The organism is Xenorhabdus miraniensis (assembly GCF_002632615.1).
Window position 1 is genome coordinate 57672 of record NZ_NITZ01000012.1, and the last position, 94500, is coordinate 152171.

Genomic DNA, 94500 nt, shown 5'->3' on the forward strand with positions numbered 1-94500 from the left:
GTGCATCCAGCAACATCATGTCACGCCCTTCCTGTGCTTCCAGTGTGTAGTCCTGCATATGAGGCGCATCGTCTACATCTGGATTGTAACGATAAATCGAGAATTCAAGTTTCATAATCTATTTCTCCGCAACCGGAACATCAGCAACGCAAATTAGTAAGAACGCACTTTCGGCGGGAAAGCTTCACGCAGCGTCGGCTGCATATTCACTTCACGACGAGTCATGCTCTCAGTTTGCGGTAAATACAGGCTATGGCACAGCCAGTTAGCGTCATCACGTTCTGGATAGTCAAAACGGCTGTGAGCGCCGCGGCTTTCTGTACGGAAATTTGCAGCAACCGCCGTTGAATAAGCAGTTTCCATCAGGTTATCCAATTCCAGACATTCAATACGCTGCGTATTGAATTCTGATGAAGTATCATCCAGACGGGCATTTTTCAGACGTTCACGAATAACTTTCAGCTCATCCAAGCCTCTCGCCATTGCGTCACCTTCACGGAATACCGAGAAATTGTGTTGCATACATGCTTGCAATGCTTTGCGGATATCGACCGGATCTTCACCGGAACGAGTATTGTTCCAACGATTCAGACGTTGCAGTGCTGCATCGACGTCAGATTCGCTGGCATCACGACTGGTGCCTTGTTCCATCAGGCACTCTTTCAGATGCAGACCTGCGGAACGACCAAATACCACCAAATCAAGCAGTGAGTTACCACCAAGGCGGTTAGCCCCGTGAACAGACACGCAAGCAATCTCACCCACGGCAAACAGACCTGGAATCACCACATCTTCGCCTTTTTCGTTTACTGTCAGCGCCTGACCTGTGATCTTGGTTGGAATACCACCCATCATATAGTGGCAGGTTGGGATAACTGGAATCGGTTCTTTAACCGGGTCTACGTGAGCAAAAGTACGGGATAATTCAAGAATACCCGGCAAACGAGATTCCAGAACGTCTTTACCCAGATGATCCAGTTTCAATTTCACATGAGGACCCCATGGACCTTCACAGCCACGGCCTTCACGGATTTCGATCATCATGGAACGTGCAACCACATCACGGCCAGCAAGGTCTTTGGCGTTTGGTGCATAACGCTCCATGAAGCGTTCACCATCTTTATTCAGCAGATAACCGCCTTCACCACGACAACCTTCTGTGACCAAAACACCTGCACCGGCAATGCCGGTTGGGTGGAATTGCCACATTTCCATATCTTGTACAGGAACGCCAGCACGCAGGGCCATACCAACACCATCACCCGTATTGATGTGCGCGTTCGTTGTGGATTGGAAGATACGACCAGCACCACCAGTTGCCAGAATGGTTGCCTTGGCTTTGAAATAAACTACTTCACCGGTTTCAATACAGATAGCAGTACAACCAACAATGGCGCCATCCTGATTTTTAACCAAATCCAGTGAATACCACTCAGAGAAAATAGTTGTGTGGTTCTTCAGGTTCTGTTGATACAGAGTATGCAATAGAGCATGACCAGTACGGTCAGCAGCGGCGGCAGTGCGGGCAGCCTGTTCGCCACCAAAATTTCTAGATTGTCCGCCAAATGGACGCTGATAAATACGACCATCATCCAGACGGGAGAATGGTAAACCCATATGTTCCAGTTCCAGAATTGCTTCCGGGCCAGTCTTACACATATATTCGATGGCATCCTGGTCACCGATATAGTCGGAACCTTTTACCGTATCATACATGTGCCATTCCCAGTTATCGTCATGGGTATTACCCAGAGCGACGGTAATTCCGCCCTGTGCTGAAACAGTATGAGAACGGGTTGGAAACACCTTGGAAATCAAGGCGCAGGATAAACCCATTTGTGAAATTTGCAGTGCAGCACGCATACCTGCGCCACCAGCACCAATAACAACAGCGTCAAACTCTCTTACTGGCAGTTTCATTTATGCACCCCACACAACAATTGTTCCGTAAATCAAATAAGACAACAGCGCCACAATAATCACCAGTTGCAGCACCAGACACAGTGCAAGTGGCTTGACATAATCTGTCAGCACCTGCCACATGCCAATCCAGGCATGAACCAGAATGGAAAGCAGTGTCAACACGGTAAACACTTTAGTGAGAGATGAAGAAAAGAAACCACGCCAGACTTCATAAGTAATATCCGACGTTGTTGCAACGAAACCAACGATATAGAGAACGTATAAAACAATAATAATTGCAGATGCACGTAGCAGCAGCCAATCCTGAATACCCGTACGACCCAATGCGGATGCGTTGCTTACCATAATAATACCCCAGCCAGAATAGACAGAATAACCGCGATCACTATTGCCACTTTGGCAGATGCACTACCGGTAACGAGGTTTTCTTCCAGGAAACCAAAATCCATCAACACATGGCGGATGCCCCCACAAATGTGGTAAGCCAGCGCCGTCAATATCCCCCACAGGATAAATTTGGCGAAGAAGCCAGTCATGATTTCAGATGCTTGTAGGAAGCCCTCCTGCGAAGACAGTGACATACCCAACAACCACAGCAGAATACCAACTGCGATAAAGGTGATGACGCCTGAGATACGGTGCAAGATCGATGCTATCGCGGAGACGGGTTGGTTAATCGTCCGCAGATCAAGGTTGACAGGTCTTTGTTTTTTCACAATTTTGCCCACAAAGCTTTTTTTTATTTTCCATCCTCCGGTCCTGGGCGGGAATCAGACAGCGCTAAGAGGATACAAAGACACAACATAATTAAATTAACAATCCTTACATGTTTATCAAAAGTTGTGATTTGGTTACGCTGGGTGCTCCTACATCAGGGTAATCCGGAGACCTCGAAGAAGTATAAGTACTTCACATTGTTATTACAATTCCCACACAATATGATTGTTAACATTTAGCGGGAACAGTGAGAAAGATCACGCTTCAAACATTTATCATAAAAACCATTATCTTGTTTGACAAAGATTAAACATTTACCTTACATCTCTGTCGTTATATATTATTTATCGTCGTTTTCCGATGAAAAAACATACTCATCGAAAAACAGAGGTTATGTAAAAGCATTGTATAAGCACAAAATGATAACATTTGATGTTAATAATGCTTTAAACATAATTCCCGGAAACTTTTTAACAACCTGAAAACCATTGTCATCCGTAATGAGATTTCAGCGTTATAAGTGTGATACCAGCCTGATTTTAAATTCTCTCCGGTAGCACAATGCCTTTGGCACAGTATAAATTGCGCCTATATGGTTGTTAGGGGTTATAAAAATAAGCGCTAAGGAGATGTAAATGGCTGATAAAAAGGCTACGTTGAACATAAATGGTTCAGCTGCTATCGAACTAGACGTACTAACGCCGACCCTAGGTTCTGAAGTAATTGACGTTCGTACCCTCGGCTCAAAGGGCTTCTATACCTACGATCCCGGCTTTACTTCCACTGCCTCCTGTGAGTCGAAAATCACCTATATTGATGGCAATGAAGGCATTTTGCTGCACCGTGGTTTTCCTATCGATCAGCTCGCAACGGAATCAACCTATCTGGAAGTCTGTTATATTCTGCTGTACGGCGAACCGCCAACACCCGAAGAATACGAAAAATTCAAAACTACGGTGACTCGCCATACAATGATCCACGAACAGATTACCCGCCTGTTCCATGGTTTCCGTCGTGATTCTCACCCAATGGCTGTACTTTGTGGTGTTACTGGCGCATTGGCTGCCTTCTATCATGATGCGTTGGATGTTCATAATCCTCGTCACCGCGAAATCACCGCTTACCGCCTGTTGTCCAAAATGCCAACTGTTGCGGCGATGTGTTACAAATATTCCCTTGGGCAGCCTTTCGTTTACCCACGTAACGATCTTTCTTATGCGGCCAACTTCCTGTACATGATGTTCTCAACACCTTGTGAAGAATATAAGGTTAACCCAGTACTGGAACGCGCAATGGATCGCATTTTCATTCTGCATGCAGATCATGAACAAAATGCGTCGACTTCAACAGTACGCACCGCAGGTTCTTCTGGTGCCAACCCATTTGCTTGTATTGCCGCAGGTATTGCATCTTTGTGGGGGCCGGCACATGGTGGCGCAAACGAAGCCTGCTTACGTATGCTGGAAGAGATCCAAACCGTCGACCACATTCCTGAATTTATTGCTCGCGCCAAAGATAAGAATGATTCTTTCCGCCTGATGGGCTTTGGGCACCGTGTTTACAAAAACTACGATCCCCGCGCAACAGTTATGCGTGAAACTTGCCACGAAGTATTGAATGAACTGGGCCTTAATGATAGTCTTCTGGAAGTCGCGATGGAGCTGGAACGCATTGCCCTGAATGACCCATACTTCATTGAGAAAAAACTGTACCCGAACGTTGATTTTTACTCTGGCATCATTCTGAAAGCTATGGGTATTCCATCAACCATGTTCACTGTGATTTTCGCCATCGCCCGTACTATCGGCTGGATTGCACACTGGAACGAAATGCACGATGAAGGTTTGAGGATTGCTCGCCCACGTCAGCTTTACACTGGTCATAATAAACGTGATTTCAAGAGCCAGTTGAAAAAGTGATTCAGCCAATCCAATAGCATTATTCAAATTCTGAATAGTGTATTTCTGCACCTCTCATATCATTTTTTTGATATTAGGGGTGTGGATTTTTATGATTAAGATATAAAGCCACTATGATTCATCCACAAAAACTTTCTATAACTTTCTCTCAGTTTATCGGTGAAACTATTGGATTTTTTTCTTCTTTAAACTCTCACCACAGCTTTTACTCCCACTCGTTTTACAAAAAATATTAAGTATCTAAAAAAGTGTTAAATATCTAAAAAACAAGTTTTAAAACAAAAACAGAAATACTGACAGGAAAAGTGTTTTCTATCGTTCATAGAGCATTATGCAAAGAATGGAAGAATTTAATGCTTTACTTCGGGATCCAGAAGTCAGATGTATTATGCTCACAGTAGATAGCTATAACCCTGATTCAATATTGCCTTATATTGATTATAACGTTATTAAAAATTAAAAAAGACCAAGAAATCATTATTGGTTATTCTGATATTACCGTTTTATTGCTTGGAATATATAGTAAAACAGATGTTGTCACTTTTTATGGCCCAATGTTGGGAAGAGCAAATTGAACGCGTTTTTGCTCACCTTCTGTTATATGGAACCTTTAATAAAACTTCAGCAATTATTCTTGGAAAACACGGACAATTTAATGATCGGGGAACAGGTAGAAATTTCCTGAATATTCTTAAAGAAGTCCTAAATAATAGGGAAGTGACCATTTTGGCAGACTTTGATAGTTGCCATACCCCGATGTTCACCATACCTCTCGGTGTTGATATTGCCATCAACTTCGACTCCGAATCTGTTTTTCTACCAGAACTTTGGTGTGCAAATTAACTTAACCAGACTTCTGGTTAACTTTATGTTTAATTCTTTGAGGAAACTATATGCGATCGGCAGGAATTCAAGCGATAGCTGTGTATTTACCTGATGGAGTACGCACAAACAATTGGTGGGGTGGAGAAACTCCGTCACCGCAAAAGAGCAAGCCATCAGAAACGGCATCGACGTCAACGAGTTCGCACAAGCACCGGAAAGTTAATCACTATGATGCGGCTATGGATCGTTATTTGGACGATCCCTTTTTTGGTAGCATCGAGCGCCGGGTTGTGACCCATGGTGAGGGAAGTGTAGCACTCGGAGTTGAAGCAGGGCGCCGCGTATTGGATGCAGCAGGTATTTCACCAACTGAGGTAGATTGCCTAATTGCGGTGTCGATGTTCCCTGATCGCATCGGATCCGGTGACGCAGGATATCTTGCACAAGCACTGGGAACGGGTGGTGGCGCATTCAACGTAGAAGCAACCTGTGGCGGATCTATGTCAGGATTGTTGACAGCGTGCGCTCTGGTGCAGGCAGGCCTGAAAGAACAAGTTCTGGTTGTCACAACATCCAGATTATCACGTGCGATCGAAGCCGACGATGTCACTCTGCGTCTGTGCGGGGATGCTTCGGCGGCGTTCTTAGTCGGTCCGGTTGAAGACGGGTTTGGTTTATTGGGTGCTGAGTCTTTACACACTGGCGAAACCTGCGGGACTTGGCTGCTGGACGCCGTTGAGGATACTTCGGGAACGACACCTGCTGGGCAGAAGATCCGTTTACGCGTAGACCCTTCCATCTCCCACGTGCTACGTGCTACCGCTGAGCCATATCTTCTAAATACCGCTAAAGGCGCTCTGAAGAAGGCCGGACTTGAATTGAAAGATATTGACTTTGTCGTAGTAAACACGCCGACGGCTTGGCATGCTGAGTTCTCCGCTAATGCGTTAGGTATCGAACCTGACCGGGTCGTGAATACTTTCCCGCAAGTCGCCAATATTGGGCCAGTATTAATGCCGTTCAACGCCTATACTGCGGCAGCCGATGGGCGCATTAAACCAGGAGATACAGTGTTGCTGTACGGATTCGGTGGTCAAGCTGAGGCCTCCGCAGCCGTATTCCGTTGGCCACACGTCGTCTTGGCTCTCCCTCCAAAAGAAGCGTCAGTTGTCAATCCAGCAACCCCACAGTAAACATTAATAACCCATTACCATTAGAGGAAACCCTATGTCTTTGATGAAAATCCGTGCATTTGTTATCAACGAAATTTTGAAAGGAAATGACTCAGAAATTTCTGACGACCTAAATCTGGGAGAGTCAGGAGTTCTTTCATCCTTGGCGACTATGCGTCTGGTCTCGTTTGTGGAAGATGAATTCGACATCATTGTCGGTGTCAGTGATCCAAGGACGCGTTTTACTACTATTCGCGAAATCGCGCGTTATGTGGATGAGAAGTTGTCAGAGGATAAAGAATGACAGCTGAAATCGTATTGCCAGAACAGACTGAACCTTTGGCAGACTTGGCGAAATACTTAGACGACACCACTGCACGATACCCTGATGCTCATGCAGTCATTGATTCTGACGATTCGGCAATGAGTTACGAAGAACTTTCGGCCGCAGCGGATAGAATTGCAGCTTTTCTTCATCAGAAGGGAGTCGCCGTAGGTGATCGTGTAGGAATTTTCATGCACAAGAGCTCCCTGACTCTAGCAGCCATTTTTGGTGTGCTCCGTCTGGGCGCAGCATATGTGCCCGCTGACGTAGGCAGTACAGGCTCGCGTGCTTCGACCATATTCGGCGATTGCGATGTCCGAATCATCTTTACCGATCACGAATCAGCGTCATATCTGATACAAGCCGCACCCCAGCTTGAATCTCGCGTGGTTGTGATACAGCCACGTAATGAGAAAACGAGTGACACGTGTAATGAATGGCAAATGCTGGATATACTGCATGGTGAGAAACACGACTACCCGCGCAGCTTGCCGGATGCGGATAGGCTCGCGTATATCCTGTACACTTCCGGTTCTTCCGGAACCCCGAAAGGGGTCGCGATAAGCCATCGCAACGCAGCTAGCTTCGTCGAATGGGCCTCAGCCTTCTTTAATGTGACGGCAGAAGACCAAGTCTCCAGCCACGCGCCATTTCACTTCGACTTGTCGATCTTTGACATCTATGTTTCTGTGAAGAACGGTGCATGTGTCCACCTAATTGACACCGATCTTGCTGCGAGTCCACGACATCTCGCCACATTTATATCCAAGCGAGAGATTACCATCTGGTACTCAGCCCCTGCAATCTTAGGTATGATGGCTGAGCAACACAAGAAAGGAAACTCTGCTCATAACCGACTACGCCTTGTGCTGTTCGCCGGGGAAGTTTTCCCTATCACGAAATTGAGCAAATTGCTGCAATTGTGGCCTGAACCTGCTTACTACAACCTGTATGGCCCCACAGAAACCAACGTGTGCACTGTCTATCAAGTGCCTACATTCATACCGCCAGACCGCACCGAACCATTGTCGATAGGTCATCCCTGTGATCACTGCGAAACTATCGTTGTCGATGAGCATCTACAACCAGTACCAGAGGGTAAACCTGGCCTGTTGTGCGTCTCAGGACCTTCCGTGATTTCCAATTATTGGAATGATCCCGAAAAAACAGCCCAGAAGGTCTTCTACCTCAACAACAAACGCTGGTACAACACCGGAGATATGGTTCGCCCTTCGCCTGAAGGCTACATTTTTATGGGGCGGCTTGATCGAATGATCAAACGTCATGGATACCGGATAGAACTGGACGAAATCGAATCATGCCTGATGGCTCATCCTGAACTTGCTGGCTGTGCGGTAATCAGCTCTAAGGCAGACGAGAATACCACCATCACCGCGTTTCTCGTACAACACGATTCACTGATCTCCCCAATGGATCTAAGTAGGTTCTGCTACGAACGACTTGCACAGTACATGGTGCCTGACCATTTCAGATACCTGCCTAATCTTCCCCGTACTTCAACAGGCAAGATCAATTATCAACTTCTGGAGCACATTTCCGATGCCACACCGAATTGATGAACAACGGATATCATTGCGTGATAATGCCGCGCGTTTTGCCCGCGACCAGCTAAACATGGATATAGTAGCCTCTGACCGAGCCGGTATTTTCCATCGGGACGGCTGGCAAAAATGCGCAGAATTCGGACTGATCAGCATGGCCATACCCAAAGACCGGGGTGGAGCCGGAGCACCATTGTCCGATCTCCTCACGGTTATGGAAGGACTGGGGTATGGTTGCGAGGATCTGGGTCTGCTGTTTTCACTCAACGCCCACCTGTGGACCGTTGCCATGCCGCTGGCTATCCATGGCACACCAGAACAGCGTTTACGCTTTCTACCCGGCCTGATGGACGGCTCGTTGATCGGTGCTAATGGTTCGACAGAAGAAGAAGCCGGGTCGGACGTGTTCTCTATGCGCACCCACGCTGTGCGAGACGGTGACAGCTATATCCTCAACGGCTCGAAAACTTATATTACGAACGCCCCAATTGCCGATCTTTGTGTTATTTACGCCACGATCGATCCCACTCTTGGCCCACTAGGTATAACTGCTTTCCTTGTTGAAACAACAAACCCGGGTATAGAGTTAAGTTCGCCTCTGGAAAAGATGGGAATGCGCACAGCACAGATGGGAAGGATAACGCTCAAAGACTGCCGTGTCCCGGCCGATGCGATACTGGGCAGAGAAGGACGAGGCGTTAAAGTTTTCGAAAGCGCCATGGAACACGAACGTGGATGTATTCTTGCCACCACTTTAGGAGCGATGAGCCGCAGCCTTGAAGCATGTATCGCTCACGCACGTAAACGCTGCCAGTTCGGTCAGCCCATTGGGAAGAATCAGGCTATATCTCATCGTATCGCTGACATGAAAGTCAATCTGGATGCCGCACGTGAACTCGTCTATCGAGTAGGGCGACTTAAGGACGCGGGCAAAGACGCCATGATGGAAGCTGCCTGTGCGAAACTGTTCGTTTCTGAAACATACACGAAGTTCTCGCTGGATGCACTGCGGATCTACGGAGCACAAGGCTATCTAGCCGAGAGCCCTACGGAGAGAGAACTGCGCAATTCCATCGCATCAGTCATTTATTCGGGTACATCCGATATTCAACGTAATATCATCGCTGGTGAACTCGGGTTATGAAGTGGTACAACACGAGATAATATAGTCAGTAAATTCAGCTTTTTTGTTTGAAAATAGTAAAATCAGAATCACATACATTCAGGCTCGGCTTTTTCAGTTGGAATATAGAGGCAATTAGTCCATATATAACTTCCAACAAAAAGCCGGGTCATGTATTAAATAGTTAGATTGAGCATTAAAAGTAGTGCTCGCACTCAATGAAAGTCCCTATCACTTTATCCTGCATCTCCTCTGATTTAGAGTAACCTATCGTTTTGCGATTCAGTCTCTTCGAGTACGATGAGTAAAATTCGTTCTCTCTAGGCGTTGAGTAGCCAGCGATAAGCAGGACATCAGTGAAGCCTGATATGCAACATTCACTGAGTTGTTTCATCTGTCTGTATACCCGTCATATTTCTAGCTGCATCTTTATTTCCGCAAAAAAACATTGATGCTCTAATTGCCAATGAAGCCGATTTCTATCTCCTTTCCATGCCAATTACTGTCGAAAGAAATATTATGATTTTTATCGATAAATAATGCAGGTTGTCAATAGGATACAGGGCAATAACAAGAATAATATATCTTATTATCAATACGATATGGAACGATCGCAAAAATAATGGTGTTTGTTGTTGAATAATTTAATTTCGTATACTAACTTTAAACTAATGAAACTATCTTCTCCTATTTACTTACATCTTCCGGAGAAAATAAATAAATTATTTAAATCTAAATTTTCCGATCCTGCTGAAAGTGCCAAACACTTTCGGCAGAGTTGAATGATACATCGCGATGTTGCCAGCGAAAACGGCAGCGTGATTGCCAAAGGGATTCCACTTAAAACTCCGAGTTTTCTGAACAAACAGAGCCACCTCTGAGCGCAGGGTATAGGGGCGTCTGTTGGCTCCTCAGTGGTATCTGCACTTATTGGTGTTGGGAGCTCTTCCGCGATAGCAGCATCTGCATCAAAGTCTGAATCTGTATTGAGAGACGGAGATGATGAATATTATGAATAGTTATCAACAGGGCGTGAATCCTAACTCGACTCCTGCCACAGAAAATCCTCAACTTCAGTACCCTTGGGCGGTTCGAGTAGTTATAAGTTTTGTCGAATCTGGACAACGATATCATTCCATAGGAGGTGGTGTGGTCATCAACTCGAGGTGGGTGCTAACGGTTGAACATGTCGCACATTTTCTCCCACAGCATCATTGCCCCGATGAGGATTTGACCATACAGGTATATAGTGAACGAGACCCTAATGGCATGCCAATTCCTGCTAACAGTTACTTGAGCGACAATGTTGTGGGGGTAGTGGAGTGTGAGGAGGCTGCAGACATGGATATCATGGCGCTTCACCTGGAACGAGATCTTCATCTCTTGGAGTACGCTCCACTGAATAGATTCTACCAACCGCGGTTGCGTACTGACCCGGATCCTCATGGAGTCAGTCTCGTCGAGCCTGAACAGATCCAAGGCTTTGGTTTCGGCCCCGAAGCAAGCAGCGTCAATCCCCTTGTTTCCAGCAATAGATTTCACAGGTTTGCGGCTACCACGGAAACTGTCCGGCCCGACCCGCTGCTTGGAGGGCGTGAGATATTTGCATCCATCAACCCTGGGGAGGGGGCGACTACAATGGGGGATTCGGGCGGGCCCATCATGATCGATGGCCAAGTTGTTGGACTCCTTACTGGGGGCGCCCCAGACGTGCCAGTTCCGACCTACGTTGCTTTTACCCCTTTGGGGGATACTGGAGACTTTCTTGACCGTCTTCTGCCGGAAGCTGCGTCGACATCGTTGGTAACAACGGGGGCCTTACTTTCCGTTGTTTGGAATTCTGCCCATGGTGCGGGGTGTGGTTGGCACTCTACCTTGGGTGATAACTTTGTGGATTGTGATTTATCGGGTTGGCGGGTGTTCTACCAGCCCGTGAAGGACGGACCGTCATGGTCGGGGGCATTGAGTAAGGACGTGGGAGCAGATGAGAGAAAGGCGGAGATCCCTCGCTTGCCTAAATATCAACGGGATGTGTTGTGGCGTGCGACGGTGGTACCGTTAATTAAGGGAAAACCGCAGCGGGTAGGGGCGGATGGTGTTCCGGCCGCCACCACGGCAGGGAGTTTTGTGGGTTCGGCGACGGCGGAGTATACGATGCCGACCAACTTGAAGGTGATCCCCGAAGATAGCACGGGGCAGGGGTATGTGCGCGTGTCGTGGGATGCAGCGCAGGGGGTTCCGGATGTGCCGGCGGCGGCGGGGTATCGGGTGTTTTTCCGGGGGAAGACGGCAAGCGATTCATGGTCATCGTGGTCGAATGCGCCGGATACGGATAAGACGGAAGCGGTGATCCCAGTGACCAAGTCCACGAGCAAGGGGCCGTGGCAGGTGGTGGTGTTGCCGTTCTATAACGCTCCGCAGATTAAGCAGACGGTTTTAATTGGTGCAGATAAGGGCGGGCTGCCGTTTGAAACGGATGCCACCGAACGGGGTAAGCTGGTTGATAAGCCAGTGCTGATGGGGCAGTTCCCTGATCCGGGGAAGACAACCTATGTAACTATCGGCACGGTGGGAGAGGTGTCGGTGATGGGGGTGTTCACAAATGTGGAGCCGGCCGCAAAGGTGGGTTCCCTGCAATGGGAATGGTCTGCGAGTCAGAAGGGGCCGTTTAGTTCGGCTGGGGATTGGTCGAGGTTGCAGGGGCAGAACAGTGCTCAGCTAGTGTTCGGAACCCCGGATCATCCGGCGGCCACAAAAGACTCGGGGTGGTACCGCCTGAAAGCGACCAACAGTCTCGGCACCACTACCACTGGTGTGGTGCGTGTAGACATCAGCGACAAGGTTCTTCCGAAGGTGCTGGATCAGTCTCCGGCACCTTACAGTAAGGTAGTTGGGTATACGGACAGTGTCGGGGATGCTGAAGTGGAGGTGTTGTTCACCGCAAACCCGGCTCCATCCAAAGCGGCGGTGGTGTGGGAAAAGTTGGACCCAAAAACCGGGAGATACACCCCGAACCTGAGTAAGGCGGCGCAAGCGTCGCCGCTTCAATCATTCGGGACGGCGAAGGATCATCAGTACATTGCCTCCCTGATCTTCGGAGATGGAAATACCTATCCGACCAAAGACGACTCCGGCTGGTACATCATCTACATCACAACCCAGTTTTCTGATGGAAGCACACACGAGGCCTATTCCCTTCCCGTTTTCGTCAGCATCGGCGCACCCATCAACTAAAACAAGAAGGCTGAGAACGATGAATATAATTGTAACAGCAGGCGCAAGGGATTCAACGATGCGCAACAAAATCCAGAAGCGATTGATCCAAGCAGCATTGCCTGTTCTTACCTGCGGGCTTGCCGCCATCACCTTGGCCTTCGGGGGTGGGGTGACTCCAGCAAATGCATCCGCGGTTTGGAATATGCACCTTATAAACACTTCAGGCAGGAACATCAGGCTTCATCCCCGCGATTGGGATTGTATGCTTAATGAGGGTGGAAATCAGGTAGTTGCAGGAACCGAGTCAAAAACGTTCAAGATGGAAGATTCGAACAATATTGTGGCTGGTTGCTTCTTCGCAGACAAATGGGTCAGATGGCAGGTCGCGATTGATGGTCTGCCTGCGCCCACTGTGTCCAATACTTGGGGCATGCAATGGTTCCACTACAAGAAGGGAGCAGCTGGTCGCTGGTACTCAAAGGTGACGAATGACCCAACAATTATTCCGGCAAAGTTGGGGGTGCCGGCAACGGCTGTGCGCTGCGGTAGTGATCATGAGGCCCGTAATTGTATGGGTACTGAACACAAGCATTATGAGGGCGATGTTTATTTCCACTTCGACTTCGTGCAGATAGCCCTACAAGACGCGGGCGTGACGTATATGTCTGGGGACAATATACAGTTCAGCGGTACTGGTGCTCAGGGATATAAGATCACTCTGTACCAAAGAAAGGCTGGTGCTCCTGTACTGCCCGGCTGCGAAAATGTGCCCGTAGACAATAGAGGGAAGGGTAACACCGACGGCAAATGGTCTTGTACATCAAGCGCGCTTCCCAGTGGGGTTACACAGGTCGTGGCAGTCCAGAACGATTCTATTTTTTCGTATTCCATGACCCCGTACACTGTTCTCGATCCCCTGGTGGTTACGTCGCCAGAGGTGGACAATCGTAGTGTACGTTCCAGCGATGGGCCATTCGTATTTGGTGGCACGGCAACTGCTGGTGCGACGGTCAGCGTACGGTCGTGTGCGGAAGGTTCCCCACCGGGTGCTACGCCGTTTAACTGCACGGCGGTTGTCGACGCATCCAAGCAGTGGTCTTGTGGGGACAAATTCCTTGGGAATATCACAGGTGCCTACCAGTGGGAAGTCACACAATCCCTCAATGGATATAGCCATAGCATCAATACTTCAACCGGATACTACCAAATGGCTGTCTACGACACCCCGGTGTCAATTGATCCGATCGGGAACAATTGGGTCGTGTCGAGCTGGAATGATAATTTCCAGATCCATGGGATGGGCAGCCCGGGCCAGATAGTGAAACTTGACGTGGTGAAGGACGGTGATGCTAACCAGAAACTTAAATCAACAAACTGCCCCAACAACACTCACAAGGTTCCTGACACGGGTATGTGGGGGTGCAACTACTCGAGGGTTAATCGCGGGGGCAAATGGAACGTGACTGTGGCACAGTACCGTAGCAGCGACAACGAGTTGATGCCGCCTAAAGCGAAGGCGTCTTTCACCATCAATCCGGCTCAGGCGCCACAGTCTAAGTAACCATCGCAACAAGGCCCAGTGTACGATTCAAGCTGAAGCGAACGGCTTTCCGAAACATAAAAATCACTGCTAATGTTGGTCATTTATTAAATAGTTAGTTGTGGTAGACTTCCCGACTTTTAGTGATAAGGGTAAAGCATGGCTAAAGGCGAAAGTTGACGTCTATTGTCGTTATTGTCACAAATCAGAACAGGTCAAAGGGCATGGAAACATTAAAAACCTTACGCCCCGAAACGTAACGACGCTGCCCCTTGCTGGAAATAACATTTAGTTTATCTGTGAAATAGATGAACAATGATCGTTTGTGGGGAACAAGAAAAATCAACGCTGGCTTTGGTATGCTTGGGAGCCCCGCTTAAAACAAATAGTGGCTCATGTTTTTGGCGATCACAGTAGAAAAACGTTAGACAAGCTGCTTGCCCTCTTATCACCCTTTAATATTCGATTTTATTGTACGGATGATTATGGGGTTTATGACAATCTAATACATGACCAAAAGCCGGGCACACAGCAATGTTGGCTCATCTACCTGAGCCTGCCATATACTCCCTTGGCGGTCTTCCCATCGTTTTGCGGAAAAACGTCACAAACGCACTATCATTGGCAAAACCGAGTTCCTGTGCAACATAGGACAAAGTTTTGTCCTGCGCCAGTAACTCTATTGCCTTTACCAACCGCCATTGTTGCCGCCATTGTTGGTAATTCATTCCTGTTTCACGATAAAAAATCCGAGTAATCGTTTTCTCACTGGCACCGATATAAGTCGTAAGGGTGTGCAATGGTGGTGGCAATTGTTCAAGTGGTAAACGCGCTAAACGCCGGTCAAAAGGCAGAGGTAGCAAAGTGGGTTCCCTGCGTGCCTCACGAATTTCATCAAAAAATACCGCCAACAAATTCGCCCCCTTACCCTGATGCCAGGCTGAATCAAAAGAAGATATCGCGATCCGTTCCAAAATCGCCTGTAATAACGGTGTAGCCTCTAATACTTCGCTGTGTGTTGCAATTAATTCTGTCTCAGAAGTCTTGAGATAAATAGAACGATACCCTACCGAACCCCGCATTTCTGCCCGATGCTGTGTCTTAGGCGGGATCCATGCCACTCTGGTTGGCGGTAAAATAGAGATCTGATGTGCCAGTGTGATCTTGATACAACCTTGCCGGGTAAACAGCAACTGCCCCATATCATGTTGATGGAAGCCAGAATCGTGTTGTCCCATCTCTGCCGCAATCCCTATCACAGGCACATTCAAATTTTCATTTAAACCATCCGGATCAAAATAGTCACTTTGTCGCAGCCACGCCATGCTAACTCCTACAGATCCAACGTCCGATTATATAAAGAAACTGTCTTTATTATCATAAATAGGCATTTATCAGAATGATAACCTTTCAAGTCATTACTCACTTAATTAGAAGAAACAATTATGCAAACCAAACCATCACTTTGGCTCGCCATTGCATTGATGATGTTTCCGCAGATCATAGAAACCATCTATAGCCCTGCATTAACCAACATTGCCAATGGGTTTTCTGTCAGTTCAGAACAGGCAGCCCAGACTCTATCACTCTATTTTTTTGCTTTTGCGCTCGGCGTAGTGGTATGGGGACGTATGTGTGATGTGATTGGCAGACGCCCGACTATTATTGCCGGCTTATCACTTTATGGATTCGCGTCCCTGTTAGCATTGTTGACTCAACAATTCTGGCTATTACTCGTTGCCAGAATGTTATCCGCTTTCGGCGCAGCGGTTGGTTCTGTTGGTACACAAACCATCATGCGGGATACTTACCGTGGTGAAGAACTGGCCCGTGTTTTTTCCATCATGGGAATTGCCTTAGCAGCCAGCCCCGCTATTGGCATGGTTAGCGGCTCAACATTGAACTGTTTTGCTGGTTATAAAGCAGTATTTGCCGGACTCGCTATTCTGGCCGCTATTTTAACCTGTTGGGCATTTCTTCAATTGCCAGAAACCCTTCCCGCCAAAGTAACAAAAATCGCTTTATCCGGCACTGCAATCGTGATGCTTAAAGATATTGCGATTTGGCGCAATGCGTTTCTGATCGCATTTTTCAATATTTGCCTGTTCAGCTATTACCAATTAGCGCCATTCCGCTTCGAACAATTTGGATTATCACAAGAAATATTTGGTTACACGGGTCTGTTACTGGCTTTCGGTGTCGGGTTCGGTTCGCTATTCAATAAATTTCTCTTAAAAAAGCAGTGGAGATCGGCCAAATTAATTACCCTTGCTTCATGGATTACCTTATTAAGTGGAATTGGCGTATACCTGTTTGAAAATAGCTGGTTATTTATTTTGCCTATGGTGGGAATAGTTATCGCTTATGGGCTTGCCATCCCGAATATTCTGGCTTCTGCATTAAACAACTACACAGATCGGTTGGGTACGGCGGGTGCTTTACTGGGGCTGTTTTATTACTTTCTGCTCGGTATTGGTTTGGCAATAGCAGGCTGGAGTCAAGCACTGGGGAGTACACTGATTTGTTGTGGGATAGCGACAATTCTTTTAGCGCGTTCTTCCCGATAACGTATCAGATTAAAAAGCCTCCAACCCCCTAAAAGAGGATTGGAGGCCATGTTAATATAGCAAAACATCAAGCCGGATTCGGAATATCAATAAAAGTCACATCCAATCCATGATGGTTTTCCAGCCACTCACCGAGTGCTTTGATACCATAGCGCTCTGTTGCATGATGTCCGGCAGCAAAGAAATGCAGCCCCATCTCACGGGCGACATGGATTGTTTTTTCTGATACTTCACCGGTTACAAAAGCATCAACACCAAACTCGGCGGCCTGTTCAATAAAGCCCTGACCGCCGCCAGTGCACCATGCCAATGTGCGGATTTCTGCTGGCGCATTATCTCCACAATGCAATACCTCGCGCTCCAACCCTTTCTCAAGACGTTCAGTCAATTCTGCGGGTGTAATGGGTTGATCAAAAGTGCCATGAGGAAGTAAAGAATCGATATTACCGATGATTTTCACTCCCATCTTACGGGCCAACTGAACGTTATTACCCAATGCAGGATGAGCATCAAGCGGGAGATGATAGCCATACAGGTTGATGTCATTGCAGAGCAATGTTTGCAAACGGCGACGTTTCATGCCACGGATAACGGGAGACTCATTCTTCCAAAAATATCCATGATGAACGATGACAGCATCTGCTTCCAAACGAACAGCTTCGTCCAACAATGCCTGGCAGGCTGTCACACCTGTAACCACCCGCCGGACATGAGGCCGTCCTTCCACCTGTAATCCATTGGGGGCATAGTCTTGAAATTCACGGATGTTTAATTCCGTATTGAGCACATATTCCAATTCAACATTGTTCATCACATTCCCCCTTTTATTCAGTCTTTTCACCATAAAATACATACCTGCCATGAATTAAGTCAATTCACTCGCCAAATTGCCTGCCACTTTTACCTTTCAAATGACAATTACCTTTCAAACGGCAATTACCTTTCAAACGGCAATTCGGTATATATTGGATGCTCGTCTTAATAGAGTATAAAAACAAAACACCTCACCAGAATAAACTAGCAAGGTGTCAAAATACATATTTAAGATATTATATTCAAAGGCAAAAATACTAAGAATGGGAACCTGAGAGACGGAAAAATGCGCTTAAGCTTCGTCATAATGCCATCTTAGCGATTTCGGTTACCTGCGGCCATTTCTGAACATTCCAACCATACTGGCTTATCGCTGGTTTTTATCCATACTTTATGCAAATAGCTATAAAAACGGGCACGATCACGGCGAAACAGCATGACAGGAAGCGCAATGACGCCCAATGATACAGCGCCAATACGCCGCAAGAGAACCTGATGCCAAGAGTATTCACGATAACAAGAGCATTCACGATAAATAGACATTGGAACCTTCCTCATGGGCTGAACCTGTAAGATGTATAAAATTTTACCTGATAAAATGAAAACTTACTACTCATCCGACCACTTTTTTAGTGTGGAAAGTCACTCTTTTTCTCTGATAACGTAATTTAATTACAAAACTCATACCTAAACAGAAACAAAACCAACAAATTGAAAACAAAAAATTAACCAACCAGAGTTTGCTACACTTTGCTTTAATAACGTCTTATCAACTTATTCCGTTTGTCATTTATACTTTTTTTATACTTTCAGGATCTCTTTTAACAACTTCTTTATATAGTCATTTATATGCTGTAACTGGCTAATTATTAAAGAAATAGATAAGGAGATATACCATGAATATATTCCTCATTATTGGAATTTTTCTGGTAATTCTATTATTGAGCTACCTGATTTATGCGTTGTTAAATGCGGAGGATTTCTAAATGGCAGCATCCGCTTTTCTATTGATTGCCAGTTTTTTACTCACGCTATTTTTATTGAGCAAACCGCTCGGCAATCTCATTGCCAGTCTAGTCGAAGGAACATTACCCCGCTGGCTCACGAAAACAGAAATGGGCCTGTGGCGCTGCTGTGGCCTGCAAAAGCCCGGCAGTGACATTAAAGAAATGAGCTGGTGGCAATACGCCTTCACCATTCTCATCTTCAATATCGCCGGATTACTTTTATTATTTGTCCTACTGCTAAATCAGGAATATCTGCCATTAAATCCACAACATCTTGCTGGCCTGAAATGGGATCTTGCACTGAATACAGCGATCAGTTTTATCACTAATACCAATTGGCAGGCTTATAGTGGAGAAAATACTCTCAGCTATCTGAGCCAAATGGCTGGCTTGACTGTGCAAAACTTTCTCTCGGCAGCGACAGGCATTTCCATAGCTTTCACCTTAATGCGGGCATTTTCCCGTCAAGGTATTCACACATTGGGAAATGCGTGGATCGATATAACACGCATCACTTTATACCTCTTGCTTCCGCTCGCTATTATCATTGCCTTATTCTTTGTCAGTCAGGGGGTTCTCCAAAATTTTTCCTCTTATGTGCTCATCCATCCCCTTGAAGGCCAGCAACAATTACTCCCTATGGGACCGGTTGCATCTCAAGAAGCGATAAAACTTCTGGGAACGAATGGGGGCGGTTTTTTTGGCGCGAACTCAGCCCATCCATTTGAAAACCCAACCGCACTGAGTAATTTTGTACAAATTCTGGCTATTTTTTTGATCCCCTGTGCCCTGTGTTTCACATTTGGTCTGGTCGTTGGCGATAACCGTCAAGGATACGCCTTACTCTGGACAATGAGCATTGTCTTCATTGTTGCCGTGAGCGTTGTAATGTATGCCGAAATGGCGGGAAATCCCCACCTTATACAGCCCAACATCAGTAGCCACTTTAATATGGAAGGAAAAGAAACCCGTTTTGGTATTCTGGCTTCTGCCCTTTATAGTGTTGTTACCACGGCGGCTTCCTGTGGTGCCGTGAATTCAATGCATGATTCCTTCACCGCACTGGGCGGAATGGTTCCACTTTGGTTGATGCAAATCGGCGAAGTGATATTCGGCGGCGTAGGCTCCGGCCTTTATGGCATGTTGCTATTCGTTCTGCTCGCGGTATTTATCGCAGGTTTGATGATTGGCCGCGCACCAGAATACTTAGGCAAAAAAATCGATGTTTACGATATGAAAATGGTCGCATTAGCGATTTTAGTCACCCCTTCCCTTGTTTTGTTGGGAACGACTCTGGCCATTTCAACCGACGCTGGACGCAGCGGAATTGCAAACCCCGGCGCTCACGGCTTTACTGAAATACTTTATGCTCTCTCATCCGCAGCCAATAATAATGGTAGTGCCTTTGCCGGCCTGCATGCTAACAACATCTTTTATAACCTGCTGTTGGGAACGGTCATGTTTCTGGGACGCTTTGGTGTCATTCTTCCTGTTTTGGCTATCGCAGGCTCCATGATCCGCAAAAAACGCCAACCTATCAGCAGCGGTACTCTACCAACCCACGGTTCTCTCTTCATCGGGTTATTAATTCTGGTCATTCTGCTGATCGGCGCACTCACGTTTATTCCTGCTCTGGCTCTTGGCCCTATCGCAGAACATTTACAACTTTGGCAGTAAAGTGTGAGGTAACTCATGAAAAACAAACAACAAGCCTTATTTGAACCCACCTTAATTCGCCATGCCCTCATTGATTCGTTTAAAAAATGCCATCCAGCCCATCAATGGCATAACCCCGTCATGTTCGTTGTTTATCTGGGAAGTTGCCTGACCACAGCCTTATGGTTCAGCCTATTAGTAGGGAAATTGACAGGGAACGTGACATTGACCAGTCACTTGTTATTCACCAATAATTTATTATTCATCAATAACTTACTATTTACTGGTGCGATTGCACTCTGGTTATGGTTTACCGTGCTATTTGCCAACTTTGCTGAAGCACTGGCTGAAGGGCGTAGCAAAGCTCAGGCATCCAGCTTAAAAGGTGTAAAAAGAACCAGTTGGGCTATAAGACTGGCATCCCCTAGCCGTGAAGCTACAAAGGAAAAAGTCATTTCTGACACGTTGCGCAAAGGAGACATCGTGTTGGTAGAGGCGGGAGAAATTATTCCCTGTGATGGCGAAGTCCTTGAAGGAGGCGCTTCTGTTGATGAAAGTGCCATTACAGGAGAATCAGCTCCGGTCATTCGCGAATCAGGAGGCGATTTCTCTTCTGTTACTGGTGGCACACGGGTTTTATCAGATTGGTTAGTCATTGAATGTACTGTCAATCCAGGGGAAACCTTTCTGGACAGAATGATCTCAATGGTTGAAGGAGCCAAGCGCCGCAAAACACCCAATGAAATTGCCCTCACTATTTTACTCACTGCATTAACCATTATTTTCCTACTGGTTTGTATTAGTCTTCTGCCTTTTTCTTTGTTTAGTGTGCATGTTAATCAATCAGGTACTCCTATTTCCCTTACCGTATTAGTCGCACTACTGGTTTGTCTGATCCCCACCACCATTGGCGGATTACTTTCAGCCATTGGTGTTGCCGGAATGAGCCGTATGTTAGAAGCCAATGTCATTGCCACAAGTGGGCGTGCCATTGAAGCGGCGGGTGATGTAGATGTCCTGCTATTGGATAAAACAGGCACGATTACATTAGGTAATCGTCAGGCTTCTCAATTTTTACCCGCGCCCGGCGTAACGGAACAGCAATTGGCCGATGCCGCCCAACTTTCTTCCCTTGCAGATGAGACACCGGAAGGACGTAGCATCGTGATTCTGGCAAAGCAACGTTTCAATATGCGTGAGCGCGATCTTCGGACATTAAATGCCACATTTGTTCCTTTCTCTGCAATGACACGCATGAGCGGCGTCAACATTGGAGATCGCATGATACGCAAAGGCGCAGTCGATGCTATTCGTCGCTACATCGAAGCCAACCACAGCCATTTTCCTCATGCGATTGATCAGTTGGTACAACAAGTTGCCCACAAAGGAGAAACACCTCTCGTTGTTGCTGAGAATCAACAGGTCTTGGGTGTAGTTGCCTTAAAAGATATTGTTAAAGGCGGGATCAAAGAGCGTTTCAGTGAAATGCGCAAAATGGGGATCAAGACCGTGATGATTACGGGGGATAACCATCTGACTGCCGCAGCCATTGCAGCGGAAGCAGGCGTTGATGATTTTCTGGCAGAGGCCACTCCCGAAGCGAAATTGGCCTTAATTCGCCAATATCAGTCTGAAGGACGTCTGGTCGCCATGACAGGTGATGGTACAAATGATGCACCGGCACTGGCACAAGCGGATGTTGCGGTTGCAATGAATTCGGGAACACAAGCAGCAAAAGAGGCAGGCAATATGGTGGACTTGGATTCCAATCCCACCAAGCTGATTGAAGTTGTGCATATTGGCAAACAGATGCTGATGACTCGCGGCTCCCTGACAACGTTCAGCATTGCCAATGATATCGCCAAATATTTCGCTATCATTCCTGCTGCCTTTGCCGTCACCTATCCACAGCTTAATACCCTGAACATCATGCACCTTCACTCGCCAGAATCTGCGGTGCTGTCTGCTGTCATTTTCAATGCGATAATCATTATATTTTTGCTTCCATTAGCCTTAACAGGCGTCAATTACCGGCCAATGAACGCACTGTCACTCTTACGCCGAAACCTATGGATTTATGGCCTTGGCGGTTTGCTTGTCCCCTTTGTCGGTATCAAGATCATTGACATGTTACTCACTGCATTAGTTTTTAAATAAGGTGATGAGAATGATTTGGTTACGCTCTTCGATTGTTTTACTGGCATTTCTTACCCTAATTACCGGAATTGCCTACCCACTTCTGGTGACAGGGATATCAGATGTCCTATTTCCCCATCAGGCTCAGGGTTCGTTGATTAAGCAAAATGGCATATTAGTTGGTTCTGAATTAATCGGTCAGAACTTTACGAAATCCGTCTATTTTCATGGACGTCCTTCCATGACGGCAGAAAAACCGTATAACACACTATCATCCGGAGGCAGTAACCTCGCTGTAACTAATCCGGCGTTGATCAGTAAAATTCACGAAAACACTATTAAAGCACGCCTATTTAATTACCCTGAAAACCTTTCGATTCCTGTCGATTTAGTGACAGCTTCCGGTAGTGGGCTTGATCCCCATATCTCTCCTGCGGCAGCCGAGTTTCAGGCACAACGTGTGGCGACAGCCCGTCATCTACCGCTACAGGTGATTGATGAATTAATTCAGAAAAATATTAAACATCCCCTGCTGGGATATATGGGTGAACCCGTAGTCAATGTACTGGAACTGAATCTGGCACTGGATAACCTGAATACAAGCAACCTAAAAACAGGCTACCTAAAAACAAGGGGTAAATAAGCGATGGCTCAAAATGAACCTCAACGTCCTGATCCAGATGATTTACTGGCATTGGCAAATGAAAAACCCCGCGGCAAGCTCAAAATATTTTTCGGGGCTTGCGCCGGTGTCGGCAAAACCTATGCCATGCTACAAGAAGCCCAACGCCTGCTGGCTCAAGGTCTGGATGTTATTATCGGCGTTGTTGAAACCCATGAGCGACAAGAAACCGCCGCCCTGCTGAAAGGATTGCCCCGGTTATCATCAAAGTACTTCCGCCATCACGAGCGAAGGGTTGCCGCATTTGATATTGATGCCGCGCTCGCCCGCCATCCGGCCATTATTCTGATGGATGAACTGGCATTCAGTAACCCTCAGGGTTGCCGGCATCCCAAACGCTGGCAGGATGTTGAAGAATTACTGGAAGCAGGCATTGATGTTCTGACCACCATCAACGTGCAACATTTGGAAAGCCTGAACGATATTGTCGGTGGTATTACGGGTATTCGTGTTCGGGAAACCATTCCCGATCATATCTTTGATCAGGCCGATGATGTTGTTCTGGTTGATCTTCCCCCTGATGATCTGCGCCAACGGCTCAAAGACGGCAAAGTTTATCTTTCAGATCAGGCCGAACGAGCCATTGAACATTTCTTTCGTAAAGAGAACCTGATTGCTCTGCGTGAATTGGCACTGCGTCGCACAGCAGATCGCGTTGATGATCAAATGCGTGCTATTCGTGATACCCGGGGAAAAGAGCCTGTATGGCACACGCGGGATAATTTGCTGTTATGCATTGGTTACAACGCCGGCAATGAAAAATTAGTTCGAAAAGCGGCCCGTTTGGCAGCAAAGTTAGATTGTGTCTGGCACGCTGTTTACGTTGAAACCCCCAGATTACACCGGCTGCCAGAAAGCAAACGGCGTACCATCTTGAAGGCCCTGAAACTAGCACAAGATCTGGGAGCTGAAACCGCAACACTTTCCGATTCTCATGAAGAAAAAGCGATCCTGCGCTATGCAAGAGAACATAATCTGGGCAAAATCCTTATTGGCCGCTATTACGACTCACACCCGACACTCTTTGACCCGACACTCTTTGGCTATAAATGGCGTCCCGATTTTTCAGAAAGACTGGGAAAACTAGGCCCAGACCTTGATTTAATTATTGTTGCTTTGGAAGACAAAAAACGTTGGGATAAAGAACAAAAAGATAACCGATCATTCAATGAAAAATGGCGGGTCCCGATTCAGGGTTTCATGATGGCTATCGTACTCTGCGCCCTCATTACTCTATTTTCCCGCACTTTCTTATTCACCCTTGATAAAGCCAATCTGGTGACACTCTACCTGCTCGGTGTTGTCATCATCGCCCTTTTTTATGGTCGTTGGCCGTCGGTTTTTGCTGCTTTTGTCAACGTCATTAGTTTCGACATTTTCTTTGTCCAACCGCACTGGTCACTGGCGGTTACGGACATGCAGTACCTGCTCACATTTACTGTCATGCTGATTGTCGGTGCTGTCGTAGGAAACCTGACTGCGGGTATACGCTATCAGGCCAGAATTGCCCGTTATCGTGAGCAACGCACACGGCATCTATATGAAATTACCCGTGAACTGAGCAAGGCCATGAATGAAGAAGATATTGCCCGTATCAGCTATCACTTTTTATCCAATAGCTTTCAGGCAAAAACAGGGCTGTTGCTGCCAGACAGCAACCATCATTTATATCAGGTAAAATCCAATGACGGTGGTCAGATGCAAATTGACGAAGCAGTTGCCAAATGGTGCTTTGATAAAAAACAACCTGCCGGGGCGGGTACTGATACATTACCGGGAGTACCTTACCAATTATTGCCTATTGCCACACCTTCACAAGTATTTGCCATTCTTGCCATTGAATCCTCGAACCTGCGCCAGCTACTCGTCCCGGAACAACAACGGTTATTACAAACCTTCACGGGAATTATCGCCAACGCACTGGAACGCTTACACCTTACCCGCAGCGCTGAATCTGCCAAATTGGAAACCGAGCGGGAACAACTCCGCAACTCTTTGTTAGCCGCTTTGTCTCACGATTTACGTACTCCGTTAACTGTGTTATTTGGACAAACAGAAATCCTCATGTTGGATTTATCCGCTGAAAATTCAGTACACACCCAACAAGTTAACCAAATCCGCCAGCAAATTCTCAGCACTTCACGACTGGTTAATAATCTGCTGGATATGGCGCGCATTCAATCAGGCGGGATTCAGCTCAATCTCGAATGGTATTCGTTGGAAGAAATTGTCGGCAGCGCTTTGCGTTCACTGGAATATACCCTTAATCGTTATACCGTAGAACTTTCTCTACCTGCCCATTTACTTCTGCATTGTGATGCCGCTTTGTTGGAACGCGTTTTTATCAACTTGCTGGAAAATGCCATAAAATATACCGATGAACATACCCCTCTTGGTATAAAGGCCACCATTGAACAAAAAACTGATCAAAGACAGGTACATATCGAAGTCTGGGATGCAGGAACAGGCATTCCCCCCGGACAGGAACAACTTATTTTTGATAAATTCTCACGCGCCAGCAAAGAATCTGCCATACCGGGTGTTGGATTGGGTTTAGCCATCTGCCAATCTATTATTGATATTCATGGAGGAAAGATATGGGCAAATAACAATAAAAAAGGTGGAGCCAGTTTTCACTTTATTCTACCGTTAGCAAATCCACCTAAAATTGAAGACGCCCTCGAGGAAATGTGAGTACAACTAATCTGAATTCAGCTACTGTCAGTACAACGCATGCTCGTACTATTAAAAACAGTACTATCCTAATCGTCGAAGATGAAAAAGAGATCCGGCGTTTTGTCCGATTAGCACTGGAAGGAGAAAACTGGCAGGTTTTTGAATGCGATACATTGAAACGAGGTTTAATTGAAACCGCCACCCGCAAACCTGATTTATTGATCCTTGATTTGGGATTGCCTGACGGCAATGGCATTGACTTGATCGAAGATATACGCCAGTGGAGCGATATTCCAATTATTGTGCTTTCCGCCCGTGACAGCGAACAAGATAAAGTCACGGCTCTGGATTGTGGCGCTGACGATTATCTAAGTAAACCTTTTGGCATCAACGAATTGATCGCCAGAGTTCGCGTTGCCCTGCGCCGCTCATCTAAAGCCAACCAATTCGACCCTGTGATCCACTTTTCAGATATCCAAGTGGACTTGGTAAATCGTCGGGTTTTAAAAGGACAGAATGAGCTTCACCTGACCCCCATTGAGTACCGCTTACTGACCGAACTGCTCACTAACAGCGGTAAGGTGCTGACTCAACGCCATTTACTTAATCATGTTTGGGGACCAAATTTCGTTGAACACAATCATTATCTGAGAATTTACATGGGGCACCTGCGGCAAAAATTAGAAGCTGATCCCGCCCGCCCTAAGCACTTGCTGACAGAAACAGGGATAGGTTATCGGTTTATGCCTTAAACAATCTGTTTCAAAAACCTACCCAAACAATCTACTTAAACAACCTACCCTTAACTGCCCGGCTTGGGCTATTTATATAAAGCCGCATACCGTAAAAAATCATGCCCCAAGGCAAAATCTAAGGGCATGAAATTCATAAATCCATAAAACCAAAAATAGCGCCACACTACTTCCGGCGGACAGGCAGCCCTGTACCACGCATTCCTTCCTGAGGTAAAACCAACACTGCTGCTGACCAAGCCGGCATGGTGACTTCACCCTTTTCCGTTATTTGTATTCCCGCAGCCAGAGAATCCTTGCCCAACTCACGTTGAATATCATTTAATTTCAACCCTTCAACGCTCAGATCCTTAACAGTCATAGACCACGGAGCAGCATTAATCATCACCACCAAACCATCAAATCGCCAATCACAATCATGAGATGTCGTGTTGCCATCATCAATGGTCATTACCAATAATCCTATTTGCTGACGTGGGCCAACATTTACAAAATCAACTCGTTGCTTAATGGAAGCACCATCACCCAACGTCATCAAAGGTGAAAATTGACGCAATCGCAATAACTCCTGATAAAATGCGTTCATCTGTAATAATTCATGTTGGCCTGGTTTTTTTACCCGATTTTTAACGCGATTAATCAGTGGATAATTGTTACCATCATTGCTACGTTCCGGCATTCCCACATCATAGTTATTATCCTTGTAGTCATAACTCACACGATTAAACCAATCACCTGCATTATAAGAATCACGGGTAAACGATTTTGAGCGTAATAACTCTGATCCTTGCTGATCAAAAGCCAAGCCTTGCCCAAGAAATATTGTGGCAAGAGAAACTGCCTGCATACGAACCCTTGTCATGAGATCTGCCTGCGGTGCAGCTTTATAACTAATGATATCCCACAACGTTTGATTATCGTGCTTAGAGACATAATTCAGCACTTCAATAGGCTCTGAGGCATAACCCGCAGCGGCACCTTTATAATCAATTTCCCGGCCGGCTTTCACCGCACCATCTTTATCAATCATGACAAAGTCAGCCAAATTGCCAGCCATACCAAGACGCACCAAATCCCACAAATGGCGAATTTCATTTGCATCTAATCGCGCAATTTCATTGGGTAATGTTCCAACACCATTGCCGACGCCCTGATTAATGCGGATACTGTCAGCAAAATCAAACGGCCCGCCGCCACGCACAGCATCCCTTAATCTGTCAGAGAAAGTACCAATGCCAGTCCCCTTCAGATTAATCTGTGAAGCGGTTTCAAACCGATCATCCTGCCCGGAATTCCATCCCTCCCCGAAAAAGTAGATCGACGGATTAATAGCGCGAACTTTTGCCAGTGCCGATAAAATTTGTGTTTTAGGGTGATAACCCATTAAATCGAATCGAAACGCATCTATCTTATATTCTTTAACCCAAGTCACTAGCGAATCTTCAATAAGCTTGGCAAACATACGACGTTCCGGTGCCGTATCGTAACAGCACGTATTATTTTCAATGTGGCCGGTTATTTCATCCAACCGGTGGTAATACCAAGGCACAATCTTATCCAATACCGACGTTCGGGATGCCGGGCCAGCGCCATCGGTATGGTTGTAAACAACATCCATGATTACATTCATGCCCAATTGCTGTTTGATAGCCTGTATCATAGTACGAAATTCTTTTATACGATCTGAACCTTCAGGGTTAGTCGCATAAGAGCCTTCGGGTACTGTGTAATGAAACGGATCATAACCCCAGTTATAAGAATCCGTTTTTGCCACCATAGTATTTAATTCCTGCACTTGCGGATTATTGATACTGTCATTACGTTGTAATTGCTGCAAAACTTCCCGCACAGTCAATGAGCGGGTCAGTGAGTCATGGCAATAAGCAGCAAAACGGCTATTTTTCACCTCTGGGTTGATTTGGCACAGACGGCTAAAAGGCTGATCAATATCGGCGACCTGATGGCTAAATTCATTCACAGAAGCGATATCAAACACAGGCAACAACTCTATATGTGTCATTCCTGCCCGGCTTAGGGCCTTAAGATGTTTGAACATATCACTGTTATTGTCAGCCAGTGCCAAATACTTACCACGCCAACCTTCTGGTATTGTCCTATCGGCAACAGAAAGATCACGGATATGGGCTTCATGGATAGCCATGCGCGCAATATCCGTTGGGGTATTTTGCGAATGCGGGGCTAACAGGTTATCCCAGTTTTGTGGTTTTAAGGATTCGTCACTCAGATTGACGACCTGACTATATTCCGAATTGGTGGATAGACTGTGAGAATAGGGATCGGTCACTTCATAACGTTCAATATTGCGAGAATATGGATGGAATACCTTTAAAGCATAGCGGTAGTAAGCCCCGATTAAACACTTACTCCCCTGCCATGACCAAGAACCACTCTCTGCGTCATGTCGCATGGCATGTTTGGCAATAATTTGTTTATTTTTATCATAAATAACCAAACCAACTTCTTGTGCGGTCGGTGCCCACAACCTGAAAATCACGCCTTCATCGTTTATCCTCGCACCATATTCCAATTTATCAGCAACATCGGCGAAACGGTCATCCAGTACACCAGCGGTTTGCACTTGAGTTGCCGATATCAACCGACCTTGTTCATTGGCAGCCACGGCCACCAAATCTCCAGTCAGGAGTTGATCAACATCTGTATGCTCAGGCAAACGGAATGCCGCCCATTTCGCTAAATGAGGGAACTTTTTCTTTGTCTCTTGGCTCAAGGTTGTCGGTTTCAGAGTTAAATAATGATCGGTCAAATCACCTTGTCTATTGATCTCTACTTTATTGTTTTTATTATGATACAGGCGGAAAATGGTTCCGTCTTCACTCGCTGGCCATAATAGCGTCTGCCTATCAACCCAATGCGCAGAAGCCTGAGAAATTTTGGATTCAGTACCAGAGGCATCTAAACGACGCAGGTAGATTTGTTCATTTGCTATCTGATTCAAACTATGTGTCACTGGCTCCTCCTGAACTTTGAATAAATAATTTTTATTTTGAGTGCAATTTGCGAGCAATAAAATAAATAACCCGCTGAATAAAATAAGATAAATCTTTCTCCAATAATTCAATTTCATAGTTAAATATTTTTATATGGGAAGATAACTTCGATTATTTTATTTTTAATAAAGACGTAAATAATGATTAAATATTGTATTAAACTTTCTCACCTCATCCTTTTATTAATAAAGATGGGAGGAGAATAAAGGATGAACTATTTATTTGCTGTTTTACCCACATAGGACTAATTGAATATGAGTACATGGCTGATTTATGCCTTACTCTCAGCGCTGACAGCAGCACTGGTGGCTATTTTTGGTAAAATCGGATTGCAAAATCTGGATGCCAACACAGCAACTGCCATACGCGCCGTTATCATGGCATTGTTTCTCGTTGGTGTTGTCGTAGTACAAGGAAAATTAAATCTTATCAGTGAAATTCTTGCTAACCGTGAGGCGTTGCTGTTTATTCTATTAAGTGGAATTGCTGGTGCTCTCTCTTGGTTATTCTATTTTCTGGCGATCAAGCACGGCAACGTTTCCCAAGTAACGCCAATCGATAAGCTAAGTGTGGTATTTGCCGTAATTTTGGCGGTGATCCTATTCGGTGAAAAGGTTTCTCTGGTCGCTGCCGCAGGCGTTGCCTTGATTACCATAGGTGCTTTGATGGTGGCTTTGGGATAAGGCACCATAACAACCATAAAAATGAAAAAGCCGCAGCAAACGCCACGGCTTTCATTATTCGAGTCAAACAAGGAAATGGCTTTAACCCGCCGCAAGTACTTGATTGACGATTTCCAATGCTTCTTGCTCAATTCTTTCGCGATGTTCTGCACCGAGGAAACTTTCACAATAGATTTTGTAGGCTTCTTCCGTGCCAGAAGGACGGGCGGCAAACCAACCGTTATCACTCATCACTTTCAAACCCCCAATGGAAGCACCATTACCCGGTGCCGTCGTCAGGCGGGCAGTGATCGGATCGCCAGCCAGCATGTCGGCTTTAACCATTTCCGGCGACAACTTGGATAACAACGCTTTTTGCTGATGGGTAGCAGCGGCCTGAATACGGCTATAGCTTGGTGTACCGAATTGAGCCGCCAGTTTATCATAACGCTGCTGTGGATTTTCCCCGGTCACTGCGGTCATTTCAGCAGCCAGCAGACACAGAATGATGCCATCTTTATCCGTTGACCATGGCGTACCGTCAAAACGCAGGAAAGAAGCCCCCGCACTTTCTTCTCCGCCAAAGCCCAGTTCACCTTTATACAAGCCATCGACAAACCATTTAAAACCGACAGGAACTTCGACTAATTCACGCCCCAAATCAGCGACAACACGATCAATCATGGCACTGGAAACCAGTGTCTTGCCCACTGCGACATTTTCAGGCCATTGTGGACGATGGCGGAATAAGTAATCCACTGCCGTCGCCAGATAATGGTTAGGGTTCATCAAACCAGCCGGTGTGATGATCCCGTGACGGTCATAATCAGGATCATTGGCAAAAGCCAGATCAAACTTACCACGCAGCTCCAACAACCCTGCCATTGCCCACCGAGATGAACAATCCATACGGACCACCCCGTCATGATCCAGTGTCATAAAGCGGAATGTCTGATCGATCTTATCATTAACCAGCGTCAGATCGAGATTGTAGTATTCTCCGATGCGCTGCCAGTAAGCAATGCCAGAGCCGCCCAATGGATCAATACCAATTTTCAGGCCGGCTTTCTGAATCGCGGCCATATCCACAACTTCACCCAGCGCTGTAACATAAGGGTCAACCAAATCCTGCGGATGCAGGTACTCACTCTTCAATGCCTGTTCATAAGGCAACCGTTTTATTCCATTAAGATCATTCGCCAGTAACTCGTTGGCACGCCGTTCAATGATGGCAGTCAAATCGGTATCGGCTGGCCCGCCATTGGGGGGATTATATTTAATGCCACCGTCTTCCGGCGGATTATGAGATGGCGTGATCACAATACCGTCAGCCAGATTTTTTCCCTGTCGGTTGTAACATAAAATGGCATGGGAAATCGCAGGCGTCGGGGTAAAACCGTTATTTTCCTGCACAATCACATCCACGCCATTTGCCGTTAATACTTCCAATACGGAAATAAACGCCGCTTCTGAAAGCGCATGAGTATCTTTACCCACATAGCATGGCCCTGTAATTCCCTGCTGTGAACGAACTTCTGCGATCGCCTGAGAAATAGCCAGAATATGAGCTTCATTGAAACTGTTGCGTCCAGAACTGCCGCGATGACCGGAAGTGCCAAATTTGACTTTATGTGCTGGATTTTCGGGATGTGGTTGTAAGGTGTAATACTGTGATGTGAGTTGGGCAACATTAATTAAATCATGTTGCTGGGCGGGTTGTCCCGCTCTTGGGTGAATTGCCACGTTCTTTCTCCTGGGAGACTGCACTGGCTTACCTTCCAGTGCAGTATAAATAAGTTAAGTGCTTTAGGGCAGCTAACAGGGCTGAACTAAAGGGCTAAACTAAATAGTGCCACACACTTTTTCAATCAAATTTGCCGGAAACTTCATATCCTGCATGACATGTTCGATCATGCTACGTTTACGGTCAGTGTTAGTATTTGTGATCACCCAGAAAGGGGTACCGGGGATATGGCGTGGCTTGGTTTGCTTGCCGCTGGCCAAAAGTGTGTGCTCATCGCCCGCAAAATAGGTGCGGGTACGGCCGTGCATTGCTTCCGTTGTTTTAGAAAAACTTTCACTGTTCAAGCTATACAGCGTGGACAGGATCAACATAAAGCGCTCAACGGATTTTTTCTTTTCAGCGTACTCATCGGAAAGCAGTAATTCGCGAATAACACGAACAGCATCACGAGAACGGGCAACAGGAGTTTTATCAACAGATGTAGGATCGTTGGCAGGCGGTGTAATTTGTACTGGCTGCCCGGCGTCCAATTTCAATATGCGCCGTAAAATATCAGATGCACTTTCACCGATATGCAGAGTTTGGCTTGCAATAAAGCGGTAAAGGTCTTCATCAACTTCTATCGTTTTCATTTCTATCCAGTACTGTTCTTAATGAAAAAATTATCCTGAGATTATAAGATATAATGCCACAAAACAAAACAATTAAACTTTCAATAACTTAAAGTGATTCTTTTTAAAATTACTAATCTTCAAAAAAGCAACTTCCCTCTAAAATAAATCAATCAGTTACAACTCTTTCACCCCATTGAGTTTGTCACTGCTTGCGTGTCATGATATTAAACATCTCAATATTAAACATTGTATAAATGACATTAAATACAGGCAAATTATGAAGTCAAATAGTCAATTAAATTATCATTTCCACACACCGGAAAATCCACAATCATCCACCCCCATTGTCTTGATTCATGGACTTTTTGGTGATTTAAGCAACCTTGGCGTATTGGGACGTGATTTACAGCAACATTATCCGGTGATTCAAATTGATGTGCGTAATCACGGTATTTCACCACGAATGGAAAATATGGATTACCGCGATATGGCACAAGATGTTCTGACACTCCTTGATGAACTGAATGTGCCAAAAGCCACGATTATCGGGCATTCCATGGGTGGCAAAATCGCCATGACCATGACAGCAGTTGCACCAGAACGTATTGAAAAAATTGTGGTGATCGATATCGCTCCCGTTGCTTACCCTGTCCGCCGCCACAACAGTATTTTCGCGGCACTGAACAAAGTCACAACAGAAGGTGCACAAACCCGGCAAGCAGCGACAGACATTATGCGTCAGGATATCCGGGAAGATGGCGTTATTCAGTTTCTGCTGAAATCGTTCCGTCAGGGGGAATGGAAATTCAACCTGCCTGTCCTGCAACAAGAGTACGAAAAAATCATCGGTTGGGAACGTGTTCCTGTATGGTCACAGCCAGCATTATTTATTCGTGGTGGAAATTCTGATTACATTACCGAAGAATACCGGGAAGATATTATTAGCCAATATCCACAAGCGACAGCATGGGTTGTTGCAGGTTGTGGACATTGGGTGCATGCAGAAAAACCTGATGCAGTGCTCAGAGCGATTCATCGCTTTCTGGGAACAAAATAATGACAATATCAACTCACTGAATGTGAGTTGATAAAAAATAAAACACATTCAATATATAAATTCCTTTTAAAAAAAATTTAATCTTTATTTCTCAAATCTATCCAAAAGAAAGATCCAATATAAAAATAGTTATATCTAACTCATTACTGACCCTCTAATATATAATAAGAAAAAGCATCCAATATTTATTACATCAATACTAAATAATATATCCCATAGACAAGTAAAACATCTTGACTTTAATTAAGGATAAAAATTATGAAAGATAACGCCTTATATGATCCTATTGCACATCTTTACGAAAGTTTTTCGGATGCAGCCCCCCATATAGAAGTGGAAGTCCGAACCATCTTCAATCTGGCTGGAGAGATACAGGGAAAATCAGTATTAGATTTAGCATGTGGGTATGGTCTATTTAGTCGGGAATACAAAAAACGAGGTGCTTCAAAAGTTATTGGCATTGATATATCAAAGAACATGATAGAAATTGCGAAAAGTAAATCGCAACAATACGGTGACGATATCGAGTTTCATTTAAGAGATGTCAGCAAAATGGAATCATTTGGCAAATTCGACATCATCAATGCTGCCTGGTTATTCTGCCATGCAGAGTCCCTCGAAGACCTTGAAGCGATGTTTCGTATCATTGCCGATCAACTTAATCCTTCCGGTAAACTAATCGCTTATACATTTGAACCTGATTATCGATTAGAGAAAGGGAATTATGAAAATTACTGTATAAAAGTGCTTAGTGAAGAGCCAATAAAAGACACAACCCTCGTGAAAGCTGAATTTCTGACTACACCTCCCACTCCTTTTACAATGCATCGCTGGAGCCGTGAACAATATCAGGAAGCTATCAAGAAAGCAGGTCTCAAACACTTTGAATGGCACAAACCCATGCTATTGCAAAGCGATATTGATAATCATCCTCCGGGTTTTTGGGATAATTTTCAACAGAACTGTCTTGATACAGCGCTTGTTTGTCAATTTTAATAATCTGACGCCAGCTTCCTACTGGCGTCACTAAGATAGAATTGTTGGTCGATAATCAAGAACTGGACAGGTTGAAATGCAGATGAGGTGACATGTCACATTACTATCATAAGATCCGCGTTTTTTAATGACTTCATTATTTGACTTCACTTTTATCGATGCTAATATGACTTCAATATTTGAAGTCACGGTGTATTGGCATATGAACAAACAAGTTTCAGCACTCCGAACACGGCAGAAACGCACATTGGAACAGATATTTAAAACGCCTGTATCTTCGGACATTAAGTGGTCAGATATTGAGTCCTTAATTAAGGCATTAGGCGGTGAGATAAAGGAAGGCCGGGGTTCTCGCTGTAAGTTTTTGTTAAATGGGAGTATTGCCAATTTTCATCGTCCGCATCCGTCGCCAGATACAGACAAAGGCGCAGTCGCTGGCTTACGGGAATGGTTGGAAAGTATCGGAGTGACGCCATTATGAGTAAACAACACACCAATATCATGGAAATAGCCGGGCTTTCGGCTGTTATCAGCTACGTGCCCGAAATTGGCATGTTTCGGGGGAAATTTTTAGGCTTGTCAGGCTACTGTGATTTTGTGGCAGATAGTATCGCGGGATTGCATGCCGAAGGCCGATTGTCACTGGATGAATATCTGGACGATTGCCGAGCGGCCAATATTGAACCTTATCAGCAACGTGAAAAAACCAAAACATTTACCCTGCGTTATCCTGAATCATTTGGAGAACGCTTGAATCAGGCAGCCGCCGAACACCATATTTCGGTTAACGCATTCATTCTGGAAACGTTGAATGAACGTTTAAGAAATGGCTGAAATTACAACTGTGATAACGTGACATGTCACGAAACATTTCTCAAACCCGCTTTGTGGGTTTTATCTGTGGGACATTCGAGTATTTAACGGGGTCAGAAGCCCAATCACGTTCCGGAAAAGGTTGGAGTGGGCATGAATGAGGAAAAATCGGAAGAGGATGATTTATCATGAATGCCGCAAACCCCGTTATTTTCAACGAGGTTTGTCAACAATCTGTAAGATAATCCCCCGAAATTCGGGGGATTATCTTTATATTCGTTTTCGGATATAAAGTCATACATGTTAATTGCACTTATTAGTCGAATCCGCCGATTATTTATATTAGAGGATGAAATAAAATAGCCTAATGGGATAGGCCATTAAAACATTTAATCCATAATAAAAGAATTCATTCTTTCTACTACGCTATCAAGCAATTTTGGCGTGCATGCCGATATCAAGCTACCACCAAACATCACTTTTTCCCGACGGCCGTCCAGCGAACAGAAATCCCCACCCGCTTCCTTAATGCAAGGCAAGATAGCAGCACTATCCCACGGTTTCATCAAAGTATCAATGGCACAATGCAGACGCCCAGCGGCGACCATTGCATGTTGGTAACAATCATTAACGAAAGTAAAATCACGCGCTGATTTTACCAGTGCATCCAAATTATAAGCGATTGTGCCATCGGCAAGATTGTAGCTTGTACTGTGTATTCCTGAGGCAGTCATTACCGCCTGTTCCACCCTTTCCGGTGAATTCTCTGCAATTTTGAGTTGACGCAGTGGCTTGCCTTCAACGCTCATCCAACAACCTTCACCTTTTGCAGCATAAACCACTGTCGAAATTGCCGGGAAGCTCATCACACCAACCACAGGCTCATCTTGTTCAACGAAAGCAATCAACGTACTGAATAATGGAATACCATATAAAAACGCCCTTGTACCATCAATAGGATCAATTACCCAACCTGATTCAAATTTCTCTGCGCCTTCCAGACCAAACTCTTCTCCCAAAATAGGCACGCCCGGGCTGCGTCTGGTGAATATGTCACGAAGTTCTGTTTCTAACATTAAATCAGTCTGGGTGATAACAGAACGATCAGGTTTGTAATCAAATTTCCCTGCTCCGTCAAAAGCATCCTGCGTTTTTTTTCTTATTGAAGTCACTGCTTCAAGGGCTATCTTCAACATCTGTTTATAACTCCTTGTATCATTTTCAATGGCTATACTCTAACATGGAAAAATCATAAAAAAATATAAAATAGATAACCGCTCCAGAATAATGATCCAAAGTGGTTAATAATGTATTTTACTGAGCAAGCTATTATCATTACTGCCGCTTACCCAAAACTTCTTTAATAGCCTCATGAAGGGAATTCATGATATCAATTATGAGATTTGTCACCCAGAAAATTCAAAAAATAAAATTTAAGGTGCTAATGTTAGGTTGTGTTTTTTAAAATACACTGACTATTCCTGTAAGGATGACATTATAAAATAACAATACCGTTTTATATTCAATATGATATTTTTAATTATAAAAAATCACAGTAAAATTCAATTTTACACACTGAAATTATTTATCCCTATTAACACTTTATTCCCTATAATATATTGAATAAAAGCAGATCCCGCTATTTTGGTATAATGTGCTTACGCCAAAATAAAATGGCCCACGATTGTGGGCCATTTTCATTAATAACTCTATCTAACGACCAAATCTATCCAGCCATCAGACCAGTTTTGATTTCCCGTTTGTCGTATCCGACCAAGCGGTTATGATGGTGGATTTCGTTTGGTTATCAAGCGAATCAAAAAATCCGCTGTCTCCCATATTAGGCGCAAATCCACTCATCGCCTGCACCAAGGAATCCACTGCATTAGCAGAGAGGGCGGTATATTCACGCTCACCCTGTGCATCTTTATCCCCCATTTGGGTAACAATATCCGCACGGTTGCCATTGAAGTAATTATTGAAGGTCACAGACCCCATTGCTTCAAACTGCCCTTGTGCCGAAGTATCTTTGACATTGCGATGCGTCAGCAGAACCAAATCGTAACCACTACGTTGGAACCACAGGTTTTGCCAGTTGATATCATTGAAAATAATCTTGTCACCTTGTTTGATATCTTCAACCACGTTATCAATCACACTACCGCTGACCACGAAGCGATTAACGCCCATGCCACCTTTGAAGTGGTTCTGATATCCGCCCAGTACCAGCAGGTCATCGCCAGCACCGCCATTAATCTGGCTGAACTTGGATACCGCATCAGCAATCAGGTGATCATTGCCTGTACCCCCATTGATCACCGCGTGATAACCCATCAGTCTGATAGAATTGTTGCCCGCATTGCCGTCGATTCGGTTATAGTTACCAAATACCGTCGCAAAATCGTTACCCTCACCCAAATCTGCCTGATTGTTGTTACCAATGGTGACGACGTAATCTTGATCTTCTCCGGCATCAATACGATTAAAATTGCCGGAAGCCACGATATAATCGCGTCCTTTGCCGCCTTCAACCATGCCACCTTCGCCAAAGACAAACACCTGATCATCCCCCGCTCCCATGTAAGCGTAGTTGATACGTCCGGCCAATACAGCAACGTCATTGCCTGCACCACCAAACATCATATTTTCACGCCCCATCATGACGCCAGTGTTATTGCCTGCACCACCCGCGAAGATATTGGAGGTTCCCACAGAGTAGAAGACATCATCACCACGGCCGCCCCAGAAGTTATTGTTATCTCCCAGATAAGCGCCGAGATCTTTACCGTCCCCTCCCCAGTTAAAGTTGTAGTTACCCAGTGAAACGTGGATATCGCCATCTCCTTGCAGATGACCACTATTACGTAAGAAGTCGAAGGTTTTATCCTGCATATTCAACAAATCAGCAGTCAGGTTCTCTTTCAGATTAGCCACCAGAGATTCCATCTCCGCTTGCTTATCCTGATTGAAGAGAGTTGCAAACAGGTTTGGCAGGTTCAGGGAAGTCAATCCAAAGGCACGATCTGCCTGTGGTGCTTTAGTTTCCGCAGCAGATTTATCGCTTACATCAATGGTGACAAGCCCTTCTTGATTTTCATCAGGCGCTTTCGCTTTCAGCCCGTGGCTTTCAGCAAAAGATTTCACGCCGTCAGCCCCCATTTTCAACCCGGCTTTCAGGCTGTCGAGTAACTTGTCCCGATCAGTGAAAGCCTTCAACTGATCACCACTAAATTCACCGATGATTTCCAGCATTTCACGCAGAATGGCAACGCCATTAACAGGCTCGTTTGAACGGGAAACAATACCGCCATTCGAGGTATAATCCACACCAAAAATATCCGCCAGCGTGGTATCCGCGCTGACACCTGCCAGATTCCCTAACAGTTTGTTCTTAATCTGGCGTGGCAAATCCGTTGGGCTAAAAGTAAATGTGGTTTTTGCCATGCCCGTGGAGGTATATTCCTGCGTCATCAGGCCAAACAGTGAACCCAGATTGGTATCCAGGATTGACTGGATATTGTCACCAAACATGAAGTTCCAGTTCCCCGTCGTGACTTGAATATCAGCACCCTGCCCGCCAACAGCAAAGTTGAAAACCAGCTTTTCATTCACCCGACGGAATTTCTCCGCCCGATTAGTTTTACCCATTTCAGGCGTATTGCCATTACCCCCCAACCACTGGTTGTATTTCTTGTTCAGTGTACTTTCGAGATCACTTTTCAGGCCACGGCTGCTACGTTCATTTTGAGAATCGAGATCAATCAGGGTGCTATAATCCACACTACTGGTCAAATCGAGGCCAGACAGATCACTGACATATTTCTTCGCACTTTCCAGTGTCCATTGCTGATTTTGCTTCGCCAGCCAATCCGGTGAGTTAAACGATCCGGCAATGTCCTGCAATACACCAGAAATACGGGATGCACCATCAAATGGGTTAACCAACGGCGGGGTTGGAATGGATTTTTCCAGCATTACGATCAGATCGTTACTGCGTCCTGCGTTGAAACTGACGTTGCGGTTACCCACAAACAGTTGCGCACCTTCCAATGCCTGATAACCAGCAATATCAACACTGTGTTTACTGTCACCATTGCCAATATGAACCATCACGTTATTGTCACCAAAAGCCAGAGACTTAAAGCCCCCCGTGCCTACCTTGATGCCCACATTGGTGGTTCCCCAGTTAACGGCAGTGAATTCCCCGTCACCAACTTGTAACTGAATATTGCCGGAATAGCTCAGTTGGTTGTTTGATGATGCCGCCGCTGAATGGTTATCCACCGCATCACGTTGTTTTGGCGCATGGAATATCTCTGCATTGTCCGCAATAGCACCTTGCGCTTTTGCGCCAACATCTGTTTGCCCTACACGAGACAAGACGATGTCATTTTCAGAGATACCACGGCGGACTCGCTCAGAATGGCTTTCGACCTCACCTTTATCATTCCAACCCAACACAATCTTGTTATCCGTGAGTTTATGAACCCACTGATCTTGCGCATCTTTCGTGTATTTGCGACCAACACTGTCTACCGCAACGTCACTGCTGCGCGCCGAGACGGTGATACGGATACCCTGACTATCCAGTGCCGAAATAAAGCGGCGGGCAAAACCTTCACGTTTGTCGTCGCCAATCAAGGAACAACCAACAAGGCTGATATGGTCAGGTGTACCGGTTTGTTTGAAATCAGCACTGAACTTTTTCAGTTTCAAAGCCAGTTCATCTGCGCTGTAACCACTTATACGCGTATTTTTCTGTGTGATATCGTTTTCATCACGTCCATGTCCAACAATCTGCCAACGTAATTTGCCAGATGGCAATTGTTCAACGTCACCATACACCACACGATATTGACCATTGGCATCAAGCTGAACAATCACGCTGGAATCAGGATGTTTGCTTGCCAGACTTGCCGCTGCTTTTGCTGCAACCGGGTCATTTTCAGTCTGGATAATAATCTGGCCACTAAAGCGGCTATCGCTACCTTCAGACTGTGGTTTGACTACAATATTTTCCCAAGAATTAACGTCTTGGTTATTCACTTGAACATGACTTTCTAGCGCGTCATCACCCAACGGTTTTTTCATTCCGTCTGACGTGTCAATCGCTGTCGAAACGTTGAGTGTGAATTTGCCATTTACCGAGTTAGCAATGACTTTATCGATATTCGACTGCACAAGGTTAGCCGCCTGTTTGAAATTGTTACTTTCAACCTCAACCAGAACTTTTTCACCTTTCTTTGTCGTCACTTCCAGCGTCACGGCATCATCACGGTAATCAACGACACGCCCTGTCACATTTGAAGACAGTTTAAAAGTCTTACCCTGTTCTTTCAGTGCGCGCAGTACGTACTGTTGCTCACCTGCACGCGCCTGCTGCCAGACTCCGTCATATTGGGTAATGGTGCCCTTCTCAAATGTATTGTAGTTAACATTGAAACTTTGATTGTTTTCCATGCTGGTTTCATATGTATAACCAAGCTTGGATTTATAACCCGTCATTATTCCCTTATGGAAAGAGTCCATAAAACGTTCGAAGTTTTTATAGTTATCAAATGACTTAATACCAAAGTTAGGATCATAGAATGACCAAATGGTTTGATTTTCCCCTTTATGCACAACGACTGCCATAGCATGGTCTTCAGACATAAAGGACATATACGTCGTTTTGTCTACATCACGCAGTTTCTCCATCACAGACTCATAGCCGGCAATATCGTTACTCAGCGATTGGTCAATCCTGTTTCCCGTTAACCCATTGGCTTTCAATTTCCCGCCATAGGCTTGGTTGGCTTTCCGCCTCATGGATAATGAACCGGACATATCTTGAGTCTGGCTATACTGCATTGACAGCAAGTCTTGAATTGCCGGGCCGATATTTTGGCGGCGATATTGGTTAAGCAATGAAGTTTCAACCGAGTGGATATCGCTCTTTTTGTTCACGCTGTTGTCATTGTAGGCTTTGACCGCATCTGTCAACCACGACAAATACGCTTTACCGCCACCCAATCCATGCACCCGCTCTTCTATCAGGTAACGGGCGGACAAAGCGAAGCAAACACCTTCCAGAAATTCTTTCGATTCAACGTGATTTCCATTAGTCAGGAGTACATTGCCTATTTCTGGCACCAGCTTGTCAAGGTTACTTAGCAGTGAGCTTCCTTGAGTGAAATGGAATGAATATTGATCCAACTCTTTTCTGCCTGATTTCGCATCAAAGAGGGTATAAATCATGTTTTCCAATAACCCTGCTTTTACTCTGCCATTTTCACGCTGAGGCTCAGAAAGCGTTGAAACAATCTGTTCAGCATACTGATTCATCAATCGGCCACTGGCCTCATGACCATAGAAGGTATGCTCCCCAGATACCTGATAACCTGCCACGATAAGTTTAGCGCGCATTCTTTCCCCTGCGTCGCCCAACCCTTCGCTATCAGTCAGTAACATGATTGGCGTTTGTTTCGAGATCCCTTGCAGGTTTTTCTCAACCGAGAACTGACCATTAACCGCTTTCGCCAGAATGCCTGTTAATCCTGCCGGATTTGGCACTTCATGCGCAGTAATCGCTTTGGTCATGCTTGGCATTGGCCTGTCGAGCAACAAGCCAGAAACGGACTGTCCATTACGTTCTGCATAACGGGCAAGATCCGCCGCAACCGCACCACCCATTGAGTAGCCATGAATGATGATATTTTCTGGTTTGATACCGCGATCATTGACCAAATAGCGGAACATCGTGCGGGCATCCTGATACAGCCCTTTTTCGCTTGGATGACCATCGCTGGAGCCATAACCCCGCATGTTCACCGCCAGCATATCAACACCCTGTTTTTTGTAGTTATCCTGCATGGCACTGGCTTGTTCTTCCGCCGATGAACCGGAACCATGAATGAAAAGCACCACTTTTTTGGCGGTGTTCTGCTCATCCTGACTCTTTTGAGCAGCATTATGGTAATAACCCGTCAAACGCCCTGCGTCACCCTGCAATGTGACTTTATCCGCCGTGCCGTCGGTCGTTGCCGCATCTAATATTATCTGAGTGCTGCTATGCACCTGACGGCGATCTTCTTTTTCACCGTAAAGCTCATCATTCAGGAAACGTACCAGTGGGTTAAATGGATCTCTGTCACGCGGTGGTGTGCCGTCATTATCGATGGCAACTTTTTCCAGCATCTTCTCTTTGTTATCAGAGTGACCCAACGCCGCCAAATCTTCATCTACAATGCGATTTGGTTTTTTGGCGATTTTCTCAACCTGTGCTTCCTGCAATGCCTGTGCAAAATTGAAAAGCTCTGTTGGTGTCCAAACACCAAATTTGGGTCGCCATGTGTGGCCGATAACTTTATCTGCGCCACCAGCCTTAAGCACTTTGGCAACAGTACTCGAACAGTTATCGGTCAGCAATTGATAACGGGCATCCGGGTTCTGACTGATTTTATGCCATTCCGCCTGCATGGCCGCTGCATCCAATCCTGCCAGATTGATACGGAATACGCGCCCTTCATCACCTTCGCTGGTTTTGAAGTCCCGAATATTGTTCAACTCATGTTCAGCAAATTGACGGATAACATTAGCAATGCGTTTTTCAGCCAATTCAGGAGATTGCTGCTTAGCCGCTGCACGCAATGCTTCAGCAAAATCTCTCCCGATTTCAAACATGTCAGTGCCGCCTTCTTCCCACTGTTGTATAAACGGTTGGGAAATATGTTCTGGCACACCCGCAGATTGCAGCAAATGAGGATTCGCCAGTGCAGCCATAGCAAAGGCTTCGCTCACCTCAGCGAATTTTGCATCAACCCCTTTGGCTATCTGAAGTTTCTCAATAAATTTCTCCAGCTTATAAGTACCATCACGCAAGCCAAAGTGATCGTTCTCTTCAGAAGCGACATCCTGTTCCAGCCCCCCATTCTGGGCCGCAGGCTGACTGAGGTCACGCCAACGTATTCTCAGGTCAGGATATCGCTCAGAAGCAACATTGAAAATGCGACTAAGATCGGAGGACTTACTGCCTTTCGGCCACCAACTGACGTAGTTTTTCTCATTGAATTCACCGGCATCTTCCGCATTGAGCTGTATGCGCCCCTGTCCAATTTGCAGCGCGGCATGCCCCAATCGGCTATGATCACTCGGTTTCCAGACAAACAAGGTTGCGCTGACCGGAGACAATTGTTGTTCAATTGCCTGATGGATCTTTCTCAAGCCTGAGACATCAATACCCTTACCATCTTTCGACAAGTCACGGGATTGCAAGGTTGCAAAGACGTTTTCTGCCACCGATTGACCATATTCTCTGCTCACGGCAGCTTTGATCTGTTCAACCGCTGTTTCTGCGCTCTCTGCTTTCATCGCAATCTGAATATTGGATTTACCACGGGTAACAAAATTCCCTTGTTCATCAATATAAAGATGCTTGGAGTCTTTCAGGTTAGCGTTGCTCAATTTGCTGTAGAGATCGCTGAAACTGCCTTTGCCCGCACTTTCCAGTGTCGGCTCCGCCAGCACCAATGATTCTTCCATGCGCACATTGATCTGCGACAGCAAGTTTTTCAGCGCTTGTGTACGTTCTGAATCCGGGTGCCCCAACAAATAACCTTCAACCTGATGACGCAAGTGGGTCAGTTTTTCTACCGATTCCAAGTTATAATCTTCCCTGCTTTGCAGGAGATTTTCATAGCTCTTAAGGGCATCCAACACATTCTTATAGCTGTCACCGCGAATTTTGCCCTTAACATAAGCAGCGTCTTGCAATTCCGCCGCAGACATTAAGTCTGTTTTCGGTTTATAGTTCCAGCTACCGTCCACTTTTTCAGCCAGGATACGGGTACGTCTCTGATCGTGGGAAATAATACGATCTTCCGCCAGATATAATTCCCCAGGCAGTTGGTCGTAATTGTCATAGTTAGCAAGGATAAAACGCTCAACGGCTTTGATTTGAGCCGAATCATCAGGATCTTCCACCATGATCGTCTTGAAGTCGTCACTGTTACTGTCCGGCCACGGACGAACTTCAAAGCTTTCATCATCATCGGACTCACGCACCAGCAAGTTGCGTTCTGTACGCAACCCATAGAATGGCAGCGCTTGGTTCAGCAGGCTGTCAATAGCACTGGTTTTGATATCCAGATTAACCAGCGTATCCGGCCTATATTTATCAGGGTCCAATACCAGCAGTTTTTCTTGCTCTGCAAGACTGAGTGAATCAAAACGCGCTTTGACAGAAACACCTGCTTCGGTCAATCTGCGGCCAATAGATTCAGGTGACAGGCCTTGATATTCGTTGGCAGCCTTATCCAGCAGACGAATTTCTCCCACCCATCCTTCACGCTGTAATTGACGCAATACCGGCAATTCAACATTCCAGAAGTAGTTGCCAAAACGCAAACCCCCTTCCGCAATGACATAAACATCATCACGTGATTGGGCTGCATAGAGGGAACTCCAAAACCCGGTATTACTGTTCGCAGAGGCATTAATAGCCGATTGCAGGGCTTTCTCCTCCGCAATGTCATAATCGAGGAATACACGGCCCCAACGCATCAGTGTTTTGTTCAACTCAATGGCAAAAACATTGCCTTTTACATCAGTATCGTAAACGACCTTCTTGCCGTCAGTCTGTGCTGCATCAAGAACAGCACGGTATTGTTGAAAGTCTCTGCCTGACCAAAATGAAACGATGCTTTTATCACCGTTTACAGGTTCGAAGCTATAACCATAGCTCTCCAGTCTTGAAACAAATTCGACACGCTTATCCCAGTCATAATCGATTGTGGCATCAACGAACAGTTTCGCCAGCGAGGTAATTCGATCTTTTGGTACGCTGTTTCCCGTTCCATTCAGGTAATCCTCAACAAAGGCCACCATTTTTTGTCTGACGTTATCCGGAATATCGGTATCTACGCGAGCAAATCCCGGCATCGGAATATATTTTTCGGTGGCAAGGTTGTTGTCACTATCCAACCAACGGTAAATATCAGCCACTTTCTGTGCTCTGGACACGGTAGCAGAGACGGTTTCAGATATATCAACCATTTTTGGCAACGCATGTTCTTCACCTAGCGCTTTCAGGCCACTCAGATCCAATCCCGAAATTTTCGGCGTATTCCTGACCCATTCGGTCACGGTATCAGTGGATTGGCTAACAGGTTGACTGACGGGTGTTTCGGTATGCACAGGTGTCAGGGTAGATCCGCCAGAGGCTTTTCTAGTACGCACTCCTGCATTGACCGGCAAGTGAGCCAAAACTTCTCTGAGACTGCCCAGTTCGTTCAGATCTTCACCCAGATATTGCAATTCTTCGCTGAACCCACCATCAGCCTGAACCGTCGATTCAGGATTAATGTGACTTTTGGATTTTTCTACTTTTTCAATATCTTCAGAGTAGTTGGATTCATCAGTTTTACCTGATAGATCACTACCTGTTACTCCTGTGCGAGTCGGCTGATAGTTGTCATCAAGTTTCGAACTTTTGCCATCACGTTCAGCTTGTTGCTGATAGCGGATGGCTTCGTTTTCCCTGCCTTTGGCTTGAATACGGGCTTCTTCAACATCCTGCTTGGCATGTTGGCGGTTTTGTTCAGCCTTGAGTACACCGACTTCTGATTTGGCAATCGCAACCTTGATATCACCCAGACGCGCTGTGGCCGCTTTTTGAGAATGATCCAATTGGTTTCGCGCAGTTTCGCTGGCTTTGTCCAATTCGGTCTGCACGCGATCCAACAATCCACCGGCAAACTGATCATGCCATTGTTGACCGGATTCCCCATGATAGGTGTTATGGCTGTCCAGCGCTTCCAGACCTCTGGCTTTCGCCATCAACTCATCTGTTACCGCTTGGGCTTCGTCCTTGATCGCATCGCGTTGCGCCTGTCCATTAGCATTCAGGGCATCCAGATCCGTCGTTTCCAGTTGTGCCTGTGTGCCAGCAATTGCCGCCAGTTGTTTGTCTTTTTCCTGTGTCAGACGCTGCTTATCAGCTTCCGCTCTTTCTTTATCCTGCAAGGCATTTTGTGAAGCTTTGTCCTGCTGCATATGCTCAGCAATGATTTTATCTGATTTACCGGGCAATGAGATTGCAGAAACATTATCCAGAACATAGCCCAGACCATCATTCAAACCGATTCCAGAAAATGCCAGTCGGTTGCTGCCCGCTTTGGCCTTTAAGGTCAATGCCTTATTTTGCCATTTGACATTACCATTGGCGGCTGCAAAAACAACCTCGCCATTCCACCACACTTCCAGCCCGTTATCATCAGAGCAACCAGCACGTCTCGCAAAGTCGAACTGAACGGTAATTTCTTCGTCCGCTGCCAGATCCTGAATATCCTGATAGATATGTGTGTTACCGCTGACATCAAGCTCACTGACAATATGACCATGCCCTTCAACACTGAGACCGTATGCCTGAGCAGAGTGGTTGGCTTCAATGCCATTAGTAGATTTCCAACCCGTTGCACCTTGTTCAAAGTCACCATTGACGATCAGATTGCGTGGCTGGGAAGAAGTGATCCGCCGATCACTGTCAAGTGAATTCTGGATACCTTCCATGTCCGGGGTATCAACGCCCGTTACGGAAGCTTTCAGGCTTCCCTGCAAATCAGAAGTGACTTCATCAATTTCTGTCAGCTTAAAGCCATTCAGAGAGGAAACTTCCGGCAGATTAATGGCTCCGCGCCCTTGATGAGTTCCCGATGTATTGGCTTCATCGCCATTGACCAGATAGCTGATCCCCTGACTGCCCGCATGACCTAACAATGTTTGTTTAACATTATCAAACAGCGCATCCAGTTTATTGCTTTGGGTATTGCTTTCTGCCACGGCAAGGCTATAGAAATCACCGTTACCCACCTGAATCGCCACGTTATTACGGGCATAAGACGCATTGATATTCAAGCCATCACCCACACGGATGCTGGCATTACCCTTGCCTTTCATAACCGAAACATTCAGGCCGTCACCCACGCGGGTATTGACGTTGAGTTTACCCCAAGCCACATTGACGGAAACGCCATCACCGACTTTGGTATTCACGTTCAGATCGCCATGAACGGCAGTCACGCTTAACCCATCACCCACTGTCGTCGTGATGTTGCCCTTACCTTTGGCTGCCGTGACCTGCATACCATCACCGATTTTGGTGACCACATTGCCTTGGCTCCACAACGCGTTGAAGCTGTCACCATCACCGATTTGGGTCACAAGATTGACATCACCTTTGGCAAGCACAACATTGCGGCCATCCCCCACTTTGGTGATAACGTTGGCTTTACCCCAGGCACCTGTATAATCATCACCATCACCCACATGGGTTAATATGTTAGCCTCCCCCTGAACAACGGTAACTTCCTGACCATCACCCACTTTGGTAATGATGTTCGCATCACCTTTGGCAAAGTTATAGCGATCACCGTCACCAGCATGGGTCATGATATTGGCTTTGCCCCAAACAGCATTGATGCCCAATCCATCACCCACTTTGGTGATAATGTTAGCTTCACCTTTCGCAAACCCGACCGTCGTGCCATCACCAACATGAGTCATAATGTTGCCGATTTTGGAAATCAGCAGGCCCACGGTGGTTCCTTCACCCACTTTGGTCAGAATATTGCCTTTGCCAGCCAACAAGGCTGCCGTTGTGCCATCACCGACATGGGTCATCACATTGGCTTCAGCCGCCGCTACAACGCCCATAAAGTCATTGCCGACTTTTGTTACAATATTGGCTTTACCTAACGCCAGTACCCCCGTCAAACCATTACCGACATGGGTCATAATATTGGCTTTGCCAAACATCGCAGACAGCGTTGTGCCATCACCCACTTTCGTCATGATGTTGGCCGTGCCAGCAAACAAACCAATGCTGGTTCCTTTTCCGACATGGGTATAAATGTTGGCTTTACCCACCATTAATGCCGCTGTCAGGTCATCACCCACTTTGGTCAGCACGTTTGCACCGCCAATCATGGCCGCAAAAGTGGAACCATGGCCAATCTGAGTAAAGATATTGCCTTTACCAATCATGGCAGAAAGCGCGTCACCGTTACCCACTTTGGTTGCAATGTTGCCTTTGGCGATCATCAACGCAACGCTGGTGCCGTTACCAATATGGGTGTAAATATTGCCAAATGCCAGCATCAATGCCAGTGCATCGCCGTTGCCGACTTTAGTGAAGATATTCCCTGCACCGCCCATCAGCGCCCAGGCATTGCCCATTCCGACATGGGTGAAAATATTACCAACCCCGACCATGGCCGCAATCGTTGTACCGTCACCGACTTTGGTGAAGATGTTGCCTGCTGCGCCCATGATGCCCAGCGTTTGCCCATCACCAACATGAGTCAAGGCGTTGCCCAGACCCAACATAATGCCCGTGGTATCGCCATCACCGACTTTGGTCAGGATATTCGCGCCGCCCAGCATAATACCGGTAGTTTTGCCATCACCAACATGTGTCAGAACATTGGCACCACCGCCCATGATGGCCTGTACATTTCCTTTACCCTTTTTCGTCAGGATATTGGCACCGCCCAGCATAATACCGGTAGTTTTACCATCACCAATATGTGTCAGGACATTGACACCACCGCCTATGACAGCCTGTACATTTCCTTTACCCTTTCTCGTCAGGATATTGGCACCGCCAGCGCCACGAAACTCCGTATTACCCAACTCAGAGCTATGTTCAATAACATTAGCACCGCCAGCACCATAAAAGTAAACATTGCCCCGGGTCACGTTGGATTTGATGATGTTGCCGCCACCCGCACCTGCATAATGAATATCACCAGAACTGTCACCGCTGCCCGTTGCCGATTTGAACAGATCAAGCTCACTGTATTCATGCGTATCAGGCACACGACCGGATGTTGTGCGCACAGCGTTAACGCTGTAATGAAGATCACTCAGTGAGTAGCTGCCGGTTCCCATATAGTGGTAACCGTTGGCAGAGGATATATCTTCATTCGCCAGATTTGCTGTATGGTTACCTTCCTTATACCAAGGGCGAGCGATATATTGCAGTATTCCTGTTTTTGGATCGTTCCTCAGCTCAACCACCACGACCTTGGTGTATTCGCCAAGTTGCTTACCATAAATATAGGTGTTCGGCATCCGGTTAGATTTTACGGCTTTTACATCAACGGTAGTTCCATCACGGTAAATGGCATAACCGCCCATTTTCGCGTCTGACAACGTAATATCTGCTGCGTCAATCTGAACACCATTGCCGTAATTCACCCATTCATTTTCGGTCAGTTTTTTCTCAACGGCATAAACCGTTATCTGTTTCCGTTGTTCAACGGTCAGATTTGATAACGTGTATGCACCATCAGTATCGACTGAATTAAAGCCACTTTGATCAGAGATATCTTGTTTTTCCAGCCCCTTAAGATGTTTTCCTTCTTTATACCAGGCTGTCGAGAAATATCTCAGCTTGCCAGTTTCAGGATCATTTCTGAGCTGAACCTTGTTGATTTTGGTGTGAGTCCCATCCTCAAATGCAAACAGGTAAGTGTTTGGTTCCTGAGTCGATTTAAGACCTGTGACCCGATGATCGTGCCCAATCCATGAGCCATTCATAGTGGCATTTGTCAGCACAACCTCTTCAGCCTTGGCATATTCCATCCCTTCGCTGCCAAAGTCATTGGCTGACCCTTTGCGGGTAATTTCGTTATAGGCACCTGCACCCGTAAAATAGATATTACCGTGTGCAACATCGGAGTAGAGGCTATTGTAGCCACCACCGCCTTCAAACCGGATATCCCCCCGGGTTTCAGAGTAGACGTCATCTGCCTGACGTGTACGTTCAATACGGTTATAAGCAGCCGCACCTTTCAGGGTTATGTTGCCAACTTTACCCTTACGAGAGAGATGGTTATAGGCTCCACCTCCCGTAAAATCAATATTACCTGTTTCGACTCTGGAGCTAATGACGTTCGCAGCACCAGCCCCCTTAAAGGTCACATCTCCCTGAGAGCCCTGATATTTGTCAAACCAGGTCCGATCGATCACATTGCCAGCACCTGCTCCATTAAAAGACAGATTGCCCTGATTGGTTTCATGCCAGAGCGTATTGTATCCGCCAGCCCCATCGAACCTGATATTTCCTTTCAATCCCTTACGGATCAATCCGTTATAAGCTGCCCCACCTGCGTATGTTATATCGCCATAATTACCGGTGTGTGCTATCGACACCCCACCCGCTACACCGGCAAAGTTGATACTACCGTTGTCACTTTTATTGATTTCTGCATAGCCGGCCCCCCCTTTTACTGTCAAGTTCCCAGTGGTGTCATTGACCTTAAGATAAGCCGCCCCTGCCTCAACAATATCGTGCCCAGTGCCTGTATAAACCGTGGCACCAATTGACCCTAACTTAATATGATCATCACCGCCGTAAGCATATATGTTACCGCCAAATCCAATGGCTACGATGTCATTATCACCATCATCGGCGAAGTAATTCCCCGTAACGAAGTACTCAACACTTCTCCAAAATGGTTTTCCCATATATAAATCTCTGAGTAGAAGTTAAATCGAAAACCACTGTACCTTGCGGATACAGCGGTCATTTTGAATATCCAGAGTTCCCCTGACTGTGCAGGCTTTTTGTCCTTTCCATGCAGCAAATACCCGGCGACGGAGATCGTGGGCAATGCTACGGGCATGTCCGAAAGGCGCAATCATTTCTGGAAAAAAGATATGCTGACCAGAACGCCAGTCTTTCAGCGATATTTCCCGCTCTCCCGCAAGAATCGCATCCCGACTGCTGTCAGACAAAAAAGCCCAATTACAAAAAGCAACTGGGCGTTTATGTTCATCTTCGTAATAGCAAAACTGATTAAGCTGGAATGACGGCAAGATTCGTTGTTGCCACTCAGCAACCAAATAGCGTCGGTGCAAAGGGGAATGTTGACAAAGCAACATTACCCCACCAATCATTGCCTGTATTTCAGTCGTACTCAGTGTTGCTGATTGATGTGTGATCATCATAAGTGAGCAACCACTTGACTAGGAATGTACTGATATTATTTTGATGTTTCTGAATTACGTGTTACGCGCTTTTTAGGCTCAGTGGATTCTGCAACAACTGCATCAGTTTGTGCTGGCACCTCAGATTCATTTATTTCTGGCATAGGTAAAAAACCTGCGGCAATCAGTTTATTGATTTCAGCTTCCATTCTGGGATCTTCAAGCATGTTTTTTACCATGGAAACCATATACATAAAACCAGATGCAGGCATATGAATAGTTTGTTTTAATTGCAATTCCTGATCACTTTCTGCCAATATGCCATTTGCCATTCGATTAGGATCTTGACCAACAAAATACAGGGAGAACACACCTTTGTTATAATTAACGCTTGAAATGGTTTGAACGAATTTCTCAGACATATCATTATCCATTAAATAAATATTGATTTAATGTTAAAATATCATTAAAACAAAATGATTAAATCACGAATGAATTCCATATTTATTATGGTTTCATTTATAATTAAACCTCTTTACTAAGAGCGTTGTTACAACTGCTTGAACTGCCTTAGCAGGGTAAATTACTCAAAAATAATTTATACAACATTAGTAAGAATGAGTATATAAAAATCTCAATCGCGATTTAAATACAAAATGACAGTAAAGTCCACTATTGATAAACCAAATGATTCACAGGCTATTTTGAACAAAAATATATCCATTTTCTTGCTAAAATCAATATATAAACGGCAAAATGTCTGTTTAACCGCTACATTTTGTCCCAATTACCAACACTCATATCTCCCTTGATAACAGATAATATCTTTGATCGGATTTATTAAAATTATTTCACCAATAAATACCGCATTGTTTTTCAGGTTATCTCCTCGTTTTAGGGTTTAATTTTTTATTAAAAATATAGATCTACTTTGATGAATGAAATAGAAAAAAAAACAATATCATTAATTAAATTAATAATAATGATATCTAATAGGAATCATCCTGCCGCATTAAATAAAAACTTAAGCGATAATGATGATTACAGCTCTGCTTTGAGTAAATTACAAAAAGAATGTAATATTAAAATTAAGAATAAATATTCTATAAATAAGAAGTTAGAAGCCATTCCTTTACCCGCCGTTTTATTCGAAAACGACGGGCAACCTTTCGTTTTGGCAAAATATGATGAACAACGGGTATTGATTCAAAGGCCTCATCAGGAAGTATCTGAGATCTTAGATAAAGCAGAATTTATCAGTCTATGGAGCGGTAAGTGGTTAAAAATAAAACAAAAAAATAGTCAGTTTAATATTCGTTGGTTTATTCCTGAGTTTGTCAGGCAAAAGAAAAACCTGACGGAGATACTGCTGTTCTCTTTCGTTTTGCAAATTCTGGCACTTATCTCACCTCTGGTCGTGCAGGTTGTCATGGATAAGGTTCTTGTCCATCAGGCATTTTCCACGCTGGATGTGCTGATTTTCGGGCTGGTGACCGCCGGATTGATTGAAGTGATCCTGCGGGGGCTACGTGAATATCAATATGCCCACACTGCCAACCGGATTGACATCAAACTCGGGCTGAAACTGGTTAAGCACCTGTTCGGCCTGCCCTTGCTGTTTTTCAAATCCCGTCAGGTGGGCATGATTGTAACGCGGGTGCGGGAACTGGAAACAGTGAGGGAGTTTTTAACCGGCTCCATGTTCACACTGTGTATTGATGTCTTGTTCATGTTCGTATTTATTTACGTCATGAGCCTGCTGTCCGGTATGCTGACGCTCATTTTTCTGCTCACCATTCCCTGTTATGCCTTACTTGCATGGTGGGTTACCCCAAAAATTGAACAAGCAGTGGAAAAACAGTTTACTCATGCCGCCATCAATACCTCTTTCTTGACTGAAACAGTCGCGGGTGCCGAGACACTGAAAAGTCTGGCTGCTGAGCCTCGCTTTATTCGCCGTTGGGACAGCCAGACCGAAAAAATGGTCAGCACCAGTTATGATGTACAACAGTGGGACAATCGTTCCGGTCATCTGGTGATGTTGTTACAGAAGGTAACCAGTGCGGTTATTATTTGGCTTGGCGCTTCAGAAGTGCTTTCACTGCACATGACGATTGGTCAACTGATTGCTTTCAATATGATGGTGAGCCATACCCAACAACCTCTGTCTAAGTTGGTGCAGCTCTGGGGGCAATTTATCCGTTCACGTATCGCCATTGAGAAGCTGGGTGATATGCTGAATCTGCCAACAGAACAGCAATCAGGCAACCAACACGTTACATTGCAGGGTGCGATCTCATTTTCCGATATTGTTTTTCGCTATCAACCCGATCTCTCCCCAACCATCCATCATTTCACGCTGGATATCCGGGCGGGCGAAACCGTCGGCGTCGTCGGCACTTCCGGCTCTGGGAAAAGCACCCTTGCGCGTTTGCTGCTGCGGCTTTATACCCCGGAAAGCGGGGTCATCACGCTGGATGGCATTCCCTTGCAAAACCTCAATATTGAATCCATCAGGCAACAAGTCGGTATCGTGCTGCAAGAAAACTTCCTGTTCAACAAAACAGTGTATGAAAATTTGTCCCAATCATGCCCTGATGCGCCATTATCCACCGTGATTGAAGCAGCAAAGTTAGCAGGCGCACACGATTTTATTCTCAAGCTGCCGATGGGATATGACACGGTAATCGCAGAAGGAGGGCAATCCTTATCAGGTGGACAACGGCAACGCTTAGCCATTGCCAGAACCTTGCTGTCCGATCCCAAGATCCTGATCCTTGATGAAGCCACCAGCGCGTTGGATGACGAATCACAAGCCATCATTCAATCCAACATGGCATCCATAGCTCAGGGCAGAACTGTCATCACTATCGCACACCGACTCTCCACAGTGCGCCAATGTGACCGGATTATTGTGTTACACCAGGGCCAAATTACTGAACAAGGTAGTCATGAACAACTTCTGCAACAGGGCAAGCACTATCGAAAACTCTGGCAGTTACAACAAGAACTAAAACAGGAGGAGACTGCCCATGTTTAAGGCTATCTTGCACAAAGGGATCAAACGGTTCCGTACTCCCACTCCCCACTATGACTTTTTGCCAACACATCTGGCACTGTCACAACGCCCCCCCTCTCCGTTCGCACGTTATACGGCGATTACCCTGAGCGTTGGTGTGTTGGCCGCCTTACTGTGGGCTTATCTGGGGAAACTGGATGTACAGGCAACGGCAACCGGCCGCCTGATTGCTTCTGGCCGGTCACAGGTCATTCAGGCTTATGAACAGAGCCGCCTGATTGCCATCCATATTACAAATGGGCAACACGTTGAGAAAGGTGCACCACTGCTGACGCTCAATACACTTGGTGTGAATCAAGATATTGCCCGTTTGCTCGAACAGCGCGACTACCTGATTGAAGAAGAAATCCGCTATCAAGCTTTGTTGACGAAGTGTGATCCCAAATCCCTGCCTGCTTTCCAGCAACAGCCCGCAGGAAAACAGGAAAAAATCCTGACGCATTATCATCACGAAAAGCAGGAGTTCGATTCAATCGTAACCAACATCTACGCAGAAATGGAAGTCAACCTCACTTCCCAAAAAGCGCGGAATAGCGATATACGGTCATTGAGCAATCTACGCGAAAATATCAGCCAGCGTTTGCAGGCTCGAAAGACATTGAGCCAAAAGCAGGTCATCAGCAAAGTGGAATATCTGGAACAAGAAAAGGAATTTCTGGAAACAGAAAGGCTGATCGCTCAGCAAAAATCAGAACTCGGTATTCTCCAGACGCAATACAAGAGCCTGGAGGAACGGTTAAAAAGCACCAAAGTGCAAAAAGAGCGGGAATGGTTTGAGAAAAGAAAACAGGCTGAAATTCAATTAGCTAGCTTGAAGCAAGAACTGTCTAAAATGTATGAACGGGAAGAACTTGAGATTGTGCGCTCTCCTGTGACGGGAACTGTCCAGCAGTTGAGTGTCCATACTCTTGGCGCTGTTTTACAGTCAGCACAAAGTTTGATGGTGATTGTGCCCGATGAGCATGTACAACTTGCTGAAATTCAGATCCTGAACAAAGATGTGGGTTTCGTTCGTCCGGGTCAGCACGTCACGGTCAAAGTCGATGCTTTCCCTTATACCCGCTACGGTACAATCGAAGGCGAATTACTCAGTATTTCACGGGATTCCACAACCGATGAGCGTCTTGGCCTGGTTTTTCCGGCACAAATCAGCCTTAAGCAAAACAATATCATGGTGGATGGAAAACCCGTCGAAATCACGGCAGGCATGTCTATTGTTGCTGAAATCAAGACGGATCAGCGACGAGTGATTGATTATCTGCTCAGCCCAATTCAAGAGTATCAATCAGAAGCCTTGAGGGAAAAATAATCATGATTGACGATTATGCTCTGAATTGTATTGTCTATTTAGGGAAACAGTTCCATAAGGTCGCTTCTGTCGAACAATTGCACCATGCACTGGGGCTAGATTCCCTGACACTGACAGATTCACAACTACGTGAAGCGGCTGATGCCATTGGATTGCACAGTAAATTTGATCGCCTGACACCGGATAGCGTCAGTACATTACCTTTGCCTGCATTAATTGAAATCGATCAGCGCTGGTGGGTACTGTCAGAAATTCACCCTGATGCGTTTACTCTGTTCGACCCGACCAGCGGGAAATGCGAAGTGCGTGCGTGGGTTCAGCCTGCGCACGATGAGAAAGCGAAATCCGATAAGTGCAGCGCTAACCAATATGCTAACCAATATAAAGTGCTATTGGTGGCAGATAAAACACTGACTAAACAACAGGTTAAATTTGGACTGAGCTGGTTTTATCCTTCCATTTTCAGGCAAAAAAATCAGTTACGGGATATTTTCCTGTTTGCCATTGTGTTGCAGCTTTTTGCGCTGGCGGCACCCTTGTTGTTTGAAAATGTCATCGACAAAGTGCTGGTTGGACGGAGTATTGCCAGCCTGCATGTCCTCGGCATGGCGATGCTCGCGCTGGCATTGGCTGAACCACTGTATGGCTTCCTGCGTAATACCGTGTTTGGGCATATGGCCAGCCAGATCAACGCCGAACTTTCCGGCAGGCTCTATCGCCATCTTGTGGGATTGCCCCTGCCTTATTTCAAGCAACGCCAAACAGGGCAAATTATCGCCAGAGTGAGGGAAATGGCGCATATCCGGCAGTTTTTGACCGGCTCTACCCTTATGTTGCTGCTCGACCTGATTTTCATCATTCTGTTTCTGGGCGTCATGTTCCACTATTCTGCCCTGCTGACATGGATCGTTATCAGTTCGCTGGTACTTTATTTCCTGCTTTGGGTCGCCGTCGGGCCAATCATTCGACGCAAAGTAGAAAAAGAGTATGAAGCCGATGCCAATGCCACGAGTTTCCTGACAGAAGCTGTCACGGGTATCGAAACCATCAAAACGACCGCAACCGAAAAACGTTTTTTGTACCAGTGGCAAAAGGTATTGAGTCAGCAGTTGATCCAACGCTTTACGGCTCAGAAAAGCGGGCTGGCAGCAGGACAAGGGATCGCCCTTATCCAGAAAGTTGTTGCCGCCTTATTGTTGTGGTGGGGAGTCCGTGCCGTGCTTGATGGCAATTTATCTCCCGGTGAATTAATTGCTTTTAATATGCTGGCAGGCCACGTTACCCAGCCGATCTTACGATTGGCCCAAGTCTGGCAGGATTTTCAGCATACCCTGATCGCCCTGCGTCGGGTTGGCGATATTCTGGATGAACCCATGGAAAACAGTAAACAGGGGCTGGCATCGGCACCTGAGCTGGCAGGCCAGATTGAGTTCAGGAATATACGCTTTCGCTATCATGCAGATACGCCAGAAGTACTGGCAAATTTGTCGCTGGGGATTAAGGCAGGAGAGTTTATCGGCATTACAGGGCCGTCAGGCTCTGGCAAAAGCACGCTGACCCGACTGTTGCAGCGCCTGTATGTACCACAACACGGACAGGTTTTGGTGGATGGCATGGATTTAGCTATCGCCGACCCTGTATCACTGCGCCGTAATATGAGTGTGGTTTTGCAAGAGAGCATTCTGTTTTCCGGCAGCATTGCCGATAACATTCGCTTGTGCAAACCCAATGCCAGTGATGAAGAAGTTTGTCAGGCAGCAAACCTGGCGGGTGCCACTGATTTCATCAATGCGTTCCCACAAAAATTCGCTCATCCTGTCGGTGAAAAAGGGAGCAATCTTTCTGGCGGACAACGGCAGCGTATCGCGTTAGCGAGAGCGTTGTTGAATGATCCCAGGATCCTGATCCTTGATGAAGCCACTTCCGCACTGGATTATGAATCTGAAGCGGCCATTATGAGCAATATGGATGAAATATGCCGCAACCGAACGGTGATTAGTATCGCCCATCGGCTGAATACTATTCGCCATGCCAATAAAATTTTCGTTTTAGATCAAGGGAAAATCGTTGAATCAGGTTCACATGATGCTCTCGTGCAGCAAAACAGCTTATATGCCCAACTCTGGCATCAACAAACCAAGTGATTATGGTGATTTTTTATGACGCTTTTTACGACGACAAAAAAAGAAAATTCATTGAAGACATGAAGCTTATTTCGCCTTAGAATTAATTTCATAACGAAATTAACATAGCATTACAAAATGTTCTTAAGGAAGAGAATATAACTATGAAACAAGTCTCTATTACAGCTTTGGTTTTTTCTCATACATCAGTCACATCGGTTGCCATGCCGATTGAAATTCTCACCATTGCCGCCAACGCCATTGGCGGCCCAATTCCTCATGTCAATATTATTTCGCCAACCCATCAAGGCATGATCGGTCAGGGAATGACCAATCATACAAATGGCCTGTTTGGGGATTCTGCGCCTACTGCCCACGATATTCTCCACAATACCTTCCACAATACTCTTCAAGACGACCAGAAACCCGATATTATTCTGGTCGGCTCACTGGGCTTTCCTGAATGGGAACCACGACACTGTTCGAGGGAAATCATTGAGTGGCTTAAGGCGATGGATGAAAAACACATTCCTATTGTTTCAATCTGCTCTGGCACCTTTATACTTGCCAAAGCAGGATTATTAAACACAGGCGCAGCAATCCATCCTCATTTTTCCACTGAATTCAAAAAAATATTCCCCCATATCCCCTTTTATACCGACGAAAAGATCATCAGTGACAATCACCGTTTTTGCATTTCCAGCGCCTATGGGTGCGGAAGCGCTATGCTGAATATTGTTGAATTGATCTACGGGCAATATGCCAGAGAACGATGCGCGAAATTCCTGCTGGGTGAAAATGACAATAAAAATTCGTCTGATTCCGCCAGTTTTGCCGCTTATCGCCAACATGCCGATTCGCTGATCCACAAACTACAAGATTGGATGCATGCTTTCCCCTCTGAAATTTTATCCGTTGCCGATTTAGCCAATAAAATTCATCTTTGTGAACGCCAAATGAAACGTCGTTTTAAAATCGCCACAGGGAAAACACCGATTCAATATATTCAACAGATCCGTCTGTCACAGGCTAAACATTGGCTGGAAAAATCACAGAAAACTATCGAAGAAATCAGCCATGAAGTGGGTTATGAGGATACCCGTTATTTCAGAGAGTTATTTAAACGTTGCAATGGATTAACACCAAAAGAGTACCGCCAAAAATATCATCATTGATGGGCATTTTTTGCACTCTGTAAATAATCAGCAACACTAATAAATGACTCGTTTTATTATCATATCCTCATGAATAGCGGTATAGTAATTACGGACACCTCACAAGTCTGTAATATTTTATTAACGTAAAAGTGAGGTATCAGCATGAAACTGAAATCATCCAGACACCAATATTCTACTAAATTTAAACTTGAAGCCATTCAGCAAGTGCTTCTTCATCAGCAAAGGATTGTGGATGTAGCTCGTTTATTGGATATCGATACCTGCATTTGGGGGAAATGGGTTCATCAATATAAAAACATGAACCGGTTAATCCGCATCTATGGGGTGAAGCAAGATCATCGCTTGCAATCTCATTGTGATGATTTTCGATTAAGCAATTAAGCCGGGAGCAGATATATTAAAACGGCAAAGTCCCTCGGTAATCACACTAATACATTTTAATGAGGGTAACAACAATCCTGACAGAGGGGGGTTAATAACTATCTTAGGCGAACTGATTTCTTATTATCTTAAAAAAATAAACCGCCACTGAATATTATTTATCCAGAAATGAATATTTTAGTAACGGCTGAATCAGGACTCAGGTTAGTTAATAAGTTAATTAGATAAATTATCTGCATTATTGCTATAATCAATAACACGATAACCAGATTTTTCGCCTGTTTTTATGAAATCGCAGATAACACTTTCTGAGCCTGAACGAATTACATTGCAACAACTTGCTTTGAATCACCCACACCGGGACATCCGTACGCGAGGAACGGGGTTGCTCATGCTTGCCAGAGGAGGCAAACCGCCTCAGATCGCCGCTGAGATAGGATGCAGTGTCCGGGTTATCTACAATTGGGTTCACACATGGCACAATTCAGGGATAGCAGGATTATTAGGGGGTCATGCAGGAGGCCGGTATCTTGCCATGACACCTGAAATGATTGCCACTGCGGTCGACGCTGCCAGCGCAGAGTCCTTGACGCTAGCCAGGATAGCGCAGAGGGTTGAGGAAAAGCACGGCCCGCTGCCATGCACACTGGAAACACTGGCGAAGACCCTGAAAAAGCAGGGGCTCACCTATAAACGAACCCGCCTGTCGCTTAAAAAAAGCGCAACGAAACGGAGTTTGCTAAAAAATCCGCCTTACTGAATAAAATTAAGAGCGGGGCACGATTAGGCCATTACCGACTGATCTATTTTGATGAGGTCGGTTTTGCCGCGTCTCCTCCCGTGCAATATGGCTGGAGCCCACGGGGTAAACCCCATGAGACTGAGCCTCAAGACCATGACAGACGGTCAGTTCTGGGGGCGTTAAATGACACGGACAACACGCTGTTTTACCAGACAACATCAGGCAGTATCACACGAGCTGATGTGATTGATTTCTTAGAGCAGGCAGCCAAACAAGGGGGCAACCGCCTGACATTTTTAGTGTTGGATAATGCGCGTATCCACCATGGGATCGAGGAGAAAATCAGAAATCGCTGGTTACGAGAACACAACATGCTGTTACTTTATCTTCCTGCCTACAGCCCAGAGCTGAATCTGATTGAAATCGTTTGGAAACAAGCCAAATATCACTGGCGACGTTTTATCACCTGGACTCAGGAGACAATGGAGTATGAGCTAAATACTCTGTTGGAAGGTTATGGCGATCAATTTGCAATTAATTTTTCTTAATCACTTAATGCTTGAAGCACATAATTATTTATAGTTAGATACAATCCTTTTAAGAGCATATTTCACTTCCTCATATTTTGGTTTTTTTTTAATTAAATCTTCTAATTTCGAAATAGTACTATTCAATTTTATCAATGGAATAGAAGGAGATTTTGCAATATATATTTTTTCATATTTAGTAGTAAAGAATTCCTCTTCTTTATTCAATATCTCCTCATAAAGTTTTTCACCAGGCCTGATTCCTGTATAAATAATCTCCATTTTATCAATTGGCTGTATACCAGATAATTTAATCAAGTCTTTAACTAAATCTACTATCTTAATAGGCTTTCCCATATCGAGAAAAAACAAATTCCCACTCTGAACTAAAGCACCCGCTTGAATAACTAATTGAACAGCTTCGGGGATAGTCATAAAAAAACGAACCATTTCAGGATGTGTTACTGTAATAGGTCCTCCTCTCTCTATTTGTTTTTTAAAAATAGATATCACACTGCCTCTACTTCCCAAAACATTACCAAATCTTACAGAAGCAAACTTAGTTGTACTGATAGAGCTATAGCCTTGAATAATCATTTCTGCAATTCTTTTCGTAACTCCCATTATGCTTGTTGGATTAACTGCTTTATCAGTTGATATCAATACAAAGCGCTCTGCTTTATATGAATGTGCAGCGTGAATTACATTTCTTGAACCTAACACATTATTTTTTACTGCCTCCAGAGGATTAAACTCCATTAATGGAACATGTTTATGGGCAGCAGCATGAAAAACAATATTAGGTTTGTATGTATAAAAAATGTGATCCACTCTTTCTTTGTCTTGAATATTAGCAATAATTGGTATTAATTCTACTTCTGATACTATATCTTTTAATTCAGACATTATTTCAAAAATACTATTTTCACCATGCCCTAATAATAAAATAACTTGAGGTGAAAAATTTAAAATTTGCCTACATAATTCTGAACCAATAGAGCCGCCTGCTCCTGTGACAAGAACAGTTTTACTCTTAAGATAATATGATGTTTTATTTATGTCTAAATTTACACATTTTCTGCCTAATAATTTTTTTATGTCCATATTGTTATTTTCGAATATTGATTATTTTTTATTAATTAATTTATTCACTTTATAAAATAAAAATTTAATTATTATTTAGATTATATAGTCAATGTTTTTCATGAAAAATAGTTTGCACTTTCGGTGAAAAATTCTATTACTTTATCGTGTTTTTTCAGATTTGAAATAATCCGTTATTTTTCCGTGTTGTTTATTCTGGTACGGCGAAATACATTATCTCCTTCTTATGCGTTGGGTAAATTTTTTCCAGTAATATGTACTTTTGGCTGGCTCTCATAAATGGGCTAATGATCTAATACTTTTCTAGTTCTGTCAGTCGCATATACCTATTACAATGGAACTGAACCATTACGATAAACAAATCTGACAGTCATAAAAGCTTCTGCGGCAGGCAAACACATTTGATTACCCCAAGAATAAGCCCTATTTTTTAATGCTTCTAGAGATCTCGGATGTGGATAATCACGAATTTCTGAAATATAACAAGCTATAGCTTGAAGTTTTATTTCTAAAGTTGATGTAATATCCACCCATGTATCAGGAATAAATGTCCTAGGGTAAGCCCATTCAGTACTACTCGCAGTATCGAAGGTGAAAACTGATTTTATATATTTCTCTACAGGTCTTACAGCAACCAATGTAGCCTTAAATAAAATTTCGTGATCATAATTTATATCACCACCATATTGACAATAAATTATTGTAGGACGTATTTCTTTAATTATTTCTTCTAATGGGCGAACAATTTCAATAAGATTAAATTGATCTAATCGTTGATCCGGAAAATTCAAATTTCGAATATCTGTTACTCCTAATTTCTTAGCCGCATTCTGAGAACACAACGTCATGTTAATATTTTGGTTTGCATAACGTAGTGATTCTCCTTCACAAAATATTACACTTGTTACTGGGATACCCATTTTACGATATAAAGCAACTGTTCCCCCACACCCTAAAATTTCATCATCAGGGTGTGCTGCTATAACAAGAATTTTTTCATTTAATGAATTCATATAAAATATCTCAAATGAATTTAATTATAATAAGTGAATTTTTAAAATTCACTTAGATAATATATCTCTGATAGATTCGATAATTCGACATTGATCTTCATTATTCATTTTTGTATATAGTGGTAAGCTCACTACTCTATTATATACTTTAGTAGCATTAGGATAGTCCATAGATGATAATTTATACTTTTCTCTCCAATAAATATGTAGATGTAAGGGAATGAAATGGACACTACATCCAATTCCTCTTTTTACCATTTCATCTATGAAATGTTCTCGTGTTATATCCAGATCATGATTCAATTGAATTACATATAGGTGCCAAGAATGCATATCTCCATCTAATCCAAGCGGAGGAAGGATAATAGGAGACTCTTTCAATTCATTATTATAATGTTCAGCTATTTTCTGACGTTTTTTTTGAAAAAAAAATAGTTTTTTCAATTGAGAAATTCCAATTGATGCTTGTATATCAGGCATATTATATTTATAGCCTGGAGCAACAATTTCGTAAAACCAATTTGCTTTATTTGAAGTATATCGATCAAATACATCTCGGTTAATACCATGCAACCTCATAATCCGACAACGCCTAGCAATATCTTTATTTTTAGTAAGAATCATTCCTCCTTCACCTGTTGTCATAGTTTTAGTAGCATAAAAACTAAATACAGTGGCGTCGCTTGGTAGAGAACCTATCCACTGCCCTTTATATGTTGCTGGTAAACTATGGGCTGCATCTTCCACAATCTTTAAGTTATATTTGAGAGCTATTTTAAATATAGAATCCATATCACAAGTTGTTCCTGAAAAATGAACAGGAATAATTGCTTTTGTTTTTTCTGTGATTTTTTCTTCAATAAGAGTTGTATCTATCATTAATGTAGAAGGATTTATATCTACGAATACAGGATCTGCTCCCAAATATCTGATTACTTCCGCAGTTGCTGTGAAAGTATATGTAGTCGTAATGACTTCATCACCTGGTGAAATTCCTATTGCTTCTAAAGCAAGATGTAAACCAGCGGTTGCTGAATTAACAGCAATTGCTTCTAGATCTTCTCCAAATGTCTGAGCAAATACATGCTCAAAAAATTTTGTTTTAGAACCAGTTGTTAGCCAACCATTTCGTAAACAATCAATCACTTCGTTAATTTCTTCTTCTCCAATATCTGGAATATAAAAAGGTAAAAAATCATTCATTTTTTATTACTCATAATAAGAAAAATTATTTTTCTAATGTTAGAAAATCATTTTATATAATAATCGAAATTCAATTATATAAAAATAAGGGATTTTACTAAATGAGATTTAAATTTATCTTTAGACATCTGTTAAAATAGTTAATTTCTACTTTGTACTAAGGATGTTAAATCGTCACTCAGATTCTTTTAGGTGCAAGTAAAATGAACCTTAGCAATACACATTAAATTTGTGTAGATGACACTTAGCCTGAATCCCAAATCCCTTGATATCATTGGTGTAATTTCGGTGATTTTTCTAATCAACAAACTCGATATTGTGATTGATCCAATAATGCTTAAAATCACGCACATCAATTAAATTACTTTTAATAATAGTGAGACAATTCTTTGGGTTGATTGAGGTCTGATCGAGTTATCCATAGTTATTGGTAGACTTCACCTAAGTCCTTACTCAACAGTGGTATGCTACTAATCCTTATGGTACAAGATATAACGCAAGGTGTCCTACTATTTCGAAATTTTATTTAGGTAGGTTATTCAATAAGGTTACAGAGAAATATTTATTTCGCATTATAATTACTCATACAATAAATTTGTATGAATCAAGATATTTTATCTCTTTATCAAAAATAGATTCTAGTGCATAAATAAGTTCACTATCGCTATTCTTAAATTGCAATCCAAATTTAATGATGTTTTTCTGCACTATATTCCATCCAGTTAAAATTTCGTTTCCATTATATTTGATTATTTCACTTCTAAAATGCCGCTCTCTTACCATAGAGATCCCTCTAATACAACCATAAAATTTTCTAAATATATACATATCTTTTAAAATTAGTTTGTTGGATTTGTTGGATTTCATAGATGAAATCAATTCATTAGCGCTATTAAAGACATAACTATACTCTTCTATATAATTCTTTTCTAACAAAAATGGTGTCACTATTGAGTTGTTTTTTTTATTCACATGCCTATATAAGTAAAAGCCATGGATATTGAATTTTTCTCTTACATAAAAATCTGAAATAAATTTAATGACAGTTATATTATCATATGGATCCCATATTAAAAACTTATTTGTTTCAATTCTTTTTGATATAACATATTTTGTATGATTTTCTTTCTGATAATAATCATGTTCACTTTTGAAAAAATACGCATTAGATTCCAAAATAAAGATTTCATTTAGTGGGATTTTATTTAAATCCTTTAAATAATACACTCTTTTTTCTATATAGAAAAATTCTTTCAAAAAAACAAAAAATATATGTGGTTCAACAGTCCCAGAAAAAATATGAGTTGGAAAATGATAAGAAATATTAAAATTAAATGAATGAAGTTTATCTGCGTTTATATCATTATACTCCATAAAATAAGTTAATGCATTAAAAAAACAATCATATGGACCTAAATGTTCAAAATAATTACCTATAGAATCAAGATGCTTACTCATTTATTACCCTTTACTTATTATTTAATCCTACTAAATTAGTATATATCTGTTCATATTTTTTTCCCATTATAGTGTGATCGAATGTTAATCCTCTTTTTTTAGAGTTATCTCCCATTTTCAAGCGTAGTGTACTATCTTCAATAAGAAGCTGGCAAAAATCCCTAGCTTCATTATATCCTGTACACAAAAAACCAGTTTCCCCATGAATAATTTGTTCAGAATTTCCGCCTTTGTTTTCAGCAATAACAGGAATACCTGCAACCATTGCCTCAGAAATTACATTAGCAAATCCTTCAAAACTATCATCAGGAGTAATGTATAAAAATATATCACATATAGAAAGCATTTCTTTTATTTTTTCTCCTGGCCATATTTTTATTTTATCTTGTGCATTGTTTTTTATTATTTCAATCCTCAAATTTTCTATAATTCTTGTATCCCCATCACCAGCTATAATAAATCTTGCCTTTAAATTAAAATCCAATAATTTTTTTATATAGTTTTCAGGAATTTTATTTTTATAGATAGTACTATGACGTCCAATAATAATTTCTGTATTTTTTTTCTTATTTAAAATAAATTCTCCAACATCAATATAACTTTTTATTACAACTCTTTTTTTATCATCTATATGCTTTTGAAAGCAATTAATAAAATCACTTCCTACGATGTATATATCAGCCTGAATATCTTCAACTGGAGTTGGATCTTGTACTGTTACAATTACACCACAGCTATGAGGAATTCTATTTTTAGGTATCATCTTAAATCCAGGCCACCAATGATAATGGATAATATCAGGAGCCTCTTCTCTAATAATTTTTAGAATATTTTTTTTTCCATAATCAATAAATGAAGCATGCAATTTATTTAGTTCATATTCATACTGATTCAAAGTGCTGACTACGACATGTTCAAAGTATATAGGCGTAGAGGAAATTATATTAGTTAAAGCTCTTTGCCCCCCCCCAATCTTCATGTGTTGTATTAAATGTATTATTTTTACTTTATTATGTAATAGCTTACTATTTTCATTCATTACAAAAACTACCTTTTTATCTAATCATTTTATAATAAGTTTTTTTAGAACTTTTAACTTCAGTTCTAAAACCATTTCTTAAAGACTCACATAGCTCTTCCAAACTAATTTTTCCGAATGTAAATTCTTTATAAACGATGGGAGCAACTGTTGTATGTTTTCTCATAAAATAATCAAAGTTTTTATTAATATCTCTTAATCTATTACTTCCGACTGGATGTTCTAAATGATAAACAATAGCATCTTTTCTGTATTTGTAACAAATTCCATATAAATATAAACGATATCCTAACTCAACATCTTCTACTCCCCATCCTATGAATTTTTCATCAAAACTCCCAACCTTTACCAGATCACTTTTTCTCACGGAAACATTTCGAGCTACAAAGCAAATCCATCTAGCATGATGGTAATTTTGATATTCTACATCAAACAATTTTAATGTTATTTTTCCATAGAAATCCCTACGAGTTTTTTTCAATAACTCATCCATATCACCATGTAGAGCCTTAGCTAGAGAAGATTTAAAGGAATCATGCATCAAATTAGAACAATATAAATTATAACGATCACCAACAACAACTAAATTCTTTTCTTTAAGGTGTTCAAAAATATGTGCACTAACGAATGTAGGGTTTAATATCACATCATCGTCTGTTAAGATTATAATTTCACCACTCGCTGCATCAATGCCTATATTTCTAGCAACAGAAATCCCTTGATGTTTTATTTTAATATACTTAATTTTTAGATAAAAAGAATATTTTTCTATTATCATTTCTAAATCAATATCAGATCCGTCATCAATTATAACAACTTCAAATAAAAAATTATTAACATATTGATTTAATAGGGAATTTAATGTTATTTCTAAACGATCTGGTTTATTTCTAGTAATAATTAAAACACTTGCATGATATTTATCGGTCATATAACCTCTTTTTAAAATAGCTCATAATATATTTAAAGATTTTTATTTTTGTAGTAATAAAAATTCTTACAAAGGATATATAATTAAATCTGCACAAATGCGAGAGTAGAAATATAACTTGCATTCACATAATAAGTGCAACACCGTTATAAACGAAGTAAACGAGTGGGGATGCCTTTAAATAACTCATTCGGTGTTTTGTAATCTCGTGTCTTCCGAGGACGTTTATTTAATCGATTAGCGACGAGATTTATCTCCTGCTCTGATACCTTATTAAAATCAGTCCCTTTTGGGAAGTAATCTCTGATTAATCCATTGGTGTTCTCATTTATTCCTCTTTCCCAAGGTGAATAAGGGTGGGCAAAATAAATCTTTGCCTCTAAATTTTTACTGATAAGTTCGTGCTCGGCAAATTCCAATCCGTTATCAACAGTGATGGTTTTAATCTTTTGTTTTATATGCGCTAAATTCCTTGTTACCGCTTTTGCAACCCCTTCCGCTGTTTTATCTTCAAGTTTAATCATGAGAGTAAATAGCGATTTTCGTTCAACTAATGTTAATAATGCACTTTTATGATCTTTTCCAACGATAGTATCCCCTTCCCAATCACCAATACGCTGTTTTTTATCAACAATTTTGGGACGATTATCAATACTGATTCTATTTTTTATTTTTCCTCTGCGCTCATAACTTCCATAGCGTTTTCGATACGATTTTTTAGCAATCCTGAGATGCTGCCATAAATCACCACCATTAATTTTATCCTTATAAATCAATCTATAAACCGTTTCATGATGTAAAGATATTATCTTTTCCCTTTTGAGATAACCAACGGTTTGTTCAGGGCTTAAATCTTGCCAGGTTAATTGCTTAATCAGTTTTGTTATCTCGGGTGTTACTTTGACTGCTTTTACCGCAGTATGGCGACGTTCTGATGCTTTAAGCTGGGCTTGTTTAGGGCAGTATTTCTGTGCTTCCCGGTTTCTTTTCAATTCACGACTAATTGTTGATGGGGCTCGATTAAGCGATGTTGCAATAAAACGTTGTGTAACACCGGCTTCTTTTAAACTGAAAATCTGATATCTTTCTATTTCGGTCAGTTGCATATAGGCCATAGTGCATTTTCCTTTGGCGAGAAAGATGCCTACTATAGCAACTGACCGCCTTTCTTAGAAATTGCACTTATTAGGCGAATCCAAGTAATTTAATTATCATTATCGCTAAGTAATAATTCCAATTTCCCCTTTTCAGTTTATTTTTTGTATGAGTGTGACACTGTTGTAGTTTTTTATCAGATGTCGGAATAATGGCATACTCTCAATTTCACTATTCAGGTTATGCGTGAATCATCTTTTTTAAAAACTATACGTGTGTCTGCCATGCATTTGCTACTTTCTTTTCATGCAATGTCGTTCAGCGGAAATGGTACTACAATGTAGTAGGCATCATTAGAACTTATTTGAGAATAAAAAATTTCCAAAAATGGAGCTAAATCCCTTTAGATTGTATTTAAACTAAATTTCAAAAACCCACTTAGCATAAATGCATATAAAGTTATTAATGATCCCACTGAGATATTAAAAAATTAACTCATTGAAAACAATCTCAACTACCGGTACTAGAATATGACTTCAGTCCTAAATGCCATGTTATTCTTGATAATACTAAGAAAGATATTGCAATAAAAAAAGATAGTATACCTAAATACCACTCGATATTTCCAAGTAATGCTAGAGTTGCTGGATTGGAAATTAATGCAAACGGTAATATTATTTTAAAGATAAAACCAACTCCTCCGTTAAATATATCGATAGGGAAACGTGCAATAATAATATTATTTAAGAATAAAGAATCTCTATGTTCATTGCTTGGCCACCAAAAAGCAGTAATGGTCCAGATAAACCATATGCTGTAATATGTTATCATCCCTGTCAATAGATATAAGAAATATAAAAATAAATTAATTAATTCAAAATGTATTGAAGAAGAAAAATAACCATATATAACAATAAATACTCCACTAATTGAGTTAGTAAGTTGTGCAAAATTAATTCGTTTAAAAGAAGCATAAAATTGAGAGTCTATTGGTTTAACCAAATAAACATCAATATTACCTTTTATAATGTCATCCTGAAGTTCCCCCATATTGTTTATTAGTAATCCCATCATTATTGAATCAATAATAATATAAGTACCAATCAAGATAATCACGTCTTCCCAAGACCAACCTGAAATATTATCGACATGTGCATAGATAGATTTAAAAAGAACGATTGGTACCAAAATCCATAATAATGATGAAAAAATTGCAGCAAGGAAGTTAGGACGGTACTCCATATCCTGTTGTAAGCTTAAAAAGGATATATTTTTCATGATTTTTAAATATCTGATCATATCAAACTCTAAGTAAAATTATCATTTTTTATATGGTTAATATAACTATTGAATATACAAAATATCTTTGAATATATAAATATAATTTTCTCAATTAAATGTATAGATTTAAAACGAAAAAATTGGTTAACTTCAATAAATTGCTTTTATGTCAAATAGCATATGGATCTTGCTACCATTTAAATTCAGAAATGTTAATATCTTCATAAATACTTATTTAAATAATATTTATGTTTCATTAGCCACCTACCTCTACATATTTCTTTAATCCTTGTCTCCAAATAACTCTTCCGAGAGCAAAGAATATCACACACCAAATAATTTGTGTTATTAATCCAATTGAAACATTTATTTCTTCCATATCAGTGAATAATATTTTTAATGGAAAATATGCAAGATATGGAAATGGGGTTTTATCAATTAACGAAGCTATATATGATGGAAGAATATCAATTGGGAAAAATGCTCCTGCTAAGATCATAATAACCATCTCCTTAACAAATAATATCATATCTGCTTTTTGAGTCCAAAAAACATAGCAGCCAATAGTCCAAGAAACTAAGAACCATAAAATACAAGATAGAGTAATAGACAAGATACCAGAAAATGTATTATATAAAGACACATGAAAATCGAAATAACTTCCCAATATAATAGTCAGGATCATAAGAGGAATGACACCTAAAACAATATTAACTAGTCGATCGCCAACCATTTCCCAAAAATAGTAGGCCTGAACATCTATAGGTTTTAGTAATAATGTACTAAGATTTCCCTCATGGACTTGTTCATATAATTTCCAATCAATTGCATACCACACAAAGTAATTAATAAATCGAGCACCGATAAAATACATGACTAACTCAGAGAATGTATAACCTCCAATTAAATCACCATTGCTATAAATAGTTCTCCATAAAAATATCATTGCGATAGATGGTATTATAGCTTCAATAATCATATAAAAAACACTAAAACGATATTCAATTCCTCTTTGCCAAGTAATATAAGAAATACATAAGTATTTTTTTATATATGGTTTATATGCTATAAAGTCTTTGATCTTGATTTTCATTTAATTATTTTCCTTCAGAATAAACTTTAGATATAATATCATCCATTGATAGTTCTTCTACAATCAGATCTTCAATAAGAAATTTTTCCAATAGAGCTGAAACTATTTTTGGTATTTCCTTTCTCTTAACTTTTAGTGTAATATCTAAATTATCTTGATTTGTAATTTCCCCGAAATATTCAAATTCTTTTCTGATTATTGTATTTTTCAATTTCATTTTTATATATTTATAATCACTAAATTTATTAACAATGTCTATTGTTTTTCCATCATATATAATCATTCCATGGTGAATAATAATCAACCTATCACATAACTCTTTTATATCTTCAAGATAATGGCTAGTTAAGAAAATTGTTGATTGATATTTTTTATTATATTTTTTTAGAAAAGATCGGATATTCTTTTGTGCAAATATATCTAACCCAATTGTTGGCTCATCCATGAATAATACCTCTGGGTTATGTAATGTTGCTCCTATTAACTCCATTTTCATTCTTTCCCCTAATGAGAGTTTTCTCGTTTGTATTCTCAATAAGTCTTTAACCTCCAGTAATCCAGAAAGCTCATTTATTCTACTATTAAAATCCTTCGTAGGAATATTGTATATATCTTTTATTAATCCATAATAATCCATTGGAGGCAAATCCCATATCAATTGAACTTTATTCCCCATAACCATGGATATCTTATTACAATATGTTAACGAACGTTTCCACGGTATTTCTCCTAAAACAGAGATCGTTCCGCTGGTTGGAGTTAATAATCCACTTAACATTTTAAGAGTTGTGGTTTTCCCCGCACCATTAAGACCAATTAATCCTACAAATTCACCTTTATTTACTTTAAAGGAGATGTTATCTACAGCATTATTAAACTCATATTTCCTATTGACTAGTGATTTTATTGATCCAATAAAACCAGGCTCTTTTTCATGATACTTATATATTTTGGTTAAATTTTTTACATCTATCATTGGCATATTTATAAAATGAATGTATTAGTCTATAAAACTTCCATTGATGTTGACATTGGTAAATTGATTATGTTTAATATTCTAAACAGCATTTTATACTATTGATATAGTTGTTCTATTTGGTAAAAATCCAAATAGATCAAACTAACATCAGGTGGTACATATCAAATTATATATTTTAAATGGTTATTTAGATGTGTCTGAGATAGTATTTTTCTCATTTGAACATATACAATCAACATACGCCTTAACCTGTTATGGAAAATCAAAATACATTAACTCATTCAATTTTCATTATATGCAGGTTAATTTTTCATCAACAATATCTTCGGTAGTTAATTAAACGTCTTGCATCCATTCTCCGTTAAAAACCTATTCCAATTAGTATAATTATTACAGAAGATTTTAACACAAATTATGTATATAAATCATAATATGCAAAGCATTAAAATCTTAGGTTTTATGTGTGATAAGTATAATCTTGAAGGAATAGGCTATAATAGTTAATATATTACTAATATCAGAGTAGAAAAATTTGATATTAGACTAATACTTATGATTAATTTGTATTATCTTATGTTTTCATTTTAAAAACTTATCTCCACTGATATAGTTAATTTTAAAAAAAATACTATTCTTATATAAGAATACTCAATAAATCTTAGGATGCATACTGCTTAATTTATATGAGCTTGATTTGTTATCATAAGTTACTTTATCATGAAAAACTAACATCTCAAATTAAGATGAATATAAGATGTTACAGGATACTTTTGAGCAAAATGTCTTTTGAATTATAACCATGATTCATGAACAAATCAAATATAGATAAATCAGGGATAAAACCATTTTTATTATAACATTGAGTATAAACAGGACATTTCCATTCTATTGGTTTTATGTCAATTTTATTAATTTTAAAAAGCTCATGATCCAAATAATTATTATAGCTATATTTACCTGTGATATATTCACTTCCCTCTGTTAATTTACAAATATCAATTAGCATGTCATTTTTTAAACTACTTAATTCCAGTTCAGACGAAATTATAACTTCAACATCTAATTTTAAAAAATCAATAACCCATATCAATATTTCATAATTTATTTCAGATATATATGTCCACTTTCTTTGGTATAACCCCTCTAAAAATGGAAATATTTCGGCAAAATATTTTGCCGAATTATAGTTATAATAAAAACTCTTTAAGTGTTTATTTCTCCAGTCATTTCCAGAAATACGTGTTTCTTTAATAGAGCTACCATTATTTTTCTCCACAGGAATAGTTAGAGTAAAAGAACCATTAGAATTTTTTAGTTTATTTCTGTTAACCCAATCATTCTTAGAATAACTGACGTGATCTAAAAAAACAAATATATCACTAATGATTATCTTATAAACTAATTGGATCCAAGGAAGATAGTGTGGCTGATGGATAGATATACGCATTCTAAGAATTTATTAATTTTTATTGCATTTAGATTCAATATAAATAACAAGCCTATTAAAAGAATTAAGTAAGTTAACACTCAGTTCTTCATCTGGAATCTGAATATGAAAATCTTGTTCTATTCTAACCAATAATTCTAGTGCTGAAACAGAGTCAATGTTAAAACCATCTCTCAAATTATCCTCTATTAATTCAGGAGTAACGTCCAGTTCTAGTACATCTTTGAGCATTTGAGCTATTTTTACTTCAATATATTCTTTTGTTATCATGATAGTGAACTACCTTAATTTAATTTTCTTAAAATTTTTCCAATTGAAGAAGTAGGTAAAAAATCTTTAACTTCTATTTTTTTTGGAATTTTATGTGCGGATAATTTCTTATAGCATAAATCAAATAATTCTGTCAGATCTGTTTTTTTATTAACTTCTACAATAGCGATAGGTATTTGACCTCTTTTTATATCTGATATTCCATATACGACTGCTTCATTCACATTAGGATGTTCTTTTAATATTGATTCAATTTCAAATGGATTTATTTTTTTTCCTCCGACATTAATAGTTAAATCTTTCCTTCCCACTATATGAAATTTTCCTTCATTTTTTACTGCTAAATCTCCAGTAGAAAACCATTGGCCAAAATAATTTTCTTTAGCTATTCCATTATCAATTATACAAGTACATAAGGAGTTGGTTTTCACAATTATTTCATAAGAGAACTGATCTAAATAATCATATTTTACACTATAATCTAACTTTATTTCCACTCCTGCTATGGGTCGATAAGGGTATGTGGATAAGAGATTATTATTATGATTGTTTTCAACCATGAGTGCGCCAGTTTCAGACATTCCATATATGTTACTTATTTTAATTCCTAATAATTCAATTTTTTTTTGATCTTCTGATGGAATGTTTGATCCACCAGATAGAGCAATTTTAATATTTCTAAATGTCTGGTTACTGTAGTTGCATAGTAATCGATAGTGCGTAGGTAAACCTACAAAAATAGTGTTTTTCTTTAATAACCGTTCTAAGCTAGATACTAATATGATGGGGTCTGTATAGGTTATTTCACTACCAGTTAGCAACGGCACTATCATTCCAAACATAAAACCATAAGAATGACATAATTGTGCAGAACAAATAATGCGATCATTTTTTTTTACATCTAGTGTGGAAATTATTTGCCTTCTTTCTGTTAATATTTGCTCCTCAGTTTTTACAATTCCTTTATAATAACCAGTTGAACCTGATGATAAAAAAACAATATCTCCTTTTATATTATTTTGAAGCTCTATTTGATGTGTTTTGTATTTATAACAATTGACCAAATATAAATCTAAAAATTCAATATGACTAGTTGGATAAGTGAGGTTGTCAATTTTAAAAATATCACTTTCGTCAAAAATAATATATTCTGGTTTAAAGAATTTAATTTTATTAAATTCTTCCTCAGTCATCTTAGGATGAAAAAAAATCATTTTTGCTTTTATTTTTGATAATGCTAATACACTAATTATATGTAATGTACTATTTAAGAAAAAAAGGCCTACAGATGTATTATTTGTAATGCCATAATTATTTAATAAAAAAGCCAATTTATTTACATATTCGTTTAATTTACCATAGGTTATGGTCTTTTTTGCACTATTTATAGCAACATTATTAATGTTATCATTAGCGACTTTTAAAAAATTTTCATACATTTATTTATTTATCCTTAAGAAATTTTTTATATAAAATAAAAGTAGCTCAGGATCATCAATTATCGTTTCTTGTAAATTGTTTTGTAATAAAATTGAATTACGATTCCAATTAACAAAAATAGAATTGACATTTATCTCTCTTGCAATATCCATATCAGTTAATGTATCACCTATATATAAGCTTTTTTCATTAATACCTTTTAGCTCTTTAATAACATTTATTAAACCTTCTGTAGATGGTTTTGAGTTAATTACATCATCTGATGTTATAATACTTTTAAAATAATCAATTAACTTTAATTTTCTTAATAAAGAAATAGTGGTCGTTCTTTTTCTCCCCGTAAATAATCCAATTTTACAATCATAATCATTTAATAATTTTAATATGTTTTCAATTCCTGGAAAAACTTCTATTTCACATAAATTAAGATTTTCTATGAATTTTTTCATATAAAAATTTAATGCATATTTACTATCCATTTTCCCTAATAAAGTAGATAGAGTTTCTCTTTCTGTAACTTTGTTTGCACGAATAATATCTAACTTGCTATGTTTTAATCCTGTTATTTCTAGTGAAGTCTCATATAGAGTTTTCAAGTGAATATTCCATGTATTTACCAATGTTCCATCTAAATCAAATACAATACATGATTCTTCAATCCTGTTATTTATTAGCATATTTTTCAGTCTATATGGGGGCATCTGCTGCTTGGTTAAAGTTTGAGTTACATATTTATTATTTTATTGCTTATATTACTAAATAGTATAGGAAATGATATCTCAATAGTTATATAGATACCACTACGGCCTGTTAATTTTTTAGCCAATTTTTTAATTTGTTACATTATCCATCAGGCAATTTTTTAAGCCAATACACCTACAGAACGGACACCATGAATCAGCATTACTCGAAAGTAGTCTGCCCGTTTGTTGATACTCATCTGCCTGATTTTTCTACCACCGCTATATTCTTTGGGAACTAATCTCAGATAGCTGGAAAAATAGCGGTCATTTTTAAAATCATGTCTATCACTTAAGGTTATCATCAGAGCAGCAGAGGTACTTAACGGCCAATACTGGAGAGTGTCAGAAGACGGCAAATGTTCACATGCTCATATTTTTCTTTGGAAAGAAATATTCTTACTTCAATGCAAGATTTTCATCTTTGTGATAAATTTAAATTATTAATCTAACCCGATATGAATTATATATTCTTATCTTCTGTCTTAATTTTTGACTCGATAATAGTTGCCGATTTTAAATATACAGCACAAGCTGATTCAATAAGAGGTAGAGTAAAAGCTGCTCCTGATGCTTGCCCTAACCTCATTCCTAGATCTAATAAAGGGGATTTTCTTAATTCTCTTATTATATATTTATGCCCCGGCTCCGCAGATAAATGAGATATAATCATGTATTCAGATACAGTTTGCGACATTTTATAGGCAAGGAGAGCAGCGACACTACTAATAAAACCATCAACTACAATAGGTATCTTATTAATAGCAGCCCCCAATATAACACCCACAACACCAACAATTTCATATCCTCCTAATTTAGCAAGAACGTCTATTGGGTCATCAAAATTAATTCTATTTATAATTAAACTCTTTCTTACAATCTCTTTCTTTCTTTTTTGAGTATCTATACTTATTCCTGTTCCTTGTCCGACTGTTTCATCAGGAGAAATATTACATAACAAGCTTGTAATTGCACTAGCTGATGTAGTATTTCCTATACCAATCTCTCCTACTGCTAAGATATCACTATTAATAATTATATCAGAAGAAATAAGTTTAATTCCACTCAGAATGCCTTTAATGACCTTATCTCTGTCCATAGCAGGTCCTTTGGATATATTATTTGTAGAGTTTCCTAACTTCATATTAATGATATTTGGATGTGAGTCAATAAAATTATCAACTCCCATATCTACAGGAATTAACTGCGCTCCTATAGTATTGGCAATTGCATTAATAGGTGCTTTTCCTTCAGAGATTTTAAGTAATAATTTACTTGTAACATTTGATTTAAATACAGACACACATTCACTCGCAACTCCATGATCTCCAGCCATAACTATAATTGTTTTTTTAAAATTATGTGGTTCTATCTTTTCCTTTATTGCTAAAACTTGTTTGGCAATTATATCTAGCTTACCTAAACTACCTGATATCTTCAAAGAATTTGCTTCTTTTAGCATAATCCTTCTTTTAGCCATGTGATCTATTGGTTTGATTTTTTTTAGATAAATATTAATTTCATCTTCTTGTATCATCAAATACCTCTGTTATTTTTTCAGTCAATAAAGCGTTACATATCGCCATGACTTTATTAACAAATAAGTCATTGTTAAATTTTGTTTGTACTCTTTTTTTAGCGCTTTCAGCCATTCTATTGGCTGTATTTGGTTCTTCAATAAACCGTAACATTCCATGAAAAATATCTATTGGTTTCAAAGTGCGTTTTTCATTTTCTATATATATTGGCACCTTTATTCCATCTATATTATCTCTAATTAACTCATTTAGTGAATCTACACCTGAACAAATAATAGGTTTACCAATTCCCATAAGTTCTGCTGCCACATAACAAAATGATTCCCATATTGATGGGATAACTGCAATATCTGCTACTTTAAAATGTTTTAATACATCTTCTCTTGGCATATTACCTAAAAATATAACGTGCTCTTCTAAATTGTATTTCTTAACCATATCTTGTAGATAAGTCAACTCTGGACCAATGCCAATAATGATCAGTTTTACATTAGAATTTTTTTTCTTTAATAAATAAAAAGCTTCAATCAAATAGTTCATTCCTTTTACAGGTACTAAACGACCACATGAAACAAATAAAATATCTTTTGTGGAGGCTAGTTTTCTTCTTATTTCTATGTGCTCATCGTTAGTTAATTTGGCCATTTCATTAGGTATAACCCCCAAATAAATAACACTTTGATTATTAATGTTAATATCATAGTTTTCATTTATACTCTTAGAAAGAGAGTTACTAACAAAAATATTGTAGTCAGACATTCTCAATGATTTCTCCTCTAGGGAGAATAAACTATAATGATTCGCTGATATTGAATTTGAAACCATATGAAATTTATTTTTATCATATGGTGTTATTTTTCTAAAATCTTGAGATAAGATATTAACAATAGGGCACTTATATATTTTAGAAATAACTTTTGCCTCTGGAAAACAAAATAAATCTGGCAATAATATTATATCAGGACGTCCTAGCTTGCTTACTAAATAATTTATTCCTTTTAAAATTCTATGATGAGATTTTATAACAGTATCTGATAGATCCGAATAACTAGTATATATATCTTCATTTGCCACTCGATAAATATGAAGATTATTATTCAGTTCGTAGGAATTAGTCATTTCTGTAGTATTCGTTATCACCACAACATCTCCATCTATCAATGTTGAAATCCCTTCAGCCAAAGAGCATGTGACTGTGCTAATTCCACCTATAGTAAACGGAGGGTATTCTCTTGATAAGATAAAAATAGTCATTGGTTTTTTACTCATTAACTACTTCCTTTTATTTTAATCACTTTAGAAATTGTGGGGGCTGTGAAGCATTATTGGCCATAGGGCAGGGCAACCGCATGAATGCTCAAATAAAAAACAGTGCGAATGATATTTAACTTATTCTAATAACAGCACTTGTTGATTTGCTTTAAACTCAACCCATATCTGCGTTATTTTTGCGCCAATTGTGTTTATAAGACACACGTTTGGTTGCTATATGAACGTATCCCATTTGTAAGACAAAAGTGACGTTGACATTGAAAGCAGTTGCTGTCTTTGTCATCACTATGACCACCAGAGCAACCTTTCAACATTCACACTTTTTTAAGCATTAACGTTTGTCAGCTTCAGTTATTTATTAATATGGTCTGACGCTGACGTAACTTTTTGTCGTACCTGCGGTTATGCACGGTTATCGCCAACATTATCCGGGCTAGTTTGTTTGCCACCGCTGTGGGTCGTCGTGTTTTGAGTTCAGTTATCCATGGACCGGGATCTTTGGCTACCAGTGATGCCGCCCTTGCTCCATTGATAAACAGGGTTCTCAGGTAGGTGTCGCCACGCTTACTTATCCCGAGCAGATGAACCTTACCGTCAGAACCGGTTTGTTTCGGTACCAGACCAACAAAAGCAGCGAACTCCCCGACCTGATTTAAACGTAGAGGCTTCCCCCATTGTGGCAACAGCTGCCGTGGCGATTAACGGTCCCACTCCGGGGATTTCCAATAACCGCTTACAGGTTTCATTCTGCTTCGCTACTGCCGACAGTTGTTTTTCAATACCGTCAATATAGGCATCAAGATCGGCAAGGCGCTGGTACTGTTCATTGAGCAGGTTTATCAGATACACGGGGAGCTGTTTTTTCAGCTGTTCCAGTGTTTCGGGGTATTTTTTCTCCAGTGAAGTCCGGCTCTTATGGAGGGTCTCACCAAATTCCAGCAACATACCATGTAGCGCATTTATCTGTGTGGTTCTGAACTTCACCAATTGCTGAGGCATCCGATGAAGTGCTAGGATTGCCTGTTGTTCCTCCGTCTTGACACAAAAGGGCTTAACGGATTGCTGGACTGCAATCCAGATAGCCCGGGCATCCACCACATCATTCTTATTACCCATCACAAACGCTTTAACAAATCGCGACCCTTAAGCAGTCTGACCTGATGCCCCAGTTTCTGACGCCCACGTGCCCAGTGCTGAGAACCTCCGCAGGCTTCCATGCTGATGAGACAAGGTTCGCGATTGCTGAACTATGCTAGAAAAGCAGCCCGCTTAATTTGCTTGTCAACAATTTTCCCCGTGTTCTCATCAACGAAGTGCTCCTGCATAAGATGTTTTGCAATATCGACGCCTATAGGGGTATATTTTATCTCGTGGATCCTTCAGGGAGCAGGGAGCAGAGTGTATCCCGTATTGGGTACAGTGATGCCGGAAATTTGCGAGGATCCACACTCACCTATCTAATCCCCGCTGTGATGAAAATTTGGGATGCGTTCATTATATTTTCCTTTTTAGATCGGTTTTTTATTCGTCTAAGATTCTGATCTTAGAGCAGTCTTTTAGTTCAATTTCTTATCTAGAATTCAGGTTAATATATTTATTATTAATAATTTCAATTCTGTATTTTTTTATTTAAGGAATAGCTACCGCTTTGAGTCTTATTTCTCAATGTGATTATTTTCTTTTAATATAAACTATACTATTACATGGTGATTTAATTATCATTTTTATCCCAGTAACTTTTTAACATAAAGAAAACCACTCTCCAAATAAAATAAAAATAACAAGTAAAAAAAATAATGTATTGTGAGTAAGATCGGTTTTTTAAACAAATAAAAGATTAGCAAGAAAAATATAACTTTAAATTATTATAGTTAAATAAATTGGAATTAAAAATAATTATTCCAATAATTATATTAAATAATGAAATTATTTTTATGAAAATACATGTTCTATAATTCGCAAACCACATTAAGGCGGTAAAAGAAAAAATCGGTTGTGATATCAATTTATTGAATCATGTATAGTACGCCTATTTAGAACGTAAATGGCAAAGATTGATGTAATCTGCCCCTCTTGTTATGCAGTTAAGGGGATCCACCGTAATGGGCGCTCGTGTTCTGGTCATCAACGTTATCTTTGCCAATCCTACCGTCACTCTTGGCAACTGGAATTCACTTATGCCGCTTGTCGTCCCGGCACACATAAGCGCAAATTGTAGATATGACCATGAATGGAATGGGATGTCGGGCAACAGCGCGTGTTATGGGAATTGGTCTGAATACTGTCCTTCGTCATTTAAAAAGCTCAGACCCAAATCGGTAGCAGAAGTCATTGCTCCCGGCACAGAAGTGATTGTCTGTTGTGAAATGGATGAGCAGTGGTCGTACGTGAAGTCAAAGAATCAGCCTCGTTGGCTCTTTTATGCTTATGACAGGATTAGGCGAAAAGTGATCGCCCACGTTTTTGGTCCAAGGACAAAGAAAACATTGATGCGTCTGATGGCGTTGCAGGCTCCTTTCAACACTGTGATCTCTGTGACCGATGGCTGGAAAAGCTATGAAAAAACGCTGGCGGGGAAACTGCATGTGGTCAGTAAGCGTTATACACAACGCATAGAGAGACATAATCTGAATCTTCATCAACACTTAGCAAGACTGACTCGCAAGACGTTGTCTTTTTCAAAATCCGTCGAAATAATGGGATGGACGCCCCATTCAAGCGGCATCAATGTGCCAAAATGGGAGTGTATTAAACACAGCCAATTAATAACGGGAGCGTCCACCATGAAGATGACAACGGTTGGTATCGCTCTGGCAAAAAATGTCTTTCAGATCCACGGCGTCGATACACAGGGTGAAACGGTGCTCAAAAAACAGCTACCGCGCGCGAAAATGCTGACGTTTATCGTCAACTTCCACCTTGCCTTATTGGTATGGAAGCCTGTGGTGGGGCGCATTATTGGGCACGCAAGCTGCGAAGTTTTGGCCATGAGGTAAAATTAATGGCTCCACGGGTTTGTTAAAACCTATGGCAAAACTCATAAAAACGATGCAGCAGATGCGAAAGCGATTTGTGAAGCGGTGACACGACCGAACATGCGTTTTGTACCGGTAAAAACAGAAGAGCAGCAAAGCATCTTGTCAGTGCATCGCGCACGAGAGGGATTTGTCAAAGCCCGTACAGCGCAGGCCAATGCCATTCGTGGTTTACTGAGCGAGTTTGGCAGCGTTATCGCTCAGGGGATAAGGCAGATTGCAGTACGGCGGCCTGAGATTCTGGCGGATGCCAGTAATAGCCTGCCAGATCCCTTCAGGCAACTGCTCCAGCGGTTGGGTGAACACCTGAAGGAACTTGGTCGTCAGGTTACGGAACTGGAACAGGAAATTCAACCGTGGCACCGTGAAAATGCGGACAGCCAAAGATTATCGGAAATACCCGGTATCGGCCCGATAACGGCAAGTGCCCTGGTGGCATCGGTAGGGGATGCCAGAAACTTCGCTAATGGTCGCCAGCTGTCGGCATGGCTGGGTCTAGTACCCCGGCAACATTCGAGTGGGAGTAAGTCAACCCTGCTGGAGATCAGCAAACGGGGTGACAATTATTTGCGGGCACTGTTGATTCATGAAGCAAGGGCGACGGTACGGTACGTCAAAGAGAAAACCGGTCGAACAGAAAATGGGCTGAATAGTCTGTTGTCGAGACGTAATACCCATGTTGCTGTGGTGACGCTGGAGAATAAAAATACCAGAATTATCTGGGCGTTGCTGGTACATGGCAGGGAGTTTGAGACGGATTACGGGAACCCGGAAACAAGCGACTAAAATCATAAAGTGTAAATAAGGGAGTCCATATAAAAGCAGTTTCCAAAGATTGCACGGGCAATCGAGAAGTGATGGCAAGACAGGTCGGACCGTGATCAGGAAACTCTGGTGTCGTGCAAACACTCATAGCGCGCCGAAATGATAAGAGCCTGATCAGCGAATTCCATCAGGGACAGAGGCGACGGCCTCAACTAAGGTCCGGATGTATGGCTGCAATCTTAACCGAGTTCTGGTCATGACAAACGATTGTTTGGCAAACAAGGGGCGTCCATGTATGCATGGCAGAATCATTGGATATTATCTGAATATTCGCCACTATCAATAAATTGGAATCATGACCTATTGGTTCTGTAATCAAAACAGCAACCATTGGTGGGATTAATGCCAATGTCTCCAAATTTAACTTACCAGACCGACAAATTCCGGTTCGCGTCTTATTATCCAAAGAAAAACGGGATAATTTAACCATCTTGAATGATCTCTATGTGAACAATACTTCTGGTACGAATGTACTAGTACTAAAGCCGTAACTAAAATAAAATCAATGCGTTATATAATTCTCAAGAAACTGAAAAACTGCATTATTTCAAGTCTTCCTATAAGTTTATTCTCTATTGAGAAAAGTTCCTACGGCTGTAGTACTAGGACGTGTTGACGTTTTGTATTCATCATTTACTCGACCCACATGGGTATCGTTAGTCAGCCACAACTGACGCTGTTCGATACGGCCAGCCGCAATCTCGTCATTCATAAGATATTTATCGAAAATGACAAGAAAGTCAGGGAACGCTTGGTCTCACTAATTCGCAAAGGTATTGAAAATGGGGAAATCGGCAAACAAATTAATGCAGAGCAAGCCGCGTTCTGGTTAATGACCACCGTTGATGGCGCGATAGGAAAAAAAGGGATGGAGTCAGATTTTAAAGGGGCTGAAAATCTTGATTTTCTGACCTACATGATACAAAAGACGTTTACGTCGTAAAGGCCGATTCCGACAATCTCCCCCATCAACCAGTAGCGACACGCGCTCAGCTAAGGTATTATTGCCCGCTATATTACTGGTACACGCCCTTTATCAATTGAATTTATGGCAAAAGAACAAACTGATCGCACCACACTGGATTTGTTCGCAGATGAACGCAGGCCAGGGCGACCTAAAACAAACCCACTGTCCAGAGATGAACAGCTTAGGATTAATAAACGCAACCAGTTGCGACGAGATAAAGTCAAGGGACTGCGTCGAGTGGAATTAAAACTCAACGAAGAGGCAGTCGATGCACTAAATCATCTGGCAAAACAGCGTAATATCAGCCGTAGTGAACTGATTGAACAGATGCTGTTAGCCCAACTGACAGAAAAAAATCACCTTGCCGATTAACGGCTTTTATTCAACAGCAATAAAGCGGCATCACCACACAAATCTGACAGACTTGTCATGGATGTTTGGTCAAAATAACGCTTTTCATTTTATTAAAACTGACATTTTTCCTGCTGATTTCAGCGTGATGTGTATAGCTTAAATACACAATAAAACAAGAGGTTAACCCATTTTATGGCAATAATAGGTATATTCTTCGGCAGCGATACAGGCAACACAGAGAACATCGCCAAAATGATCCAAGAAAAATTGGGCGGTGCTGATGTTGCTGAAGTCCACGATATTGCCAAAAGCAGCAAGGAAGACATTGAAGCCTTCGATATTCTGCTGCTTGGCATCCCAACCTGGTATTACGGCGAAGCTCAATGCGACTGGGATGATTTTTTCCCGACTTTGGAAGAGATTAACTTCGAAGGGAAACTAGTCGCTCTATTCGGTTGCGGAGATCAGGAAGATTATGCAGAGTATTTCTGTGATGCTATGGGCACCATCCGCGATATTATTGAACCTCGTGGCGCTATTATTGTAGGTCACTGGCCAACCGAAGGGTATCACTTTGAAGCTTCTAAAGGTATGGCTGATGATAACCACTTCATTGGTCTGGCTATTGATGAAGACCGCCAACCAGAATTAACTGATGAGCGCGTTGAAGCCTGGGTACAAAAAATTAAGGCTGAAATGAGCCTGTCTGAAATTCTGGGTGCATAAGGGCATTAGCTTCCTTTCACACACTTGCATAATGTGTCATGATATCAGGTCTGGCATGGTTTTCATTTTGAATGTCCATGCCTATAATCAACAACGTGAAACAGAATCATGATTCCCTCACGATACCCCTAAGTATCATAAGTTCACTTAACTCAAGTTACAGGACTGAATCCGCATGACCGACAACAATAAAGCATTGAAAAATGCTGGACTTAAAGTAACACTTCCGCGCTTGAAAATTCTGGAAGTGCTACAGGACCCAGAATGCCATCATGTCAGTGCGGAGGATCTCTACAAAAAACTGATTGATATCGGTGAAGAGATTGGCCTCGCCACTGTCTATCGCGTGTTGAACCAGTTCGATGATGCCGGCATTGTCACACGCCACAATTTTGAAGGCGGTAAATCTGTTTTTGAACTCACTCAGCAACACCACCATGACCATCTAATTTGTCTCGACTGTGGTAAAGTCATTGAATTCAGTGACGAATCGATTGAAGAACGCCAGAAAGACATTGCAGAACGCTATGGCATTAAACTTTCAAACCATAGCCTCTACTTATATGGTCACTGTACTGTTGGTGATTGTCGCAAAGATGGTTCACTGCATGATGAAAAAGCATAATAAGCAAGCACAATAAAGAAGTGATGAACGTCGCTCACTTCTTGTGTCTGACTTAGTCTGAATAAACTACTGCCGATTAGCTCACGCTAATCGGCAGATTGCTTTAGGCGTTAAATTTAAGCGTTAAAATTTAACTTCGTCTATCCGGCTAAAACGTTTTCCATCACTACTGACAGAACGAATTTTCACATTACTGCTGACGTAAGGCCGCTGTCTATCATCGTAAATCTGCCATGTTTTTCCATCATCCAGTGAATATTGGATAACAACACCCGGCAACGCAATATTAGCTTCAAATACCCCGGCAACAATTTTTCCTCCCGGAACCGGCAGGCGATAAGCAATGTTGAGTTTATCCAGTTTAGTCAGCTCACGCTGCCCCATCAGGTTGGCAAAACGTTCCCAATCACGATTGAGCACATCCGTCTCAACATAATGGGTTATTCCACCTTTATATTCTCTACCCTGCTGATAATTCAGTTCCCAATTCGCCTGATGCCAGGCTCGTTCTGCCAGCGGTAATAAGCGCGGGTAAATCATATATTCCATCTGTTCATCGGTACGCACGGTTTCACTCCATGATAGTCCTGACATACCATAAGCGCCCGGCCAACGTTTATTGCTATGAGTATTAAAACGGTTGCCATCGCGATCTACCGACGTTTCCGCATTTTGTGGCATGTTATTTGGGGCAAAGCTGAAGATTTTCGCTTCGTCATTAAACCGAGTCGCCCAATAGTAGCCCCGCTCTTTCGGATGCACTTCATACGGCATATCAATGTAGACATAATCAGGACTGGAAACGATAACTCGATAATCTTTATTCGCCCAATCACTTACGGTGTCATAACCTCCCCAATAAAGGGTATCCCAGAAATTGACTGCAACATGTTTAGTAGCAAAGTCTTTTGCTGACTTGGCGTGTTTCAGACCATCCTGCCATGCCTGCATTGTGTCAATGCCGTGAGAGTTGACGATTTTACTGACTTCAATAGCAAAATAACTGGCAAGCTCATCAACATCTTTGATTACACCCTGCGCTATCATCTTCTGACAAACCTGAGACTTAGCCCACGGCTTATCTTCGATTTTTTTGTTGATAATCCCCTTGCCCGGCACAATTGGTCCGTCTTCATCCTGATATCCGGCACCCAAACGAATATTTTTTGCCTCATCCCCGCCAAAATGCCATGTATTCAACGGTTGCCCGGCTTCTTTGTGCATGGCGGCAACTTCGCTAATTACTTTATCGATAAATCGTTTGGAAGAATCCATACATGGATTCAGGTAACTCCGGCGATCATAGAACTGTACGGATGTTGTATTTGAGGTATCGGTCGGATCAAGTAAGCGATATTCATTGGCCTCCTGCTCTTTGCCTTGTGCCATAAGTTTCTTATAACGTGCTTCCATTGATACAACAGCAGCACGGGCATGAGCGGGAATATCAATTTCGGGTATGACTTCTATCTGGCGAGCTTTGGCATAATTCAGAATATCAAGATAATCCTGACGGCTAAAATAACCGCTACCCATGTTGTTGTTATTCGGCCCTGACCCCAATTGCGGCAACAGGCACTGGGTTTCACTCAGGTCATGGCAACGCTGACTGCCAATCTCTGTCAACTCCGGTAAACCGGGAATTTCCAAACGCCAGCCTTCATCGTCACTCAAATGGAAGTGGAACTTATTCAACTTATAGTTGGACATTTGATCGAGCAGACGTAACACCGCTTCTTTGCTATGAAAATTACGCCCAACATCAAGGAACACGCCACGGTATTCAAACCTCGGCGCATCTTTTGCCGTCAATGTAGCAATCTTCGGCGTACCGTTGGCAGGAAGTAAAGAAAATAGCGATTGCAGACCATAAAATACACCAGATTGATCAAACGCGACAATCTGCGCTCCTTTGGTCGTAATTGCCAACGAATAGGCACCTTTTACCCGCCATAGCCCTGTAAATTGGTTCGCATTGATTTGCGTCGCTATCTGATAGCCGCTGTCTGTTAAGTCAATGTCCTGTGCTTTAAAACGCTCTCTGATGACCTTAATAGACTCGCCGCTCAACCCTCCCAGCTCTAATTTCACTCCACGGGATAAATCGACATCCTGTGAATGAATGGAAAGCTCCTTCGGTGTCGGAATTATCTGCCCGCGCAGTTTATCTTCACTGATTTTTGCTACCTGCTGATTTTTTGTGAAACGATTCTCCGGTGTCATCAGGATATTGTTATCCGTTACGGTGCGCTTCCATTGTTCATCTTCCAGATCAGATAAAAACTCGCTGATGTTTTCAGTATCGGTATTCACCAATACCTTAGGCGTAGCATCGCCGGAGGTTGCATACCAACGCGGCATAAAATCCGTGCTGTAGATCTGCCAGTATTCTCCAATAATCGGCAATACTATCTTTTCATTGGCCTTGATACCCGTGAATTTCTCGCTTGGCTCCAATTTATACAAGTCACCCGTTATATGGGTGATTTTGTATTGATCATTATCCAGTTTCAGAACCTGGCGAATACTATGAAAATAGATCGCCCAATCAGATGACTCTATAACCTGATTGCCATTGCTCAAGGTGATATTAACTCGATTACAGGCAGCCGAATCTGCGCCTATAATGGCGCAGTTTGTACCATGCGAGCCAGCCTGATTATCAATGATTTTGAAATTGACCTTTAGCTGACTCAATGAATCTACGATCTGTTGTGATGTCATTTCCGCATGGGCATTACCTATAAATCCAACTGCCGTGATGAATGCTGCCAAGGTACGTAATTTTATGGTTTTCATAAATGACCTCGTCCGAATTTCTTATTCTTTTCTCTGAGTAAATAACGTACAGATTTTGCTAGCCAATAACCCTATACAATATGGGACTATAAGGCAATTTTTTAATCAAAATTGAAGGAATCAATTTTCATTACAATGCTTTTATCTGTACTTCCAGCGAACCCCCAGCAGCGGATATCACGATAATCACTTTCGAGTTTTAACTTGAAATCTTTTTTCTCTGTGGAAGTTGACGCGACAACATATTTTTTTGGTTTGAACTATCAAAAAGAAAAGTCTTTGAGATACGTCTCAAAAAAAAGATTACAAAGCATACAGAAGACTTGTATTCGGAACTGACTGCGTCCATGATTAATAATCACCTTTTGTTATTATTTTAATGTAAATAATTTCATTGGATACGATTATTCTTTATGTCTTATAGGAGGTTTGAATGTTGCCTCATTTCCTGAAGCAGGTTCATAGTTATCCCGACAAAGTCGCAGTCCTCACACCTGAAAAATCGATTAATTATCATACTCTTAAACTACAAGCAGCGACCGTTGCGGGTTCGCTGCGGTCGTTTGGAATTAGGCATGAAGAGCCTATTGCGATCCTGCTGCCACCAGGCATTGAACAAATCACGAGCCAGCTTGCCATTCTTATGGCGGGCGGCAGTTGCGTGCCTCTCGACCCGAATGTACCTCCAGCGCGCCTAAACGACATGTTGGACGATCTGGATGTGAGATGGACCATTACCGATTCGCCAGACAGCTCCCCACAATTACACACCACACTCGTTTCATTTTCCGATCTTCTTGAAGGGGAAGACTTAACCGAAACTGATAGCGGGATTGCTTGCCTGACTCCACATCATCGAACCCATATTCTCTTTACCTCCGGCACAACCGGTAAGCCGAAAGGCGTGCAGATCGAGAAAGAAAGCATCATGCGGGTCGTCGTCGATACGTCATATATACATTTCACGCCTGAAGATCGCATTGCCTGTACCTGTAGTCCGACATTCGACATCTCTCTGTTCGAAGTCTGGGGAACCCTCCTCAATGGCGCGACGGCTTTCGTGCCCCCTAAAAAGGATGTGCTGAACATAGAGTATTTTCAAGCCGAACTGGCGAGGTGCAAAATTTCTATCGTCTTTGTTGCAGCAACGCTCTTCAATCTGATCGCGAAAACTTACCCTCAGGCATTCCGTGATATTCGCTATCTTGTGATCGGTGCCGAAGCACTCAATGCCCATACGGTGAAGCTGGTTCTGGAAGCAGACGCCCCCCCACAACATATTATTAATGGGTATGGCCCAACGGAAAGCACCATATTCGCGCTTTCACACGATATCAATCTGGACGATCTGGTTAGTGGCAGTGTTCCTATCGGACGACCGATCGACCGTACCAGCGCATTTATTTTGGATGATAATCTGGAGCCGCTGGCGCCAGGGAATCTGGGACAACTCTATCTCGGTGGTAAAGGACTCTCACGGGGGTACTGGAACCGTAATGAATTGAATGCCGATCGTTTCATACATGTATCTATCCCCGGACATGCCCTGCCGATGCGGCTTTACAAAACGGGCGATCTCGGTTGGCAGCGTGACGATGGCGTCTTCATGTATTCAGGGCGCATCGACAATCAGGTGAAGATACGCGGTCATCGTATCGAACTGGAAGAAATCGAAGTTCGGCTTCTAAAAAGCAAGGAAGTTAGTCTGGCCAGAGCCTGCGCCGTCAAGAACGAGGGGGAAGACGATTTCCTTGCCGCATTCGTTGTTCCTCTGTCGCCGGACACTTTCGACCGGGATCGGCTTGCACGGGAATTGAGTGAGTATCTGCCTGCATACATGCAGCCTCGCCTTTTCGTCGTCGAGGATATCCCTATGACGCCGCACGGAAAGATAGATCAACGCAAGCTCATAGCGATGTTCACAAAGCGAGCGCCGTCTGAAGAGCGGCCCGCTGGTTTCAACGATACCGAGTATGAGGTATATCGCATCTGGAGCAATATCCTGAATAACAGCGAGATCTCGCTTGACGACAACTTCTTTCAAATGGGAGGCAGTTCCCTGCAAGCGGCTCGTCTTGTGATTGAACTCGCTCGTCAGTTTAAACAACACTTCTTGGTACAGACCATTTACGAGGTACCAAACCTCCGGCAACTAGCCAAAATCATTTCACAAGGCAATTCCCCACAGGCGCTGGATGAAATGGAGGAATGGTTGTGCGACGCAAAACTACCGGACGATATCAAGCCATTGCCGGAGAAACCGCAGGACTGGGCGCATCTTGCTAACGCATCCATTTTTCTGACAGGTGCGACCGGCTTTCTGGGCGCGTTCTTCTTACGTGATCTCCTTACGCTCGGGAATCTAAAAGAGAATATAAAAAAAGTAGTTTGTCTCGTTCGGGCAAAAGACGATGCCACAGCGTACCAACGCATTGAGGACACCCTTTCCAAGTACGGATTGTGGGAGGCCTCGTTCGCCGAGCGCATTAGCGCCGTTACTGGTGATTTGTCTCAACCCAAATTAGGGCTAAGCAACGAACTCCATGACGAATTGGCCAACACGAGTGATGTCGTTTTTCATCTGGCAGCAAATGTCAACTACATCCATCCCTACCGAATGCAGCGCGTCTTCAACATCGACAGCACGCTGAACATTCTTCGCTTCGCCACACAAGGCAAAGCCAAGGCCGTGCATTATTCATCGACGATTGCAGCATTCGGTCCGGCGGGATTGCTGAATCCCACAACTCGCATCTATGAGAATGATAGCCTCATCCCCTATATCGAGGGCCTGAAATATGATACCGGCTATGCACAGAGCAAATGGGTTGTAGAACAGCTTATCCGGCAGGCCCGGGAACTTGGCATCCCGTTGTCCGTCTACCGGCCGGGGTTCATTATGGGTGACAGCGTTCACGGCGTCGGCAACCCAAATGATTTCGTCGCACGCCTGATCAGGGGATGTATTGATATCGGCGTTTGTCCGCAACTGCCGCGCCAGCGAAAGGAGTTTGTTCCGGTCGATTATGTCAGCGCGGCGATTTTGACTATCGCTACTGACATACAGAATCTGGGTCAGGTTTACCACCTCGTTCCGCCACAAATAGAGCAGTCCGTTGACATTGATGGGTTCTTCCGCCTTTTAGAAGAATGCCATGGACATCCATTGCAGTCACTCCCTTACAACGAATGGCTTTCCAGGCTGACCGCTGATCCTCATTTGAACGACAACGCCTTGTTGCCTTTGCTACCAATGCTTTCTGAGCGCGTCTACCATCAGTGGACCCGATGGGAGGCCAATGACAATATGCCGATCTATGATACCACGAATACAAATTCAGCCTTAGCTAAGGCATCAACTCCGCTGCATTTTACCCCAATGGGAAAAGAGCTACTTTCAAAATACCTTGCCTATTATCTTCCCAATATAGGCCAATAGAACGCTCGGCAACCCGGCAATAGCCGGGTAGTTTTTTCCACGGCGAGCAACTTTTAACGAATGAAAGGGACTTCCTTCCAACTTGCGTAAGCTCCGTTGTAGCAACAATCCAGATGGATTATGAAGCGTGAAAATAATCACGCTTTTTTAAGGTGTGGATTATGTGGATTAGGCAACCTGACTCACATTATTCCTGTGAGATTTTTGCCCAAGTATCACGCAGGCCAACCGTGCGGTTAAATACCAGACGTTCAGCACTTGAGAAGCGGCTATCAGCACAGAAATAACCTTCACGCTCAAACTGATATGTTTTTTCTGGCAGTGCAGTTGCCAACCCAGGCTCTACAAACCCTTTACGAACCACCAATGATTCTGGGTTGATAGTGGACAGGAAGTCATCTTCCGCCCCAGGATTTGCCACACTGAACAGACGGTCATACAGGTAAAATTCCGCTGGTACGCCGTGTGCAGCGCTTACCCAATGAATAACCCCTTTAACTTTGCGGCCGTCAGCCGGATCTTTATTCAAGGTTTGTTCATCGTATTGGCAATAAATTGTCGTGATATTGCCTTCCGCATCTTTTTCAACATGTTCAGCTTTAATCACATACGCATTACGCAGACGCACTTCTTTACCCAGAACCAAGCGCTTATATTGACGGTTAGCTTCTTCACGGAAATCCGCGCGATCAATGTACAGTTCACGGCTGAACGGCACTTCACGGCTACCCATTTCTGGCTTGTTTGGATGATTAGGCATAGTCAAGATGACTTCGCCTTCCGGCATGTTCTCAATCACCAGTTTTACCGGATCAAAAACCGCCATGGCACGCGGTGCGTTTTCGTTCAGATCATCACGAATGCAAGATTCCAGCGCTGCCATTTCAACGTTGTTATCCTGTTTAGTCACACCAATGCGGCGGCAGAATTCACGAATAGCAGCAGAAGTATAACCACGACGACGTAAACCAGAGATAGTTGGCATACGTGGATCATCCCAACCATCAACGATGTTTTCTGTCACCAACTGATTCAGTTTACGTTTTGACATCACCGCATATTCCAGGTTCAGACGAGAAAATTCGTACTGACGTGGATGGCAATCAATCGTAATGTTATCCAATACCCAGTCATATAAACGACGGTTATCCTGAAATTCCAGTGTACAGATGGAATGGGTGATCCCTTCCAGCGCATCGGAAATGCAGTGTGTGAAATCGTACATCGGATAGATGCACCATTTATTGCCTGACTGATGATGTTCTGCGAACTTAATGCGGTAGATAACCGGATCACGCATAACGATAAACGGAGATGCCATATCAATTTTGGCACGCAGACACGCCTTACCTTCAGCAAATTCACCGGCACGCATTTTTTCAAACAAAATGAGGTTTTCTTCTACACTGCGATCACGGTAAGGACTGTTTTTACCCGGTTCTTTCAGAGTCCCGCGATATTCACGGATTTCTTCAGCACTCAACTCATCCACATACGCCAATCCTTTGTTGATTAATTCAATGGCGTATTGATAAAGCGTATCGAAATAATCAGAAGAATAGCGAATATTGCCACTCCACTGGAAACCCAACCATTGTACGTCAGTTTTGATTGACTCAACGTACTCGATATCTTCCTTAACGGGGTTTGTATCGTCAAAACGTAGGTTGCACTGTCCCTGATAGTCTTGAGCGATGCCGAAATTCAGGCATATCGACTTGGCATGACCAATATGCAGATAACCGTTAGGTTCAGGCGGAAAGCGGGTATGTACGGAAGTATGTTTCCCCGTTGCCAGATCTTCGTCAATAATCTGACGAATAAAGTTTGTCGGGCGGGCACCTGCCTCACTCATTGTTTTTTTCCTCAATGCAAAAAGCGCTTCAACATAACCCTCTATAATCTATGAAGCTGAACCGAGAAACAATACTTTGTTCGTGGGAAATGGAGAAATGGGTAAAGTTAGCGTGTAAAAGCAGAAAAATAGCTCCCATCTTAGCCGATTAAAGAGATCTGATCACACACAGATCCGGGAAGATTTACAACTACCTCCTGATAATCCATTACCAGCGGTAAGCTAATTAAAGATTATTTCGGTGTAGCAGACTGTGATAGAGGGTTAGTAGTTGATTATAAAAATTAACATACATTTTATATATAAAATTATTTAATTTTAATGATTACATGCGTATACCTTAAAGATATCGGCTTCTCTGGCACATAATGATGAATAGTGCTTTTTATACCTTTCAGCACATCCGCGTAACTGGAAATTTCGCCTTTGCTTTATTACCGCCTCAATATCAGAAGATATCGTACATATCAACAGAGAATGAAAATGAAGAGTTTATCATCAGGCAACAAAAAGATGATTATAGCAATAGTCATTAATGAAAAATATATATCAAATCACTCTACAGATGGGTTTAAGGTCGGAGCTACATCATTTACATTAAAAATGGCTGATTACTTTATTAAACAGCAGGTTTTTGCCGGGTTCATTCTCTATAAGCGAGATGAGTCACTATTGGTTCCCAAAATTGAGCAATTAGCAACTAATGAAATAAAATATATAAAAATTTTCTTTAATTTTTCGATGAATTCAGAAGATATCAAAGGAGCCTTAGATAAGGCCCTATCAATTCTTTCTACGTACAATAACCATAATTCTAATATTTTTGCTTATTATCAAACAGATACACTTCTCTCCTATCATCCGTCAAACTTCCCATGTGGCGTCACACACCATGGCCCTTTTGTTGAGGATTTCCAGAGAAATTACTCACAAGAAGGAGCTTATCAAGCATTTGAAAATAAAAATAAAGGGAACCTCTAAAAACTCTCAATACAAAAAATAAGATCAATTTTGCACTCACCAATAAATGACCTTATTGTGTATGACTTTTTCTTGTTTTTTTAGGAAAAAAATAAACTCATCGCTTTTTCATCGCATACCGGAATTAAAAGGCATGAATGCCGGATTTTCCAAAATA

68 protein-coding genes and 6 pseudogenes (1 of these 74 cut by a window edge) are annotated in these 94500 nt (G+C 42.2%); 38 read left to right on the forward strand and 36 right to left on the reverse strand.

The window, feature by feature from the left end; genetic code table 11:
* The 4 genes in view from Xmir_RS12565 to sdhC are tightly spaced (at most 38 nt apart) and all read right to left on the reverse strand, a layout consistent with a single transcriptional unit that may run on beyond the window.
* A protein-coding gene (locus Xmir_RS12565; RefSeq protein ID WP_099114582.1) for a succinate dehydrogenase iron-sulfur subunit crosses the window boundary here: on the reverse strand, positions 1-115 show its start. It extends 602 nt beyond the left edge of the window; the window shows 115 of its 717 coding nt (coding positions 1-115); the start codon lies at positions 113-115; the stop codon falls past the left edge of the window.
* Positions 116-153: 38 nt separating this feature from the next.
* Positions 154-1920 carry a succinate dehydrogenase flavoprotein subunit gene (gene sdhA, locus Xmir_RS12570; RefSeq protein ID WP_099114583.1) on the reverse strand — a complete coding sequence of 589 codons (1767 nt, stop codon included), beginning with the start codon at positions 1918-1920 and terminating at the stop codon, positions 154-156.
* Positions 1921-2268 (reverse strand): succinate dehydrogenase membrane anchor subunit, encoded by a 348-nt coding sequence (gene sdhD, locus Xmir_RS12575; protein WP_099114584.1) that lies wholly within the window; start codon positions 2266-2268, stop codon positions 1921-1923.
* Positions 2262-2651: a succinate dehydrogenase cytochrome b556 subunit gene (sdhC, locus tag Xmir_RS12580; RefSeq protein ID WP_099114585.1), complete on the reverse strand. Its 390-nt coding sequence runs from the start codon at positions 2649-2651 to the stop codon at positions 2262-2264. Before sdhC ends, sdhD begins: the two co-directional genes overlap by 7 nt.
* A 624-nt stretch (positions 2652-3275) precedes the next feature.
* Between sdhC and Xmir_RS12585 the strand changes: the two genes are divergently transcribed.
* From Xmir_RS12585 to Xmir_RS12610, 8 genes are all read left to right on the forward strand, one after another.
* Entirely contained in the window at positions 3276-4559 is a 1284-nt protein-coding gene (locus Xmir_RS12585) for a citrate synthase (RefSeq protein WP_099114586.1), read from the forward strand.
* A 340-nt stretch (positions 4560-4899) separates the two neighbouring features.
* Entirely contained in the window at positions 4900-5019 is a 120-nt protein-coding gene (locus tag Xmir_RS34030) for a hypothetical protein (RefSeq protein ID WP_422646016.1), read from the forward strand.
* Positions 4994-5134, forward strand: coding sequence for an LD-carboxypeptidase (locus tag Xmir_RS34035; protein ID WP_208620427.1), 141 nt, complete (start codon positions 4994-4996; stop codon positions 5132-5134). The genes Xmir_RS34030 and Xmir_RS34035 overlap by 26 nt, the downstream gene beginning before the upstream one ends.
* Positions 5091-5402: a hypothetical protein gene (locus Xmir_RS27055; protein ID WP_208620428.1), complete on the forward strand. Its 312-nt coding sequence runs from the start codon at positions 5091-5093 to the stop codon at positions 5400-5402. The genes Xmir_RS34035 and Xmir_RS27055 overlap by 44 nt, the downstream gene beginning before the upstream one ends.
* Positions 5403-5452: 50 nt before the next feature.
* On the forward strand, positions 5453-6577 hold the full coding sequence (locus Xmir_RS12595; RefSeq protein ID WP_099114587.1) for a 3-oxoacyl-ACP synthase III family protein: 1125 nt from the start codon (positions 5453-5455) through the stop codon (positions 6575-6577).
* Between the two features lie 34 nt (positions 6578-6611).
* The gene (locus Xmir_RS12600; RefSeq protein WP_099114588.1) at positions 6612-6860 is read left to right on the forward strand and encodes an acyl carrier protein; all 249 of its coding nucleotides are present in this window, start codon (positions 6612-6614) and stop codon (positions 6858-6860) included.
* The gene (locus Xmir_RS12605) at positions 6857-8458 is read left to right on the forward strand and encodes an amino acid adenylation domain-containing protein (protein ID WP_099114589.1); all 1602 of its coding nucleotides are present in this window, start codon (positions 6857-6859) and stop codon (positions 8456-8458) included. Before Xmir_RS12600 ends, Xmir_RS12605 begins: the two co-directional genes overlap by 4 nt.
* Complete coding sequence (locus tag Xmir_RS12610; protein WP_099114590.1) at positions 8442-9587, forward strand: acyl-CoA dehydrogenase family protein; 1146 nt, start codon at positions 8442-8444, stop codon at positions 9585-9587. The genes Xmir_RS12605 and Xmir_RS12610 overlap by 17 nt, the downstream gene beginning before the upstream one ends.
* A 34-nt stretch (positions 9588-9621) precedes the next feature.
* Here the strand turns inward: Xmir_RS12610 and Xmir_RS34040 are convergent.
* Positions 9622-9732 (reverse strand): annotated as a pseudogene (locus Xmir_RS34040) (IS982 family transposase); the annotation flags it as partial.
* Between the two features lie 30 nt (positions 9733-9762).
* A pseudogene (locus Xmir_RS12615) lies at positions 9763-9899 on the reverse strand (IS1 family transposase); the annotation flags it as partial.
* A gap of 666 nt (positions 9900-10565) precedes the next feature.
* On the opposite strand from Xmir_RS12615, the gene Xmir_RS12620 reads away from it, so the two are divergent.
* The 3 genes and pseudogenes from Xmir_RS12620 to Xmir_RS28880 all read left to right on the forward strand — a co-directional run.
* Positions 10566-12800, forward strand: a complete 2235-nt coding sequence (locus Xmir_RS12620; RefSeq protein ID WP_099114591.1) for a trypsin-like serine protease — start codon at positions 10566-10568, stop codon at positions 12798-12800.
* A gap of 58 nt (positions 12801-12858) precedes the next feature.
* Positions 12859-14343 (forward strand): hypothetical protein, encoded by a 1485-nt coding sequence (locus Xmir_RS12625; protein ID WP_099114592.1) that lies wholly within the window; start codon positions 12859-12861, stop codon positions 14341-14343.
* A gap of 100 nt (positions 14344-14443) precedes the next feature.
* Positions 14444-14842, forward strand: a pseudogene (locus Xmir_RS28880) (IS1 family transposase); the annotation flags it as partial.
* A 22-nt stretch (positions 14843-14864) separates the two neighbouring features.
* Here Xmir_RS28880 and Xmir_RS12635 read toward each other — a convergent pair.
* Positions 14865-15647 (reverse strand): AraC family transcriptional regulator, encoded by a 783-nt coding sequence (locus Xmir_RS12635; RefSeq protein WP_099114594.1) that lies wholly within the window; start codon positions 15645-15647, stop codon positions 14865-14867.
* A gap of 120 nt (positions 15648-15767) precedes the next feature.
* Between Xmir_RS12635 and Xmir_RS12640 the strand changes: the two genes are divergently transcribed.
* The gene (locus tag Xmir_RS12640) at positions 15768-16889 is read left to right on the forward strand and encodes a multidrug effflux MFS transporter (protein ID WP_099114595.1); all 1122 of its coding nucleotides are present in this window, start codon (positions 15768-15770) and stop codon (positions 16887-16889) included.
* A gap of 67 nt (positions 16890-16956) precedes the next feature.
* Here Xmir_RS12640 and Xmir_RS12645 read toward each other — a convergent pair whose 3' ends face one another.
* The gene (locus Xmir_RS12645) at positions 16957-17700 is read right to left on the reverse strand and encodes a type 2 GTP cyclohydrolase I (protein WP_099114596.1); all 744 of its coding nucleotides are present in this window, start codon (positions 17698-17700) and stop codon (positions 16957-16959) included.
* 317 nt (positions 17701-18017) lie between these two features.
* Positions 18018-18245: a YbfA family protein gene (locus Xmir_RS12650; RefSeq protein WP_099114597.1), complete on the reverse strand. Its 228-nt coding sequence runs from the start codon at positions 18243-18245 to the stop codon at positions 18018-18020.
* Between the two features lie 353 nt (positions 18246-18598).
* On the opposite strand from Xmir_RS12650, the gene kdpF reads away from it, so the two are divergent.
* The 6 genes from kdpF to kdpE are packed head-to-tail and all read left to right on the forward strand — an operon-like array spanning position 18599 to position 26611.
* A complete protein-coding gene (gene kdpF, locus Xmir_RS34045; RefSeq protein ID WP_099114598.1) occupies positions 18599-18688 on the forward strand; it encodes a K(+)-transporting ATPase subunit F in 90 nt (29 codons plus the stop codon).
* Positions 18689-20386, forward strand: a complete 1698-nt coding sequence (gene kdpA, locus Xmir_RS12660) for a potassium-transporting ATPase subunit KdpA (protein ID WP_099114599.1) — start codon at positions 18689-18691, stop codon at positions 20384-20386.
* A 15-nt stretch (positions 20387-20401) separates the two neighbouring features.
* The gene (kdpB, locus tag Xmir_RS12665) at positions 20402-22522 is read left to right on the forward strand and encodes a potassium-transporting ATPase subunit KdpB (protein WP_099114600.1); all 2121 of its coding nucleotides are present in this window, start codon (positions 20402-20404) and stop codon (positions 22520-22522) included.
* A gap of 10 nt (positions 22523-22532) precedes the next feature.
* Positions 22533-23144, forward strand: coding sequence for a potassium-transporting ATPase subunit KdpC (gene kdpC, locus Xmir_RS12670; RefSeq protein ID WP_099114601.1), 612 nt, complete (start codon positions 22533-22535; stop codon positions 23142-23144).
* A 3-nt stretch (positions 23145-23147) separates the two neighbouring features.
* Positions 23148-25877: a two-component system sensor histidine kinase KdpD gene (gene kdpD / locus Xmir_RS12675; RefSeq protein WP_099114602.1), complete on the forward strand. Its 2730-nt coding sequence runs from the start codon at positions 23148-23150 to the stop codon at positions 25875-25877.
* A gap of 50 nt (positions 25878-25927) precedes the next feature.
* Complete coding sequence (gene kdpE / locus Xmir_RS12680; protein ID WP_167385982.1) at positions 25928-26611, forward strand: two-component system response regulator KdpE; 684 nt, start codon at positions 25928-25930, stop codon at positions 26609-26611.
* A gap of 166 nt (positions 26612-26777) precedes the next feature.
* Here the strand turns inward: kdpE and pulA are convergent, their stop codons facing one another.
* Entirely contained in the window at positions 26778-29600 is a 2823-nt protein-coding gene (pulA, locus tag Xmir_RS12685) for a pullulanase-type alpha-1,6-glucosidase (RefSeq protein WP_099114646.1), read from the reverse strand.
* A 294-nt stretch (positions 29601-29894) separates the two neighbouring features.
* On the opposite strand from pulA, the gene Xmir_RS12690 reads away from it, so the two are divergent.
* Positions 29895-30323 (forward strand): EamA family transporter, encoded by a 429-nt coding sequence (locus Xmir_RS12690; RefSeq protein ID WP_099114603.1) that lies wholly within the window; start codon positions 29895-29897, stop codon positions 30321-30323.
* 81 nt (positions 30324-30404) lie between these two features.
* On the opposite strand, the gene pgm is transcribed toward Xmir_RS12690, so the two are convergent.
* Positions 30405-32045: a phosphoglucomutase (alpha-D-glucose-1,6-bisphosphate-dependent) gene (gene pgm / locus Xmir_RS12695; protein ID WP_099114604.1), complete on the reverse strand. Its 1641-nt coding sequence runs from the start codon at positions 32043-32045 to the stop codon at positions 30405-30407.
* A gap of 99 nt (positions 32046-32144) precedes the next feature.
* The gene (seqA, locus tag Xmir_RS12700) at positions 32145-32678 is read right to left on the reverse strand and encodes a replication initiation negative regulator SeqA (protein ID WP_099114605.1); all 534 of its coding nucleotides are present in this window, start codon (positions 32676-32678) and stop codon (positions 32145-32147) included.
* Positions 32679-32937: 259 nt separating this feature from the next.
* Between seqA and ybfF the strand changes: the two genes are divergently transcribed.
* The 4 genes from ybfF (at position 32938) to Xmir_RS12720 (ending at position 35547) form a co-directional block, all read left to right on the forward strand.
* A complete protein-coding gene (gene ybfF, locus Xmir_RS12705) occupies positions 32938-33717 on the forward strand; it encodes an esterase (RefSeq protein ID WP_099114606.1) in 780 nt (259 codons plus the stop codon).
* A gap of 258 nt (positions 33718-33975) precedes the next feature.
* Positions 33976-34713, forward strand: coding sequence for a class I SAM-dependent DNA methyltransferase (locus Xmir_RS12710; RefSeq protein ID WP_099114607.1), 738 nt, complete (start codon positions 33976-33978; stop codon positions 34711-34713).
* Between the two features lie 202 nt (positions 34714-34915).
* Positions 34916-35194: a type II toxin-antitoxin system HicA family toxin gene (locus Xmir_RS12715; protein ID WP_099114647.1), complete on the forward strand. Its 279-nt coding sequence runs from the start codon at positions 34916-34918 to the stop codon at positions 35192-35194.
* A complete protein-coding gene (locus tag Xmir_RS12720) occupies positions 35191-35547 on the forward strand; it encodes a type II toxin-antitoxin system HicB family antitoxin (RefSeq protein WP_099114608.1) in 357 nt (118 codons plus the stop codon). Before Xmir_RS12715 ends, Xmir_RS12720 begins: the two co-directional genes overlap by 4 nt.
* A gap of 368 nt (positions 35548-35915) precedes the next feature.
* On the opposite strand, the gene Xmir_RS12725 is transcribed toward Xmir_RS12720, so the two are convergent.
* From Xmir_RS12725 to rtxH, 4 genes are all read right to left on the reverse strand, one after another.
* Positions 35916-36722, reverse strand: a complete 807-nt coding sequence (locus Xmir_RS12725) for an inositol monophosphatase family protein (protein WP_099114609.1) — start codon at positions 36720-36722, stop codon at positions 35916-35918.
* Between the two features lie 541 nt (positions 36723-37263).
* Positions 37264-51033 (reverse strand): MARTX multifunctional-autoprocessing repeats-in-toxin holotoxin RtxA, encoded by a 13770-nt coding sequence (gene rtxA, locus Xmir_RS12730; RefSeq protein WP_099114610.1) that lies wholly within the window; start codon positions 51031-51033, stop codon positions 37264-37266.
* A gap of 21 nt (positions 51034-51054) precedes the next feature.
* Positions 51055-51516, reverse strand: coding sequence for an RTX toxin-activating lysine-acyltransferase RtxC (gene rtxC / locus Xmir_RS12735; protein ID WP_099114611.1), 462 nt, complete (start codon positions 51514-51516; stop codon positions 51055-51057).
* A 35-nt stretch (positions 51517-51551) separates the two neighbouring features.
* Complete coding sequence (gene rtxH, locus Xmir_RS12740; protein WP_099114612.1) at positions 51552-51917, reverse strand: protein RtxH; 366 nt, start codon at positions 51915-51917, stop codon at positions 51552-51554.
* A 512-nt stretch (positions 51918-52429) separates the two neighbouring features.
* On the opposite strand from rtxH, the gene Xmir_RS12745 reads away from it, so the two are divergent.
* The 7 genes from Xmir_RS12745 (at position 52430) to Xmir_RS12775 (ending at position 60855) form a co-directional block, all read left to right on the forward strand.
* Entirely contained in the window at positions 52430-54535 is a 2106-nt protein-coding gene (locus Xmir_RS12745; protein WP_099114613.1) for a peptidase domain-containing ABC transporter, read from the forward strand.
* The gene (locus tag Xmir_RS12750; protein ID WP_099114614.1) at positions 54528-55883 is read left to right on the forward strand and encodes an HlyD family type I secretion periplasmic adaptor subunit; all 1356 of its coding nucleotides are present in this window, start codon (positions 54528-54530) and stop codon (positions 55881-55883) included. The genes Xmir_RS12745 and Xmir_RS12750 overlap by 8 nt, the downstream gene beginning before the upstream one ends.
* A gap of 2 nt (positions 55884-55885) precedes the next feature.
* Positions 55886-58027, forward strand: coding sequence for a type I secretion system permease/ATPase (locus tag Xmir_RS12755; protein ID WP_099114615.1), 2142 nt, complete (start codon positions 55886-55888; stop codon positions 58025-58027).
* A 143-nt stretch (positions 58028-58170) separates the two neighbouring features.
* Entirely contained in the window at positions 58171-59181 is a 1011-nt protein-coding gene (locus tag Xmir_RS12760) for a GlxA family transcriptional regulator (protein WP_099114616.1), read from the forward strand.
* A gap of 144 nt (positions 59182-59325) precedes the next feature.
* On the forward strand, positions 59326-59565 hold the full coding sequence (locus Xmir_RS12765; protein ID WP_099114617.1) for a transposase: 240 nt from the start codon (positions 59326-59328) through the stop codon (positions 59563-59565).
* Between the two features lie 286 nt (positions 59566-59851).
* Entirely contained in the window at positions 59852-60325 is a 474-nt protein-coding gene (locus Xmir_RS12770) for a helix-turn-helix domain-containing protein (RefSeq protein ID WP_099114618.1), read from the forward strand.
* A gap of 38 nt (positions 60326-60363) precedes the next feature.
* The gene (locus tag Xmir_RS12775; protein WP_244170928.1) at positions 60364-60855 is read left to right on the forward strand and encodes an IS630 family transposase; all 492 of its coding nucleotides are present in this window, start codon (positions 60364-60366) and stop codon (positions 60853-60855) included.
* A 24-nt stretch (positions 60856-60879) separates the two neighbouring features.
* Here the strand turns inward: Xmir_RS12775 and Xmir_RS12780 are convergent, their stop codons facing one another.
* The 18 genes and pseudogenes from Xmir_RS12780 to Xmir_RS12865 all read right to left on the reverse strand — a co-directional run bounded on the left by Xmir_RS12780 (position 60880) and on the right by Xmir_RS12865 (position 80104).
* On the reverse strand, positions 60880-61938 hold the full coding sequence (locus Xmir_RS12780; RefSeq protein WP_099114620.1) for a UDP-N-acetylglucosamine 4,6-dehydratase family protein: 1059 nt from the start codon (positions 61936-61938) through the stop codon (positions 60880-60882).
* Between the two features lie 329 nt (positions 61939-62267).
* Positions 62268-62951, reverse strand: a complete 684-nt coding sequence (locus tag Xmir_RS12785; protein ID WP_099114621.1) for a PIG-L deacetylase family protein — start codon at positions 62949-62951, stop codon at positions 62268-62270.
* 48 nt (positions 62952-62999) lie between these two features.
* A complete protein-coding gene (locus Xmir_RS12790; RefSeq protein ID WP_099114622.1) occupies positions 63000-64154 on the reverse strand; it encodes a DegT/DnrJ/EryC1/StrS family aminotransferase in 1155 nt (384 codons plus the stop codon).
* Between the two features lie 582 nt (positions 64155-64736).
* Complete coding sequence (locus tag Xmir_RS12795) at positions 64737-65612, reverse strand: hypothetical protein (protein WP_099114623.1); 876 nt, start codon at positions 65610-65612, stop codon at positions 64737-64739.
* A 10-nt stretch (positions 65613-65622) separates the two neighbouring features.
* A complete protein-coding gene (locus Xmir_RS12800) occupies positions 65623-66651 on the reverse strand; it encodes a glycosyltransferase (protein WP_099114624.1) in 1029 nt (342 codons plus the stop codon).
* A gap of 16 nt (positions 66652-66667) precedes the next feature.
* Entirely contained in the window at positions 66668-67582 is a 915-nt protein-coding gene (locus tag Xmir_RS12805; RefSeq protein WP_099114625.1) for a glycosyltransferase, read from the reverse strand.
* 146 nt (positions 67583-67728) lie between these two features.
* The gene (locus Xmir_RS12810; RefSeq protein WP_099114626.1) at positions 67729-68697 is read right to left on the reverse strand and encodes an IS30 family transposase; all 969 of its coding nucleotides are present in this window, start codon (positions 68695-68697) and stop codon (positions 67729-67731) included.
* Positions 68698-69187: 490 nt separating this feature from the next.
* The gene (locus tag Xmir_RS12815; RefSeq protein ID WP_099114627.1) at positions 69188-69976 is read right to left on the reverse strand and encodes an ABC transporter permease; all 789 of its coding nucleotides are present in this window, start codon (positions 69974-69976) and stop codon (positions 69188-69190) included.
* Positions 69977-70214: 238 nt separating this feature from the next.
* Positions 70215-71051, reverse strand: coding sequence for an ABC transporter permease (locus tag Xmir_RS12820; RefSeq protein ID WP_244170925.1), 837 nt, complete (start codon positions 71049-71051; stop codon positions 70215-70217).
* A gap of 4 nt (positions 71052-71055) precedes the next feature.
* Positions 71056-72027, reverse strand: coding sequence for an ABC transporter ATP-binding protein (locus tag Xmir_RS12825; protein WP_244170926.1), 972 nt, complete (start codon positions 72025-72027; stop codon positions 71056-71058).
* 760 nt (positions 72028-72787) lie between these two features.
* Positions 72788-73477, reverse strand: a complete 690-nt coding sequence (locus Xmir_RS12830) for a WbqC family protein (RefSeq protein WP_099114629.1) — start codon at positions 73475-73477, stop codon at positions 72788-72790.
* Between the two features lie 12 nt (positions 73478-73489).
* Entirely contained in the window at positions 73490-73747 is a 258-nt protein-coding gene (locus Xmir_RS12835) for an acyl carrier protein (RefSeq protein ID WP_099114630.1), read from the reverse strand.
* A gap of 14 nt (positions 73748-73761) precedes the next feature.
* Positions 73762-75186: a class I adenylate-forming enzyme family protein gene (locus Xmir_RS12840; RefSeq protein ID WP_099114631.1), complete on the reverse strand. Its 1425-nt coding sequence runs from the start codon at positions 75184-75186 to the stop codon at positions 73762-73764.
* Positions 75187-75888, reverse strand: a complete 702-nt coding sequence (locus Xmir_RS12845; protein WP_099114632.1) for an HAD family hydrolase — start codon at positions 75886-75888, stop codon at positions 75187-75189.
* 161 nt (positions 75889-76049) lie between these two features.
* Positions 76050-76286, reverse strand: a complete 237-nt coding sequence (locus Xmir_RS12850; protein ID WP_167385981.1) for a transposase — start codon at positions 76284-76286, stop codon at positions 76050-76052.
* A gap of 104 nt (positions 76287-76390) precedes the next feature.
* Entirely contained in the window at positions 76391-77464 is a 1074-nt protein-coding gene (gene cobT / locus Xmir_RS12855) for a nicotinate-nucleotide--dimethylbenzimidazole phosphoribosyltransferase (protein WP_099114634.1), read from the reverse strand.
* Positions 77448-78734: a glycosyltransferase family 4 protein gene (locus Xmir_RS12860; RefSeq protein WP_099114635.1), complete on the reverse strand. Its 1287-nt coding sequence runs from the start codon at positions 78732-78734 to the stop codon at positions 77448-77450. Before Xmir_RS12860 ends, cobT begins: the two co-directional genes overlap by 17 nt.
* Before the next feature lie 361 nt (positions 78735-79095).
* Positions 79096-80104, reverse strand: a pseudogene (locus tag Xmir_RS12865) (IS110 family RNA-guided transposase).
* Positions 80105-80781: 677 nt separating this feature from the next.
* Between Xmir_RS12865 and Xmir_RS12870 the strand changes: the two are divergent.
* The 6 genes and pseudogenes from Xmir_RS12870 to fur all read left to right on the forward strand — a co-directional run.
* Positions 80782-81433, forward strand: a pseudogene (locus tag Xmir_RS12870) (IS1 family transposase); the annotation flags it as partial.
* Between the two features lie 87 nt (positions 81434-81520).
* A pseudogene (locus Xmir_RS12875) lies at positions 81521-82558 on the forward strand (IS110 family RNA-guided transposase).
* Positions 82559-83243: 685 nt separating this feature from the next.
* Entirely contained in the window at positions 83244-83540 is a 297-nt protein-coding gene (locus Xmir_RS12880; protein ID WP_099114636.1) for a hypothetical protein, read from the forward strand.
* A 105-nt stretch (positions 83541-83645) separates the two neighbouring features.
* Positions 83646-83936 carry a LexA regulated protein gene (ybfE, locus tag Xmir_RS12885; protein WP_099114637.1) on the forward strand — a complete coding sequence of 97 codons (291 nt, stop codon included), beginning with the start codon at positions 83646-83648 and terminating at the stop codon, positions 83934-83936.
* 174 nt (positions 83937-84110) lie between these two features.
* Positions 84111-84644 (forward strand): flavodoxin FldA, encoded by a 534-nt coding sequence (fldA, locus tag Xmir_RS12890; protein ID WP_099114638.1) that lies wholly within the window; start codon positions 84111-84113, stop codon positions 84642-84644.
* 175 nt (positions 84645-84819) lie between these two features.
* Positions 84820-85269 (forward strand): ferric iron uptake transcriptional regulator, encoded by a 450-nt coding sequence (gene fur / locus Xmir_RS12895; RefSeq protein WP_099114639.1) that lies wholly within the window; start codon positions 84820-84822, stop codon positions 85267-85269.
* A 123-nt stretch (positions 85270-85392) separates the two neighbouring features.
* On the opposite strand, the gene Xmir_RS12900 is transcribed toward fur, so the two are convergent.
* Positions 85393-88068 carry a beta-N-acetylhexosaminidase gene (locus tag Xmir_RS12900; protein WP_099114640.1) on the reverse strand — a complete coding sequence of 892 codons (2676 nt, stop codon included), beginning with the start codon at positions 88066-88068 and terminating at the stop codon, positions 85393-85395.
* 433 nt (positions 88069-88501) lie between these two features.
* Here Xmir_RS12900 and Xmir_RS12905 point away from each other — a divergent pair, with 433 nt between their 5' ends.
* Entirely contained in the window at positions 88502-91507 is a 3006-nt protein-coding gene (locus Xmir_RS12905) for a non-ribosomal peptide synthetase (RefSeq protein WP_099114641.1), read from the forward strand.
* 187 nt (positions 91508-91694) lie between these two features.
* Here the strand turns inward: Xmir_RS12905 and glnS are convergent, their stop codons facing one another.
* A complete protein-coding gene (gene glnS / locus Xmir_RS12910) occupies positions 91695-93362 on the reverse strand; it encodes a glutamine--tRNA ligase (RefSeq protein ID WP_099114642.1) in 1668 nt (555 codons plus the stop codon).
* 483 nt (positions 93363-93845) lie between these two features.
* Here glnS and Xmir_RS12915 point away from each other — a divergent pair, with 483 nt between their 5' ends.
* Complete coding sequence (locus Xmir_RS12915) at positions 93846-94343, forward strand: hypothetical protein (RefSeq protein WP_145956898.1); 498 nt, start codon at positions 93846-93848, stop codon at positions 94341-94343.
* The last annotated feature ends 157 nt before the right edge of the window (positions 94344-94500 follow it).

What these genes read in the sequence shown, in the direction of transcription:
- sdhA (WP_099114583.1), bottom strand. Translation starts at nt 1,920, where the DNA reads ATGAAACTGCCAGTAAGAGAGTTTGACGCTGTTGTTATTGGTGCTGGT.
- sdhD (WP_099114584.1), bottom strand. Translation starts at nt 2,268, where the DNA reads ATGGTAAGCAACGCATCCGCATTGGGTCGTACGGGTATTCAGGATTGG.
- Xmir_RS12585 (WP_099114586.1), top strand. Translation starts at nt 3,276, where the DNA reads ATGGCTGATAAAAAGGCTACGTTGAACATAAATGGTTCAGCTGCTATC.
- Xmir_RS34030 (WP_422646016.1), top strand. Translation starts at nt 4,900, where the DNA reads ATGGAAGAATTTAATGCTTTACTTCGGGATCCAGAAGTCAGATGTATT.
- Xmir_RS27055 (WP_208620428.1), top strand. Translation starts at nt 5,091, where the DNA reads ATGTTGTCACTTTTTATGGCCCAATGTTGGGAAGAGCAAATTGAACGC.
- Xmir_RS12595 (WP_099114587.1), top strand. Translation starts at nt 5,453, where the DNA reads ATGCGATCGGCAGGAATTCAAGCGATAGCTGTGTATTTACCTGATGGA.
- Xmir_RS12600 (WP_099114588.1), top strand. Translation starts at nt 6,612, where the DNA reads ATGTCTTTGATGAAAATCCGTGCATTTGTTATCAACGAAATTTTGAAA.
- Xmir_RS12605 (WP_099114589.1), top strand. Translation starts at nt 6,857, where the DNA reads ATGACAGCTGAAATCGTATTGCCAGAACAGACTGAACCTTTGGCAGAC.
- Xmir_RS12610 (WP_099114590.1), top strand. Translation starts at nt 8,442, where the DNA reads ATGCCACACCGAATTGATGAACAACGGATATCATTGCGTGATAATGCC.
- Xmir_RS12620 (WP_099114591.1), top strand. Translation starts at nt 10,566, where the DNA reads ATGATGAATATTATGAATAGTTATCAACAGGGCGTGAATCCTAACTCG.
- Xmir_RS12625 (WP_099114592.1), top strand. Translation starts at nt 12,859, where the DNA reads ATGCGCAACAAAATCCAGAAGCGATTGATCCAAGCAGCATTGCCTGTT.
- Xmir_RS12635 (WP_099114594.1), bottom strand. Translation starts at nt 15,647, where the DNA reads ATGGCGTGGCTGCGACAAAGTGACTATTTTGATCCGGATGGTTTAAAT.
- Xmir_RS12640 (WP_099114595.1), top strand. Translation starts at nt 15,768, where the DNA reads ATGCAAACCAAACCATCACTTTGGCTCGCCATTGCATTGATGATGTTT.
- Xmir_RS12645 (WP_099114596.1), bottom strand. Translation starts at nt 17,700, where the DNA reads ATGAACAATGTTGAATTGGAATATGTGCTCAATACGGAATTAAACATC.
- Xmir_RS12650 (WP_099114597.1), bottom strand. Translation starts at nt 18,245, where the DNA reads ATGTCTATTTATCGTGAATGCTCTTGTTATCGTGAATACTCTTGGCAT.
- kdpF (WP_099114598.1), top strand. Translation starts at nt 18,599, where the DNA reads ATGAATATATTCCTCATTATTGGAATTTTTCTGGTAATTCTATTATTG.
- kdpA (WP_099114599.1), top strand. Translation starts at nt 18,689, where the DNA reads ATGGCAGCATCCGCTTTTCTATTGATTGCCAGTTTTTTACTCACGCTA.
- kdpB (WP_099114600.1), top strand. Translation starts at nt 20,402, where the DNA reads ATGAAAAACAAACAACAAGCCTTATTTGAACCCACCTTAATTCGCCAT.
- kdpC (WP_099114601.1), top strand. Translation starts at nt 22,533, where the DNA reads ATGATTTGGTTACGCTCTTCGATTGTTTTACTGGCATTTCTTACCCTA.
- kdpD (WP_099114602.1), top strand. Translation starts at nt 23,148, where the DNA reads ATGGCTCAAAATGAACCTCAACGTCCTGATCCAGATGATTTACTGGCA.
- Xmir_RS12690 (WP_099114603.1), top strand. Translation starts at nt 29,895, where the DNA reads ATGAGTACATGGCTGATTTATGCCTTACTCTCAGCGCTGACAGCAGCA.
- seqA (WP_099114605.1), bottom strand. Translation starts at nt 32,678, where the DNA reads ATGAAAACGATAGAAGTTGATGAAGACCTTTACCGCTTTATTGCAAGC.
- ybfF (WP_099114606.1), top strand. Translation starts at nt 32,938, where the DNA reads ATGAAGTCAAATAGTCAATTAAATTATCATTTCCACACACCGGAAAAT.
- Xmir_RS12710 (WP_099114607.1), top strand. Translation starts at nt 33,976, where the DNA reads ATGAAAGATAACGCCTTATATGATCCTATTGCACATCTTTACGAAAGT.
- Xmir_RS12715 (WP_099114647.1), top strand. Translation starts at nt 34,916, where the DNA reads ATGAACAAACAAGTTTCAGCACTCCGAACACGGCAGAAACGCACATTG.
- Xmir_RS12720 (WP_099114608.1), top strand. Translation starts at nt 35,191, where the DNA reads ATGAGTAAACAACACACCAATATCATGGAAATAGCCGGGCTTTCGGCT.
- Xmir_RS12725 (WP_099114609.1), bottom strand. Translation starts at nt 36,722, where the DNA reads ATGTTGAAGATAGCCCTTGAAGCAGTGACTTCAATAAGAAAAAAAACG.
- rtxA (WP_099114610.1), bottom strand. Translation starts at nt 51,033, where the DNA reads ATGGGAAAACCATTTTGGAGAAGTGTTGAGTACTTCGTTACGGGGAAT.
- rtxC (WP_099114611.1), bottom strand. Translation starts at nt 51,516, where the DNA reads ATGATGATCACACATCAATCAGCAACACTGAGTACGACTGAAATACAG.
- rtxH (WP_099114612.1), bottom strand. Translation starts at nt 51,917, where the DNA reads ATGTCTGAGAAATTCGTTCAAACCATTTCAAGCGTTAATTATAACAAA.
- Xmir_RS12745 (WP_099114613.1), top strand. Translation starts at nt 52,430, where the DNA reads ATGAATGAAATAGAAAAAAAAACAATATCATTAATTAAATTAATAATA.
- Xmir_RS12750 (WP_099114614.1), top strand. Translation starts at nt 54,528, where the DNA reads ATGTTTAAGGCTATCTTGCACAAAGGGATCAAACGGTTCCGTACTCCC.
- Xmir_RS12755 (WP_099114615.1), top strand. Translation starts at nt 55,886, where the DNA reads ATGATTGACGATTATGCTCTGAATTGTATTGTCTATTTAGGGAAACAG.
- Xmir_RS12760 (WP_099114616.1), top strand. Translation starts at nt 58,171, where the DNA reads ATGAAACAAGTCTCTATTACAGCTTTGGTTTTTTCTCATACATCAGTC.
- Xmir_RS12765 (WP_099114617.1), top strand. Translation starts at nt 59,326, where the DNA reads ATGAAACTGAAATCATCCAGACACCAATATTCTACTAAATTTAAACTT.
- Xmir_RS12770 (WP_099114618.1), top strand. Translation starts at nt 59,852, where the DNA reads ATGAAATCGCAGATAACACTTTCTGAGCCTGAACGAATTACATTGCAA.
- Xmir_RS12780 (WP_099114620.1), bottom strand. Translation starts at nt 61,938, where the DNA reads ATGGACATAAAAAAATTATTAGGCAGAAAATGTGTAAATTTAGACATA.
- Xmir_RS12785 (WP_099114621.1), bottom strand. Translation starts at nt 62,951, where the DNA reads ATGAATTCATTAAATGAAAAAATTCTTGTTATAGCAGCACACCCTGAT.
- Xmir_RS12790 (WP_099114622.1), bottom strand. Translation starts at nt 64,154, where the DNA reads ATGAATGATTTTTTACCTTTTTATATTCCAGATATTGGAGAAGAAGAA.
- Xmir_RS12795 (WP_099114623.1), bottom strand. Translation starts at nt 65,612, where the DNA reads ATGAGTAAGCATCTTGATTCTATAGGTAATTATTTTGAACATTTAGGT.
- Xmir_RS12800 (WP_099114624.1), bottom strand. Translation starts at nt 66,651, where the DNA reads ATGAATGAAAATAGTAAGCTATTACATAATAAAGTAAAAATAATACAT.
- Xmir_RS12805 (WP_099114625.1), bottom strand. Translation starts at nt 67,582, where the DNA reads ATGACCGATAAATATCATGCAAGTGTTTTAATTATTACTAGAAATAAA.
- Xmir_RS12810 (WP_099114626.1), bottom strand. Translation starts at nt 68,697, where the DNA reads ATGGCCTATATGCAACTGACCGAAATAGAAAGATATCAGATTTTCAGT.
- Xmir_RS12815 (WP_099114627.1), bottom strand. Translation starts at nt 69,976, where the DNA reads ATGATCAGATATTTAAAAATCATGAAAAATATATCCTTTTTAAGCTTA.
- Xmir_RS12820 (WP_244170925.1), bottom strand. Translation starts at nt 71,051, where the DNA reads ATGAAAATCAAGATCAAAGACTTTATAGCATATAAACCATATATAAAA.
- Xmir_RS12825 (WP_244170926.1), bottom strand. Translation starts at nt 72,027, where the DNA reads ATGATAGATGTAAAAAATTTAACCAAAATATATAAGTATCATGAAAAA.
- Xmir_RS12830 (WP_099114629.1), bottom strand. Translation starts at nt 73,477, where the DNA reads ATGCGTATATCTATCCATCAGCCACACTATCTTCCTTGGATCCAATTA.
- Xmir_RS12835 (WP_099114630.1), bottom strand. Translation starts at nt 73,747, where the DNA reads ATGATAACAAAAGAATATATTGAAGTAAAAATAGCTCAAATGCTCAAA.
- Xmir_RS12840 (WP_099114631.1), bottom strand. Translation starts at nt 75,186, where the DNA reads ATGTATGAAAATTTTTTAAAAGTCGCTAATGATAACATTAATAATGTT.
- Xmir_RS12845 (WP_099114632.1), bottom strand. Translation starts at nt 75,888, where the DNA reads ATGCCCCCATATAGACTGAAAAATATGCTAATAAATAACAGGATTGAA.
- cobT (WP_099114634.1), bottom strand. Translation starts at nt 77,464, where the DNA reads ATGATACAAGAAGATGAAATTAATATTTATCTAAAAAAAATCAAACCA.
- Xmir_RS12860 (WP_099114635.1), bottom strand. Translation starts at nt 78,734, where the DNA reads ATGAGTAAAAAACCAATGACTATTTTTATCTTATCAAGAGAATACCCT.
- Xmir_RS12880 (WP_099114636.1), top strand. Translation starts at nt 83,244, where the DNA reads ATGGGTATCGTTAGTCAGCCACAACTGACGCTGTTCGATACGGCCAGC.
- ybfE (WP_099114637.1), top strand. Translation starts at nt 83,646, where the DNA reads ATGGCAAAAGAACAAACTGATCGCACCACACTGGATTTGTTCGCAGAT.
- fldA (WP_099114638.1), top strand. Translation starts at nt 84,111, where the DNA reads ATGGCAATAATAGGTATATTCTTCGGCAGCGATACAGGCAACACAGAG.
- fur (WP_099114639.1), top strand. Translation starts at nt 84,820, where the DNA reads ATGACCGACAACAATAAAGCATTGAAAAATGCTGGACTTAAAGTAACA.
- Xmir_RS12900 (WP_099114640.1), bottom strand. Translation starts at nt 88,068, where the DNA reads ATGAAAACCATAAAATTACGTACCTTGGCAGCATTCATCACGGCAGTT.
- Xmir_RS12905 (WP_099114641.1), top strand. Translation starts at nt 88,502, where the DNA reads ATGTTGCCTCATTTCCTGAAGCAGGTTCATAGTTATCCCGACAAAGTC.
- glnS (WP_099114642.1), bottom strand. Translation starts at nt 93,362, where the DNA reads ATGAGTGAGGCAGGTGCCCGCCCGACAAACTTTATTCGTCAGATTATT.
- Xmir_RS12915 (WP_145956898.1), top strand. Translation starts at nt 93,846, where the DNA reads ATGAAGAGTTTATCATCAGGCAACAAAAAGATGATTATAGCAATAGTC.